Below are 114,637 nucleotides of genomic sequence, written 5' to 3'. Positions count from 1 at the left end.
TAGAACTCGGCCTTCAGCGGTACCAGGCGGGCGCTCGAGACGTAGTAGACGATGCGGTCGTAGGTGACGAAGCGATTCTTGGCCAGCAGTTCCAGTACATGGCTGTCTTCGCCGTTGACTGGTTCGCTGCGCAGCACTGAGGCGTTGTAGTCATTGGCGTAATTGGTCGAGGCAATATCGCCATTGGAGGCCATGCCGATCATTTTCTGGCGTGCTGAAATCGATACCGGCTTGCTCAGGCTGGGCTTGCCAAACCACATGTTGCGTTCCAGCTGCAGCAGCCGAGCCCCTCGGTTGCGGGGCGGATAGAGCGTTTGGGCCAGGCTGTTGTTGCCGCTGGCCTTGACCAGGTAGCTGTGCTTGCCCAGGGGCCCCTTGCTGTCTTCACCGGTGATGTCGATTTTCCATTCTATGCCGCTCAGACCACCCCCTCGGGCACGGTCGCTGGCAGCGACGATCTGCTGTGGGGTAAGGGGGGACGAATCTGCGTATGACATCGAACTCTGAGCGCCGCTCAAGCCCATGAGCAGGACCAGGATGTATTTGAGCATGACGAAGCCTTCTTCTTGAGTGAGTGACCTGTGGTGTAGTGGCCGACTAAACGAACGTGAGTGCGTCGACAATTTCATTGCGCGTGGCCTTGTACGCCGGGTAGGCGGCGCACAGCACGGCGAACACAGTGACCACCAGCGCGGTGGAGAGAATGCGCAGCCAGTCCAGATCGACCTGCAGCGGTACTTCTGTTGACAGGTTCGGGGGGATGTAGCCGATCTGGGCGAGATTGATCCCCAGGGCCACGACCAGAGTCAGGATCAGGCCCAGCAGGCAACCGAAGGCGGCGATCCAGAAACCTTCGAGGGCAAACAGCCGGATGACTCCATTCTGCGAGAGCCCGAGGGCCCGCAGCGTGCCGATTTCACGGGTGCGTTCCACCACCGCCATCGACATGGTGTTGGCGACGCTCATGGCCGAGATCACCAGAACGATCGAGGCAATAAAGGAGAAGATCACGTCGAACAGGCTTTTGACCTGGGTGTAGAAGTTCGACAGTTGCTTCCAGGTTCTGAACTCGACGTCGATGCCTGCGGCCCGCAGGTTGTCCTGCAATTGCTCGCCCATGGTCTCGGTCATCCCGGCATCATCGAGTACCACGACAAAGCGTTCGATGGCGTCGGTGTTGAGCAGCGCCTGGGCCAGCTTGAGGGGCAGCAGGATGAACTTGTCGTTGGTACTGGCGGTGCCGGTGTTGAACACGTCGGTGACCATGGCGTCCACAGCATTGGCCTGTCCGTCGAAGGTGCTCGACAGTAGGCTGAACACCGTGTCCTGTTGCAGGTTCAACAGCTTGGCTAGATCCGAGGACACCGCGACCCCTATTTCATTCTGTGCATCCAGTTGACCGTTGGAGTAGCCCAGAGCCGAGCCGCCCAGGGCCTGGTCATCCGCTGGAGCAATGCTTTCGCTGATGAAGATGGTCGATGCGCGGCCATTGGAGGCCAGTCCGTTCAGGCCCAGCCGGGGCGAGACATGTTTGATGTGCGGCTCGGCGCGCAGGACATTCTCAATGCGCTGCGCCTCTTCAGGAGCGATCAGGTACGGCGTCGGATCGAGTTTGCCTTCGAGCCAGAAGCCACGCTTGGTCAGGGTCAGGTGGCCAAGGCGCTCGCCCATCACCGCCAGATCCTCCAGCCCTTTGTAGACATTGGCGACATAGCCGCTGAACAGGTTGATTGCCGCCAGGCCAAAGGCGATGGCCAACAGCGTGACCAGGGTTCGTCGTCCGTTGCGGAAGGCGTTTTTCAGCGCGAGTATCAATGAGTGCATGACTGAACCTGCTTGATGATTCGCCCGTCGCACAAGCTCAGGCATCGGTCCATGTAGCCCAATGCCCGCTCATCGTGGGTCGAGAAAACGAAGGTCACGCCATAACCGCGATTGAGCCGTTGGAACAACTGCATCGCGGCATGGGCGTTTTCACTGTCCAGGCTGGCCGTCGGTTCATCGGCGATCACCAGCTGTGGTTGGGCGATCAAGGCTCGGGCAATGGCGACCCGTTGCCGCTGGCCACCACTCATCTTTTCCGGGCGCTGGTGCAGATGCCCGGCCAGGCCGACCTCTTGCAGCAAGTGGCAGGCACGCTGGCGCTGCTGCGCGCTGATGCGGCCGGCGATTCGCAAGGGCAGCAGCACGTTGTCCAGGGCGTCGAGCACCGGGATCAGGTTGAAGCTCTGGAAAACGAAACCGATGGTGCGCAGGCGTTGCTGTGCATAGTGTGCCGAGGTGCTTTGGATAACGCTGCGTCCCTGCAACTCGATCTGCCCGGATGAGGGCTTGTCTAAAAGTCCGATCAGGTTCAGCAGCGTGGTCTTGCCACTGCCCGAGGGCCCGACGATGGCGAGCATTTCTCCGCTGGGGATGTCCAGGTTGATGTCATGCAACGCACTGACGTCGCCATAGCGCTTGTCCAGGTTGCGCAGTCGCACGAGCGGCACCTGATCCACGGGGGGCGGATTGGCATGCGGAGCATGCCGTTGGCTGACTTCATCCATGATCCTGCTGACCTCCACTGCAAAGGTGCTGAACCGGTCCGTTGGGCAGCAGGTAGACGCGACCACTACGTCCCGGGGTTTCGAAGTGGCGCAGTGCCGCGGTGATTTCGTCCAGCGTGTAGGTCGCTGCCACTTGTGCTTGCAGGACCTTCTTGGCCAGCAAATCGGCGGCTTCGCTCATCAGTCCATCCCGATGCTGATGGGACACCTGGGCCAGATGGCGTGCCAGCCAGAAGCCCTTGAGATTGATGTCGCGGAAAATCACATCCTCGCAGGCCAGTTGGGTCGGTTGTCCTGAAAGCATGCCGTACTGGATGATGGTGCCCCCCGGCTCCAGCAGTTCTCCCAGAGGCGCAACGCCTTCGCCGCCCACGGCATCCAGCACCAGCCCCCCCAGGGCATAGCCCATGGTGGCCTTGGCCTCCTGCACCAATCGCTCATCGGCCAGGATCGCTACATCGCCGCCCGCCGCGAGCACTTCGCTCATCGCTTCGGGACGGCGGACGATATTCAACGTGCGCAGGCCGTCATGCCGGGCGATCTGCATCACCGCCCGTCCGACGCTCGATAGGGGGGCGTTCTGGATGACCCATGCACCCGGCTCCAATTGGCTCTGCCGGCGTAGCAGTTCGATGGCGGTGCAGGCACTGACCTTGAGCGATGCGGCCTGCAGCGGGTCCAGTCCCGGCGGTAGCCTGTGTACCAGCGATGCGGCAATGCGGCGCTGCTGGCACCAGTTTTCGTTGCCGAGCAGAATCACGCGGTCCCCCTCGCACAAGTGGTCGACCGAGGCGCCACAGGCCATCACTCGACCAATGGCCTCAAGGCCAAGGGTGGCGGGCAGCAGGGGCAATTCACCGTAGCGGCCGGACAGGCGTGCGAGATCGGCGGGGTTGAGCGCGCAGGCTTCCACCTCGACCAGCACCTCCCAGGGCGAGGGTGGCCCCGGGTTCTCAACCTCGACGCAATAGGCCACGCGGGAAGGCAGGCCGAATCGATCAAAACGTATCTGTTTCAAAATAACCCCCTGCTCGTGGGAGCGTTCTTGCGCAGCTCGACCAGCAGCTCGACGGTACGGTCGATGTGCTCCCGGGTATGGGCGGCGCTGATAAAGAAACGCAGGCGTTCGGTGTTGCGCGGGACCACCGGAAAGATCATCGGAAAGGTGCAGATGTTCTGTTCGAACAGCCGGGCCGTGGCCCATACCGCTGTCTCGCCGTCGGGCATCATGATCGGCACGATTGCCGAATCATGACTCAAGCCCGTATCCAAGCCGGCTGCCCGGGCCTGGGTCCGGAAGTAGTCGGCATTGCTGATCGCCCGCCGTGCCCGTTCCGGCTCGGCGTGCATGATGCGCAGCGCTTGCAGGCCGGCGGCGGCACTGGCCGGCGTGGGCGCGGCGGTGTACAGCAACAGGCCCGGCGCGTAGTGCTTGAGGATCGCGATCAGCTCCTTGCGCCCTGCGATGTAGCCTCCCACCGTGGCGAATGCCTTGCTCATGGACGAGAAGTGGATGTCGATGTCCGCACCGTCGAGTCCGAAGTAGTCGACCACGCCGAGCCCGCGGGGGCCGATCACTCCCATCGAGTGGGCTTCATCCACCATCAGCAGGGCGTGATGGCGGCGCTTGATGTCGATCAGGCGCGGGATATCCGGAATATCCCCATCCATGCTGTAGACGCCTTCGGTCAGGATCAGCACCCGTTCGAAGTGGTGGCGGTGCTCCACCAGCAGTTGCTCCAGGGCGTCATAGTCGTTGTGGGGAAAGGTCAGGCGCCGGGCACCGCTGAGTTTGGTCCCCATGAGCATGCTGTTGTGGATCAACTCGTCGTAGATCACCAGGTCCTGGCGGCGGGCCAGATACCCCAGGGTCGCAACGTTGGCGCCATAGCCGTTGACCGCCAGCACCGCGTCCTCAACTCCCAGTGTCTGGCTGATCAGTTGCTCGAACTCGGTGAAGATCGGGATCTCGCCCATGTTGATCCTTCCCGAGCCCGCCGAAGTGCCGAACGTGTCCACGGCCTGCTTGGCGGCCTCCTGCATCCGAGGGTCGCCCAGCAAGTCCAGGTAGTTGTAGGAGGCGTAGTTGATCAGTTGCCGCCCATCCATCTCCACCTCGGCGCTGGATGCACCGAGGTGCTGGCGGAACATGTTCCATTCATAGCCCTGGGTGTTGTAGTACCACTGGGCGTTGCTGAACTCGCGCAGCTCCGGGAAGTAGGCGAAGTCGTAGTGCTCGGGGCCGACTTTGACCTTGGCTGCAGCTGCGCGCGGGGCCTGCTCCGGGCCCGCCACGTCACTGACGTTGGCGGTTCCCTGTTTACCCAGCAACCGGGCACGCAGCCGCTCGATATGCAGATGAGTGGTCATGCTTGTCGCTCCTGCGCCTGAACCGCTGTCGAGGGCTCATCGTCGAGATCATCGCTGAGTCCCATGTTGGCCAGGGCATCGTTGGCCATGCCACGAATCGTCAGGTTGTTGAGGATCTCGATCACCGAGACGCTGATCCCCAGGTTGTTTTTCAATACCACCTGAATCTCCGCCGCCATCAGTGAGTCGATACCAAACTCAAGGATCGGTCTGTCGATCGAAACCGTGTCAGTACTGGCTTCCAGTTCATCGGCGATCAACGACACGATCAGGCCTGACAGCACCGCGAAGCGTTCCGTCTCCGGCAGCGCGGCGATTTCCTCCCGCAGGCGCTCACTGGCGTCGTTGCTGGCCTCGGTGTCAGAGGCGATCAGGTCAATGAAGCGCGGTGATTGTTGGCTGAGGGTTTCGTACTGCGCCCAATCGGCCCAGCTGCTGATCAGGGAAATGCCCAGTTGGGTGATGTCCCGCCGCATTGCGCGTTCCAGCCACTGCAGTGCTTCGCGGGTCTCCATGCCGCGCAGCCCCATGTAGCGCATGAACTGCTCGAGCTTTTCATCGCGGGCAATGATGCCGGTATCGGAAATCGCGCCCCAGTTGATGCTCAGCGCCGGCAAGCCCAGTGCGCGGCGATGCCAGGTCAGCCCATCCAGGAAGCAGTTGGCGCTGACATAGGACGCTTGCTTGCTGTTGCCAATCAGCCCGGCGAAGGATGAGAACAGCACGAAATGGTCGAGCTCGATTTCCTGCGTAGCCTGGTGCAGCAACAGCGCGCTTTGTGCCTTGCTCTGCATGACCTGGAGGAAGTTCGCGGGATCGAGGTCGATGATCGCCTCGTCAATGATCACCGTGGCCAGGTGGAATACGCCGCGCAGGGGCGCAGCGCTGTCGGCGATGGTGCCCATCAGGTCGCGCACGGCGCTGGCGTCGGCCAGGTCGCAGGCCAGGGGCAGCACGTTCGCGCCTTGCTGGCGCAGCTCCTCGACAAAGGCCAGGCGCTCGGGAGTGTCGGCGCCGCTGCGCCCGGCGAGCACGATGTGTCGCGCGCCGTGATCCACCAGCCAGCGGCTGGTTTTCTGACCGAAGCCTCCGAAACCGCCCGTGACCAGGTAAGAGGCATCCGGCTTGAAGGACACCGTCTCCATGACTTGCACCTTGAGGGTGCTCCCCACTTCATCAAAGTCGATGATGACCGGGATATCGACGTTATCGGGTGCTACGAACTTTTTCGTGGCCAGATCGGCAATGGAAATGGTCAGGCTAGGTATTACCGGGCCTTGACTCTGACTGGCGCGTTCCACCGCCGTGCGCAGGGAGGCAGCGAACAGCTCCGCCCGTTGGCTGATCAATGCCAGGTCGGCGCGCACCAGGGAGGCTGCGTTGCCGGGCAGGGCAAAGGCGCGTGCAGTTTGTTCGGTGTCAATCAGCCCACCACCCAGTGCCAGCGCTTCCCAGCCGTACAGCCGATCCCAACGTGGCATCGAGCCGATGATGGCGTCAAAGCCCTTGCCGGCGGTGTGTTCGCATACGGCTGCGTCCACCGCACTGCGAGTGGCTGCGATGGCCGTGCTGGTGCTGACTGCGGCTTCGTTGTCAGGCACGTGGATCAGCACGGTCCGCACGCCGCGGCGCTGGAGTGCGGCATCTATGGCCAGGCCCAGTGGATCTGCCTCGATCAGCACACACAGGCCGGCTTCGAGGCTAGCCTGATCGATGAGGTGCTGGGCGATTGCGTCACGCACGGCTACCAGCAGCAGCCGGTCTCCGCGTTGTTCATTGTTCAGCGATGTCAGGTGGAATGCTGATCGCGGGCCGCGCAGGTGGCTGGTGAACGTGGAGGGGGCGAGACCATAGACCCGTTGGCCAGGATGCAGATCGGCGATATCGGCACCGGTACGGGTCACGGTGGCGAGCACCTCGATATAGTTCTGGCCGGAGGGTGGTTGGCCTGCTGCCTGCAGGTCGTGTTTGGATACCACCACGCGTTGGACCTTCAGCTCGATCTCATCTGCGCCCAGAGGGCCGCGCGGGGTTTCAATGAGCTTCACGCTGCCAAGGCTGTTGTCGTCCTCATCGGGACGGACCAGGACCGCCATATCCATGCTGGCCAGAGCTACATCCTCCACCAGGGCGTCCGCCAACCACGGCTGGACTTCAAGCCGGCTGCTGAAGCGCCGACCATGGCGAATGGCGACTTCATCCTGCGGGGCATCGCAGATCAACTCACGAAGACAGGCGTTGATGTCCGCAGCGGATGGCGTAGCGGGCAGGTCGACGCTGCTGAAGCGCACGCCTTCGATTTCGTTGAAGGCGACCCGGGCAAAGCCGGCCAAAGCGGTTTGCGCCGGTTGCACCGGTGCGTCGTTGTCCATGATCTTGAAGGCGTTGTGGGTGATCACATAGGCCCGGGGTCGGTGTTCGAGCTCAAGCCTGGCCAGGCAGCGGGAGACCTCAATCATGAATAGCAGGGCCTGGGCGCCGATTGGATCCTGGCTGTCCAGACGGGCCTGGGCGCCGTGGACGAAGACCACGCCGGCCAATGGGCCCATGCGCCCCAGCGCTTGCTCGATGGCGGCTGACTCGAGGGGAACGCTGATCTCCAGGCCATCGGCCCGTTCCTGGGGACCGGTACGCAGCCGGGCACTGACCGAGACATTGGCGTTGTGGAAGTCCTCGACGATACGGGTGGCCAGGTCGCGGGAACTATCGTCCTCGACGATCAGCCAGTTACCCAGTCGCTTCGGTTCGGGCGGGTTCCCGGCATCTGCCCATTCATAGCGGGCCATTTGCAGTTTGATCGGGTCACCGAACTTGTCGGTGCGCCCTGACGCGCTGGGCACAGCGGTGACGCGCATCCCCCTGATCTCTGCAACGACCACGCCATGTTCATCGGTGATGGTCAGGTCGGACTCAACGTAGGCAGCAGTCGAACTTGCCCGAACCGCCTTGCACCAGCAACGCGCGGGCAAGGTGGGGGCGAGCAGGCGCAGCTCGCGAAAACCGGTGGGCAGATAGGTGGTGTCGCTGTCTTCCAGCAGACCGACCAGTGACTGGAAACAGGCATCCAGAACGGTCGGATGGGCATGGTAGCCCTGGTTCGAGAGTTCGCTTGAGCACTCGATGAAGGTCAGAGCCCGACCGGACTTGGCATCAGCGCGGATCGAGCGGATGGTCTGGAACATCGGCCCGTACTGTAGGCCGATGCGCGACAGCTCGCGATAAAAGACCTTGAGGTCCCATTCGCTATCGAACGAGGCTTTGAACTCGGCAATGTCAATGGATTGGGGCTCGACCGTGGCCAGTGGGTCCACTCGACCGACAGCGTGGACCTGCCCCTCGCCAATGCTGCCACTCTCGATACTGTGGAGAGTTACCCGACCGCTGTCGCGGGAGTAGGTGGACACATAGTCCAGGGCATTGTTGCTGGAAATCACCAGTGGCGCGCGGATTTCCAGGTCTGAGAGGCGCAGGCCTTGATTGTCCGGGTACAGCGCGGCAGCGGCTTCCAACAGGGTTTCGACATAGCCTGCCGCAGGCATGATCGAGACCCCCGAAACCACGTGTTCCTTCAGGTAGGCCAGTGCCTGGTGCCCCAAGTCATTGAGCCACACATCGTTGGCCGGATAGTGGCGGACACCGAGCATGGGCACTTGGGTCGAAGCGACGCGCATGTAGGTCGAACGCTCACTTTCGAGCCAGAGGTGTTCACGCTGCCAGGGGTAATTAGGCAGGTCGGTGAAGCGGCCGCGGCCATTGAATGGCTGCCAGTCGATTTCGCAGCCACTGGCGAACACCTGGGCGGCCACACGCTGCATGCGCAGTTGTTCCGGCTCTTCGCGACGCAGGGTCTCGACCAGGCGGATTTCCTTGGCCTGGACCTTGGCGCAATCGCGCAGTGCACCTGCCAGGACCGGGTGCGGGCCGATCTCGATGAAGGTGACGTAGTCATCGTCGAGCAAGGTCTGGATCGCCTGGTAGAAATGCACTGGTTGCCGCACGTTGTGCTGCCAGTAGTCGGTTCCGTATTGTCCCAGGCTGGCGTAGCACCCGGTCACGGTCGAGACCAGTGGGACAGAGGGCTTGCAGGCGCTGATGGAGCGCAGCGCAGCGGTCAGCTCATCCAGGATCGGCGTCATCAGGTAGCTGTGATAGGGCACTTCGACCGTCAGCAGCCGGTTGAAGATTTCTTGGGTTTCCAGTGTCTGGGCCAGGGTTTCAATGGCCGCTGTTTCCCCCGACAGGGTCAGCATGTTTGGCCCGTTGACCGCCGCGACTTCGATACGGCCTTCGTAGCCGGCCAGGAATGCTTGCGCCTCTTTCTGGCCGACGCCCACCGCCAGCATGCTGCCGGTTCCTGCGGTGGTCGCCTGCAGCCGGCTGCGCTCATGGATAACGCGCACCGCATCGTCCAGGGATAACGCGCCACTCACGCAAGCCGCGGTGACCTCGCCTACGCTGTGGCCGACGATGGCCCCGGGCTTGACCCCGGCGGCAGACAACATCGCCGCCAGCCCCCACTGAATCATGAAGTTCGCCGGTTGCGCGAAGGCCGTCTGTGTAATGCGTGACTCACCCTTGCTCTTGAGCATTTCGGCAACGATCGAGAACCCGGAGACGTTCTGGAACAGTCGGTCGGCTGTATCCACCGCGTCGCGATAGACCGGCTCGCTGCGATACAGCTCCTGGCCCATTCCCCACCACTGTGGCCCCATCCCGGTGAAGACCCAGACCGGCAGGGGTTTGCCCAGGGCTGTACGGCGACTGGTGATGACCTGATCGCAATGCCCGTGCTGCCAATACTCGCTGAGCGCTTGATGCAACTGCTCCCGATCCCGGCCGATGGCCACGGCCCGGTGATTGAGGGGGGCACGGTGGAATGCGGCGGAGTGCAGGATGTCGTCCAGCTCGACGTTGCTCGCCTGCAGACGCTCGCTGTAGCGGTGGGAAAGCTCCTTGAGTGCTCCGGGGCTGCGCGCGGAGAAGGGCAGGTACAGCGGCGCGTCTTGGCTGCGAGCCGCAGAGGTAACGGTGGCCGGCTCAGTGTCTGGCGCGGAGCGCAGCACCACGTGGGCATTGGTGCCGCCAAAACCGAACGAGTTGACGCCTACCAGAAATGCTTCGCCCGGTTTGGCCAGTTGAATGGGCCCAGCGGCCAGTTGGATCCCCCATTCTTCGAAGGGAATGTCGGGGTTGGGCGTTTCCAGGTTGCCCAGTTCGAAGGCTTCGCGATGTTGCAGGGTCAGCACCGCCTTGATCAGACTGGCAATACCGGCGCCGGCCTCAAGGTGGCCGATGTTGCTTTTGATCGAACCCAGGACCACACGGTCGCCGCCGGTGCGGCCCTTGCCATAGACCGAACCGATGGAGCGCGCCTCGATTGGGTCGCCTGCCGCGGTCCCGGTACCGTGGCATTCGACATAACGCACCTGGGCCGGATCAATGTCGAAACGCGTGCAAATGTCCTGGATCAAGGCACCCTGCGCTTCAGCGCTGGGCATCGAGATGCCCGGGGTGCGCCCGTCGGAGTTGACGCCGGCGCCCTCGACCGTGGCCAGGATCGTGTCGCCATCGAGCAACGCTTGCTCAAGGGCCTTGACGATCACCACGCCACCGCCTTCGCCGCGCCCGTAACCATCGCCACGGGCGTCGAATGACTTGCACTGTCCATCGCGGGAGAGGAAGTGGCCCTTGCACATGCCAATGGGGTACTCGGGGCGCGTCATGATGTTGGCCCCGCCTACCACCGCCATGTCGCACTCGCCGGACCAGATATCGTTGCAGGCATAGCTGAATGCGACGAGCGAAGAGGAACAGGCGGTGTCGATCGACAGGCTTGGGCCGCGCAGGTTGAATGCGTGGGACAACCGGTTGGCCAGCATCGTCATCATCATCCCGCTGGGGGTGTTGGCGTTCTGTCGGGTGCGGTTGGCGAAGTGGGTCATGGTGATCATTTGGTCCAACATGAAACCGCCGACATAGACGCCGACTTTACGACCCGAATGTGCCGGCAAGTCCAGGCCGGCGTTCTCGAAAGCTTCCCATGTTAGTTCAAGTAACAAACGTTGCTGTGGGTCAATGTTTTCCGCAACACTTGCTGGTAAGTCAAAGAACTCAGCATCCATTGAGCGAATATCGTGTTGTAGGAAGTTTCCTTTTTCTACGTAGGCCTTACCTTTTGAGGCCTCATCGCTAGAGTAGTAGCGTGCCATGTCCCAACGCTCTTCAGGGACCGCCCCCGCGGTAACGCGGCGCTCTCTGAGTGCGCCAAGCAATTTGTCTAAGTTATTGATATTTCCGGGTAAATTGCAAGACATCCCTACGATGGCGATCTTTCTCATGATCTAAGTTGTCCTTAACTATTTATTTGATTTCGATTTTAGAGTGGTAAGTTTCTCTACTAGTTGAGTGATGTTGAACTTACCTGGGCGTAAACCTAGCACAGGATTTTTTTTGTAAATTCTGAATTGATATTTTAAGAAAAATCTTGGTGGTGTGTAGGAAATATACTTGCTGTTTTGTAGTTGTGATCTTGCAAGAAATAAATAGAGTCGAATGTTCTACATGGCTGAGTAGTATCGATTTTCCAGGGCCTGAGGCGCACTTGAGCGTCGGGGGCCGAGCAGGGAGCTGGAGCCGGAGCTGGCGAAGGGATCAAGACGGGGGAGGGGACTCGTCAGCAGTCTTGCCCGTGAACGGGCGCATTCGAGGCGGGGGCAGCTACAGATTTATCAGTGCGGCAGTGCTGCTTTGCCGGGCACGGTCAGCTTTCGCTGACCGTGGTTTTTGTCGTCTCAGAGACTGCGGGTCAGGCCAAAACGCTTCATCAACCCCTTCTCCAGCAGACCCTTGGGCAGCAGGTTGGCCAGCAGCGGCAAGGCGCGGCTGCCATTGCCCAGGCGTACCAGGCGTGGCGGATTGTCCTGCTGCACGGCCTTGAGCAAGCCGGCGGCGAATTCTCTGGCTGGGGTCGGCTTGTCCTGGGAGGCCTTGGCCCGGGAGCGGATGCCCTCGCGCAGCGGCCACCAGGGCGAATGTTCGTTGAGCAGCTGTTCGGCTTCATGCCCGGCGTTCTTGGCGAAGCTTGAAGCAATGGCCCCGGGCTGCACTTCCATGACGCGGATGCCGAACGGCGACAGTTCCATGCGCAGGGCATCGCTCAAGGCGTGCACTGCGGCTTTCGAGGCGCAGTAGGCACCGGCAAAAGGCGTCACCAGCACCCCGGACACACTGCCGATGTTCACCACCAGGCCGCGGCTGCGGCGCAGCACCGGGAACATCGCCCGAGTCACCCCGACCACCGAGAACACATTGGTTTCGAACTGGCGTTGCATCGCTTCCACGCCACCATCCAGCAACGGGCCCATGGCGCCGTAGCCGGCGTTGTTGATCAGCACATCGAGGCCGCCGTACTGCTGGTTGATCTCCTCGCTCAAGGCGCCCAAGGCCGGGCCGTCATTGACGTCCAGTTGCACGGCCTTGAAACCGGCCGCTTGCAGGGCAGAGACGTCCTCGGCCTTGCGGGCGGTGGCGAGTACGGTGAAACCGGCGCCCTTGAAGGTGTCCGCCAGGGCGCGGCCGATGCCGCTGGAACAACCGGTGATCAACGCTACGGGCATGGCGCGGTCCTTGTGCTGGGTGAGGGAGGGGGTGAATCAGTCGGAGAAACTACCCTGTAAACGCTCGGCGCGAAACTCCAGGGTTTGCGGGCGATAGCCGGGGCGCAGCGGCGGCAGGGGCAAGCAGTCCTGCCAGTTGGCGCCGGCCTGCAACTCGCCGGGGCCACGGTAGCGCGGGGCACTGTACTGGTTGTCGGCGAGGTTGACCGTATCCCCCGGGGCATAGGCGGCGACCCGCCAGCGCAATTCCACCAGGGGCACCTTGTTGCCGTTGTTCAGCTTGACCTGCAATGGACGGTCGGCGGGGCAGTGCTCCGGGGCGTAGCTCAGGCGCAACTCCAGGCGCGCCAGTTGCTGGGCTTCGCGGTTGTCCAGCCAGACCACCCAGCAGGCCACCAGGGCCAGGCCGAAAGCGGCAGCCAGGGACACGGGAAGGGCTTTGGCGGGGTAGCGCAGAAGCAGGATCAGCCAGGTGATGACCAGCAGAACGCCGATGAACATGACGCGAGCCTCGGGGAAAAGGAGGGGACATCCTACCTAAGCGTAGGTGGGGTTGGCGATGGAGGGTGGCCAGGGTGTGTTTTAGCCCAACGTTCTGGACGTAAAATTATTGTGGATAATATAAGGTCTGTTATTGGTGTTTTTTAACTATAATGGATCATATGTTGTCCATAGTTTGGCGAAATATCCAACAGGCCGGAGGCAGGCGCAGCGTCATGTCCCTTACTCGTTTCATGTACACCCCGTCCGAGATCACGGCCGAGATCGGAAAAAACGCACAGGCCCTCAGGTTGTCAAAAAACCTGTCGCGCAAAACCCTGGCCGAAAAATCCGGGGTGCCCGCCTCGACCATCAAGCGTTTCGAGCTGCAGGGGGCCATCTCCCTTGAGTCGATGGTGCTGATTGCGGCGGCTTTGGATGAACTCGATCCGTTGCTCAAGTTGTTCAAGCCACCTTCGCCAAACACGCTGTTTGAGCTGCAAAACTCAAAACGCCAGAGGGGCACCCGATGACTGGACGAGGCACCAGGAAATACCAGCCGATCGAGCAATTGGGCGTCTTCATGCATGGGCGGCAGGTGGGGGTGCTGAGCTGGAATCGCCAGGGCTGCTACTTCACCTACGCCAGGGACTGGTTGAGCCGGGGCTTCAATCTGTCGCCGCAACTGACCTTCGACGAGAAGCCGCAGCAACCCGATAGCCAAGTGTTCCTGGGCATTCATGGAGCCTTCGCCGATTCCCTTCCCGATGATTGGGGCTTGCTGCTGATGAAGCGTTTTTTCACGGCGGAGTATGGATCGCGGGTCGCCAATGGCCTGACTCAACTCGATCGGCTTGCCTACATTGGCAACCGTGGGATGGGCGCCTTGGAGTATTACCCCATGACGGAAAAAGTGCAGCGCGAACCCATCAGCCTTTCACTGCTGTACCAGGCTTCGGTCCAGGTCCAGGTGGGGGAAACGGTTGAAGTCCTGAAGGCACTGCGGATTGCCGGTGGCTCGCCAGGTGGCGCCAGGCCCAAGGCAGCCGTTGCCCTTTCGCCGGACCTGTCCCATGTGGTTTCGGCCTTTGAACCCTTGCCGGAGGGCTACGCGCACTGGATCGTGAAGTTCAGGGCCCTGCAGGAACCCTGGTCCATGGGCGCTATTGAATATGCCTACGCCCGCATGGCCCGTGCCGCCGGGGTCGATATGGCCCATTGCGAGCTGATCACCGTGCCCTCGGAGCAGGGGTGGAACGAACGCTTCTTTGCCTCCCGGCGCTTTGATCGCCAGCACAACGAGAAAGTCCACATGATGACCGCCGCCGGGATTCTGCATGCGGACTTCAGAGTTCCAGGCCTGGACTACAAGGACTTGCTGCGCCTGACCTTTGCGCTGACCAAGAGTGCCAAGGAAGTGGAGAAAATGGCCCGGCTCATGGTGTTCAACGGCCTGGCGCACAACTACGACGATCACGCGAAGAACTTCGCTTTTCTCTACGAAGAGGGGCAGGGCGGCCTGGAGGGGCAGTGGGTTCTCGCACCCGCGTATGACCTGACCTTCTCCACCGGCATGGGCGAGCACACCACCGCGTTCGACGGCCAGGGGCGTCCGTCCCGCAAGGCAATCAGGCGCTTGTGCGCGGACTACAAGTTTCTCAAGCCGGATGACTACATCGACCAGACGCTGGAGGCGCTGGGCAATTGGAAAACGCTGTTTGCCGAACTGGGTATTCTGCAGGCCGATGGGCAGGAGATCTTTGAAACGCTTGAAGATGTTCATGCCAATCTTTAGCGCCGCGACCAGGGCTGAAATGGGTGTAGTAACGATGCACAGGTCAGCTCCTTGTAGCCGCTGCCGCAGGCTGCGAACGACCGCGCAGCGGGCGCAGGGGGCTCAAGACCGCTGAAGGTCCTTCGGCCCTTTTCGCAGCCTGCGGCAGCGGCTACAAAAAAATCCCCCTGTCCAACCGCCTGCGGATAGGGGACGCAGGCGCCTGGAAGGGGGTTGAAAGGACTCGCTGATAACGGCGCTTTGCCTTTGCTCGCAGCTTGCCGCTTGAAGCCTGTCGCTGTTACTGGGCGATGGTCTTCACCGAGACGCCACGTTCCACCGGGGTGGAGCGGCCGTAGATATCTTCAAAGCGCTCGATATCGTCTTCGCCCAGGTAGCTACCCGATTGCACTTCGATGATCTCCAGCGGGATCTTGCCCGGGTTGCGCAGGCGGTGCACCGAGGCAATCGGGATGTAGGTGGACTGGTTCTCGGTGAGCAGGAACACGTTCTCGTCACAGGTGACTTCGGCGGTGCCGCTGACCACGATCCAGTGTTCGGCGCGGTGGTGGTGCATCTGTAGCGACAGGCAGGCCCCCGGCTTGACCGAGATGTGCTTGACCTGGAAGCGCCCGCCCATGTCCACCGAGTCGTAGGAGCCCCACGGACGGTAGACCTCGCAGTGGTTCTGGGTCTCGCTGCGGCCCTGTTCGTTGAGGGTGTTGACCATCTGTTTCACCCCTTGGACCTTGTCCTTGTGGGCGATCATCATGGCGTCCTTGGTTTCCACCACGACGATGTTTTCAAGGCCGATCACCGACACCAGCTTGCCGTTGCCGTGGATCATGCAGTTCTTGCTGTCCTGGATCACCACATCGCCCTTGCTGACGTTGCCGTTGGCGTCTTTTTCATGCACGTCCCACAGCGACGACCAGCAGCCGACATCGCTCCAGCCAGCGGTCAGGGGCACCACGCAGGCGCGCTGGGTCTTCTCCATCACCGCGTAGTCGATGGAGTTGTCCGGGCAGCAGGCGAAGGTGGCTTCGTCGATGGTCACGGTGTCCGGGTCCTGCTGGCTGCGCTCCAGGGTCAAGAGGCAGGTGTCGTAGATGTCCGGGTCGTGTTTCTTCAGCTCTTCGAGGAAGCGGCTGGCGCGGAACAGGAACATGCCGCTGTTCCAGAAATAGCCGCCGGCCTGGACAAACTCGGTGGCGCGTTTTTCGTCGGGTTTTTCGACGAAGTGCGAGACCCGGCTGACCCCCTCCGGGAGCAGCGCATCGTTGGTGGACTTGATGTAGCCGTAGCCGGTTTCCGGCTTGGTTGCCGGGACCCCGAACAGCACCATTTCGCCACGCTCGGCGGCCACGGTGGCCAGGGCCAGGGCGCGTTGCAGGGCTTTCTGGTCGTCCAGGACGTGGTCGGCGGGCAGTACCAGCATCAGCTCGTCGCGGCCTTCGTTGACCAGCATCATCGCGGTCAGGGCCACGGCCGGGGCGGTGTTGCGGCCGAAGGGCTCCATGAGGATGCGCTGGGATTCGAGCTTACGGGCCGCCAGTTGCTCGTTGACGATAAAGCGGTGGTCCTTGTTGCAGACCACGATGGGGGTATCCATGCCTTCGAACACCAGCCGCTCCAGGGTCTGCTGGAACAAAGTGTGTTCGCCGGTCAGGGCGAGGAACTGCTTGGGGAATTGCTTGCGCGAAAGCGGCCAAAGACGTGAGCCGCTACCACCTGACAAGATCACCGGAATCATGTTGTTACTCCTTCAAACATCGTATGGGTTAGAGCTACTGCGTTCTGTCGTTTCACTCTTGTTTTTGTTGCGTGCCCGGATGCTCGCCGCGCCCCTGTAGGAGCTGGCTTGCCAGCGAAGGCGTCCTCAAGGGCCCCTTCGCCGGCAAGCCGGCTCCTACAGGGGGACGGGAAAGGCATCCGGAAATTCGTTAGCGGGTCGAGACGGGGCGCTTGACCCAGACCGGCGACAGGCTGCTGCCGTTGCCGGTGACGTAGAGCACCGCCGCTTCGCCGCGCTCCAGGGCCACGGGCTTGAGGTCGCTGACCTTTTTCTCGCCGTCATACAGAGCGAAGCTGACCTTCACCGGGTTGATTTCGCGCTCGCCGCGGCCTTTGGCGGCCACGGCCTTGACCACGTCGGTCTTGCCGTCGGCGGTCTTCAGGGTCAGGGCCTGGTCGCTGAGGTTCTGCACCCGCACCAGGGATTTCTGCTTGTTCTTGAACGGTGGTTCTTCGATCAGTTGCGGCTGGCCGCTGGCGTTGTTGACCAGGGTGTAATAGTGATCGGCGGCCAGTTTCACCGGCACGCTCTGGCTGCCCACCTTGGCGGTGTAGTCGCCGCCGGGCATGAAGCTGAAGTCGCTGCTGGCCAGGGGCGCGACGTCATTGACGTTGGTGCTGCCCACCGTGGCGCTGACTTCGCTGTTGCTGGCGTTGTACAGGCGCACGAAGGTCGAGCCCTTGGGCGCGGTGGGGCCGTACAGGGCGGCATCGCCACCGGCGAATACCGGAGCTGATAGCAGGCCCAGGCCCGCGGCCAATACGGCAGCTTTCAGGGATTTGGCAGCGAGACGACGAGGAGTAGTAGTGAAAGTCATGAGTGTTACCTCTTTTCAGTTTTGCGCCCGGTCGGGCGTCTCGGATTTGTTGAGTACAGCTACGTTCTGTTGGCGAGCACCGGCTTGCTTGAGCTCTGCGACCCACTGCGGGTCGGCGTCGCCGATTTCGTTGTTCACAGGCAGATAGCGTTCAGGGAATTCCCAGATCAGCACCTGGGGCGGGTTGTTCTTGAAGTCGTCGCTTTTCAGGTAGCTGAGCATCGGCAGGATCGGGCCGTGGCCGTCTTCGGCGTAGCTCAGCACGTCGCTGTGCAGGGCCTGTTTCAGGGCGCCGACGAAGTTCCAGCTGGGGTTGGCGCTGTAGCTGGTGCCCACCAGGGTCACTGGCACTTCGCGGTCGGCAAACAGCGCGTCGTCGGCGGCCGGCTGCTCTTCGCTGGCCCGGGTCACGCGCTTTTGCAGGGGCTCTTCGGCCGGCATCAGGTTTTCGAACAGCGGGTCCAGGGGCAGGAAGCGGCGCAGGTCGCCCTTGTGTTCCACGGTCTCTTGGGTCTCGGTGACGAAGCGTTGTGGCTGACCGCTGAGCGGGGTCTTGGCGGCGATGGTCAGGGCCAGTTGGCGGGCGACGATCTCGGCGCCGGCGGGGGTCCAGTGGGTGTCGGTGCGCAGGAACACTTGCTGGCCCTGTTGCTTGGCCTGTTGCAGGGGGCCCAGCAGGTCGGGGGCAAGGATCTTGTCGGCGGCGACCCGGGAGTGGAAGTCCTGGTAGAGGTTGGCGTGGATGCGCGCCGGGCGCACTTTGTCCATGTGTTCCGGGTACAGGCGCACCTTGGCCGGAACGATCGCCATCACCAGCTTCACCCCGTGCTCCTTGAGGATCTGGCGCACGCCTTCCACCAGGGCGTAGTTGCCCTGCAGGTTGAGCTCCTCGTTGACCACGGGGTTGAACTCTTCATCGCTGTACAGCCACTGGTCACGGCCCAGCACCACTCCCGGGCGCCCTTCGTTGAACAGTTTGAAGTCCAGGGCGGCCCAGAGGTTGGTGCCCAGGCGCTTGATCGGGAACTGGTCGTCGTAGTGGGTTTCCACCGCCTTGGCCCAGCGCCCGTTGAGCACGGTGGCGTCGTTGTTGGTACTGAAACCGAAGAAGCTGCGCGCCGACCACAACCCCAGCACCAGCAGAGTCAGCAGGAACAGGGCGATGTAGAACACACGTAATGAGCGGGTCATGGGCAGATCCCTCAGAACTGGAAGTAAAGGAACGGCGAGAAGCTTTGCGCCGAGAGTTTGAGAATCGAGGCAATGAACAGCAGCAGCACCAGGGCGCGCATGGCGTAGCGCGACCAGTCGGCAGTCCAGTAGGCCGGCTGCACCTGGGCCTCGGTGCCGACGATGTAGCCCGGCTGGTGAATGCTGCCGGGGTTGTCCCCGGGCACCGCCTTGATCAGGCCGGGCTGGGCGCTGGCCGGGCCGTCGTCGGCGGTAGTGACCTCGGGCTTGGCCTTGACCGGCGCCGGGTTGCGGTACAGGTCACGCAGGCCGAAGAACGCCAGGGTGGCGTAGGCCAGGATCAGGGTCGCCACTTGCAGGCCGGTGAGGCTGGCGCGGTTGAGTTCCGACAGCGACCAGTCGCCAAAGCTGAACATCGCGCCGTACATGCGGCCTGCTACGTGCAGGTTCTCGGCGCGGAAGATCACCCAGCCCATCACCACCAGCAGGAAGGTCAGGGCCCAGCGCACCGGGTTCAGGCTGCGCGGCGTGGTGTTGATGCCCAGGGCCTTTTCGATGGCCAGCCACATGCCGTGCCAGGCGCCCCAGACGATGTAGGTGAAGTTGGCGCCGTGCCACAGGCCGCCCAGGAGCATGGTCAGGAACAGGTTGCGGTAGGTGATCAGGGTGCCTTTGCGGTTGCCCCCCAGGGTGATGTACAGGTAGTCCCGCAGCCAGGTAGAGAGGCTGATGTGCCAGCGCCGCCAGAACTCGGTGATCGACTGGCTGATGTAGGGCTGCTTGAAGTTTTCCATGAAGCGAAAACCCATCATCAAGCCCAGGCCGATGGCCATGTCGCTGTAGCCGGAGAAGTCGAAGTACAGCTGCGCGGTGTAGGCCAGGGCGCCGAGCCAGGCATCGCCCGTGGTGGGGTTGTGCAGGGCGAAGCAATGGTCGGCGACCACCGCCAGGGTGTCGGCGATGAACACTTTCTTGATGAAGCCCTGCATGAACCGCGTGCAGCCTTCGGAGAACTTGTCCAGGGTGTGGGTGCGGTTGTTGAACTGGTCCGCCAGGTCACGAAAGCGCAGCACGGGGCCGGCGATCAGGTGCGGGAAGATCGCCACGAACGCCGCGAAGTCGATCAGGTTGCGGGTGGCCGGGGTGTCGCCGCGGTAGACGTCGATGATGTAGCTGATGGACTCGAAGATGTAGAACGAGATACCGATCGGCAGCAGCACGTGGGTCAGGATGAACGGCTCAAGCCCCATGGAGGTCATGATGGCGTTGATGCTGTCGACGCCGAAGTTGGCGTACTTGAAGTAGCCGAGGATGCACAGGTCCACCGCCACCCCCAGCAGCAGCCAGCGCTGGGCGGGTTTGGTCCTGACACCGGCGGCGCCGACTTTCAGGCCGATCCAGTAGTTCCACAGGGTGACCCCGGCGAACAGCGCCAGGAAGTCCACGCGCCACCAGGCATAGAACACATAGCTGGCGATCAGCAGCAGCAAGTTGCGATAGCGTTGCCCGCTCAAGTAGTACAAGCCGAGAAAGATCGGCAGGAACAGGAACAGGAACACATTGGATGAGAAAACCATCCCGATCTCTCCATGTTTAACCAATAGTCAGAGGCCGGAGCCCCCCCAAACCCCCCACTGAAAAAACGTGGGAGGCGTACTGCATTCATGACGCTCTCTGTAGCCGCTGCCGAGGCACGAGGCTGCGATGGGCTGCGAAGCGGCCCCTGGGGGCGGTCCTGCGGACCGCGTCGCAGCCTCGTACCTCGGCAGCGGCTACAGGTTCAGGTGCTACGGGTTTGTGCTGCCCTTTTCATGGGCCGGGTCGTAGACCTTGGTCAGGTCGCCACCCAGGCGGAAAGTCTTGAACGGCTGCATCTTGTGCTTGCGCTCCAATGTCTCCGGGGCGCAGGTGTAGAGGCTGCAGTAGGGTTCCAGCCAGGCGAATTTCGAGTCGACCTTGAGGTCGGTCATGTCCTGCTGCTTGCCGTTCTTCTTTTCGAAGGTGTCCGGGTCCTTGACCCCGGCCAGCACCCGCTCGCCCAGGCGCTTGAGGGCGCTGTTGTTCTCCTGGCGCAGGTCGACGCCGTTGACCTGGGCGAAGCTGGCGATCATTGCCAGCGGCGGCAGGGCGTAGTTGTGGTAGGCCAGGGCCCGCTGCTGGCGCTTGAGTTCGTTGGGCAAGAAGCCGTCGGCATCGACCTGGTTGGCGCCGACCTTGTATTCCTTGACCGCCCAGTCGAACAGGTCGCGGCGGTTGGTGGCCACGGCGGTGGCCATCACCGACCAGGCGGCCCAGTAGGAGTGGTTGTTGGTCTTGTCCAGGGGCAGGTTGTCCCAGTCGCTGACCACCTGGTCGGCCATCTTGCTGAACCAGGCCTCGATCTTCTGTGCCTGTTCCTGGTGGGTGGCCAGGGGGTGGGAGTCGGAGAACTTCAGCCGCAGGTAGGCCGAGGCCATGCTGCCCAGGGCCCATTTGCGCATGGACTTGCCGGTGTGGTTGAAGTCCTTGGACATCAGCGCATCGGCCTGGGCCCAGGCGCTGAGCCAGGCGAGGGTGCAGTCCAGCTGTTCAGCACGGCCGTCGCGCATGAACTGCATGACCCGCTTGCTGGTGCCGCGCTCGATCTTGGTGATGTCCGCGGTGGTGTCACGAAAGGCCTGTTCGGACTGCACGTTGAGGGTCGCCCGGGCCTTGTCCGAGCCTTCGTACTTGCTGCGAAACTGCAGGGCGCCGGTGTAGGGCGCCGGCATGGCGTCGCAGCCCTCGCTGTTGTCGCCGCTCTTGAACTTGTCCACCGGGGCGTAATAGCCCTGGGGCGGGCGCAGCGGCGCGGCGGCCTGGGCGCTGCCGGTGACGATGGCCAGCCCCAGCAGGCTGGGTATCAACAAGCGTTTCAAGTCTGTGCTTTGCATAGGTAACCTCATTGCCCGATCTGCGCGGTGCGTTGCTCGGCGCTCGGGAATACGTTGCGTTTGCAAATTTTCGCTTCGACCTTCTGCCCCGCAGTGCCCGCTTCCGGGCCCTGGATCTCGACCGCCAGCAGGTTCTGCGAGGCCCAGTCTTCGTCGGTGCGCAGTTCGAAGGCGAAGCGCCCGTCGGTGTCGGACGTTTCCGGTTTTTCGATCTTGATGTCCTCGTGGCGCCCGTTCATGTACCAGAGGGTGGCTTGCAGGGTTTTCACCGAGGTGTCGGCGAAGCGGATGTCGACCTGATGACCGCTGTTGCGCAGGTCCATGTTCTTGCTGTTGACCAGCAATTCGTTCTTGCCGGGCTTGAGGGTGGTGCTGCCGGTCATCTGCGCGTCCTTGCCCTCGCAGCCGTTGTCCAGCAGGGCCATCATCTGCCGGTAGATGGTTTCCTGGTCCAGGCGGTACAGCGGCGAGAATTCCCAGATGAGGATCTTCGGCGGGCTCTTCTGGAATTCGTCGCTGCCCAGGTACTGCAGCATCGAGCCTTCCAGGCCGCCGCCGGGGAAGGCGACGTTGAGGATGTCGGCACCGATGGCCTCTTCCAGGAAGCCGGCGAAGTTGTAGTTCTTGCCACTGTGGCTGGTGCCCACGAGGGTGATCTGCGGGTTGCCGGAGTCGCCGAACAGGTCGCCGTCGCCAGCCTCGCCCTTGGGCTCGGTGGTGAACTGGTCCATGTACTGGATGGCGTAGCTGGTGCCGCACAACTGGCCGGCCATGTTGTGCAGGGTGCCGGTCTTGCCCATGCGCCCGGACTTGTGGGTTTCGAATTCACGCCGTGGAATGTCGGCAAAGGCCGGCAACTGCTTGACCTTGTCGGCGACGATCTTCGCCGTGCGCTGGGCGCCATAAGGGGTCCAGTGCTGGTCGCCGCGGAAGTAGAAGTCGTGGGCCGGCAGGGTATCGGGCAGTTGTTCGTTGGTCAGCGGCGAGAGGTCCGGCACCACGTAGCCCATCTGCGCGAAGCGCCCGAGCATGGCCTTGTAGTTGCTCAGCGCCTTGTCATAGTCGAAACGGGCTTTCTCCGCCGGGTTGAGCTTGTTGCGGTTCACCAGGCCGCGGGTCGGCTGATAGACCACCACCAGTTCCACGCCCTTGCTCTTGAAGGCTTCGTGCAACTGCTTGAGGCGGCGGTAGCCTTCGGGAGTGGTGTTGAACTCGGTGCGCAAATCTTCCTGGGTACGGAACAACCAGTCGCCCTGGGCTTGCACCAGGGTGGTGAAGTTCTGCTGGTAGCGGGTCACGTAGTTCTTTGCGTCGTGGGCGGCCGGGCACAGGTTGCAGCACGGCTCGGCCTTGAAGTTCGGCGCGGCGCTCGTGGCGCTGGTTTCGTCGGCACGGGCGCCGGCGCTGGCGGCGAGAATCCCCGCGGTCAGGGCCGACAGGCCCAGGAGTTTGATCCAGTGTGGGTGCATGAAAGTCATCCTCAATCCCGCAATTCGGTCTGGCGTTCGACGGGGTCGATCAACACGGCTTTCTGCTGGCGCACCAGCAGGTCGAGAATTTCATCCTGGCGCTCGCCCAGGACCCCGGAGAAGCTGATGCCGCTGCTTTTGGTCGGCGCCAGCATGGAGACCCGGTACAGCTCCACGCTCAAGGGGGAGTCGATGGACATCGGCCCGCTGCCGTTGGCGGCCAGCTCGCCGCCGACCACGATCAGCGAGACCTGGGCGTCGAACGGGTCGAGCTTGATGTCGCGGTCGGTGTCGGAAAGGTCCTTGATGTGGCCGTAGACCCCGGTCAGGCCGTTGGCCATGGCGATGTTTTCGTACAGGCGGATGTTCACGCTGTTGCGAATGCGGATGCCGTGGCGGCGGTTGCTGATCACCTTGTTGCCGTAGATCAGGTTGTCGGCACTCTCGTAGAGGGTGATGCCGTCGGTGTGGTTGCGGTAGATCTCGTTGTAGGCGATCAGGTTGTTGACGCTGTTACGGTCGATCACCAGCCCGGAGAGGTGGTTGTCGTAGCTGCGGTTGTTGAAGATGAAGCTGTCGTTCACTTCCCGGGAAATGATGATGCCGTGCTTCTTCTTGGTGCCGTGGACGGTGTTGTCGGCAATGATCAGGCCATGGGAACGGTCGTGGGGGTCGATGCCGTAGACGATGTTGTCCTTGTAGGTGTTGCCCTTGAGCACGAAGTCCCGGGTCTCGTAGCAGTAGAAGCCGTACCACATGTCCGAGAACGTCGAGCCGACGATCCAGCCGGTGGGCTCGGGGCGCTTGAGCACTTTGGCCATGTTCGGCGTGTACTGGGAAATACTCACCCCGTAGGACTTGGAGTTGGCGTAGCCGAAGCTGGCCATCGTGCTGTTGACGATGTAAGTCTCGGTGCCGCCCCAGGCCAGCAGGAACGGGCGGAATTCCTTGGGCGAGCGGAAGGTCGCCGGGCCGTTGTCCTTTTCGCGCCAGCCCGTGACCTTGGTGTCACGCACGAACAGCTGGCCATCGTTGACCAGGAACGAGCCGCTTTCCTGGGACAGGCGCAGCTCCTGGGTCTGTTTGTCGATTTCCAGGATGCCGTGGCGGCCGACGACGATGGGCAGGCGGGCGAGGTAGACCCCGGGCGCGGTTTCGCTGATGTACTGCTTGGGCAGCTTGCCCACCAGTTCCTTGAGGTTGACGTAGCCGTCGTCGATGAAGATCGCCTGGGGTATGCCGTGCTGGCGCACCACCCATTCGGCCATCTTGTTGTCACCGCCGATAAAGTCCTTCAGGGCGTCTTCCTGCATCATCCGGCGCACGCTGATCTTGCCCGGCTTGCTGCGCACGATCTTCGCCGCGGCCGCCTCGGCGGTGTAGCCGGAGAGGTCGGGCAGGGTCGGCTTGGCCAGGGCCAGGGGCTCGATGGGAGCACTGCTGACGGTGTAGGTCTTGGCCTGTTGCAGCTCCTTGGCGATGATCGGCGCCTTGGCCGTCTCGGCAGTGGCGAAGGCGCTGCTGCTGGCCAGCAGCAGGGCGCCGGCCAGGAGGCTCAGGGAGCCTCTGGACAACGGGCTCTGGAGAGTTTGAGTAGGCATGTCGGGCACTCCTTTAGCGGCTTGCATCAGAAGCGCCAGATCACGTCGATAAAGGCGCGGTGCATGTAGGAGTCGACCTCTTTGCCGTAGGCGTCGCCGGGCTTGAACACGCCACCGCGCAAACGCACCAGGGCCGAAGGTTCATCGATCGACTGGCTCAGGGCCGCGGGCAACAGGCCTTGCTTGAAGTACTTGGTGACCACCAGGTCCATCTCCTGGCCGAGGTCCTTCTTGCCATCCATGAGCGGCAGCGAGGTGCTGCTGAGCAGGGCGCCGGTGGTGTCGTCGTAGTTGTTGTCCACTGCGTTGATGCCGTTGCTGCCCACCGGTTTGTTGCCGTCCACACGCCAGAACTTGTGGTAGACCAGGCTGGCGTCGTAGTCCTCGCGCAGTTGCCAGGAACCGAACAGGGTGGCGCTCTGGGTGTTGTTCATTTCGCCCCGGAAGGCTTCGCCGAAGCGGTGCACCCGGGAGCGAGTACCGGTGTAGTTGGAGCGGTTGCTTTGCAGGCCGTTCTGTTCGTACTCGGCGCTGGCCCGGGCATAGGCCGCGCCCACTTGCCAGTTCGGGTCAAGGCGCAGGCGCACGCCCAGGTCGGTGGCCCAGCCGTTGAGGTTGTCCCCGCGCTTGGCTTGGGTCGGGCGGCTGCCATCGGCGTTCAGCGGGTTGACCGTATCGCGGTCGCCGCGCATGCCGGTGAGGCTGGCCCAGTAGTTGACGGTATTGGTGTTGCGCCAGTTAAAGGCGTCGCTGTTGGCTTCCAGGCCGAGCCAGGTCAGGTCGCCGTTTTCCTTCTTGTCCAGCGGGTCGCTGGCCACGCCGGGCTGGGCATAGTCGAGCTTGCCGTCGTCGTGGGTGTGGTGGGCGCGGATGCCCACCCACTGGCCGGGCGTCCACTGGTAGGCGGCGTCGGCGTACAGGTGCAGGCGGTCCTTGTCCTTGGGTGCCAGCTCCTTGAGGTCGGTGCGGTATTCACTGAAGCGCTCGGCGGCCCCCAGGTTGGCCCGCAGCAGGGTGGTGTCGAAGGTCCAGTTCAGCGCCTCGATGTTGGTGTCGCGCCATTGCCCGTCATCGTTGCGCAGGCGCTGGCGGCCGAACTTCAACTGCTCGCCGGGGTAGGCGGTGAAGCCGCTGTAGCCGACCCAGAACTCGCGCATGGCCAGGTAGTTCTTCTTGGTCTTGCGGTCATCGTTGCTGGACTGCTGGCTGGCGTCGTCGCCGGACTGTTGCAGGGTGTCGGTTTCGATCACGTCGCTTGCGGCCACTGCCTGGCCCATGGCGTAGGCGCTCCAGTTGCCGCTTTCGCCATAGACCCAGGGCCGCAGGTCGAGGCCGATGCCGTTGACGTCGCCACCGCCCTGGGTGCCCAGGTCGCGATCGTCCTCGGACTGGCCGGTGATCTTCACTTCCAGGCCGAAGTTCTTGGTGTCGGTGATGGCCGCCAGGGTCGGGGTGGACCAGATCATGGCAAAACCCAGGGCCATGCCCAGTTTCGACAGGCACAAGCGCTTGCCTGTGGTTGTGGCGGCGGGGTGTGCCCGGTCGCGCAGGCCGGTGTGGCGAGCGCTTCGCGCTTGGTCGCAGCCTGCGGCAGCGGCTACAGGGGCGGTGTTGAATGGGATGGACTTCATAGGGATTCCTCGCCGTCTTCTTCCTGCAGCGCGTGCAGTTGCAGCGTGTTCTGGGTCAGGGCTCCGCGTACCGCCTGCTCCTGTTGCAGCAGGCGCTGGGCTTCGGCGCGCTGGCCGGGGGGCAGTTGTTGATCCAGCAGCTGGGCCAGTTCGTTGGCCTGTGGGGTGTCCTGGGCCTTGGCCAACTGGCTGAAGACGTAGGCGTTGACCGGGTTGGGCGCGGTGCCGCGGCCCTGGGAAAACAGCTGGGCAATGGCGAAGTCGGCGCTGTTCTGGCCGTTGCGGGCAGCCGTCAGCAGGTGGTCCAGGGCTTTTTGCGGGTACACCTGGCCCAGATAGCCACGGCGGTAGATCTGCCCCAGGTAGTAGTCGGCGGCGACTTCGCGGCCCACGGCTTTCTGGAAGTGCGCCTCGGCCACCTTGGCGTCCGCCGGCACCCACTTGCCTTCGTAGTAGAGCTTGCCCAGCAGCAGTTCGGCCCGGGGCTGGTCGGCGGCGCGGCCGTTCTCCAGGTATTCCATCATCTTGTCGACGTCACCCAGCTCGGGGAAGTCGTAGAGCAGTTGCGCCAGACTGACCCAGGAGGCCGGGTAGCCGGGGGCGACCTGTTCCAGCAGGGCCTGGGCGGTCTTTTCGTCCGGCTTGCCAAGACTGGCATCGCCCAGTACCCGGGCCACGCTGTCGACCCGCTGGGCACTGACGCTGCCACGGCTGTAGCCGGCCTGCAGTCGCTTGATCAGCTCGGCCTGCTGTTCTGGCTGGCCGCGTTTCTGGTAGACGGTGGCCAGCTCGACGTAGCAGATGTCGGTGCTGTCGAGGGCGGCCTTGCAGATGCTTTCCACCTGGTCCAGGTGCTGGTCGTAGGTGCCCTGGGTGCGGTACAGCAGGACCTGGGCCAGACCGGCTTCCGGGTAGCCGGCGGCGCGCCATTGGCTGATCTGCTGCTGGGCGTCGACGTTGGGGAAGCTGTGGGGGTATTGCAGGTACAGCATCGCCAGGGGAATCAGGGTGTTGCCTTCGCCATTGGCGAAGGCTTTCTTCAGCAGGCCTTCGGCTTCGTGCTGCTCGGCCTCGCTGGAGCCGGGCTTGGCCACCAGCAGGCGCCCCAGGCGCGCCTGGGCACGGGGCGAGGTGTCGGCTGCGGCGCGGTAGGTGGCCTCGGCCTGCTTGATCTGCGCCGGGTCGCGGCTTTCCACCTGAATGTCGGCCAGGCCCACTTGCGCTTCGCTGTAGCCCAGGTCTGCCAGTTGGCGGTAGTTCTGCTGGGCCAGGGCGGTGTCGCCGCGCTTCAGGGCCTCGTTGGCCAGGCGCTGGTCCGGCAGGCCGGCGCAACCGGCCAGGGCCAGCGCCGCGACCAAAGGCAATACCGAACCCTGTAGCCGCTGCCGCAGGCTGCGATCGAGCGCGAAGCGCTCGTGCTGGTTGTCGGGGAGCATCGAGTCGGCCGGATGGCGTCCGCTGCGCGGCCGGGCGCAGCCTGCGGCAGCGGCTACAGGGAGCTGGGTAGGCACTCTCATGGTTACAGACCCGCAGCCATGGCTTTGTCGATCAGCCAGTTCATCGACGGGCCGCGGTCGCTGCTGACTTCCACCGGGCGGCCGGCGAAGGCGCTGCTCAGGGGCGCGTCGGGCTTGATCTGTACGCGGATGTCGGAGGACAGGTCGTTGCTGTTGAGACTGGCGCTGCTGACGATGGTGCCGGTGCGCACTTCATCCTCGCCGGCGATCTGGAAGTTGACCTTGGTGCCCGGGCGCACGTCGCCGAACTGGCGGTAGGAGAACCGCGCCTCGACATTGGCCAGGCTATTGCGCGGCACCAGCTGGAAGATCACGTCGCCCTTGCTGGCGTACTGCCCGTCGGCCACCAGTTGCTGGGCCACGGTGCAGTCGCAGGGGGAGGTCAGGGTGCCGGTCATCTGCTTGCCGAACAGTTCCTCGACCTTGGCCGGTTGCAGCTGGTTTTCGTCCAGGTGGCCCTTGAGCACGTCCAGCATGCTGGTGCTGAAGCTGGCCAGGGGCGCGCCTTTGGCGACGCTGCCATCGGTCTGCACCAGGCTCTGCACGGTGCCGTCGCGCGGCATGGTGACGTTCATCCCCGGAACGTTGACCAGGCCGGCCTCGGCGTGGCTGACGAAATACATGCCGTACACCGACTTGAGGATGAAACCGAAGGCGGCAAGGCCGACGATGAAGATCCCGGCGCTGAAGGTCACCGCCCGCAGGCGCCCCAGCGGAGTCATGCCGCTGCCGCTGTCCTTGTTCTTGCGCGCCTTGGTGAAGTTGTCGCGCTGCAGGGTGGCGAGCACGTCGCCCATGCTGACGATGTCGCCGGCCAGGTGCGAGGTGATCAGGTGGCGCAGGGTGGAGATGTCCTGGGGTTCGAGGTTCTGGAACTGGCAACCGACCCGGCCGCTCTGGCGATCGAAGGAGCGGACCTGCAGCTCGACGTCCATGGCCAGGCCGAGGTTGTCGATGACAAATTGCAGGCGGCCCTTGTGCACTTCGCCCACGGTCAGCATCTGCTGCCCGGCGTTGAAGCTCAGGCCGCCGGCGGAGAGGTCGTGGACCCGCACTTCAAGAGGCTTGGCCTCGGTTCCGAAGAAGCGCAGCTTGGCCGGGATCTTGACCCGGGCGTGCTGGCGTTGGGCTTCGGATTCATGCACTACATTGACGTTCACGGCGGTGTTCATAGAGTCGATTTCCTAGTTAATTCAGGCAAGGCGGTTCAGACCATCAGCAGCAGGACAGCGACGAACACGCTGCCGGCCGAGAAGGTCATGGTCCGAGACGACCAGGTGTTGAACCAACGTTGAAAACTGGCCAGGTCGCGGGTCAGCTTGGTGTCCTGGCGGGTCCAGGATTGCTGGTCGAGGCGGAAGAACACGTAGATCTTCACCAGCGCGCCGACGATCTGGTTGTAATAGAGAATCAAGGGGTAGGCCGGGCCGATGCGGTGCCCCGAGCAGGACAGCAGCAGGGTCAGGATCAGGCGGGTAATGCCGATCCATAGCAGGTAGGCCAGGATGAAGGCGGTGCCGTACTTGAAGCTGGCGATGATCGCCACGGTCAGGCCCAGCAGCGAGGTCCACATCGACACGCGCTGGTCGAACAGCACCACGCTGGTGAACAGTCCCAGGCGTTTCATGCCCAGGCCGAGGGCCCGGGAGTTCTGCCGCAGGTTGTTGCCGTACCAGCGGAACATCAGCTTGCGGCTGGCCTTGATGAAGCTCTTCTCCGGCGGGTGCTCCACGGTGTTGATTGCCGCGTCAGGCACGTAGAAGGTGTCGTAGCCCAGGCGCATCAGGCTGAACCAGCTGGATTTGTCGTCGCCGGTAAGGAACTTGAAGCGGCCCAGGCGCCAGTGCTGCAGGGAGTCGCTTTCCACGTCGGCGATGAAGTCCGGGTCGGTGACCACGGTGGCGCGGAATACCGACATGCGCCCGGTCATGGTCAGCACGCGCTTGGACAGGGCCATGGAGCACATGTTGATGTGGCGCTGGGCGAAGCGCAGCTTGTGCCATTCGCTCATGATGTAGCCGCCGCGCACTTCGCAGAATTCGTTGGTGGTCAGGCCGCCGACATTGCCGAACAGCTGGAACCAGGGCACGGTCTTGCGTACCACGCCTTCGCCGAGCACGGTGTCACCGTCGATCACCGCTACCACGGCGCGGCTGTCCGGCAGGTGGCGGGAGATGGCACGAAAGCCGAAGGCCAGGCCATCACGCTTGCCGGTGCCGGGGATGCGCACGAAGTCCAGCTTGACCCGCTCCGGCGGGTTCATCCGCGCCCACAGGCTTTTCACCAGCAGCTCGTCGGACATTTCCACGATCGAGCAGACCACGGTGGTGGGGAAGCCGCAGTCGATGGCTTCACGGATGACCGAGCCGTAGACCTGGGCGGTGGTCAGCGCGTCGATCCGGAAGCTGGTGACCATCAGGTACACATGGGACGGGTCCGCCGCGCTGCCGAGCTTGCGCACCTTGCGCCGCAGGTGCGGGTAGACCACGTAGAGAAACAGCATGCCGCGCACGAAGTGCGTGGCACCCATCGAGTAGCGCCAGATGCCCACGGCGCCAATCAGGAAAATGAAGTCCTTGGACTGTGAGTCGAAGGTCGAGGCGGGCAGCAACAAGGCCATGCCCATCAGCAAACTCAAGTAGAACAGCCAACCGGCGGCCTGAAGCAGGCCGTGCTTTAGCCTGTGCATAATCTGCGTCCATCAAGGTCTCGGGCGAGCCTGTGGGGTGGCCCGAGGGGGGTTAAGGCAGGCATGGAGATCTGGGAGGGCCAGATCGCTGGCCAGCCAGCTCCTACGGGGATGGGGTAGGAGCCGGCTGGCTGGCGAACCCTTACCAGCAGATCCCTTCGGTACGGCCTTTGCTGCAGGTAGCCTTGGACATGAAGCCCACCAGGTCGATGACCTGCTTGCCGTGGGGCACGTCTTCGGCCAGGGCGCGGAACTTCTCGTCGCGGTTGCCGAGAATGATCACGTCGGACTTGCCGATTACCGCGTCGAAGTCCGAGTTGAGCAGGGACGAAACGTGGGGGATCTTCGACTCGATGTAGTCCTTGTTGGCGCCGTGAACCCGGGCGTACTCGACGTTGCTGTCGTAGATGCTCAGGTCGAAGCCCTTGCCGATGAGCATTTCCGCCAGTTCCACCAGCGGGCTCTCGCGCAGGTCGTCGGTGCCGGCCTTGAAGCTCAGGCCCAGCAGGGCGACCTTGCGCTTGTCATGGCTGGAAACGATGTCGAAGGCGTTCTGCACCTGGGATTCATTGCTGCGCATCAGCGAGTTGAGCAGGGGCGCCTCAATGTCCAGGGAGCCGGCGCGGTAGGTCAGGGCGCGCACGTCCTTGGGCAGGCACGAGCCGCCGAAGGCGAAGCCCGGGCGCATGTAGTACTGGGACAGGTTGAGGGTCTTGTCCTGGCAGACCACGTCCATCACTTCACGGCCGTCCACGCCCACCGCCTTGGCGATGTTGCCGATCTCGTTGGCGAAGGTGACCTTGGTGGCGTGCCAGACGTTGCAGGTGTACTTGATCATCTCGGCGACTTCGATGTCCTTGCGGATGATCGGTGCATCGAGCTCTTCGTACAGCGCTTGCAGCACATCGCCGGAGGCCTGGTCGAACTGGCCGATCACGGTCATGGGCGGGAAGTCGTAGTCCTTGATCGCGGTGCTTTCACGCAGGAACTCGGGGTTCACCGCAACGCCGAAATCCACCCCGGCCTTCTTGCCCGAGCAGTCTTCGAGGATCGGGATCACCACGTTCTTCACGGTGCCCGGCAGCACGGTGCTGCGCACCACGATGGTGTGGCGGGTGGCCTTGTCGCGCAGGACGAAACCGATCTCGCGGCACACCGATTCGATGTAGTCCAGTTCCAGGTCGCCGTTCTTCTTGCTCGGGGTACCGACGCAGATCATCGACAGGTCGGTATCGCGAATGGCCTCGGCGAAGTTGGTGGTGCCACGCAGACGAGCAGTCTGGATTCCTTGCGCCAGAAGTTCGCCCAGGCCCGGTTCGACGATCGGCGACTTGCCGGCGTTGATCAGGTCGATCTTGTCTTTGGAGATATCTACGCCAACCACTTCATGGCCCCGTGCGGACAGGCAACCGGCACATACTGCACCGACGTAACCCAAACCAAATATGCTGATGCGCATCGCATTTACCTCTGTGTTATTCACGCCATTAGATGGCCGGAGTTAATGTTTGCCAGCTGTTGTTGCGCACTCGGAAGTCCAGCGAGGTACGCTGTAGTGCCGTGTGCAGGCAGACTAAGTTCCGAGTGACTAAATAAATGCACTCAAGTTGTGCGCAACCGATCCATGTTGTTTTGACTTGCCCTTGAATGTTGCCGGCGGCTCCTGCTGCAGGCCTCTCGAGAAAAACCATCCGCGTTCCTGTGGATGGCTGGATGCCACGTAGTACGGGCTCTCCAGTTGTTTTCGAGGGCCTTGAAGGCCAGCTGTTCCTTGGCTCGTTAGGGGATAGTTGAGGTGCCTTATCTCCGTTTGTTTACCCTTTAGTTCAAGTTTGTGACTCGTTGGTCAAATCAATGTTGAAACTTGATTAGTTCCTCGTGAGTCCGTGTAAGTCATCTCCTACAACCTCGTTGAGAATCGTTACCGGTGGTATGAGCGGTGTCTGAAGGCATAGTTCCTGCCCGCTCATCCTGTTTTTCGAAATTTCTTGAAATATTGAGAAAGATGGCACTGCTCTCAAACTGATAGCACTAACGGTTTGAGCCTTTAGTTATGGGGAGTTGAAGCGAGGGGATATTTTTGTGCCACTACCGAATAAAAAAAGTGGTGCCACTACTGAAAAAAATCAGGGCTGTCGAGTGAAATAAAAGTTAGGCAAAACGCTGAAAGTTCTATGGCGCCAAGAAATTGGCTTATTAAAGGCGGGGAATGTGCGGATGATCACATTCTGGCGCGCTCGCCGGTTGGAAACGAGCGCGGCAGGGGAACGCTTTATTCCGGTGCGTGGTCGCGCAGGAATACCAGGTTGTCGGCTTTGGACTGCTCCGCGCTGAAGCGGTAGCCCTGGACGTCGAATTGCTTGAGCTGAGCGGGGTCGTTGATGCGCTCCTGGATGACGAAGCGGCTCATCAGGCCACGGGCTTTCTTGGCATAGAAACTGATGATCTTGTACTGGCCGTTCTTCAGGTCCTTGAACTCGGTATTGATGATCCGCGCGTTCAGGGCCGTGCGCTTGACTGCCGAGAAGTACTCGTTGGAAGCCAGGTTCAGCAGCAGGTCGTCACCTTGCTCGGCCAGGGCCTCGTTCAGCCATTCGCTGATGCGGGTGCCCCAGAAGGCATACAGGTCCTTGCCCCGGGCGTTGGCCAGCTTGGTGCCCATTTCCAGGCGATAGGGCTGCATCAGGTCCAGGGGGCGCAGCAGGCCGTACAGGCCGGAAAGCATGCGCAGGTGTTGCTGGGCGTAGTCGAAATCCGCCTCGCTGAGGGTTTCGGCGTTGAGCCCGGTATAGACGTCGCCCTTGAACGCCAGCAGCGCCTGCTTGGCGTTGTCTGGAGTGAAGGCCGGGGTCCAGCTACCGAAGCGCGCGGCATTGAGCCCGCCGATCTTGTCGGATACGTGCATCAGTTCGCTGATCTGCGCCGGGGTCAGTTCCCGCAGTTGCTGGATCAGTTCCTGGGAGTGGTCGAGGTATTGCGGCTGGGTGAAGCGCTGGGTAACCGGCGGTGTTTCGTAATCGAGGGTCTTGGCGGGTGAAATCACCATCAGCATGGGGTCGTCTCCTTTTGGCGTCGGGGGATTCTAGGGGCTCGGGCGCCCGGACTCCACCTATGATGGCGATAGTCATGACCGCTGATCGCGGTTCGCCGGCAAGCCGGCTCCTGCACGAGCCTGTAGGAGCCGGCTTGCCGGCGAAGGGGCCCTGATTCCTGGCACAGATCGGCTATAGTGCGGCGCGGGTTTTGTTCTGGAGGCATCCCTTTTGCGTATCGCGTTTCTCTTCTCGGCCTGGCTTCTGAGTTTCAGCGTGCTGGCAGCGCCCAATGATGTGGCGACCCTGGACCGCAGTACCTGGCCGGAAAAGCTCGACAATCCGACCCTGTTCGACGTCGCCTCGCGGGCCGAGATCCTCACCTTCGCTCGCGCCTTGCTGATCAGCGAAGCCTGGGACGAGGCCTCGATGAAGCAGCGCCTGGGCCTGCGGATGATCAATATGGAGGCGATCACTGAGCTGCGCGAGCATCTGTGGCAGCGCCTGCTGGATAACTACAACTTCGCCCAGCAGAGCTGCGATCAGGACGCGTCCTTCTGTTACCTGGTGGAAAACATGCAGCAGTTGCGCAAGCAGGCCGGCAAGTTCCATCTGGCGCAGGACTCCTACTACGCACGCTGGGGCGAGCCGAGCCGGACCTTCCACGAGCAGTACCTGGACGAATTGCTGCGCAAGGCCGCGCTGTCACCGCAGACCAGCAGCGAAGTGCTGCGCTTTGGCGACTACGAGCGCAATGGCGACGAGCTCAATGACCGGCTGTTTCTGCTGACCTTCGACAGCGCCGCCAACCTGGCGCCGGACAACACGCCCTGGCTCACCAACTACCTGCGCAAGGCCAACCTCAGCGGCACCTTCTTCGTTCTTGGCAACGATATCCAGAACCGTCTCGACAAGGCTTCGGTGGCCAGCCTGCAATCCCTGTATTCCCGGCAGTGCGTTGGGGTCCAGGGGTGGGAATTCCGTTCCCACAGCCATTGGCAGGACTGGCAGTACTCGATCCAGCGCAGCGCCGACCTGGTGAAAAGCAAGCTGCCGGAAAACTACGTGCCGCTGTTCCGCCCGCCCTATGGCCAGCGTCGCGCCGACGCCCAGGGCTTCTTCAATGCCCAGGGCATGCAGGTGGCGCTATGGGACATCGACGCCCAGGACGGCGCCGGCAAGCTCAAGGCCGAGGACAGCGGGCAAAGAGTGTTGACCTTGATGCTGTTGTGGCGACGCGGGGTGATCGCCTTCAATGCCAAGCAGGATGGGGTCAAGAGCAGCCTGCCCTGGTTGCTGGCCCAGACCGCGCAGAGCGGCATCGGTTGGGAAGACTGCCAGGATGCATTTCGCTGAAACGAAACAGCCTGCGCAAACAGGGAGAAATGGCGGCTGAAGAGGGGAAAAACAGCGGGATTTCGAGGCAGGCGGACTTCCGACTTTAACGGTGCCCGGGCCACTCGCCAAGGGCTATTCGTCACTCTGCAAAATAAACATCAAAAAAGCGTCAAAGTGCTTTTTCCTGTCACGGTTTTTGGAGTATTACGAACTCAGACCGCCGAAACCTGCGACACAGGTGGCGTCTCCCAAGACTCCTTGTGTGTGCAGGTCACCTGAACCCCCGCGGGTGAATTCGGTGGCCCTTCGAGGCGCGATACCCCATGGTATTGCGTCGACTGGCTCCCACATAAGGTGACCGAGTATGGATGACCACGGACGTAGCTCTTCTTCCAACCAGCCAATCCTTTATGTACTCGATACCAATGTATTGATTCACGATCCAAACGCCTTACTGAATTTCGAAGAACACCACGTCGCCATCCCCATGACCGTCCTCGAAGAGCTGGACAAGCTCAAGAGCGGGCATCACAGCGTGGCCGCCGAATGCCGCCAGGCCATCCGCCTGATCGACAAGACCCTGGGTGAAGCCTCACCCGAGGACGTCGAGCTGGGCGTACCGATCCAGCGTGGCAAGAGCGGGCCCAAGGGCTTGCTGTCGATCCTCATGAGCAAGCGCAACGAGCCCACCAGCCTGTTGCCGGACAACCTCAACGACAACATCATCATCAACCAGTTGATCGACCTGCACGCGCGCAACAAGGACCTGCCCGTGGTGCTGGTGACTAAAGATATCAACATGCGTCTCAAGGCGCGGGCCTGCGGGATCGCCGCCGAGGACTACAGCACCGACCAGTTGGTGGACGACGTTTCCCTGCTGCCCAATGGTTTCCACAACATGAGCGGCTCGTTCTGGGACCGCGTAAGCAAGGTGGAAACCCGCCAGGACCATGGCCGTACCTGGCACCAGGTGCAGTTGATCGACAACCTGCCGGCGGTGCACATCAATGAATTCATCATCGACGAACAGGGCTTTGTCGGCTGGATCAAGGAAATCCGCGCCGATGTGCTGCTGATCCTCGACCTGCATCAGGAACCCCTGTTGCACCAGGAAGCCTGGGGCCTGAAACCGCGGGACATCTACCAGGGCCTGGCGCTGTACGCGCTGCTCGATCCGGATATCCACCTGGTCAACCTGTCCGGCGCCGCGGGCTCGGGCAAGACCATCCTGGCCCTGGCCGCCGCTATCGAGCAGACCATGGTCAGCAAGCGCTACCGGCGCATCATCGCCACCCGCAGCGTGCAGGGGCTGGACCAGGAGATCGGCTTCCTGCCCGGCACCGAGGCGGAGAAGATGGAACCCTGGCTGGGCGCCATCACCGACAACCTCGAAGCCCTGCACATGGATGACGAGAACACCCACGGCAGCGTCGACTACATCCTCAGCAAGGTGCCGTTGCAGTTCAAATCCCTGAACTACATTCGCGGCCGCAGCTTCCAGCAGAGCCTGATCCTGATCGACGAATGCCAGAACCTCACCCCGCACCAGATGAAGACCATCATCACCCGTGCCGGCGCCGGTTCCAAAGTGGTGTGCCTGGGCAACCTGGCACAGATCGATACCCCCTACCTGTCGGCCACCAGTTCTGGCCTGACCTACCTCACCGAACGTTTCAAGGACTTCCCCAACGGTGTGCACATCACCCTGCAAGGGGTGCCGCGCTCGATCCTGGCGGAATACGCGGAGAGCCATCTGTAACGCCATTTGCTTCCAGCACGGGCGGCCTTCGGGTCGCCCGTTTTGTATCCGGGCCCGGGCCTCGGGTTATCCTGCGCTCCCGCCGCCGAGCGTTCCCCAGTTGGAAAACACCGGATGACTCGCGTCTCCCTGCGCAATATCGACCTGAATCTGTTGGTAATCCTCGATGCCTTGCTGACAGAAAAACATGTGACTCGCACCGGCGAGCGCCTGCACCTGAGCCAGCCGGCCATCAGCCATTCCCTGGGCAAGCTGCGGGTGTTGCTGGATGATCCGCTGCTGATCCGCCAGGGCAATGACGTGCTGCTCAGCCCGTTGGCCCGCAGCCTGCAGGCACCTCTCAGAGAGATTCTCAGCCAGATCGAGACCTTGCTCGGCAAATCTCTGGATTTCGACCCGGCCACCTCCCAGCGGATCTTTCACCTGACGATGTCGGATTATGCAGCGGCCATTGTCCTTCCCCGGTTGTTGGTGCGCCTGCGCGGCGAGGCGCCACTGATGCGCCTGGTGGTGACCCAGGGCAGCCGGCACCAGATGTCCGAGCAGATTGCCCAAGGCCAGATCGACCTGGCACTGGGGGTGTTTCCCAGCCTCGGGGGAGAGATCGTCAAGGAGGTTCTGTTTGAAGAGACCTTCTCTTGCCTGGTGGATGGCAGCACCTTGGGCGAGGAGCAAAGCCTGGACTTGAGCACCTATCTGGCGCGCCCGCATTTGCAGGTATCGATGGATGGTTGCTTCAATGGTGAGGTCGATCAGTGCCTGGCAGACGAAGGCCTGCTGCGACAGATTGCGGTCAGCGTGCCTCATTGGGGCGCGGCGCCGAACCTGATCCGCGGCACCGACCTGATCCTCACCGTGGCCAGCCGCACCCTGGACGAGATCCCGCTGCAGCCCGGGCTGCTGCGCTTGACCCCACCGCTGAATATTGCACCCTTCAAGTTCGTGCAGATCTGGCATTCGCGTTTCAGCGATGACCTGGCGCATCGCTGGTTGCGTGAGCAGATCCGGCTGGCCAGCGCGGCCCAGGACTGAGACGGCCCCTCAGCCCCGGGTGGTAATGACGAAACCGCCGATCACCACCAGCACGCCGATCAGCTTCTGCAGGCTGATGTCCTTGCGCGGCAGGCCCACCAGCCCGAAGTAGTCGATGATCAGCGAGATCAGCAACTGGCCGATGATCACCGCCATGATGAAGTTCAGCGCCCCCAGGCGGGGCGCCATCAACAGCGCCACGGTGATGTAGAGCACCCCGGCCAGGCCGCCCATCCAGATCCACCAGGGGCCTTGGAGTGCGGCCACGAGATTGGGCTTGGGCACCTTGATCAACAGCAGCAGGCTCCCCAGCACCAGCAGGCTGATCAGCAGCGAAACGCCGGTGGCCCACAGTGGATGCCCCAGCAGGGTGCCCAGGCGGGCGTTGGTGCCGGCCTGGAGGGGCACGGCGAAACCGGCGAGCAGGCTGAGCAGGATCGAAACGAACAAGGCCATGGAGCGACTTCCTTTTTTGAACGTAGGCACTGTTGTACGTTTATCCGCCGTCGGGCTCCAATTCGTTGTTCTAATGCGGGATATTCGTCGGGCTGATTGCCGTTTGGCGCGGGCAGATGCCCCGTGCGAAAAACTGACCCGCGGGTTTACAATCGCCGCCACCAGATCAGGAGTAACGCCGTGCTGACTCATCTCGATTCCCAGGGGCGCGCCAATATGGTCGACGTCACCGACAAGGCCGTGACCTTTCGCGAGGCGGTGGCCGAAGCGCGGGTACGCATGCTCCCGCAAACCCTGCAGATGATCGTCAGCGGCGGTCACCCCAAGGGCGATGTATTCGCCGTGGCGCGCATCGCCGGGATCCAGGCGGCCAAGAAAACCAGTGACCTGATCCCCCTGTGCCATCCGTTGATGCTTACCAGTGTCAAGGTCGAGCTCAGTGCCGAAGGCGAGGACTGCGTGCACATCGTTGCGCGTTGCAAGCTATCGGGGCAGACCGGGGTGGAAATGGAGGCGCTGACCGCCGCCAGCGTCGCCGCGCTGACCATCTATGACATGTGCAAGGCGGTGGACCGGGGCATGACCATCGACAGCGTTCGGGTGCTGGAGAAGCTCGGCGGCAAGAGCGGCCATTACCAGGCGGATCAGGCATGAAGATCTCGGTGAAATTTTTCGCTCGCTACCGCGAGGCCCTGGGCATTGACGGGCTGGAGATCGAAGGCGTGTTCCAGCAGGTCGAGGATGTGCGCCAGGCGTTGCTGTCCCGGGACGGGGCCGAGGTATTGGCTGAGCAGAACCTGATGTGCGCCCGCAATGAAGAGCTGTGCCAGCTGGACGAACCCCTGGAAGACGGCGACGAAGTGGCGTTTTTTCCCACGGTGACCGGAGGTTGAGATGGCGATTCGAGTGCAGTCAGCAGCGTTCGATCCCGGGGCTGAAGTCAACGCCATGCACGCCGCGGATACCGGGGTGGGTGCGGTGGTCAGCTTTGTCGGCTACGTGCGCGATTTCAATGATGGGCAGGATGTCCACGGCATGTTTCTTGAGCACTACCCGGGCATGACCGAAAAGGCCCTGGGCAAGATCGCCGCCGAAGCCGAGCAGCGCTGGCCGCTGTTGCAACTGGAAGTGCTGCACCGCATCGGCGCCCTGGAGCCGGGCGAGCCCATTGTGTTTGTCGGTGCGGCCAGTGCCCATCGCCAGGCGGCGTTCGATGCCTGTGCCTTTGTCATGGATTACCTGAAGACCCGGGCGCCTTTCTGGAAAAAGGAAAACACCGCCGACGGCCCGCGCTGGGTCGAAGGTCGCGACAGCGACCATGCGGCGGCCGCGCGCTGGAAAGACTGATCCCCTGATACTTGCCGGCGGCGCCTGAGCCCGCCGCAATCCAACCTGCAATCGACTGCGACTGTTCCCGCCGACCGCTGGAGATAAGTCGTTGCGCGCGTCGTTGACGATATGTACGTAAAAGTCCAGTATGGATTAACAAGTACAAATAAAGCGTCGCCTGTTTCTCCTCTTCTTTCTGTCTTGCCAAACCAACAACAACCCGCGAGAGAACGAACATGAAAAAACTCCCCCTGATCAGTGGCCTGGCCTTGAGCCTGTTGGCGTGCAGCAGCCTGTTCGCGGCCGAAAAGACCCTGCGCCTGGGCATCGAGGCGGCGTACCCGCCATTTGCCTTCAAGACCGCCGAGGGCAAGATCGGTGGTTTCGACTACGACATCGGCAATGCCCTGTGCGCGCAGATGCAGGTCAAGTGCGAGTGGATCGAGGGCGAGTTCGACGGCCTGATTCCTTCGCTGAAGGTGAAGAAGATCGACGCTGCGCTGTCCTCCATGACCATTACCGCCGAGCGCCGCAAATCCGTGGATTTCACCCACAAGTACTACTTCACGTCGTCGCGCCTGGTGATGAAGAAGGGCGCCGAGGTGGACGACCAGTACGCCAGCCTCAAGGGCAAGACCGTGGGCGTGCAGCGCTCCACCACCACCGACCGCTATGCCACGGAGGTGTTCGAGCCCAAGGGCATCAAGGTGGTGCGCTACAGCAACAACGAGGAGATCTACATGGACCTGGCGGCCGGGCGCCTGGACGCGATCTTTGCCGACAGCATTCCGCTGGCCGACTTTCTGTCGATGCCCCGGGGGGCCGCCTACGCCTTTGTCGGGCCTGAGCTCAAAGATCCGAAGTACGTCGGCGAGGGCGCCGGGATTGCCGTGCGCAAGGGCAACAGTGAACTGGTGGGCGAGTTGAACAAGGCCATCGATGATATTCGGGCCAATGGTGAATATCAGAAGATCCAGGCCAAGTACTTCAAGTCGGATATCTATGGGGATTGAGACATTGTGGCGTTCTTGAGGACGCCTTCGCGAGCGAGCTCGCTCCTACAGGTGTTGTGCAATTCCGCGTAGGAGCGAGCTTGCTCGCGAACCTTTATTGTCCCTTCAATTCCTTCAGGTGCTTGTACACCGTCGCCCGGCCCATGTTCAGCACGTTGGCCACGTAGTTGGAGGCGCTCTTGCCCTTGAAGGCGCCCTCGGCGTGCAGCGCCAGCACCAGTTCGCGCTTGTGATCGCGGGTCAGCAGGTTCAGCCCCAGCTGGCGCTCGCGCAGCCAGTTGTGCAGGAAGGTGTTGATCCGCTCCTGCCAGTCATCGCGAAACAGCGAGTCGGGCTGGGGAATCAGTTTGCTCGGCGACAGAAACAGGTCCAGCGCCGCCTTGGCGTTTTCGAACAGCGAGATGTTCAGGTTGATGCACAGCACCGCCTGGGGCTGGCCTTGGCTGTCGCGCAGCACGCTGCTGAGGCTGCGGATCTTCTGTCCGTCCCAGTTGAGTTTTTCATAGGGGCCGATGTTGCGCTCGTCGCGGTCGCCACTGAGCAGGTCTTCCAGGGCTGCGTCGTCGCCCACTTCGCGTTTGGACAGGTTGTTGGCGATGTAGTCGATCTTCTGTGTACGCAGGTCGTGGAGCACCACCTCGGCATGGGGGAAGAACAGGGTGGCAATGGCATCGGCAATCGCCCGGAAATTGTCCAGGGCAGGGTCCTTTGCAGGTGAGGTCATGGTCGTACTCCAGGCAGCTTCAGCGCCCGCCGGCAGCGGGCGCTGGGAGTGTGCCGCAATCGTTGGGGGCGCCTCAACCGGTGGTTCGGTCGAGGCGGGCCGGGGAGAGCATGTCAGGCGTGAGGCCGAAGCGGGTCAGGTGTTCCGGCAAGGGGGCACCTCGCACCAGGGCGGCGCTGGCCTGGCCCATGGCCGGCGAGGTCTGGATACCGTAGCCGCCCTGGCCGGCAACCCAGAACAGCCCCGGAACCTGCAGGTCGAAACCGGCCAGCAGATCGCCGTCGCTGACAAAGCTGCGCAGCCCGGCCCAGGTCCGGGTTGGACGACGGATGCTCAGGGTGGTGGCTTCTTCGATCTGGTGGATACCCAGGGCAATGTCCAGTTCTTCGGGTTGCACATCGTGGGGTTCAACCGGATCGGCATTGGCCGGTGAGCCGAGGAACATGCCGGCGTCGGGCTTCATGTAGAAGGATTCATCCAGGCTCACCAGCATTGGCCAGTGGTGAAAGTCCAGGCCTTCGGCGGCGGCGAAGATGAAAGCCGCGCGGCGCTTGGGCTGCAGGCCCAGGGCGCGGGCTCCGGCCATTGTGCCGATGTGGTCGGCCCAGGCCCCGGCGGCATTGATCAACACCGGCGCACTGAACGCCTGAGCGGCCGTTCGCACCTGCCACTGCCCTTGGCTGTCGCGCTCGATCCCCAGCACCTCATGGTCGGTGCAGACCTGGCCCTGGTTGCGGCGGATGCCCCGCAGGTAGCCCTGGTGCAGGGCGTCGGTGTCAATATCGCTGGCGCTGGGGTCGTAGAGCGCGCCATGGACCTTTTCCCGGCGCAGGATCGGCAGGCGCGCGCAGGCTTCGTCGGCGCTCAGCAGTTGCATCTCCGGCACCGTGGCCCTGGCGCTCAGGTACTGGTTGTTCAGCTCGGCCGGATCACCGGTGAAGTCCACGGTCATTTCACCCCGCGGGGTCAGCAGCGGGTGCTCGCAGAAACCCTGCGGCGGCTGGTCGAAGAAGGCCCGGCTGGCCAGGGTCAGGGCGCGCACCTGGGCGGTGCCGTAGGCGGCGGTATAGAGCGCTGCGGAGCGGCCGGTGGAGTGATAGGCGGGATGGGATTCACGCTCCAGCACAACCACCCGGCCATGGGGCGACAGCCAGTAGCCGGTGGACGCTCCGGCGATACCGCCGCCAATGATGATGAAATCTGCCTGGATCATTCGAAGCTCCGCAATAGGGGCGAGCAGTAGTTGTTACTGCGGGCGCCGCAGGTGGTACAGGGCATTGGCCAGGGCGATGTCTTCCAGGCCCAGGCCGATGGAACGGAAGAACACCGGGCGTTCGGCATCCGGGAGCGGGGCCTGTTCGCTGAGCAACTCCGGCAGGTCGCCGAGAATCGCCGCACTGTCCCAGCCGTGCTGTTCGCCGGCGATCAGCATTTCACCGGCGCAGCCCGGCGTGGTGCGCCGGTAGTCGCAGTAGACCTGCATCTGTGCCAGGGCCGCGGGCGGCACTTCGTGGGCCCGTGGCGCATTGGTGCTGATGGAGGTGATCAGCGCCGGCTTGCCGAGGCTGCTCGGATCCAGCACGGGTCCGGCGGACGAGGTGCAGAGCATGATCACGTCGGCGCCCTCGGTGGCGTCCTCAAGCCGGGCCACCAGTTGCAAGCGCGGGTCGAGGGCTTGCAGGCGGGCAAGCTCCGCGGCGGGCTTGTTCGCCAGGCTCGGGGAGTAGAGGCGGATGCTCTGCCAGGGGCGCAGGTCCTGCACATAGCGCAAGTGCGCCTGGGCCACCGCGCCGCTACCGATGATCGCCAGGTGCCGGGTTGTGGGGGGCGCCAGGGCGTCGACCGCGACCGCTGTGGTGGCCGCGGTACGGGCGGTGGTCAGTTCGGCGGCGTCGCACAGCAGCAACGGCTGGCCGCTGTCCATGGACATCAGCAACGTCCAGGCGGTGACCAGCGCGCCTTCGGTACGGACGATGTAGGGCGAGGTCTTGACCCCGTACACCCGGTCTTCGGCCAGCACCCCCAGGTAATTGATGAAGTCGCCGGCCCCCTGGGGAAACTCCACCAGTTGCTGCGCCGGTTGCACGGCGAGCCCGGCAGCCAGGTCGCGGAACAGTTTGCGCAGGATCTGCGGCACGTCGATGCGTTCGAGCAATTGACGGGCCTCGGGGCGGGCAATCACGTAAGGCGTGCTGGACATGCAAAGGCTCCCAGGATTTAAACTAATTTGTCTATTATGGACTTTTAGTTTTGGCGGGCAATATCCAGGCGAAAAAAAACGCAGCCTGTGGTCGGGCTGCGTTTCTTCAGGTTGCCGGGGCGCTGCGGGAGCGCCGGCCGTCAGGCTTGCGGGCGCTTGCGCTCCACCGGGCGCAGCAGTTCGGCGGGCGGCATTTCGCAGCTGATCTTGCGGCCCAGCAGGGCTTCGATCGATGGCAGCTGGTAGGAGTCGTCTTCGCCGGCGAAGCTGATGGATACGCCGTCGGCACCGGCGCGACCGGTCCGGCCGATGCGGTGCACGTAGTCGTCCGGCACTTCCGGCAGGGTGAAGTTGATCACGTGGCTGATGCCGTCGATGTGGATGCCGCGGCCGGCCACGTCGGTGGCCACCAGGACCCGGATCTTGCCTTCGCGGAAGCCTTCCAGGGTCTTGATCCGCTTGTGCTGCGGCACGTCGCCGGACAGCTGGGCGGCGTTCACCCCATCGCGTACCAGGCGTTCCTCGATGCGTCGCACTTCATCCTTGCGGTTGGCGAAGACCATCACCCGTTCCCAGCCGTTGTCGGTGACCAGGTTGTACAGCAGCTTGTACTTGTCGGCGCCGGCCACGGCATAGATGTGCTGTTCGACGTTGGCGTTGGCGACGTTCTCGGCTTCGATCTCGACGATGGCCGGGTCGGTGGTCCATTGCTTGGCCAGGTTCATCACGTCTTCGGTGAAGGTGGCGGAGAACAGCAGGGTCTGGCGCTCGCTCTTGGGGGGCGTCTGGCGAATGATCTGCCGTACCTGCGGGATGAAGCCCATGTCGAGCATGCGGTCGGCTTCGTCCAGCACCATCACTTCGACCATGTCCAGGTGCACGTCGCCGCGCTGGTTGAAGTCCAGCAGGCGGCCCGGGGTGGCGACCAGGATGTCGCAGTGGCGCGCTTCCAGGTGCTTGAGCTGCTTGTCGAAATCCATGCCGCCAACGAAGGTCATGACGTTGAGGCCGGTGTACTTGGTCAGCGCCGCGGCATCCTTGGCGATCTGTACCACCAACTCCCGGGTCGGAGCGATGATCAGCGCCCGTGGTTCGCCCATGTAGCGCTCCTTGGGCGGCGGGGTCTGCAGCAGCTGGGTGATGATCGACACCAGGAATGCGGCGGTCTTGCCGGTACCGGTCTGGGCCCGGCCGATGGCGTCCTTGCCCGCCAGGGTATAGCCCAGCACCTGGGCCTGGATTGGCGTGCAATAGGGAAAGCCCAGGTCCTGGATGGCGTGCATCAGTTCCGGAGCGAGCTTGAAGTCGTGGAAGCGGGTCTTGCCTTCCTGGGGTTCGACCACGAAGTCTTCGAGTTTCCAGGTGCTGACCGGCGGTTTCGGCGCGCGCGGGCGACGCGGCTGCTCAGCTTTGGGTTGCTCGGCCTTGGGCTTCTCTTGGCGTGGGGCTTTGGGAGCGGAAGGGGTGGCCGGTGTGTTCACCGGTTCTTTTTTAGCTGCGGTAGCGGGTGCGCTCCGTTCCGGCTGACGGCCGTCATGACGGCTGCTGGAACTGGGGGAGGGGGCACTGGGGCTTGGCGCGAGCGGCTCAGCCTCGCTTTTACCGAAGATTTTCTTGAGTGCTTTGAGCACGGTCATCTCATCAATTGGTTAAGGAATGTACGCCGGCCAGTGTAATGCAAGAAGCGGGCGCGGCGTAGTCTGTTGCTCGCCGGGGGCACGGCGCGCGGATTTTCTAGCGCAAGCGCTCGCTCAGCCAGGTACCGATGTCGCGGATTTCCTCTGGTAACACCTCGTGTTCCATTGGGTATTCCTGCCATGTCACGGTGACACCATGCTGCTTCAGGTACTCATAGGCAGTGCGGCCCATGGCGTTCTGCACCACTTCGTCGTACTGGCCGTGCAGGCAAAGCACCGGAATCCGCTGTTGGCTGGCCGATAGTTGCAGTTCATCGCTGAAGGTCGGGGCATAGGTGGACAGGGCAAGTACGCCACCCAATGGACCCTGCCATTTGAGGAAGGCGGTGTGCAGTACAACGGCGCCACCCTGGGAGAAACCGGCGAGGAAAATTCGCGATGCGTCTATTCCGCTGGTGCGTTGTTCTTCGATCAGTCTGATGACCTCGTCAGACGATTCCTCGAGCTGTTCACGGCTGATGGCGCGGGCCGGGTTCATGGCCAGAATGTCGTACCAGCTGGGCATGGCATATCCGCCATTGATGGTCACTGCCCGGGTCGGCGCCTGGGGCAATACGAAGCGCGTGCTCAGCAGGGTTTCCTGCAGCATCTCGGCTACCGGCAGGAAGTCGTAACGGTCCGCTCCCAGGCCGTGAAGCCAGATCACACAGGCATCTGCGGGCTTGCTGGGCTGAAGAATCAAGGGCTCGGTCATGGCTGCTCCATTTGTGTGCGTGCGCGCTGATTGAGTGCGTGAGTGAAGGGCGCGCCCGGTTGATCGGTGAAGAAGATGTCGCACGGTTGAACGTTTTACTGTTGACCACTGGCTGAAACGCTTTAGCCGGGACTGTGGTACGGGCTTTGCTATGGCTCAGAAAGAGGAGTCCAGGTGAAAGCCCTGTCCGCCGGCGGTAACACTAACAGGCTACCGCAGGCGATGGGATAGCCAGCCTCCTCTGATGAAGGTTCGCCACTGGCCGCTACGGGCTTTGCGAACTGCGAAGGGCTACAGCCCGTTCGGCCGATTGGTGAGATGTAGGCCCCCTATTACGTGGATTTCTCCTACTAGACTCATAGCTAAGGTCTTACGCCGCTTGACCCCATAAAAAAGCCGACACGGGTCAACAGCGCCTCATGAGGGTGCGGCAGGACTTAAGCTCCGACACAACAAGAGCAAAATTGGAGGTTTGAATGAAGATGTTGAAATCCACCCTGGCTGCCGTCACGGCAGCAACGGTGCTGGGTATGAGCGGTTTCGCACAGGCGGGTGCGACCCTCGATGCAGTACAGAAGAAAGGATTCGTGCAATGCGGCGTCAGTGACGGTTTGCCGGGCTTCTCGGTACCGGATGCCACCGGCAAGATCCTCGGCATCGATGCCGACGTTTGCCGCGCGGTGGCGGCTGCGGTGTTCGGCGATGCGACCAAGGTCAAGTTCAGCCAGTTGAACGCCAAGGAGCGCTTCACTGCGCTGCAGTCCGGCGAGATCGACGTGCTGTCGCGCAACACCACCTGGACCAGTTCCCGCGATGCGGGCATGGGCCTGGTGTTCGCCGGCGTCACCTATTACGACGGGATCGGTTTCCTGGTGAACAAAAAACTGGGCGTAAAAAGCGCCAAAGAGCTGGACGGTGCGACTATCTGTATTCAAGCCGGTACTACTACCGAACTGAACGTGTCGGACTACTTCCGTGGCAATGGTCTGAAATACACCCCGATCACTTTCGATACCTCTGACGAAAGCGCCAAGTCCCTGGAGTCCGGGCGTTGCGACGTACTGACCTCCGACAAATCCCAGCTTTACGCACAGCGCAGCAAGCTGGCAACCCCTACCGACTATGTCGTTCTGCCGGAAACCATCTCCAAGGAGCCCCTGGGCCCGGTGGTGCGCAAGGGCGACGAAGAGTGGTTCAGCATCGTCAAGTGGACCCTGTTCGCCATGCTCAACGCCGAGGAGGCGGGCGTCACCTCGAAGAACGTCGAGGCTGAAGCCAAATCCACCAAGAACCCTGATGTTGCACGTCTGCTGGGCGCGGACGGTGAATACGGCAAAGACCTGAAACTGCCGAAGGACTGGGTGGTGCAGATCGTCAAGCAAGTAGGTAACTACGGTGAAGTGTTCGAGAAAAACCTCGGCAAGAGCACGCCACTGGCCATCGACCGCGGCCTGAACGCGCTGTGGAACAACGGCGGCATCCAATACGCACCACCTGTGCGCTGATGGTTCTATCACCCGGCGGGTCAACCGCCGGGTGATGTTCTGTTCCATTATTCCTGGGGCACTTCATGCAAAATACAATCGGCGCACCCAAGCAGAGGCTCAGCCTCAGCGATCCCCGTGTGCGCGCCTGGCTGTTCCAGATCATCACCCTGGTGGCGGTGGTTTCACTGGGCTGGTTTCTGTTCGACAACACGCAAACCAACCTCCAGCACCGAGGGATCACCTCGGGTTTCGACTTTCTCGAGCGCAGCGCCGGGTTCGGCATCGCGCAACACCTGATTGCCTACACCGAAGCGGACAGTTATGCCCGGGTGTTCGTCATCGGCCTGCTCAACACCCTGCTGGTGACCTTTATCGGGGTGATTCTCGCGACCCTGCTGGGGTTCATCATCGGTGTGGCGCGGCTGTCGCCGAACTGGATCATCAGCAAGCTGGCGACGGTGTATGTGGAAGTGTTCCGCAACATTCCGCCGCTGCTGCAGATCCTGTTCTGGTACTTCGCGGTATTCCTGACCATGCCGGGGCCGCGCAACAGCCACAACTTCGGCGATATGTTCTTCGTCAGCAGCCGCGGCCTGAACATGCCGGCGGCGCAGATGGCCCCCGGTTTCTGGGCGTTTGTCGCAAGCCTGGTCCTGGCCATCGGCGCCATCGCGCTGATGTGCCGCTGGGCCAACCGGCGCTTTGAGGCCACCGGCGTGCCTTTTCACAAGTTCTGGAGCGGCCTGGGCCTGCTGTTGGTGATTCCCGCGCTGTGCACGCTGATCTTCGGCTCGCCGGTGCACTGGGAGATGCCGAAGCTGGCGGGGTTCAACTTCGTCGGCGGCTGGGTGCTGATTCCCGAGCTGCTGGCCCTGACACTGGCCCTGACTGTCTACACCGCGGCGTTCATCGCCGAGATCGTGCGGTCCGGGATCAAGTCGGTGAGCCACGGCCAGACCGAGGCGGCCCGCTCCCTGGGGCTGCGCAACGGCCCGACCCTGCGCAAGGTAATCATTCCCCAGGCCCTGCGGGTGATCATTCCGCCGCTGACCAGCCAATACCTGAACCTGGCGAAGAACTCTTCCCTGGCAGCCGGTATCGGCTACCCGGAAATGGTTTCGCTGTTTGCCGGCACGGTGCTCAACCAGACCGGCCAGGCCATTGAAGTCATTGCCATCACCATGAGCGTGTACCTGGCGATCAGCATCAGCATTTCCCTGCTGATGAACTGGTACAACAAGCGCATTGCGCTGATCGAGCGGTGAGGAAGCGCCCATGACGACTCATACCTTCAAGCCCGATATGCCGCCGCCCAGCCGCAGTATCGGCGTGCTGGCGTGGATGCGCGCCAACATGTTCTCCAACTGGCTCAATACCCTGTTGACCCTGTTTGCCTTCTACCTGATCTACCTGGTGGTGCCGCCGCTGCTGCATTGGGCGATTCTCGACGCCAACTGGGTCGGTACCTCTCGCGCCGACTGCACCAGGGGCGGCGCCTGCTGGGTGTTCATCCAGCAGCGCTTCGGCCAGTTCATGTACGGCTACTACCCGGTGGAACTGCGCTGGCGAGTGGACCTGAGCGTGTGGCTGGCGGTGATCGGTGCCGCACCGTTGTTCATCTCGCGCTTCCCGCGCAAGGCGATCTACGGGCTGTGCTTCCTGGTGGGTTACCCGATCATTGCCTACAGCCTGTTGCACGGCGGTTACCTGGGCCTGAGCACGGTGGCCACCAGCCAGTGGGGTGGCCTGATGCTGACCCTGGTGATTGCCACCGTGGGCATCGCCGGGGCACTGCCGCTGGGAATCCTGCTGGCATTGGGAAGGCGCTCCAACCTGCCGGCGATCCGCGTGGTCTGCGTGACCTTCATCGAGTTCTGGCGCGGCGTGCCGCTGATCACCGTGCTGTTCATGTCCTCGGTGATGCTGCCGCTGTTCCTGCCCGAAGGCATGAATTTCGACAAGCTGTTGCGTGCGCTGATCGGGGTGATCCTGTTCCAGTCGGCCTATGTGGCCGAGGTGGTGCGGGGTGGCTTGCAGGCCATTCCCAAGGGCCAGTACGAAGCGGCTGCGGCCATGGGCCTGGGCTACTGGCGCGCCATGGGCCTGGTGATTCTGCCGCAGGCCCTGAAGCTGGTGATTCCCGGCATCGTCAACACCTTCATCGCCCTGTTCAAGGACACCAGCCTGGTGATCATCATCGGCCTGTTCGACCTGCTCAACAGCGTCAAACAGGCCGCCGCCGACCCCAAATGGCTGGGCATGGCCACCGAAGGCTATGTCTTCGCGGCCCTGGTGTTCTGGATTTTCTGTTTTGGTATGTCCCGCTACTCCATGCACCTGGAGCGTAAGTTGGACACAGGCCACAAGCGTTAGGAGTATCTCCATGAGTCAAGCGAGCAAAAAGCCTGTGGGCCCTGAAGGCATTATTCAGATGCAGGGTGTGAACAAGTGGTACGGCCAGTTCCACGTGTTGAAGGACATCAACCTCAACGTCCGCCAAGGCGAGCGCATTGTCCTGTGCGGGCCTTCGGGGTCGGGCAAATCCACCACCATCCGCTGCCTCAACCGCCTGGAAGAACACCAGCAGGGGCGCATCGTGGTGGACGGCGTGGAACTGACCAACGACCTCAAGCAGATCGAGGCAATTCGTCGGGAAGTGGGCATGGTGTTCCAGCACTTCAACCTGTTCCCGCACCTGACCATTTTGCAGAACTGCACGTTGGCGCCGATGTGGGTACGCAAGATGCCCAAGCGCAAGGCCGAGGAAATCGCCATGCATTACCTGGAGCGAGTGCGCATTCCGGAGCAGGCCAACAAGTACCCGGGCCAGCTTTCCGGTGGCCAGCAGCAACGGGTGGCGATTGCCCGGGCGCTGTGCATGAAGCCCAAGATCATGCTGTTCGACGAGCCCACCTCGGCCCTCGACCCGGAGATGGTCAAGGAGGTGCTGGACACCATGATCGGCCTGGCCGAAGACGGCATGACCATGCTCTGCGTGACCCACGAAATGGGCTTTGCCCGCACCGTGGCCAACCGGGTGATCTTCATGGACAAGGGCGAGATCGTCGAGCAGGCGGCACCCAACGACTTCTTCGACAACCCGCAGAACGACCGTACCAAGCTGTTCCTGAGCCAGATCCTGCATTGATGCTGCAGCGGGGCCTGCGCTGACGATAAACCCGGACTGGCTCCGGGTTTATTTTTGCCCGGCGTTCAACGGCCGGCAGCGCCGAGCTGTGGTTCGGGTTGGTCGCTCAAGGCTGAGGGCGCCAGTTGCGGCTCGCTGAGCTCCAGTACGTCCTTCATCAACTGCGGGTGGCGATCCAACAAGCGCATCAGCATGTACAGCGGCTGGGGCGCGCTGACTTCGCCGCGCTCGTAACGGGAAAAGGCATTGTGCCCGCCACCCGACAGCAGTTTGACCGCTTCCTTCTGCGAGAGGTGCAGCTTGCGGCGGATGCGCTTCATGTCGGCGGCGACGCTCTGCCGGTACTCCTCCAGCAATTGGTCGCCCGCGGCGGCGTAGCGTTCTGCGCTCGGTGCGTCGAATTCGATTTCACCGCATTCCTGGCATTCCCAGCCGGCCAGGCCATGGAGGTGACGCTGCAGATGCCGGTAGTCGATGAGCTCGCTGCGCTGCTCGAACGCCAGCATGCCGGTGGGAGCGCCGCAGCTGTAGCACTGTTGTCGTTTCATGCTTGTGCCTCCTTGAAGGAGATCACTGGAGGCCCTATGCCGGGGCGCTGGGTGATCTTGATGTAGAGCGTCCGGTTATCGATGCCGGTGTAATACACGTCCTGCCACACCCGGTGATCGTGATAGGTGGTCATCGATTTGTAGAACATGCTGCCCTGGAGTCCGGCTATCACTCGTTGCATGGCCGCCAAGGACAATCCGAGTTCCTTGCCGCAGAGCAACGCGCTTCGAGTGCAGGCTTGCGCCCCTTGCCGAACGACCTGTGCCTTGATCAGCGACAGGTCATAGTGAGGTGTTTTCTTTTCCATGAGACACCCTTGAGGCTGACTCGAAATTACCCTTAAAGGGTTTTTTGTCAAGACCTGTTTGAAATGGCGAAAGTGCCTGCACCCGCCTAAAACGTTGAACTCTGGGAAAGGTCTGAATACCATGCCAGGCAATTCGTCCGATGATTGGATGAAAGAGTGAGTTCAATGAGCGAAATATCCCCCCTGATCAAACGTTCCCTGGTCGACCAGGCCCTGGAGCAACTGCGCCTGCGCATCACCAATGGCGCCTGGGTCGTGGGCCAGCGCCTGCCCACCGAACCGGAACTGGCCAGTGAGCTGGGCATCAGCCGCAACACCGTGCGCGAGGCCCTGCGGGTACTGGCGTTTTCCGGGCTGATCGAGATCCGCCAGGGTGACGGCAGTTACCTGCGGGCGGTGGCCGATCCCTTGGACATGCTCCAGGCACTGTCCCAGTGCTCCCTGGAGCAGGCCCGGGAAACCCGCCACATTCTGGAAGTGGAGGCCGTCGGCCTGGCCGCCCTGCGCCGCACCGACGAGGACCTGCACGCCCTGAGCGATGCGCTGGCCGTCAGCGGCGGGCACTTTCATGGCGACCTGGAAAGCTACATCGCCTGCGACCTGGTGTTTCACCAGCGCCTGGTGGACGCCGCCCACAACCCGACCCTCAGCCAGCTGTATCGCTATTTCTCCAGCGTGGTCGGCGCCCAGTTGCGCCAGACCCTGACCGTGACCCCCAGGCGTCAGGAAGTCTTCGATCGGCACCAACACCTGCTGGATGCCATCGAGCAACGCGACCCCGAACGGGCCAAGAACATTTCCCGCCAGCTGATCAACGAATCCTGAGTCCGAGACCTCCATGTCCAATCAAACGGTACCTGCGAAAACCCCGTCCTCGCCTCGGCGTTCCGCCGAGCTCGAAGAGCTGCTGATCGACGCCGAGGCTGATGATGAAGAGGTGCAGCAGGCTCCACCGCCTCTGCAGCGCCCCTGGCTGTTGCTGCTGGGGCTGATCCTGGTGGCGCTGAACCTGCGTCCGGCGCTGTCGAGCATGGCGCCACTGCTCAGTGATGTGTCGCAGCACCTGGGGCTATCGGCCGCCAAGGCCGGGCTGCTGACTACCTTGCCGGTGCTGTGCCTGGGGCTGTTCGCGCCTTTGGCGCCGCTGCTGGCCCGGCGCTTCGGCGCCGAGCGGGTGGTGCTGGGCATCCTCATGACCCTGGCCCTGGGCATTGTGCTGCGCAGTTCCTTCGGTGAGGTCGGAGTGTTTGCCGGGAGCATCCTGGCCGGCGCCAGCATCGGCGTGATCGGGGTGCTGCTGCCGGGTATCGTCAAGCGTGACTTCGCCCGGCACGCGGGCACCATGACCGGGGTCTACACCATGGCCCTGTGCCTGGGTGCGGCGATGGCGGCGGGGGCCACGGTACCTCTGAGCCAGCATTTCGGGGGCAGTTGGGCCATGGGGCTGGGCTTCTGGGTGGTGCCGGCGCTGGTGGCGGCCCTGTTCTGGTTGCCTCAGGTCGGGCACAAGCACGGTGCTCACCATGTGGCCTTTCGCGTGCGCGGCCTGTTGCGGGACCGCCTGGCCTGGCAGGTAACCCTGTACATGGGCCTGCAATCCTCCCTGGCGTACATCGTGTTTGGCTGGTTGCCGTCGATCCTGATCGGCCGTGGGCTGACCCCGACCCAGGCCGGGCTGGTGCTGTCCGGTTCGGTGATCGTGCAATTGGCCAGTTCTCTGGCGGCGCCCTGGCTGGCGACCCGGGGCAAGGACCAGCGCCTGGCCATCGTGATTGTCATGCTGATGACCCTGGGCGGCCTGTTCGGTTGCCTGTACGCGCCCATCGAGGGCCTGTGGGGCTGGGCGGTCCTGCTGGGCCTGGGGCAGGGCGGCACCTTCAGCCTGGCCCTGACCCTGATCGTGCTGCGCTCCCGGGACCCCCATGTGGCGGCCAACCTGTCGAGCATGGCCCAGGGCATCGGCTACACCCTGGCTTCCATGGGGCCGTTTGCGGTGGGCCTGGTGCACGACTGGACCGGGGGCTGGAACGCTGTGGGCTGGATTTTCGCGGTGTTGGGCTGCGGTGCGATCATTGCCGGGCTGGGCGCCGGTCGTTCGCTGCATGTGCAGGTGCAGAGCGAGAGAATCTGACGGGCCTTGCTTGCGCTATTTGCCCGGTAAATGCCGATAGTGTTCGCCGGGGTTGCGGATTATTGTGCTGCATCCCCCTTGCCCTTTCGGAGTCCGTTCATGAGTGATGCCCATCGCGCCCTGATCACCGAGTTCTATCAGGCTTTCCAGCGCCTGGATGCCGAGGCCATGAGCGCCTGCTACACCGAGGATGTGCTGTTCAGTGACCCGGCGTTCGGCGAGTTGCGCGGGCGTGATGCCGGCGATATGTGGCGCATGCTCACCTCCCGTGCCAAGGACTTTTCCCTGACTTTCGATCAGGTGCGTGCCGACTCGAATTCCGGCGGCGCGCACTGGGTTGCCACCTACCTGTTCAGCCAGACCGGCAATACGGTGATCAACGATATCCAGGCCCGGTTCGTGTTTCGCGACGGCAAGATCTGCGAGCATCACGATCAGTTCGACATGTGGCGTTGGGCGCGCCAGGCCCTGGGCACCAAGGGCCTGCTGCTGGGCTGGACGCCGCTGCTCAAGAATGCTGTTCGAGCCCAGGCGCGCAAGGGGCTCAAGGCCTTCCAGAGCGGTCGCTGAAAGCCATCCTCTGCTAAGATCGCGGCTTGTTATCCACAGGCCTCGATACCTTTTGTGACCAGCCCTCTTTCATCCTCCAGTGCCGAAACGGCGCAGCCTGCCACTGACGCCAAGCCCTGGTTCGTGTATCTGGTGCGGGCGGCCAACGGTGCCCTGTACTGTGGTATCAGCGACGACCCCGTGAAGCGCTTCGCCAAGCACCAGAGCGGCAAGGGCGCGCGTTTCTTTCTCTCCAGCCCGGCGGTGGCGCTGGTCTATACCGAGGCTTGCCGGGACAAGGGCGAAGCCTTGCGCCAGGAGCGGTTGATCAAGAAGCTCAGGAAGAGTGCCAAGGAATGCCTGGTGGCTTCGGCCAGCGCCGCGGCATCAATCTGACTGATAGGTTCTCATCAGCCGGATCTGTAGGCCGTCCACGGATTGCGCGCTAAGCTCAGCGCTCTCCCTCTTCCGGCGGACCCCAGCATGTCAGAGTTGATTCTCCACCATTACCCGACCTCTCCCTTTGCGGAAAAAGCCCGCTTGCTGCTGGGTTTCAAGGGGCTGTCCTGGCGCTCGGTGAAGATTTCCCCGGTGATGCCCAAGCCCGACCTGACCGCCCTGACCGGTGGCTATCGCAAGACCCCGGTGTTGCAGGTCGGCGCGGATATCTATTGCGACACGGCCTTGATCGCGCGGCGCCTGGAGCAGGAAAAATCCTCGCCTGCGCTGTTTCCCGAAGGCCAGGAAATGATCAGTGCGGCCTTCGCCGCCTGGGTCGATTCGGTAGTGTTCCAGCACGCGGTGACCCTGGTATTCCAGCCTGAATCCGCAGCCGTGCGTTTCGGCAAGCTGCCGCCGGAAGCGGTCAAGGCCTTCATGGCCGACCGTGCCGGGCTGTTCAGTGGCGGCAGCGCCAGCCGGCTGCCTCTGGAGGTGGCCAAGCATCAGTGGCCGACCCTCATGGCGCGCCTGGAGCAGCAGTTGCAGCGCGAGCCCGGGGACTTCCTGTTTGGCCAACCGTCGATTGCCGATATTGCCTTGGCTCACCCGCTGTGGTTCCTCAAGGGCACGCCGGTGACCGCGCCGCTGGTGGACGACTACCCGGCGGTTGCTGGCTGGCTGGCGCGGGTCCTGGCTTTTGGGCATGGCTCCTTCACCGAAATGAGCGCCGAAGAGGCCCTCGAGGTCTCGCGCAGTGCCACCCCGGCGGCGCTGCCGGATGAACAGTTCGTCGACCCCAACGGCTTCAAGGCGGGCCAGCAGGTGGTGATTGCAGCGACTGACTACGGTGTCGACCCGGTGGCGGGCGAGTTGCTGTTCGCCGGTACTGAAGAGCTGATCCTGCGCCGTGAAGATCCACGTGCCGGTGTGGTCCACGTGCACTTCCCACGGCTGGGCTTTCGCATCCAGGCCCAGTGATGCATATCTGCAGGAGCTGGCTTGCCTGCGAAGGCGTTCCCAGAGCGGCCGCCCCCTTCGCTGGCAAGCGAAACGGCTCCTAGGGCTTCAGCGCGGCCATGATCGCGTCGGGATCGTAGGTGCGGATCAGGGTGCCATTTACGTCCAGGATCGGAATCCCGGCACCGCCCAGGGCGGTGTAGGCCTGGCGTGCCGCGGCGTCTTTCTCGATGTCGAATTCCCGGAAGGGAATGCCCTTCTGATCGAGAAAGCGCCGGGTGGCCTTGCAGTAGCCGCACCAGTCGGTGGCGTACAGCACCACCCGGGCATGCTCGCGGGTCTCTTCGCTGACCATTGCCGAAGGGTTGAACAGCCGTTCGATCTTGCCCCAGTGCTGGTAGGTCACCACCACCAGCAGGATCAGCAGGAACTTCTTCAATACCCCCTGGAGCATCAGTTACGGCGCTTGAGCTGGTCGGTCAGTTGGGTGGGCAGGCCCTTGATGATCAGGGTCCCGGCTTCTTCGTCGTACTCGATCTTCGAACCCAGCAGATGGGCCTCGAAACTGATGGACAGGCCCTCGGCGCGACCGGTGAAGCGGCGGAACTGGTTCAGGGTGCGCTTGTCCGCCGGGATCTCCGGCGACAGCCCGTAGTCCTTGTTGCGGATGTGATCGTAGAACGCCTTGGGGCGATCCTCGTCGATCAGTTCCGAGAGTTCTTCCAGGCCCATGGGTTCGCCGAGCTTGGCCTGGCTGCTGGCGTAGTCCACCAGGGTCTTGGTCTTCTCCCGGGCCGAGTCTTCCGGCAGGTCCTCGCTTTCCACGAAGTCGCTGAAGGCCTTGAGCAGGGTGCGGGTCTCGCCCGGGCCGTCGACACCTTCCTGGCAGCCGATGAAGTCGCGGAAATACTCCGAGACCTTCTTGCCGTTCTTGCCCTTGATAAAGGAGATGTACTGCTTGGACTGCTTGTTGTTCTGCCATTCGGAGATGTTGATCCGCGCCGCCAGATGCAGCTGGCCCAGGTCCAGGTGGCGCGACGGCGTCACGTCCAGTTGGTCGGTCACCGCCACGCCCTCACTGTGGTGCAGCAGGGCGATCGCCAGGTAGTCGGTCATGCCTTGCTGGTAGTGGGCGAACAGTACGTGGCCGCCCACCGACAGGTTGGACTCTTCCATCAGCTTCTGCAGATGCTCCACCGCCACCCGGCTGAACGCGGTGAAGTCCTGGCCGCCGTCCAGGTACTCCTTCAGCCAGCCGCTGAAGGGGAACGCACCGGACTCGGGGTGGAACAGGCCCCAGGCTTTGCCCTGTTTGGCGTTATAGCTTTCATTGAGATCGGCGAGCATGTTCTCGATGGCCGCGGACTCTGCCAGTTCGGAATCGCGGGCGTGCAGGACTGCTGGGCTGCCGTCGGGTTTTTTGTCGATCAGGTGGACGATGCAATGACGGATCGGCATGGGCTTCTCGGCTGATTGAAGGGGGAGGGCGGGCTCCCCGAAAAAGTGCCCAGTGTACCGCACCCGCTGGTTTTGGCGCGGTTTGCCGGGTGATGAACGGCTCGTCGGTAAGGCTTATGCATTTTTTTACCGATTTAGAGCAATAAAGCTGACCAAATGGCTAGGTAGAGGCGGATATTTCCCCGTCTGTGTGCTAGTTTTGCCCCGTCTTACGCGATGTCTCAGCGTTAAGCGTGCATTCAGCATTTGTCGGGTCGAACCAAACCCTGATTTCGGTATCTATAACCCCGATCTGTCGTGGTTGTAACCGGGGTGCCAGATTCACAAGATCTGGCTCGATGGCTGACACTGCACTCTGCAATCCAAATGAATTTGATAGGGAAGGAACACCACAATGGCTATTACTAAAGACCAACTGATCGCTGATATCGCTGAAGCTATCGACGCGCCGAAAACCACCGCGCGTAACGCCCTGGACCAACTGGCTCAGATCGTTGCTGATCAATTGGAAAATGGCGGCGAAATCACTCTGCCAGGTATCGGCAAACTGAAAGTGACCGAGCGTCCTGCCCGTACTGGCCGTAACCCATCGACTGGCGCTGCCATCGAAATCGCTGCCAAGAAAGTTATCAAGCTGGTTGTGGCTAAAGGCCTGACCGACGCTGTTAACAAGTAATACTTGCAGTGAAACCGTGCTCAGAAGTTTTCCGGGCACGGTTTGTGTAACACCGATTCACGCAAGGTGAATCGTCCTTGAATCCCCCGCCTCTTTAGTTCTTCCTCATCCAGCGTTCCTGGCTCCAGGCCTGTTGCTGTGCCTTGTCCTTGAAGGTCCAGGCGACGAAGCGGCTCTGTTTCTGCCCCTGGGACATTTCCACCACCTGGCTTTCCAGGGCTCCGGCCTTTTTCAGCGCGCTTTCAATCGCCGGCAGGTTAGAGGCCTTCGACACCAGGGTGCTGAACCACAGCACCTGTTGGCCGACGCTGGCGCTTTCACTGATCAACTGGCTGACAAAGCGGATCTCGCCGCCTTCGCACCAGAGCTCCCGGGCCTGCCCGCCGAAATTCAGCACCGGCAATTTGCGCTTGGGGTCGGCCTTGCCCAGGGCCCGCCATTTACGCTGGCTGCCGCGGGTGGCTTCGTCCAGGGAGGCATGGAAGGGCGGGTTGCACATCGTCAGGTCGAAACGCTCGGTGCTGTCCAGCAGGCCGGTGAGGATCTGCTTGGGATTGCCCTGCTGGCGCAGGCTGATGGCCTTGTTCAAGCCGTTGGCCTGGACAATCGCCTTGGCCGCCGCCAGGGCGGTGCTGTCGATGTCCGAGCCGAGGAACTGCCAGCGGTAGTCGCTGTAGCCGATCAGGGGGTAGATGCAGTTGGCGCCGACGCCGACATCCAGTACCCGCACGGCCGCGCCACGAGGGATTTCACCCTGGTTGTGGCTGGCCAGCAGATCGGCGAGGAAGTGCACATAGTCAGCACGACCGGGCACTGGTGGGCAGAGGAAGTCCGTCGGAATATCCCAGTGGGCGATGCCGTAGAAGGCCTTGAGCAGGGCCCGGTTGAATACCCGCACGGCGGCCGGGTCGGCAAAATCGATGCTTTCCTTGCCATAGGGATTGAGGATCACGAATTGCCCCAGCTCCGGGGTGCTCTTGATCAGTTGCGGGAAGTCGTAACGCCCCTGGTGACGATTGCGCGGATGCAGGCTGGCCTTTTCCCGGGGCGTGGCGGCTTTGGCTGGGGAGGCAGGCTTGGGTTTTTTGCGCGCAGGCTTGGGGGTGTTGGGGGCGGTCATGGGGGATCGATTCGGGGCTGGTTCAAAGTGGCGGGCATTGTCCCATATCTTGCGGCGTTGGGGCGGGAGGCTTCGCCGCCGGCAAGCCGGCTCCTGGCAAACCACCGCGTAACGCTTTCGCTGGCTTGCCAGCGAAAGCGATCTGCCGCCAATAAAAAAGGGAGGCCTCTGCGGGCCTCCCTCTTTCACACTGCGCGAATCGCCGTTACAGGCTGGAGATCCGTGCGTGCTGCTCCGCCAGCTTGCCCAGGGCCTGTTCGGCCTCGGCCAGTTTGGCGCGTTCCTTCTCGATCACTTCGGCCGGGGCCTTGTCGACGAAGGAGGCGTTGGACAGCTTGCCGCCCACGCGTTGCACTTCGCCTTGCAGGCGCTGGATTTCCTTGTCCAGGCGTGCCAGTTCGGCGCCCTTGTCGATCAGGCCGGCCATGGGCACCAGCACTTCCATCTCGCCCACCAGCGCCGTGGCGGACAGCGGCGCTTCGTCGCCGGCAGCCAGTACGGTGATGGATTCGAGTCGGGCCAGCTTTTTCAGCAAGGCTTCGTTCTCGGTCAGGCGACGCTGGTCTTCGGCGCTGACATTCTTCAGGAACAGGGCCAGGGGCTTGCCCGGGCCGATGTTCATTTCCGCGCGAATGTTACGAGTGCCGAGCATCAGGCCCTTGAGCCATTCGATGTCGTCTTCGGCGGCCTGGTCGATGCGTGCTTCATTGGCCACCGGCCAAGGCTGCAGCATGATGGTTTTGCCGGTGCTGCCTGCCAGCGGCGCCAGGCGCTGCCAGATTTCCTCGGTGATGAACGGCATGAACGGATGCGCCAGGCGCAGCGCCACTTCCAGTACCCGTACCAGGGTGCGACGGGTGCCGCGCTGGCGCTCAACCGGCGAGTTCTCGTCCCAAAGCACGGGCTTGGACAGCTCCAGGTACCAGTCGCAGTACTGGTTCCAGATGAACTCGTACAGGGCCTGGGCGGCCAGGTCGAAACGGAACTGGTCGAGCTGACGGGTCACTTCAGCTTCGGTGCGCTGCAGTTGCGAGATGATCCAGCGGTCCGCCAGGGACAGCTCGTAAGCTTCGCCGTTCTGGCCGCAGTCCTCGCCCTTGTCCAGCACGTAGCGCGCGGCGTTCCAGATCTTGTTGCAGAAGTTGCGGTAACCCTCGACGCGGCCCATGTCGAACTTGATGTCGCGACCAGTGGTGGCCAGGGAGCAGAAGGTGAAGCGCAGGGCGTCGGTGCCGTAGCTGGCGATGCCGTCGGCGAATTCGGCGCGGGTCTGCTTCTCGATGGCTTTCTGCAGTTTGGGCTGCATCAGGCCGGTGGTGCGCTTCTGCACCAGGGTTTCCAGGTCGATACCGTCGATGATGTCCAGCGGGTCGAGGACATTGCCCTTGGACTTGGACATCTTCTGGCCCTGGCCGTCGCGGACCAGGCCGTGCACGTACACGGTCTTGAACGGAACCTGCGGCGTGCCGTCTTCGTTCTTCACCAGGTGCATGGTGAGCATGATCATCCGGGCGACCCAGAAGAAAATGATGTCGAAGCCGGTGACCAGCACGTCGGTGGGGTGGAAGGTCTTGAGGAAGTCGGTCTGTTCCGGCCAGCCCAGGGTGGAGAAGGTCCACAGGCCCGAGCTGAACCAGGTGTCGAGCACGTCGTTGTCCTGCTGCAGGGCAACGTCCGGGCCGAGGTTGTGCTTGGCCCGTACTTCCGCTTCGTCGCGGCCGACATAGACCTTGCCCGACTCGTCGTACCAGGCCGGAATGCGGTGGCCCCACCACAGCTGGCGGCTGATGCACCAGTCCTGGATGTCGCGCATCCAGGAGAAATACATGTTCTCGTACTGCTTGGGCACGAAGGCGATGCGGCCGTCTTCCACGGCGGCGATGGCAGGTTCTGCCAGCGGCTTGGTGGAGACATACCACTGGTCGGTCAGCCACGGTTCGATGACGGTGCCGGAACGGTCGCCCTTCGGCACTTTCAGCGCGTGGTCGTCGACGCTCACCAGCAGGCCGGCGGCGTCGAACGCGGCCACGATCTGCTTGCGTGCTTCGAAGCGGTCCAGGCCCACGTACTCGGCCGGGATCTTGCCGTCGACGCTGTCGTTCAGGCTGCCGTCCAGGTTGAACACCTGGCAGGCCGGCAGTACGGCGGCGTTCTTGTCGAAGATGTTGAGCAGCGGCAGGTTGTGGCGCTTGCCGACTTCATAGTCGTTGAAGTCGTGGGCCGGGGTGATCTTCACGCAGCCGGTGCCGAACTCGGGGTCGCAGTAATCGTCGGCGATGATCGGGATACGGCGGCCCACCAGGGGCAGCTCGACGAATTTGCCGATCAGGGCCTTGTAGCGCTCGTCTTCAGGGTTCACCGCGACGGCGGAGTCACCGAGCATGGTTTCCGGACGGGTGGTGGCGACGATCAGGTAGTCGTTGCCTTCGGCTGTCTTGGCGCCGTCGGCCAGCGGGTACTTGAGGTTCCACAGGAAACCCTTCTCGTCGTGGTTTTCCACTTCGAGGTCGGAAATCGCCGTGTGCAGCTTGGTGTCCCAGTTGACCAGGCGCTTGCCGCGGTAGATCAGGCCGTCTTCGTGCAAGCGCACGAAGGCTTCCTTCACTGCTTCCGAGAGGCCGTCGTCCATGGTGAAGCGCTCGCGGCTCCAGTCCACGGAGGAGCCCAGGCGGCGGATCTGGCGGCTGATGTTGCCCCCGGACTGATCCTTCCATTCCCAGACTTTCTCGAGGAATTTTTCCCGGCCCAGGTCATGGCGATTCTGGCCCTGGGCTTCGATCTGGCGCTCCACCAGCATTTGCGTGGCGATGCCGGCGTGGTCGGTGCCCGGCTGCCACAGGGTGTTGCGACCCTGCATGCGGCGGAAACGGATCAGGGCGTCCATGATCGCGTTGTTGAAGCCGTGGCCCATGTGCAGGCTGCCGGTGACGTTCGGCGGCGGGATCATGATGGTGTAGGAGTCGCCCGCGCCTTGCGGGGCGAAGTAGTTCTCGGACTCCCAGGTCTGGTACCAGGAAGTTTCAATGGCGTGCGGCTGGTAGGTCTTATCCATGCGCGGCGGGACCCTATTGGCATCTATTCAGGAAAAGCCGGGAAGTATAGCGGAGGGGGGCGGCAGCAAGCCACCAGCGGCAAGCGACAAGATGGCCCGGCCCGGCTTTTGCGTGTGGCTTATGGTTTGCCGCTGGTGGTCGCTGCGAGCAGGCGTTCCAGGCGGGCGTCGAGGCGACGCTTGATCTCGGTTTCGATATGCGGCGCGAAGTCGTCGATCACGTCCTGCATGATCAGTTGTGCGGCGGCGCGCAGTTCGCTGTCCAGGTGCAGCAAGGCATCGGCGTTGTTGCTGGCGGTGGCAGGCTTGGCGACGGGGGCCGCCGCTGCAGGTGCTGGAGCGGGTGTTGCCGCTTGAGCCGGCGCGGGTGCGGCAGGGGCGGCTTGGGCAGCGGCCGGCTGCTGGTTGCCCACCATGTCGAACAGCAGGGGGATCTGTACTTCGCTGCTGACGGTCTCGGTCAGCAGTGGCGGTTGCAGGTTTTCATCGCCGAGCAGTTTACGGATCGACTCGAGGTCATCCAGCAGGTGCGCGGGCTTTTGCAGCGGATTGGGAGTGTCCATCGGGTGCTCAGAGTCGCTGTAAACGGTGATCTTGCAGAGGATAGCCCTGTTCGCGATAGAAACGGAAACTCTCGCGGGCCGCCTGACGAATAGCGGGGTCCTCCACCACCACCTCGGCAATCCGGGCAAAACGCGGGGCGAAGGCCGGCACTTTCAGGTCCAGGTTCACCAGCAGGTCATTGTGGGGGCCGGGGTCCTGGCCGAGGCCGAGGACGATCAGGCTTTCGGGTTCGCTTTCCGCCGGGCCGTGGGGGACGAAGGTTTCGCCCTTGAAGCGCCACAGGCGGGCATCGAGCTCGTCCCGTTGCTCTGCATCGCTGCAATGCAGGTAGATGCGGTGGCCCATGCGCCAGGCCTTGTCGGTGAGCTTGCAGGCAAAATCCAGGCGCGCCGCAGGGTCCGCGCTGGGAAGAATATAGAAGTCGACTTTGGTCATTGGGCTTCCTGAGCCGAGGAGGGCGCCGCCTTCATGCGGCGCCCCCTGCGGTCATGGTTTTCAGGCTTTGGCGCGGTCCAGCAGGTATTGGGTCAGCAGGGGGACGGGACGGCCAGTGGCGCCCTTGTCCTTGCCACCGCTGGTCCAGGCAGTGCCGGCGATGTCCAGGTGCGCCCAGTTGAGGTTCTTGGTGAAGCGCGAGAGGAAGCAGGCGGCGGTGATGGTGCCGGCCTTTGGCCCGCCGATGTTGGCGATGTCGGCGAACGGGCTGTCCAGTTGCTCCTGGTACTCGTCGAACAACGGCAGTTGCCAGGCGCGGTCGTCGGCTTGCTGGCCGGCGCTGAGCAGTTGGCCGATCAGTTCGTCGTTGTTGCCCAGCAGGCCCGAAGTATGGGCGCCCAGGGCGACCACGCAGGCACCGGTGAGGGTGGCAATATCGATCACGGCCTGTGGCTTGAAGCGCTCGGAGTAGGTCAGGGCATCGCACAGCACCAGGCGGCCTTCGGCGTCGGTGTTGAGGATCTCCACGGTCTGCCCGCTCATGGTGGTGACGATGTCGCCAGGGCGCGCGGCGCCACCGCTGGGCATGTTCTCGGCGCAGGCCAGGATGCACACCAGGTTGATCGGCAGCTTCAGCTCCAGCACGGCGCGCAGGGTGCCGAATACGCTGGCGGCGCCGCCCATGTCGTACTTCATTTCATCCATGCCGGCGCCCGGCTTGAGGCTGATGCCGCCGGTGTCGAAAGTGATGCCCTTGCCCACCAGGGCGAACGGCTTCTCGGACTTCTTGCCGCCGTTGTACTGCATGACGATCAGGCGTGGCGGCTGGTCGCTGCCCTGGCCCACGGCATAGAACGAGCCCATGCCCAGTTCCTTGATCTTCTTCTCGTCGAGGACCTCGACCTTCAGGCCCTTGAACTCCTTGCCCAGGGCCTTGGCCTGTTCGCCGAGGAAGGTCGGGTGGCAGACGTTCGGCGGCAGGTTGCCCAGGTCGCGGGTAAAGGCCATGCCGTTGGCGATGGCCTGGGCATGGGTCACGCCGCGCTGGACTTCGGCTTCGGCGGCCTTGATGGTCAGCAGGGTGATTTTCTTCAGGGCGCGGGGCTCGGCCTTCTGGCTCTTGTAGCGGTCGAAGACATAACCACCGTCCACCAGGGTTTCCGCCAGCAGGCGGGTCTTGCCGTAGCTGTCGCGGCCCTTGACCACGACTTCATCCAGCGCCAGCACGGCGTCGCTGCCGCCCAGGCCCTTGAGGGTGGTGAGCACGCCGCTGATGATCTTGCGGAACGGGCGGTCGCCCAGTTCGCCGTCCTTGCCGGTGCCTACCAGCAGCACCCGCTCGGCCTTGAGCTTGGCCACGCCGTGCAACAGCAGGCTCTGGCCGACCTTGCCGGCCAGGTCGCCGCGTTTGAGTACGGCGCTGATGGCGCCGCCGCTGAGTTCGTCGAGTTGCTTGGCAACGCTGCCGAGTTTGCGGCCTTCGCCGACGGCGACCACCAGGGTGGCGGTCTTCAACGTTTCCGGGCTAACGCTTTTTACAACCAGTTCCATGTCTGGGTCCCTGAATAAATGGTCAAAGAGCGCAGGAAGCTGTCCTGCGCCAAGCTTATCTATATAGAAGAAGACGCCGCATGCTGCCGACGACAAAGCCACCAGTTTGAACCTCGCCGGTCGCGGCTGACAACCCTCGCATGGGCCAGTTTCGGCGCATTAGAGCGCTGGGTGAGCATCCTCCGTGACAGGCGCACGCAATCACAGGATAATGCGCCATCTTTTTTCGGCGGCCCTGCGTCTGGGGCCGGCTCGATACGTTTGCTTGTTCGGCCGCCTTAGCCTGACAACCCTGGAGTGTCTGGTTTGATCGTCTTTCGTTATCTGTCCCGCGAAATCCTGCTGACCCTGAGTGCCGTGAGCGCGGTATTGCTGGTCATCATCATGAGCGGGCGCTTCGTCAAGTTCCTCGCGCAAGCCGCCTCGGGGGCCCTGGATCCGGGCTCGCTGTTCCTGATCATGGGGTTTCGCCTACCGGGCTTCTTGCAACTGATCCTGCCCCTGGGGCTGTTCCTCGGCATTCTCCTGGCTTACGGCCGGCTCTATCTCGAAAGCGAGATGACCGTGCTGTCGGCCACCGGCATGAGCCAGCAACGCCTGTTGGGCATAACCATGATCCCGGCGGCCCTGGTGGCCCTGCTGGTGGCCTGGCTGAGCCTGAGCCTGGCGCCCCAGGGTGCCAACCAGTTCCAGCTGTTGCTGAACAAGCAGGATGCCCTGACCGAGTTCGACACGCTGGTGGCGGGGCGCTTCCAGGCGCTCAACGACGGTACCCGGGTCACCTACACCGAGCAGTTGTCCGAAGACCGAACCAACCTGGGCGGCGTGTTCATTTCCGAGAAACGCCTGGGCCAGCAGAAAAAGGACGAGGGCATTTCGGTGCTGGTGGCCGAGAAGGGCCATCAGGACATTCGCCCCGACGGCAATCGCTACCTGATCCTGGAAAACGGCTATCGCTATGACGGCAACCCGGGCGAGGCCAACTACCGGGTGATCAAGTACGACACCTACGGTGTTTTGCTGGAGCGTCCGGACGTCAGCGACGAAGTCACCGATCGCGATGCCATGCCCACCGCTGACCTGATCGGCAAGGATGACCTGCGAGCCCGTGCCGAGCTGCAATGGCGCCTGTCCCTGCCATTGCTGGTGTTTATCGTGACCTTGATGGCGGTGCCGTTGTCCCGGGTCAACCCGCGCCAGGGCCGCTTCCTCAAGCTGATCCCGGCGATCCTGCTGTACATGGCCTACCTGACCATCCTGATCGCCGTGCGCGGTGCAATGGAGAAGGGCAAGATTTCCCCGGCCTTGGGGCTGTGGTGGGTGCACCTACTGTTTCTGTTGATTGGCCTCGGCCTGATGTATTGGGAGCCGATGCGCTTGAAAATGGCGAGTCGTCGCAGCGTGAAGGAGATGGCTCGTGGTTAAGCTCGATCGCTACATCGGTAGCAGTGTGTTCATGGCTATCCTGGCGGTCCTGGGGATCATCCTCGGGCTGGCCTCGCTGTTTGCCTTCATCGATGAGATGGGGGCTGTCAACGAAACGTATACCGTGGTGGATGTAATGAGCTACGTGGCCCTCACTGCGCCGCGTCGGGTCTATGAAATGCTGCCGATGGCAGGCCTGATCGGCTGCCTGATCGGCCTTGGCAGCCTGGCCAGTAACAGCGAGTTGACCATCATGCGCGCGGCCGGTGTATCGGTGGGCCGTATTGTCTGGGCGGTCATGAAGCCCATGCTGGTGCTGATGCTGGTGGGCGTGCTGGTGGGTGAATACGTAGCGCCGGCCACCGAGACCCAGGCCCAGGCCAGTCGGGCCCTGGCCCAGGGTTCCGGCGATGCCCAGAGTTCCAAGCACGGCCTGTGGCACCGCCAGGGCGATGAATTCATCCATATCAACGCAGTGCAGCCCAATGGCCTGCTCTATGGCGTGACCCGCTACCACTTCGATGACCAGCGCCACATGCTGTCGTCGAGCTTCGCCCGCCAGGCCCGTTTCCACGAGGACTACTGGCAGCTGACGGATGTCACCACCACCTACTTCCGCGACGGTCATACCGAAGTCATCAGCGTGCCCGGCGAACGTTGGGATGTGGCCTTGAGCCCGCAACTGCTGAGCACCGTGGTGATGGCGCCGGAATCCCTGTCCATCAGCGGCCTGTGGGGCTACATCCACTACCTGGCCGACCAGGGCCTGAACAACGGTCGCTACTGGCTGGCGTTCTGGGTCAAGGTCCTGCAGCCGCTGGTGACGGCGGCGCTGGTATTGATGGCCATTTCCTTCATTTTCGGTCCGCTGCGTTCGGTGACCCTGGGTCAGCGGGTATTCACCGGCGTACTGGTGGGTTTCACCTTCCGCATCGCCCAGGATCTGCTGGGCCCTTCGAGCCTGGTATTTGGCTTTTCGCCGTTGTTCGCGGTGCTGGTGCCTGCGGGTATCTGCGCGGTGGCGGGCGTCTGGCTGTTGCGCCGGGCCGGCTGATTCCGCGGCTTTGCCAGGGTCTTGACGTAACGCCCCGGTCCTTGGATCGGGGCGTTTTTGCATTTGACAAACGCTGACAGGCGAGCGTGACGCTTGTGCCGAGTATCAGGTACAATTCCCGGCTATTTTTCGGCGGGCCATGCCTGCAGCCTTTTTGAGTGTTCATCCGTGAGTGATTTGAGTCATATCCGCAATTTCTCCATCATCGCCCACATTGACCATGGCAAGTCGACTCTGGCCGATCGCTTCATCCAGATGTGCGGCGGCCTGGCCGAGCGCGAAATGGAAGCCCAGGTTCTGGATTCCATGGACCTTGAGCGTGAGCGCGGGATCACCATCAAGGCCCACAGCGTCACCCTCTATTACAAGGCCCGCGACGGCATTACCTACCAGCTGAACTTCATTGATACCCCGGGCCACGTGGACTTCACCTACGAAGTCAGCCGTTCCCTGGCGGCCTGTGAAGGTGCATTGCTGGTGGTGGACGCCGGCCAGGGCGTCGAAGCCCAGTCGGTTGCCAACTGCTACACCGCCATCGAGCAAGGCCTGGAAGTGATGCCGGTGCTGAACAAGATCGACCTGCCACAGGCCGATCCGGAGCGGGTCAAGGAAGAGATCGAGAAGATCATCGGTATCGATGCCACCGACGCCGTGACCTGCAGCGCCAAGACCGGCCTGGGCGTGGACGAGGTGCTCGAGCGCCTGGTGACCACCATTCCGGCACCGACCGGCAATATCGAAGACCCGCTGCAAGCCCTGATCATCGACTCCTGGTTCGACAACTACCTGGGCGTCGTGTCCCTGGTACGTGTACGTCATGGCCGGGTGAAGAAAGGCGACAAGATCCTGGTCAAGTCCACCGGCAAGATCCACCTGGTGGACAGCGTTGGTGTATTCAACCCGAAACACACCGCCACCACCGACCTCAAGGCCGGTGAAGTGGGCTTCATCATCGCGGGCATCAAGGACATTCACGGCGCGCCCGTGGGTGACACCCTGACCCTGAGCTCGACCCCGGACGTTGAAGTGTTGCCGGGTTTCAAGCGCATCCAGCCGCAGGTTTACGCCGGTCTGTTCCCGGTCAGCTCCGACGACTTCGAGGATTTCCGCGAAGCGTTGCAGAAGCTCACCCTCAACGACTCGTCGCTGCAGTACACCCCGGAAAGCTCCGACGCCCTGGGCTTCGGCTTCCGCTGCGGGTTCCTCGGCATGCTGCACATGGAGATCATCCAGGAGCGCCTGGAGCGCGAGTACGACCTGGACCTGATCACCACCGCACCGACGGTAATCTTCGAGCTGCAACTGAAGAACGGTGAAACGATCTACGTCGACAACCCGTCCAAGCTTCCGGATCTGTCGGCGATCGAAGACATGCGCGAGCCGATCGTGCGGGCCAATATTCTTGTGCCGCAAGAGCACCTGGGCAACGTCATAACCCTGTGCATCGAGAAGCGCGGCGTACAGCACGACATGCTGTTCCTCGGCAGCCAGGTCCAGGTGACCTACGACCTGCCGATGAACGAAGTGGTCCTGGACTTCTTCGACCGCCTGAAATCCACCAGCCGCGGCTATGCTTCGCTGGATTACCATTTCGATCGTTACCAGTCGGCTAATCTGGTGAAACTGGATGTGCTGATCAACGGTGAGAAGGTCGACGCCCTGGCGTTGATCGTGCACCGTGACAACGCCCACTACAAGGGGCGTGCGCTGACCGAAAAGATGAAAGAACTGATTCCTCGGCAGATGTTTGACGTGGCAATCCAGGCCGCCATTGGCGGGCAGATTGTGGCGCGGACAACCGTCAAGGCACTCAGAAAGAACGTACTGGCCAAATGCTACGGCGGCGACGTTAGCCGTAAGCGCAAGCTGTTGGAAAAGCAGAAGGCCGGTAAGAAACGCATGAAGCAAGTGGGCAACGTGGAAATTCCACAAGAAGCCTTCCTTGCCGTGCTCAGGTTGGATAGTTAGGTCCTATGTCACTAAATTTCCCGCTGTTGCTGGTCATCGCTGTCTTCGTTTGCGGTCTCTTGGCGTTGCTCGACCTGGTGTTCCTGGCACCGCGCCGGCGTGCCGCCATTGCCAACTATCAGGGCAGCGTCAGCCAGCCGGACGGGGTGGTGGTCGAGAAACTGAGCAAAGAGCCGCTGCTGGTTGAATACGGCAAGTCGTTCTTTCCGGTGCTGTTCATCGTCCTGGTGCTGCGTTCGTTCCTGGTGGAGCCGTTCCAGATTCCATCGGGCTCGATGAAGCCGACCCTGGATGTGGGCGACTTCATCCTGGTGAACAAGTTTTCCTACGGGATCCGCTTGCCGGTGATCGACAAGAAGGTCATCGAAGTCGGTGATCCGCAGCGCGGCGATGTGATGGTGTTCCGCTACCCAAGCGATCCGAACGTCAACTACATCAAGCGTGTGGTCGGCCTGCCGGGTGATGAAGTGCGCTACACCAGCGACAAGCACCTGTTCGTCAACGGTCAGCCGGTGGCGGAGCAACTGGTGGGGGCTGAACCCGGCACCTTGGGCAGCGCCGAGCTGTACAAGGAAAAACTGGGCGCCGCCGAGCACTTGATCCGCAAGGAAATGAGCCGTTACCGGGCGACCCCGGACGGTCGCTGGGTGGTGCCGGCCGGGCACTACTTCATGATGGGCGACAACCGCGACAACTCTAACGACAGTCGCTACTGGGACGATCCAAGTATTCCCAAGGACCTGCTGGGCATGGTTCCCGACAAGAATATCGTCGGCAAGGCCTTCGCAGTCTGGATGAGCTGGCCCGAACCGAAACTCAGCCACCTGCCGAATTTCTCGCGGGTTGGCCTGATCAAGTAATCACACGCGGCGCTGTTGAACACAGCGCCGAATGCTTTTCTGGCTCTTGTATAAAACGGCCTTGCCCTTGGGCGACCCGTAACAGCCTTATCGCCAGAAGCATGCAGTCAACGATATTCAGGATGTAAATTTGAACACAGCGTTAATTGCCACCCGCACCTCGTGCGCGGCCCCTGGGATGGCGAGTTTCGGCAACGAAACCAGCGTGGGTAAACCGTGAGCGTTTCTTTGAGCCGTCTCGAGCGTCAGCTCGGTTATTCCTTCAAAGACCAGGAGCTGATGCTGCTGGCCCTCACTCACCGCAGCTTTGCCGGGCGCAACAACGAACGCCTGGAGTTTCTCGGTGACGCCATTCTCAACTTCGTTGCCGGCGAGGCGCTGTTCGAGCGCTTTCCCCAGGCCCGCGAAGGCCAGTTGTCGCGTTTGCGCGCGCGTCTGGTGAAAGGTGAAACACTGGCGGTGCTGGCCCGTGGTTTCGACCTGGGCGAGTACCTGCGCCTGGGCTCCGGCGAATTGAAGAGCGGCGGTTTCCGTCGTGAGTCGATCCTTGCCGATGCCCTGGAGGCCCTGATTGGTGCGATCTACCTGGACGCCGGCATGGAGACTGCCCGTGACCGCGTGCTGTCCTGGCTGGCCTCGGAGTTCGAGAGCCTGACCCTGGTGGACACCAACAAGGACCCCAAGACCCGGCTGCAGGAATTCCTCCAGTCCCGCGCCTGCGAACTGCCACGCTATGAAGTGGTGGATATCCAGGGCGAACCGCATTGCCGGACATTCTTCGTTGAATGTGAAGTCACCTTATTGAATGAAAAAAGCCGAGGTCAGGGTGTGAGCCGCCGTATTGCCGAACAGGTAGCGGCCGCCGCAGCACTGATTGCCCTGGGCGTGGAGAATGGCCATGACTGATTCAACTGCAACACGCTGTGGCTATGTCGCCATCGTCGGCCGCCCCAACGTGGGCAAGTCGACGCTGCTCAACCACATCCTCGGCCAGAAGCTGGCGATCACCTCGCGCAAGCCCCAGACCACTCGTCACAACATGCTCGGGATCAAGACCGAAGGCGCCATCCAGGCGATCTACGTCGATACCCCCGGTATGCACAAGAGCAACGAGAAGGCGCTGAACCGCTACATGAACAAGACCGCTTCGGCGGCGTTGAAAGACGTCGACGTGGTGATCTTCGTGGTCGATCGCACCAAGTGGACCGACGAAGACCAACTGGTGCTGGAGCGTGTGCAGTACGTGCAGGGCCCGGTAATCCTGGCGATCAACAAGACCGATCGCATCGAGGACAAGGCCGAGCTGATGCCGCACCTGACCTGGCTGCAGGAGCAACTGCCGAACGCCGAGATCGTGCCAGTCTCCGCCCAGCAGGGCCACAACCTCGAAGCCCTGGAAGGCCTGATCGCCAAGCACCTGCCGGAGAACGACCACTTCTTCCCGGAAGACCAGATCACCGACCGCAGCAGCCGCTTCCTCGCCGCCGAACTGGTGCGGGAAAAAATCATGCGCCAGCTCGGTGCCGAGCTGCCCTACCAGATCACCGTGGAAATCGAAGAGTTCAAGCAGCAGGGCAAGACCCTGCATATCCATGCCTTGATCCTCGTCGAGCGCGACGGCCAGAAGAAAATCATCATTGGCGACAAGGGTGAGCGGATCAAGCGCATCGGCATGGAGGCGCGCAAGGACATGGAGCTGCTGTTCGATTCCAAGGTCATGCTCAACCTCTGGGTCAAGGTCAAGGGCGGCTGGTCCGACGACGAACGCGCCCTGCGCTCCCTGGGCTACGGCGACCTCTGATGCACTTCGCCGGCAAGCCGGCTCCTGCACCTTCCTGTAGGAGCCGGCTTGCCGGCGAACAGCTGCAACCCCTTCTCCGGACCCGGTTCCCTCTCTTCCCCTGAGATCCCCCGCAACCATGTCCAGCAACGCCCCAGTCGGCCAACTCGCCTACGTCCTGCACAGCCGCGCCTACCGCGAAAGCAGTGCCCTGGTGGATTTTCTTACCCCCCAAGGTCGCCTGCGTGCTGTCCTGCGCAATGCGCGGGGCAAGGCCGGGACCCTGGCGCGGCCCTTCGTGCCCCTGGAGGTCGAGTTTCGCGGCCGTGGCGAACTGAAGAACGTCGGGCGCATGGAAAGTGCTGGCATTGCCGCCTGGCTCAATGGCGAGGCCTTGTTCAGCGGCCTCTATCTGAACGAGCTGTTGATTCGCCTGCTGCCGGCGGAAGATCCCCATCCTGCGGTATTCGACCACTACGCTGCCACGCTGCTGGCCCTGGCCGAAGGCCGTCCCCTGGAGCCTCTGCTGCGGGCCTTTGAGTGGCGCCTGCTGGATGACCTGGGCTACGGCTTTGCCCTGGACAGCGACATCCATGGCGCCCCCATCGCTGCAGACGGCCTGTACCGCCTACAGGTGGATGCCGGGCTGGAGCAGGTGTTCCTGCTGCAGCCGGGACTGTTCAATGGCACCGAGTTGCTGGCCATGGCCGATGCCGACTGGAGCGCTCCCGGCGCGCTGTCTGCGGCCAAGCGCCTGATGCGTCAGGCCCTGGCGGTGCACCTGGGCGGCCGGCCCCTGGTCAGTCGCGAGTTGTTTCGCAAGCCTTAGTCTCCCCGTATGCTGTGCGCCGAATCTTCATTTATTCAGGAGCGCTTCCGTGACCACCAGCAATCGCATTCTTCTTGGCGTGAACATCGACCACGTTGCCACCCTGCGCCAGGCACGGGGCACCCGTTACCCGGACCCGGTCAAGGCAGCGCTGGACGCGGAAGAGGCGGGCGCCGACGGCATCACCGTGCACCTGCGCGAAGATCGCCGGCATATCCAGGAGCGCGACGTGCTGCTGCTCAAGGACGTGCTGCAGACCCGCATGAACTTCGAAATGGGCGTCACCGAAGAGATGATGGCTTTTGCCGAGCGTATCCGTCCGGCACATATCTGCCTGGTGCCGGAAACCCGCCAGGAGCTCACCACCGAAGGCGGCCTGGATGTGGCGGGGCAGGAGGCGCGGATCAAGGCGGCGGTAGAGCGGCTGTCGAAAATCGGTTCCGAAGTGTCCCTTTTCATCGACGCCGACGAGCGTCAGATCGAGGCCTCCAAGCGGGTCGGCGCGCCGGCCATCGAACTGCACACCGGGCGTTATGCCGATGCCCAGACGCCCAGTGAAGTGGCCGAGGAGCTGCAGCGTATCGTCGACGGCGTTGCTGTTGGCCTGGCCCAGGGGCTGATCGTCAACGCCGGCCATGGCCTGCATTACCACAACGTCGAGGCGGTGGCGGCGATCAAGGGCATCAACGAGCTGAACATCGGCCATGCCCTGGTGGCCCACGCTCTGTTTGTCGGTTTCAAAGGTGCGGTGGCTGAGATGAAGGCCTTGATCCTGGCGGCTGCGGCCAAGGCCTGAATCGCCTTCGCCGGCCAGCCGGTTCCTGCACAACCTGCGTAGGAGCCGGCTGGCCGGCGAATGCTTTTAAAGCGGCGGATTCTCTTCCGGCGGCTTGGTCTTGTTGACCCCGGGTACGTGCAGGTTGCCTTCGGCGACCTGGTCGCCTTCCAGCTGCGGCTGGGTCACCCAGGTGAGAATGTCGTAGTAGCGACGGATGTTGGCGACGAAATGCACGGGCTCGCCGCCCCGGGCATAGCCGTAGCGGGTCTTGCTGTACCACTGCTTCTGCGACAGGCGCGGCAGCATCTTCTTCACATCCAGCCACTTGTTCGGGTTCAGGCCTTCTTTCTCGGCCAGCTTGCGCGCATCGTCCAGGTGGCCGGTGCCGACGTTATAGGCGGCCAGGGCGAACCAGGTGCGGTCCGGTTCCTCGATCTTGTCGTCCAGCTGTTCCTTGATATAGGCCAGGTACTTGGCCCCGCCGCTGATGCTCTGCTTGGGGTCCAGGCGGTTGGAGACGCCCATGGCCTGGGCGGTGTTCTGGGTCAGCATCATCAGCCCGCGCACCCCGGTCTTGGAGGTGACCTCGGCCTGCCACATCGATTCCTGATAGCCCACCGCCGCCAGCAGGCGCCAGTCGAGCTTTTCCTGCTTGGCCGACGCCTTGAAGTGCTTCTCGTACTTGGGCAGGCGTTGCTGCAGGTGCTGGGCAAAGGTGTAGGCGCCGACATAGCCGAGCACGTCCACATGGCCGTAGTAGCGGTCCTTCAGGCGTTGCAGGGTGCCGTTCTTCTCGACCTTGTCGAGGAAACTGTTGATCTCGTTGAGCAGGCTGTTGTCGTCGCCTGCGGCCACGGCCCAGCTCTGGCTGCGGGCGTCGCCCAGGTCAAAGGCCACTCGCACATTGGGGAAGTAGACCTGGTTCATCGCCAGTTCGTTGGAGTCCACCAGGGTCAGGTCGATCTGCCCTTCGTCCACCATGCGCAGCAGGTCCACCACTTCCACGGCGTCCGACTCTTCGTATTCGATGCCGGGGTACTTGAGCTTGAGTTCCGCCAGTTGTTCGGCGTGGGTGCTGCCCTTGAGCACCATGATGTGCTTGCCCACCAGGTCTTGCGCGGTGGTGGGGCGGGAACGGCCATTGCGATAGATGACCTGGGGCGTGACCTCCAGATAGGGGTGGGAGAACCGCACCTGCTGCTTGCGCTGCTCGCTGCTCACCAGGCCGGCGGCGGCCAGGACCGGGCCCTTGGGCTGGCCCAGCTGGTCGAATAGGTCGTCGAGGTTGTCGGCGGTCTCGATCTTGAGCTCCACCCCCAGATCGTCGGCAAAGCGTTTCACCAGCTCGTATTCGAAGCCGGTTTCACCGTTGCGATCCTGAAAGTAGGTGGCAGGGCTGTTACGGGTGACCACCCGCAGCACACCATCCTCCTTTACGCGCTCGAGCGTGCTGGGTTTCTCAACACAGGCGCCGAGCATCAGGAAGAGTCCGGTAACGATGAGCCACTTGGCGCAGCGCGGACGTAAAGCCATAGGGGAAAACATTGGCGCAGTATACGCAAAGGATAACGGCCGCCATATCTCGACAGCGAAGGGCTTGTCTGCTAGCGATGGTCGAGCCGGGCTGAAGGCCTCAGGAATGGGGCCTGGGCGCTGAATGTGACGTTTAAAATAACCACCGGCAATGACCCTGATGAGGCTTTGTTATAGGGGGCTGGCCCCGGGCCGACGTCCGGAGGCGCCCGGGGGTTGCGTTTCGAGTGCCGATGCCAGCGGTTTACGTTAGAATGCACGGCCTCAAAGCACACCCCCTTCCCGAGGCTGTCCCGAAGATGTTGATCCTGCGCGGCGCTCCTGCCCTTTCTGCCTTTCGCCACAGCAAACTCCTTGAGCAACTGAGCCAGAAAGTACCGGCTGTCAGTGGCTTGTATGCTGAATTCGCTCACTTCGCCGAAGTCACCGGCGTCCTGACCGGCGACGAACAGCAGGTGCTTGCGCGCCTTCTGAAGTACGGCCCCAGCGTTCCGGTACAAGAGCCGACCGGCCGTCTGTTCCTGGTCCTGCCACGTTTCGGCACCATTTCGCCGTGGTCGAGCAAGGCCAGCGACATCGCCCGCAACTGTGGCCTGGCGAAGATCCAGCGCCTGGAGCGCGGCATCGCCTTCTATGTGGCCGGTGAGTTCAGCGAGGCCGAGGCCCAACTGATCGCCGACGCCCTGCACGACCGCATGACCCAGATCGTGGTGGCCAACCTGGAACAGGCCGCCGGCCTGTTCAGCCACGCCGAACCCAAGCCGCTGACCGCCATCGACATCCTCGGCGGTGGCCGTGCTGCGCTGGAGCAGGCCAATAGCGAGCTGGGCCTGGCCCTGGCCGAAGACGAAATCGATTACCTGATGAACGCCTTCCAGGGCCTCAAGCGTAATCCCCACGACATCGAACTGATGATGTTCGCCCAGGCCAACTCCGAGCACTGCCGCCACAAGATCTTCAACGCCAGTTGGGATATCGACGGCCAGAGCCAGGAAAAAAGCCTGTTCGGCATGATCAAGAACACCTATCAGATGCACAACGAAGGTGTGCTCTCCGCCTATAAGGACAATGCCGCGGTCATCGTCGGTTCGGTTGCCGGGCGCTTCTATCCGAACCCTGAGACCCGCCAGTACGGTGCGGTACAGGAGCCGGTGCACATCCTGATGAAGGTCGAGACCCACAACCACCCGACCGCCATCGCGCCGTTCCCGGGGGCCTCCACCGGTTCCGGCGGCGAAATCCGCGACGAAGGCGCCACCGGGCGCGGCGCCAAGCCCAAGGCCGGCCTCACCGGTTTCACCGTGTCCAACCTGCAGATCCCGGGCTTCGAACAGCCGTGGGAAGTGCCGTACGGCAAGCCTGAGCGCATCGTCACCGCCCTCGACATCATGATCGAAGGCCCACTGGGTGGCGCGGCGTTCAACAACGAATTCGGCCGTCCGGCCCTGACCGGTTATTTCCGCACCTTCGAGCAATCCATTACCACGCCTCGTGGCGATGAAGTTCGCGGTTACCACAAGCCGATCATGCTGGCAGGCGGCATGGGCAACATCCGTGACGAGCACGTACAGAAAGGCGAGATCACCGTCGGCTCCAAGCTGATCGTCCTCGGCGGCCCGGCGATGCTCATCGGCCTGGGCGGCGGCGCCGCTTCCTCCATGGCCACCGGCACCAGCTCGGCGGACCTGGATTTTGCTTCGGTACAGCGTGAAAACCCTGAGATGGAACGCCGTTGCCAGGAAGTCATCGACCGTTGCTGGCAACTGGGGGATAACAACCCCATCAGCTTCATCCACGACGTCGGCGCCGGTGGCCTGTCCAACGCCTTCCCGGAACTGGTCAACGATGGCGGCCGTGGCGGTCGCTTCGAACTGCGCAACATCCCCAACGACGAGCCGGGCATGGCCCCGCACGAAATCTGGTCCAACGAATCCCAGGAGCGTTATGTCCTGGCGGTGGGCGCTGCGGATTTCGAACGTTTCAAGGCCATCTGCGAGCGTGAGCGCTGCCCGTTCGCGGTGGTCGGCGAAGCCACTGCCGAACCACAGTTGACCGTGACCGACAGCCACTTCGGCAACAGCCCGGTGGACATGCCGCTGGAAGTGCTGCTGGGCAAGGCCCCGCGCATGCACCGTTCGGCCGTGCGGGAAAACGAGTTGGGTGACGATTTCGATCCAAGCACCCTGGATATCGCCGAGAGCATCGAGCGCGTCCTGCACCACCCGGCCGTGGCCAGCAAGAGCTTCCTGATCACCATCGGCGACCGCACCATCACCGGCCTCGTGGCCCGTGACCAGATGGTCGGTCCATGGCAGGTGCCGGTGGCCGACGTGGCCGTGACCGCCACCAGCTTCGACGTCTACACCGGTGAGGCCATGGCCATGGGCGAGCGCACGCCGCTGGCCCTGCTGGACGCCCCGGCGTCCGGCCGCATGGCGATCGGTGAGACGCTGACCAACATCGCGGCCTCGCGCATCAACAAGATCAGCGACATCAAGCTCTCCGCCAACTGGATGTCCGCTGCCGGCCACCCGGGCGAAGACGCGCGCCTGTATGACACCGTCAAGGCAGTGGGCATGGAGCTGTGCCCAGAGCTGGGCATCACCATCCCGGTGGGCAAGGACTCCATGTCCATGGCCACCCGCTGGAACGAAGAGGGCGTGGACAAGAGCGTCACCTCGCCGCTGTCGCTGATCGTCACTGGCTTCGCACCCGTAGCGGACATTCGCCAGACCCTGACCCCGCAACTGCGCATGGACAAGGGCACCACCGACCTGATCCTGATCGACCTCGGTCGCGGGCAGAACCGCATGGGCGCCTCGATCCTCGCCCAGACCCACGGCAAGCTCGGCAGCCAGGCACCGGACGTGGATGATGCGGAAGACCTCAAGGCCTTCTTCGCGGTGATCCAGGGCCTCAACGCCGACGGTCACCTGCTGGCCTACCACGACCGTTCCGATGGCGGCCTGCTGGTCAGCGCCGTGGAAATGGCCTTCGCCGGCCATTGCGGCCTGAACCTGAGCCTCGACGCCGTGGCGGAAAACACCGCCGAAATCGCCGCCATCCTGTTCAACGAAGAGCTGGGTGCGGTAATCCAGGTGCGCCAGGACGCTACTCCGGACGTGCTGGCCCAGTTCAGCGCCGCCGGCCTGGGCGATTGCGTGGCTGTGATCGGCCAGCCGATCAACAACGGTGAAGTGAGCATCTCCTACAACGGCGAAAGCGTGTTCACCGGCCAGCGCCGCCTGCTGCAGCGTCAGTGGGCAGAAACCAGCTACCAGATCCAGCGCCTGCGGGACAACGCCGACTGCGCCGAGCAGGAATTCGACGTGGTACTGGAAGAAGACAACCCGGGCCTGAGCGTCAAGCTGGGCTTCGACGTCAACCAGGACATCGCCGCGCCTTACATCAAGAAAGGCGTGCGTCCACAGGTGGCGGTACTGCGTGAGCAGGGCGTCAACGGCCAGGTGGAAATGGCAGCGGCCTTTGACCGCGCCGGCTTCAACGCCATCGACGTGCACATGAGCGATATCCTCGCCGGTCGTGTCGACCTCAACGACTTCAAGGGCATGGTTGCCTGCGGTGGCTTCTCCTACGGCGACGTACTGGGCGCCGGTGAAGGCTGGGCCAAGTCGGCGCTGTTCAACAGCCGCGCCCGCGACGCCTTCCAGGGCTTCTTCGAACGTACCGACAGCTTCACCCTGGGTGTGTGCAACGGTTGCCAGATGATGTCCAACCTGCACGAACTGATCCCGGGCAGCGAGTTCTGGCCGCACTTCGTGCGCAACCGCTCCGAGCAGTTCGAAGCCCGGGTGGCCATGGTCCAGGTGCAGGAGTCGAACTCGATCTTCCTGCAGGGCATGGCCGGTTCGCGGATGCCGATCGCCATCGCCCACGGTGAAGGCCATGCGGAGTTCGAAAGCGAAGAGGCATTGCTGGAAGCCGACCTGTCCGGTTGCGTGGCCCTGCGCTTCGTCGACAACCACGGCAAGGTCACCGAGCGCTACCCGGCCAACCCCAACGGTTCGCCGCGCGGGATCACCGGCCTCACCAGCCGCGACGGCCGCGTCACCATCATGATGCCGCACCCTGAGCGGGTGTTCCGTGCCGTGCAGAACTCCTGGCGCCCGGATGAGTGGAACGAAGATGGGGCGTGGATGCGCATGTTCCGTAACGCTCGGGTTTGGGTGAACTGAGGCTGATGTACAAGCTCAGCTTCTTCGTGCCCCCCAGCCATGTGGAGTCGGTCAAGAGCGCTGTGTTCGCCGCGGGCGGCGGACGCATCGGCGCCTATGACCAGTGCGCCTGGCAGGTGCTCGGCCAGGGCCAGTTTCGCCCGTTGGACGGCAGCCAGCCGTTTCTCGGGCAGACCGGCCAGGTGGAGCGGGTGGAGGAGTGGAAGGTCGAGCTGGTGGTGGCCGACGAACTGATTCGCGATGTGGTACTGGCCCTCAAGCAGAGCCACCCCTACGAAACGCCGGCTTATGAAGTCTGGCGCCTCGAAGCGTTCTGAGGTTATCCACAGACACAAAGCCCGCTGAACCGGCAACGGTCAGCGGGCTTTTTTGTGGGCCTTCGCCGGCCAGCCGGCTCCTACAGGAGCCTTGCAGGAGCCGGCTGGCCGGCGAAAGTGCCTTCAAGCACCCGCGCCGACCTCTCGGTGCAGCAAGCCCGTCAGCGCCACCTGCAAGCCCCCGGCCTTTTCGCCAATCAGTACGTGCCAAACATCCCCCTCCATACGCCGCATGCCCTGGCAGCCCAGCCCCTTGAGCGCCGGCTCCGACAGGCTGCGGCTATTGTTCACTCGCACTCGCAACCGGGTCAGGGCCACACAGTCCATCTGCACCAGGTTGTCCCGACCGCCCAGGGCGTTGAGCCACTGCTGGGCTTCGTGGATGGAAATGTCGACCTGCGGGGGGGCTTCAACAGGCGCCTGTGCCACCTCAGCCCTGGCCGAAACGGGTGACGCCAGGCGGATCTCGTCGGCGATGCTGTCTGCCAGCGGCCCCACCACCACCTGCAAGCTGCCGCCCTTGCCGGGGCGCACCACGGCCATGGCGCCCAGGGCCTTGAGCTCGCTGTCCGAAGCCAGGTTGCGGTCTGCCAGCTCCAGGCGCAGGCGCGTGGTGCAGGCACCGACGGTAAGCAGGTTGCCGGCGCCACCCAGGGCCTTGATGTAGGCTGCGGCGCGCTGGTCGACGCTCAGTTCAGTCTTTTCGCTGGAGGGGCTGTCTTCACGGCCCGGGGTCTTGAGGTTGAAGCGGCGGATGCAGAAATCGAACACCAGGTAGTACACCACCGCGTACAGCAGGCCCACCGGAAACACCTTCCAGCCGTTGGTGGAGCGGCCCCAGCCCAGGGCCATGTCGATGGCGCCGCCGGAAAAGGTAAAGCCCAGGTGGATGTTCAGCAGGTTGGTCAGGGCCATGGCCAGCCCGGTGAGCAGGGCATGCACCAGGTACAGCAGGGGGGCAAGGAACATGAAGGCGAATTCGATCGGCTCGGTGACCCCGGTCAGGAAGGATGTCAGGGCCATGGACAGGAAGATCCCGCCCATTACCTTGCGCCGTTCCGGCGGTGTGTTGCGGTACATCGCCAGGCAGGCGGCGGGCAGGCCGAACAGCATCATCGGGAACATCCCGGTCATGAACTGGCCGCCCTTGGGGTCGCCGGCAAAGTAGCGGGTCAGGTCGCCGGTGACCACGGCGCCGGTGCTCGGGTCGGTGAAGCTGCCGAAGATGAACCAGGCCATGTTGTTGAGGATGTGGTGCAGGCCGGTGACGATCAGCAGCCGGTTGAACACGCCGAAGACAAAGGCGCCGAAGCTGCCGCTCTCCAGCAGCAACTGGCCGAAGCTGTTGATGCCGTGCTGGATCGGCGGCCAGATCAGGCCGAACACCACCCCCAGGCCCACGGCGGTGAAACCGGTGGCGATGGGCACGAAGCGCCGGCCGCCGAAGAACGCCAGGTACTCCGGCAGCTTGATGTCCTTGAAGCGGTTGTACAGCGCGCCGGCCATCAGCCCGCTGATGATCCCGGCGAGCATGCCCATGTTGATGCTGGCGTCCAGCACCTTGAGGGTCGAGATCATTACCAGATAGCCAATGGCCCCGGCCAGCCCGGCGGTGCCATTGTTGTCCTTGGCAAAGCCGACGGCGATACCGATGGCGAAGATCAGCGCCAGGTTGCCGAAGATCGACTGCCCGGCATCGTGGATGATCGCGATGTTCAGCAGGTCGGTGTCGCCCAGGCGCAGCAGCAGACCGGCGATGGGCAAGATAGCGATGGGCAGCATCAGCGCCCGGCCGAGGCGTTGCAGGCCCTCGATGAAATACTGGTACATGGCGTCTCTCCTGGAATTCTTGTTATGAGTGCAGAGGCCAAAGCCGTTCGCAGGCCTGACGGACTGCGGCGGCACCGGGCAGGTTGAGCAGCGGCTGGCTGAGCTGGCGGCACTGGCTGGCGTCCAGCTGGCGCACCCGGTCCTTGATCTCGCCCACCTGTGGCGGGCTGACCGACAGCTCGCTGACGCCCAGGCCAATGAGTACGGGTGTGGCCAGGGGATCGGAGGCCAGGGCGCCACAGACCCCGACCCAGCGACCATGGCGCTGGGCGCCGGCGCAGGTCTGGGCGATCAGCCGCAGCAGGGCGGGGTGCAGGGCGTCGACCCGTGCCGCCAGCCCGGCGTGGTCACGGTCCATGGCCAGGGTGTACTGGGACAGGTCGTTGGTGCCGATGGACAGGAAGTCGGCGTGTTCGGCCAGTTGCTCGGCCATCAGGGCGGCGGCGGGAACTTCGATCATGACCCCCAGTTCCGGGCGCTGGCTCAGGCCCAGTTCGGCAGCGAACAGGTCCAGGCGCTGGCGAATGTGCAGCAGCTCGGCGACTTCGGTGACCATCGGCAGCATCACCCGGCAGCGTTGCACGGGGCTGACCTGGAGCAGCGCCCGCAGTTGTTGGTCCAGCAGCTCAGGGCGCGCCTGGGCCAGGCGGATGCCGCGCAGCCCAAGTACCGGGTTGGCTTCCACCGGCAGGGGCAGGTAATCCAGCTGTTTGTCGCCGCCGACGTCGATGGTGCGAATGATCACCGGCTTGTCGCCCATGGCGTTGAGCACTGCCTGATAGGCCTGGCGCTGTTCTTCTTGATCCGGGGCGGTCTGGCGGTCAACGAAGAGAAACTCGGTGCGCAGCAGGCCGACGCCGTCGGCGCCACCCTGGTGGGCGTCCCGGGCTTCATCGCTGGACGCCACATTGGCCGCCACCTCGATCTGCTGGCCGTCCTGGGTCAGGGCGGGCTCATGGGCTTTTTGCTGTTGCAGCGCATGGCGCTGGCGCTGGGTTTCGCCGGCCTGTTGCACCTGTGCGATGCGCTGCGGGTCGGGCTCCAGTTCCAGGCGCCCGCCGTTGGCATCCAGCACCACCTGGCGGCCACTGTCGATGCGCAGCACTTGCGGGCCCAGGGCCACCAGGCAAGGCAGGCCCTTGCCCCGGGCAAGGATCGCCACGTGGGAAGTGGCACCGCCGGCGGCCATGCACAGCCCGGCCACGCCCTGGGCGCTGAGTTGCAGAAGGTCGGAAGGGGTCAACTCCTCGGCGGCAACGATCGCCCCGGCTGGCAGATCATAGTGCCAGGCCTCCCCCAGCAGGGCGCGCAGAACGCGCTGCTGCAGGTCCCGCAGGTCGTTGGCGCGTTCAGCCAGCAGCGTACTGCCCAGTTGCTGCAGGATCTGGCATTGCTCGGTAATCGCCGCGCTCCAGGCATGGGTGGCGGCGCGGCCCTGGGCAATGGAGGCTTCGGCGGCGTCCAGCAGGGTCGGGTCTTCGAGCAGCGCCAGGTGGGCGCTGAAGATGTCCTGTTCCTGCTGGTCGCGGCGTTGCCGGGCCTGCTCCAGGGTGTGGCGGATTTCCCCGCGCACCTGGTCCAGTGCGGTGCTCAATGCTTGCCGTTGGGGCTCGGGTGCATGCTGGCCATGATCCTCCGCCAGGACCATGGCGTTGAGCCGCACCAGGGGTCCGCACACCAGGCCCGGCGCGGCGCAGACGCCCGGCAGCACGCCGTCTTCCACGGGGCCTTGGGCGGCCGGGGCCGGTACCGGGGTTTCGCCATGGGCATCTGCGGCCATCGCGGTGCCGAGGGTCTGCAGCATCGCCTGCAGGGCATCCTGGCAATCGTCGCCCTGGCAACTGACCAGCACTTCTTCCTGTTCACCGATGCCCAGGCTCATCAGGGCAATCAGGCTGGTGCAGGGGGCGCTCTTGTCCTTGAAGGTCAACTGCGAATGGCTGTTGAAGCTCAGGGCGGTCTGGCGCACCAGGGCGGCGGGGCGGGCATGCAGGCCGCCGCGATGGGCGACCTTGATCCGGGCGCTGGCCTGCTGCCCGGATTGCTCTTGCGCCAGCGGCTGCGGGCCCGCGTTGGCGCGCCGGCTGATGTGCAGCAATGGCTCGCCCACCTGGACTGTCGACAGGGTCAGCGGGCGCAGGTCGAAACCCTCGCCATTGGTCAGGATCAGCAGGCTGATCAGGCTTCGGCAATGCTGTGCCACGTGGTCCAGATCAACCCGCAGCAAGGGCTGGCCGGCACGCACCTGCTGGCCCTCCTTCACCAGCAGGGCAAACCCCTCGCCCTGCAGTTCGACAGTGTCCAGGCCCAGGTGCAGCAGCAGCTCGGCCCCATTGGCGGCGCGCAGGGTGATTGCGTGCCCGGTACGTGCGACCTGGATCACCTGGCCGGCGCAGGGCGCATGCAGGGTGTCGTTGAGGGGATCGATGGCGATGCCGTCGCCCATGGCACCGCTGGCGAACACCGGGTCGGGCACGCTGCGTAGTGCTAGCACTGGCCCGCTTAACGGGGCACCGAGCGTCAGTTCGTTATTGTTGTTGTGCATGGCGCAGTACTCGTTGGCGATGGGGCTTAGTGAGTGCGGGTCACTTTGCTCAGGTGGCGCGGTTGGTCGGGGTCCATGCTGCGGGCTTGGGCGAGGCCGGCGGCCATGACGTAGAAACTCTGGATCGCCAGGATCGGGTCGAGTGCCGGGTGTTCGGCACGACTCAGGGTCAGGTCCCGTTCACCGATGTCGTCCGGAGCGGCCAGCAGCACCTTGGCGCCGCGCTGGCGCATGTCGGCGGCCAGGCTCAGCAGGCCGCCCTGCTCGGCGCCGCGGGGGGCGAACACCAGCAGCGGATAGTCGTGGTCGATCAGCGCCATGGGGCCGTGGCGGACTTCGGCACTGCTGAAGGCTTCGGCCTGGATAGCCGAGGTTTCCTTGAGCTTGAGCGCGGCTTCCTGGGCAATGGCGAATCCCGCCCCGCGGCCGATCACCATCAGGCGCTGGCAATCGCGCAGCGCATTGACGGCCAGGCTCCAATCCTGGGTCGCGGCCTGGCGCAGGCCTTCGGGCAGGGCCAGGCCGGCTTCGAGCAAGCGTCCGTCATCATTCCAGTGGCCGATCAGTCGCGCGCTGGCGCTGAGGGTGGCAATAAAGCTCTTGGTGGCGGCCACGCTCTGCTCGGCGCCGGCGTGCAACGGCAGGAAGAATTCGCTGGCCGCTTCCAGCGGGCTGTTTTCCGCGTTGACCATGGCCACGCTGAGGGCCCCGCGCTTGCGCAGCAGGCGCACGCTGTTTACCAGGTCCGGGCTTTGCCCCGATTGCGAAAAGGCGAACACCGCCTGGCCGCTGACCCGCAGGGGCGCCTGCTGCATGGTCACCACCGACATCGGCAGCGAGGCCACGGGAATACCCACTTGCTGCATGGTCAGGTAGGCGAAGTAGCTGGCGGCGTGGTCGGAGCTGCCCCGGGCCACGGTCATCGCCACTTGTGGCGGCTGGCGGCGCAGGCGGCCGGCGACCTCGAGCAGCGCCGGGTCCAGGTGCTGCAACTGGTTGCTCGCGGCCAGGTGCGAGGACAGCGCCTCTTCAAGCATTTTTGAAGTCAATGTCTTCTCCTTCGACCATGACGGCGGTCAGTGTGAGTGCCCGGTCCAGGCGCACGCTGTCGGCCCAGCTGCCAGGTTGCAGGCGGCCGCGTTGGGGGATGCCGAGGTAGTCGGCGGGAAATTGCGACAGGCGCTGCGAGGCTTCGGCCAGGGGCAGGCCGATCTTCACCAGATTGCGCAGGGCCTGGTCCATGGTCAGGGTGCTGCCGGCCAGCGTGCCGTCGGCCAGGCGCACACCACCCAGGCACTTGGTCACGGTGTGGCTGCCCAGCTTGTATTCACCGTCGGGCATGCCGGCAGCTGCGGTGGAGTCGGTAACGCAGTACAGGCATGGGATCGAGCGCAGGGCCACGCGCATGGCGCCGGGGTGCACATGCAGCAGGTCCGGGATCAGCTCGGCGTACTGGGCGTGGGCCAGGGCCGCGCCGACGATCCCCGGCTCGCGGTGATGCAGCGGGCTCATGGCGTTGTACAGGTGGGTGAAACTGGTGGCGCCAGCGGCGAGGGCCGCCACGCCTTCCTCGTAGCTGCCCAGGGTGTGGCCGATCTGCATGCGCACGCCGCGGGCGCTGAGTTCGCGGATCAGGCCGTCGTGGCCGGCGACTTCCGGGGCGATGGTGATCACGCGGATCGGCGCCAGCGCCAGGTACTGCTCCACTTCCGCCAGAAGTGCGGTGTGGGCGAAGTTGGGCTGGGCGCCAAGTTTGCCGGGGTTGATGTAGGGGCCTTCCAGGTGCACGCCGAGCACTCGGGCGCAGCCTTTGGGGCGCTGTTCGGCATAGCTGCCCAGTTGCTCCAGGACCTGGCGGATTTCCTCGCTGGGGGCCGTCATGGTGGTGGCCAGCAGCGAGGTGGTGCCGAAGCGCACATGGGTGCGGGTGATGGTCTGGAAGGCATCGCGGCCTTGCATGATGTCCTTGCCGCCGCCGCCGTGCACATGCAGGTCGATAAAGCCGGGCAGCAGGTAGGGCAGGTCGTTGTCCGCCGGATTGCAGGGGCTGCCTTCGATGGCGATCACCTTGCCGTCCTGATGCAGCAGACGGCCGCGGACCCAGCCTTGGGGCGTGAGGATATTGTCTTCGGACATGGCGTTTCTCTGGCTCCGGAAGCGGGTTCAGCGTCGCAGTTCAGCGACGAAGTCGTAGTAGTCGTTGCGGCAGTAGGTGTCGGTGACCTCGATCGGCGTGTTGTCTTCCAGGTAGCCGACCCGGGTCATCAGCAACATGGCGGTGCCGGGGGCGATGCCCACCAGGGCGGCGAATTCGTCCGAGGCATTGATCGCTTGGATGTGCTGCAGCGCCCGCACCACGGGCTTGCCGATGCCATCGAGGTATTCATAGAGCGAATCCCCGACCGCTTCCGGCTGGGCGATGATGCTGGCCGGCAGGGTGCTCATCTCGATGGCCATCACTGTGTCATCGGCTTTGCGCAGGCGCTTGAGCCGCGCCACCTTGTCGTTGGGCGACAGGCCGAGGCGGATCAGTTCTTCATGGGTGGGCGGGGTGAGGGTGCGTTCCAGCCATTGGGAGCCGGGCACGAAACCCTTCAGGCGCAGCATTTCGCTGAAGCCGGAGAGCCGCGACAGCGGTTGCTCCAGGCGCGGGGTGATGAAGGTCCCCGAGCCCTGGCTGCGGCGGATCAAGCCCTGTTCGAAGAGCACTTCCAGGGCCTTGCGCGCGGTGACCCGGGAGATCCCCAGCAATTCGCTGAGGTTGCGTTCCGACGGCAGTGCCTGCTCGGCTTTCCACTGGCCGGCATGGATTGCCGCTTCCAGGTTGCGAGCCAGTTGCAGGTACAGCGGAGTGGGTTGGGAGTCGTCGGGGCGCAGGGCCAGGAGGTGATTCATCTGTAGGTTTTCCGATGCGGTTATTAGGTTGTTGTCGCCCGGTAGTGCCGAAAAACTAATACCACTTAGATACCATGTCAACGCCACTGGTCTGCTGAAGGTGGCGTAAATCCAGCGTTTGCGGGGTGCTTTGAAGAGTAAATGATTAAAGTGGTATTAGGCAGGTCTGACTGCCATCGCCATGGCGTCGAGTGGCGACCCCTTGCGGGTCGCCAAGTGGTATGGGCGCAGTGGAAGAGCTGGCGGGGGTAAAAATATTTTTTGCGGAAGGGAAATTAAGGGCGGATCTCGATCATGGTGCCGTCCTTGACCAGGCCCCAGACCTCGCGCATGTCGACGTTGCGCATGGCGATGCACCCGTCTGTCCAGTCCAGGGTGTGGAAATACTGCTCCGGGAATTCTTCGGTGTCCGGGGTGCCGTGGATCATGATCATGCCGCCCGGGTCCACCCCTTCGCGCCGCGAGCGGGCGGCATCGGTGATGTTCGGATAGGAGATGTGCATGGCCAGGTTGTAGCGGTCGCTGGTCTTGCGCCAGTCGAGCCAGTAGAGGCCTTCAGGGGTGCGCTTGTCGCCCTCCATGAGCTTGGGACCCTTTGGTTTCTTGCCCAGGGAGATGCGGTAGGTCTTCAGTGGCTTGCCACCGTTGATCAGTTGCAGTTGATGGGCGGACTTGAGCACCAGGACCTTTTCGATGACCTTGCCGTCCAGGGTTTCCACGGTGGAGGCCTGGCACACAGCAACGACGGAACAGCACAGCAGGGCAAGCAACCAGCGCATTGACACGATATCCCCAGGCGCACACAGATCCCGTGCACGTTTTATTGTTTAACTGATGGCAGGCTGAGAGAGCGGCGGAATGGATTCGGAGCGCACTTCAAAGGCTGCGGCCCGCCGATCAGCGAAGAAGCATTCTAAGGTACGGCCGACGGTGCGGAAAGCCAGCTCGGACCAAGGGATATCGGCTTCGTCGAACAACTGCACTTCCAGGCTCTCGGGGCCGGCGGCAAAGTCCAGGTCGGCGAGCTCCGCGCGAAAGAACACATGCACCTGGCTGATGTGCGGCACGTCGATCAGGGTGTAGATGCTCAGGCCGCGCACCCGGGCGCAGGCTTCCTCGTAGGTTTCGCGAATGGCCGCCTGTTCGATGGTCTCGCCGTTTTCCATGAAGCCTGCGGGCAGGGTCCAGTAGCCCAGGCGCGGCTCGATGGCGCGACGGCACAGCAGCACTTTGCCCTCCCAGGTGGCAAGGCAGCCGGCGACGATATTGGGGTTCTGGTAATGGATGGTCTGGCAGTGGTCGCAGACATAGCGCAGGCGCGAATCGCCTTCGGGAATGCGCTGGGTCACCGGGTTGCCGCACTGGCTGCAAAATTTCATGTGGGGTATCCGAAAAGGCTGGGGCTATCTTGGCGCGCCAGCCCCGTTGTCGGCAAGTTGTCGTTAAGCGACATGCCCGGGGGCGGGGGTTGGGCCGAAGATTGGATTGGTGCATGATGCACGGTAGCCAACAGATCGAGATGCCTCATGCTGGACGAGCTACTTCATCGGGTAAGCCACTACACGCCGCGTACGCTGGAGACCGACCGACGTTTTCCCGAGGCTGCGGTGCTGGTGCCCATCACCCGCAGCGAAGAACCGGAACTGGTACTGACCTTGCGTGCCAGCGGGCTGTCGACCCATGGCGGCGAGGTGGCCTTCCCTGGTGGCCGGCGCGATCCGGAAGATCCGGACCTGATCTTCACCGCGCTGCGCGAGGCCAAGGAGGAAATCGGCCTGCCGCCGGGGCTGGTGGAGGTCATCGGGCCTTTGAGCCCGCTGATTTCCCTGCACGGAATCAAGGTCACGCCTTACGTCGGGGTGATTCCCGACTATGTCGAATACCAGGCCAATGACGCCGAGATCGCCGCCGTTTTCAGCGTGCCCCTGGAGTTCTTTCGCCAGGACCCCCGCGAACATACCCATCGCATCGATTACCAGGGGCGCAGCTGGTACGTCCCCAGCTATCGCTTTGGCGAGTACAAGATCTGGGGCCTGACCGCGATCATGATCGTCGAGCTGGTCAACCTGTTGTACGACGCCGGAATCAGCCTGCATCGCCCGCCGAAAAACTATATCGATACCTGAAGCCATCACTTTGCATGGCCTAAACCCGCGGCTGCCTGAGCCATGAGGACAATAAGATGAAATACCGCCTGGGCGACGCCCGAGTCGAGACCCATCCACAGAGCTGGGTTGCCCCGAATGCCACACTGGTGGGCAAGGTCAAGCTGGAGGAGGGAGCCAGCGTCTGGTTCAACGCCGTGCTGCGCGGGGACAACGAACTGATCCTGATCGGCAAGCACAGCAACGTCCAGGATGGCACGGTGATGCACACCGACATGGGCTTTCCCCTGACCATCGGTACCGGCGTGACCATCGGCCACAACGCCATGCTGCACGGCTGCACCGTGGGCGACTACAGCCTGATCGGCATCAACGCGGTGATCCTCAATGGCGCGAAGATCGGCAAGAACTGCATCATCGGTGCCAACTCGCTGATCGGCGAGGGCAAGGAAATCCCCGACGGTTCGCTGGTCATGGGCTCGCCAGGCAAGGTGGTACGGGAGTTGACCGAGCCGCAGAAGAAAATGCTCGAAGCCAGCGCCGCGCACTACGTTCATAATGCCCAGCGTTATGCCCGAGACCTGGTTGAGCAAGAACAATGACAGCCCCTGAAAGACCCGTCGCTTCGCCCTGCGTGAGCATCTGTGCCCTGGACGAGCAGGATATCTGCACCGGTTGCCAGCGCACGGTGGACGAGATCACCCGCTGGAGCCGCATGGACAACGCCGAGCGGCGTGCGGTCCTGGCCCTGTGCCATGAGCGGGCCAAGTCCAGCGGCTTGCTGTGGATGATCGGCTCCAGCTCGGCAAGTTGATCCGCTCGTTTCGCCAGCAAGCCGGCTCCTGCAATCTTGTGCAGGTGCCAGCGTGCTGGCGAAAGGGCTTCTTGGCCCAGCCCCGGGCCTGCAGTAACCTGTGCACCTTCCTGACAGGTACCCTTCGCCCCCATGTTCTTCCTGATCGCCTATATCAGCAGTGTCGTGCTGATCAACTACGCCTTTTCGTCTGCCCCGCATCTGGACATCATCTGGTCGGCCTGGGGCGGGTTGGTGTTTGTCCTGCGGGACATGGTGCAGACTCGTTTCGGCCACGGCGCCATCGTCGCGATGCTGGCGGCCCTGGTGCTGTCCTATGTGACCTCCGATCCGACCATCGCCCTGGCCAGCGCCACGGCATTCGCCGTCTCGGAATGCATCGACTGGCTGGTGTTCAGTATCACCAAGCGGCCCCTGCATGATCGTCTGTGGATCAGCTCGGCCCTGAGCATTCCCCTGGATACCTTCATCTTCTTCGGCATGATCGATGCCTTGACCCCTGGGGTGATCCTGACCGCCCTGGGTTCGAAGTTCGCCGGTGTCACCGTGGTCTGGCTGGCCATGGCCTGGCGTTTGCGCAAAGCGGCGTGCGCCGGCTGAGCCAAAGCCCGCGCTTCATGTAAAATGCCGCTCCCCATGGGTCGCCCGCCTGGCGCTCGGCCCTCGATGATCCGCTCCTTTGAGGACCTTCAGATGACTCGTATCGGAACTCCACTGTCGCCAACCGCGACCCGCGTCTTGCTTTGTGGCTGTGGTGAGTTGGGCAAGGAGGTGGTGATCGAGCTGCAACGCCTGGGTGTCGAGGTGATTGCCGTGGACCGCTACGCCAACGCTCCGGCGATGCAGGTGGCCCATCGCAGCCACGTGATCAACATGCTTGATGGTGCGGCGCTGCGGGCCGTGATCGAAGCCGAGAAGCCGCACTTCATCGTGCCGGAAATCGAAGCCATCGCCACCGCGACCCTGGTGGAACTGGAAGCCGAGGGCTTCACCGTGATCCCCACCGCCCGGGCCACCTCCTTGACCATGAACCGCGAAGGCATCCGGCGACTGGCCGCTGAAGAGCTGGACCTGCCGACCTCGCCGTACCATTTCGCCGACACCTTCGAAGACTATTCCAGGGCCGTGCAAGACCTGGGCTTCCCGTGCGTGGTCAAGCCGGTGATGAGCTCCTCGGGCAAGGGCCAGAGCCTGCTGCGCAGCGTCGACGACGTGCAGAAAGCCTGGGACTACGCCCAGGAAGGCGGTCGTGCCGGCAAGGGCCGGGTGATCATCGAAGGCTTTATCGACTTCGACTACGAAATCACCCTGTTGACCGTGCGTCATGTGGGCGGCACCACCTTCTGTGCGCCGGTCGGCCATCGTCAGGAAAAGGGTGACTACCAGGAATCCTGGCAGCCTCAGGCCATGAGTCCCAAGGCCCTGGCCGAATCCGAGCGGGTGGCCAAGGCAGTCACCGAGGCCCTGGGGGGCCGTGGCCTGTTTGGCGTGGAACTGTTCATCAAGGGCGACCAGGTGTGGTTCAGCGAAGTGTCGCCGCGCCCACACGACACTGGCCTGGTGACCCTGATTTCCCAGGACCTGTCCCAGTTCGCCCTGCATGCGCGGGCCATTCTCGGCTTGCCGATTCCGCTGATCCGCCAGTTCGGCCCTTCGGCTTCGGCGGTGATCCTGGTAGAAGGCACATCCACCCAGACCGCCTTCGCCAACCTTGGTGCCGCCCTGAGCGAGCCGGACACTGCGCTGCGCCTGTTCGGCAAGCCGGAAGTCAATGGCCAGCGCCGCATGGGCGTAGCCCTGGCGCGTGACGAGTCGATCGAAGCCGCCCGGGCCAAGGCGACCCGCGCTGCGCAGGCGGTGGTGGTCGAGCTGTAAAAAGCATCGCGAGCAAACTCGTTCCTACAGCGTCCGGATTGAACCTGTAGGAGCGAGCTTGCTCGCGAAGCGGTCGCTCAAGCGACCCGATTCAAATCGTTATTGCGCGTTTCCTTCAGGCACAGCACCGCGATCAGGCTCAGGATCGCCGCCCCTGAAACATACCCCCCAACCCAGCTCAAACCGCCCATCGCCACCAGTTTCTGGGCGAAGAACGGCGCGGCCGAAGCTCCGACGATGCCCCCCAGGTTGTACGCCGCCGAAGCGCCGGTATAACGCACGTGAGTCGGGAACAGTTCCGGCAGCAGGGCGCCCATCGGGGCGAAGGTGACCCCCATCAGGAACAGTTCGATGCACAGGAACAGCGCCACGCCGGCGGTGGAACCCTGGGTCAGCAGGGGCTCCATGGTGAAGCCGGACAGAATCGCCAGCACGCCACCGACAATCAGCACCGGCTTGCGCCCGAAGCGGTCGCTGGCCCAGGCCGACAGAGGCGTGGCCGCGGCCATGAACAGTACGGCGAAGCACAGCAGGCCGAGGAAGGTTTCCCGGCTGTAGCCCAGGGTCGCGACGCCGTAGCTCAGGGAAAACACCGTGGAGATGTAGAACAGGGCGTAGCACACCACCATCGACGCGGCGCCCAGCAGTACCGGCAGCCAGTACTGGCTGAAGAGTTCCACCAGTGGCATCTTCACCCGTTCCTGGCGTGCCACGGCGTTGGCAAAGACCGGGGTTTCGTGCAGCTTCAGGCGCACGTACAGGCCCACCATCACCAGGGCGGCGCTGAGCAGGAAGGGAATGCGCCAGCCCCAGGAGCGGAACTGCTCGTCATCCAGGCCCATGGCCAGGGCCAGGAACAGGCCGTTGGCAGCGAGAAAACCGATGGAGGGGCCCAACTGCGGGAACATGCCGAACCAGGCGCGCTTGCCTTCCGGTGCGTTCTCCGTGGCCAGCAGCGCGGCGCCGCCCCATTCGCCACCCAACCCAAGGCCCTGGCCGAAGCGCAGCACGCAAAGCAGGATGGGCGCCCAGGCGCCGATGCTGGCGTAGCCTGGCAGTACGCCGATCAGGGTGGTGCACACGCCCATCAGCAGCAGCGAGGCAACCAGGGTCGACTTGCGTCCGATACGGTCGCCGAAGTGGCCGAACAGTGCCGAGCCCAGGGGGCGGGCAAGGAAGGCGATGCCGAAGGTCAGGAACGCCGAGAGCATCTGGGCGGTGCCGGAGGTCTGGGGAAAGAATACCGGGCCTATCACTAGTGCGGCGGCGGTGGCGTAGACGTAGAAGTCGTAGAACTCGATGGCGGTGCCGATAAAGCTGGCAGTGGCCACCCGCGAGGCGGAATTGCTCGGTTGGGCAGGCGTGGTGGTGCTGTAGGCGGTGCTGGTCGTCATGCGGTTATCCCTGACAGTCTGTGCTCCAGTGGAGCGAATTATTATGGTCGAGCACCCAGGGATGTGGGTTTGGCGCGGTCGTCCCTCGGGATGGGAGTGACGTCGAACAGAAGGGCTGGTTATCGGCAGATTTGCGCTGGGTGCGGGTAGCACGCGGGTCTGCACAGGGCTTGGGTAAGCGGATCGATTATAGAAAGGCCGCTAACGATTCAACAAGGGGCTTGGCGGCTGCCGGGCTGGCGAGAAGGTTTTCGACTTTTAGGGGCGCCATTGGCCGCGGCGGCAGGCGATCAGATGCGGGCGGGGACGCTGCTGGTGTGCCAGATCAGTACGCGGCTGACGCGGTTTTCCTCGGTTTCGAGGATTTCCAGGCGGTAGCGGCCGATTTTCAGGCACACCGCGCTGTCGGGGATGGTTTCCAGGGCTTCGGTGACCAGGCCGTTGAGGGTCTTGGGACCGTCGCTGGGCAGGTGCCAGCCCAGGCTCTTGTTCAGCTCGCGGATCGATGCCGCACCTTCCACCACATAGCGGCCATCGGCCTGGGGGTGGATGTGCGGGTTGTCCAGGCTGTGCTCGCTTTCGAACTCGCCGACGATTTCTTCGAGGATGTCTTCCAGGGTGACGATGCCCAGCACTTCGCCGTATTCGTCCACCACCATGCCCAGGCGCCGTTGCTGCTTGTGGAAGTTGAGCAGTTGCAACTGCAACGGGGTGCTTTCCGGGACGAAGTAGGGCTCGTGGCAGGCCGCCAGCAGGGCCTCCTTGGTCAGGCTGGCGTCCGGCAGCAGGTGACGGATCTGCCGGGTGTTGAGAACCGCTTCGACCTGGTTGATATCGCTGTGGAACACCGGCAGCCGTGTGCGTCTGTTCAGGCGCAGTTGGGCGATGATGTCCTCGATCGGGTCGTCCAGGTTGATGCCGTCCACTTCGCTGCGGGGCACCAGGATGTCATTGACGGTGATGTTGTCCAGGGCGTGGATGCCGGACAGGGCATGTGGCTCCTGTGGCGTGGGCTCGTCGTCCAGCAGCGCCGGGTCGTCGTCACTGTGCTTGACCGCGCCGGCCTTGCGGGCAAACGGGCGCAGCAGCAACTGGCTGAGGGTGTCGAGCAGCCAGGCCAGGGGATAGACGATTTTCATCGGGATGAGCAGCAGGCTGTTGCCAAAGCCCAAGGTACCTTCCGGGTAGCGCACGGCCAGGGCCCGCGGCAGGTATTCGGCCAGCACCAGCAGGGCGCAGGTGCTGATCAGGCAGGCCAGCCAGGGGCCATTTTCCGCCCAGTAGAACAGCGCCAGCAGGGTGCTGATGATCACCGCCAGGACCCGGCACAGGGTATTGCACAGGATCAGGCTTTCCTTGGGGAAGGCCAGGCGTGCCTGGGACTTGTCGCCGTTGCGCGAGTTGCCGCGCAGGGTCATCAGGTGCTGCTGTGCGGCATCGATAGCGGTGAACAGGCCCGACCAGACGATGAGCAGGGCGATTACCGCGAGCATGGGCCCGGTGGGCAGGGAGTCGGTCATGGCCGGTCGTCAGATGTGCAGGATGTATTCACGAACCAGCTTGCTACCGAAGTAGGCCAGCATCAGCAGGCAGAAACCTGCCAGGGTCCAGCGAATTGCCTTGTGCCCGCGCCAGCCGAGGCGATTGCGGCCCCATAGCAGCACGCTGAACACTACCCAGGCCAGGCAGGCCAGCAGTGTCTTGTGCACCAGGTGCTGGGCGAACAGGTTCTCGACGAACAGCCAGCCGGAGATCAGCGACAGCGACAGCAGGGTCCAGCCGGCCCAGAGAAAACCGAACAGCAGGCTTTCCATGGTTTGCAGTGGCGGGAAGTTCCTGATCAGCCCGGACGGGTGCTTGTTCTTCAGCTGATGGTCCTGCACCAGCAGCAACAAGGCCTGGAACACCGCGATGGTGAACATGCCGTAGGCCAGGATCGACAACAGGATGTGGGCGAGGATCCCGGGTTCCTCATCGATCACCGGCACTGTGCCGGTGGGGACGAATTGCGCCAGTAGCGCGGTCAGGGCGCCGAGCGGGAACAGCAGTGCCAGCAGGTTTTCCACCGGGATGCGCCAGCAGGCCAGCAGGGTCAGGGCGATGACTGCAGCGGCAATCAGGCTGGCGGCGCTGAAGAAGTCCAGGCCCAGGCCGACCGGAGTCAGCAAGTGGGTCAGCAGGCTGGCGGCATGGGCCAGCAAGGCCAGGATGCCGAGCGTAACCAGCAGGCGCTTGTTCGCCTTGGCGCCTGTGGCCAGGCGGGAGCCTTGGTAGAAGGTCGCAGCGGCATAAAGGACGGCGGCGGCGAGGGTGGGTAGCAAACTGGGTGACAAGGGGAGCATAAATCCTGTTAGGCAGGCCCGAAAGTCGCTGAGTTTGGCATAGAACCCAGAGCCCTGAAAGACCAGGCAAGCAGACGGCGAGGTGTCCGCCACGCACAGTCTTCGCTATAATCCGCGACCTGCCCACGCCGCAGGCTCATCGAGCACCTGTTTATTACGCTCTGGGCCGCCATTACCCCCGGTCTACCTTGGGCCTGAAAGGATCGAGCATGTTTGAAAACCTAACCGACCGTCTCTCGCAGACGCTGCGCCATGTCACCGGCAAGGCCAAGCTGACCGAGGACAACATCAAAGACACCCTGCGCGAAGTGCGCATGGCGCTGCTCGAAGCCGACGTTGCGTTGCCGGTGGTCAAGGACTTCGTCAACTCGGTGAAGGAGCGTGCGGTCGGCACCGAAGTGTCCCGCAGCCTGACGCCGGGCCAGGCTTTTGTGAAGATCGTCCAGGCCGAGCTGGAAAGCCTGATGGGCGCGGCCAACGAAGATTTGAACCTCAGCGCAGTGCCACCGGCCGTGGTGCTGATGGCCGGTCTGCAGGGTGCGGGTAAGACCACCACCGCCGGCAAGCTTGCGCGCTTCCTTAAAGAGCGCAAGAAAAAGAGCGTGATGGTGGTCTCCGCGGACGTCTACCGTCCGGCGGCTATCAAACAGCTGGAAACCCTGGCCAATGATATTGGCGTGACCTTCTTCCCATCGGACCTGAGCCAGAAGCCGGTAGCTATCGCCGAAGCGGCTATTAAGGAGGCGAAGCTCAAGTTCATCGATGTCGTGATTGTCGACACCGCCGGTCGCCTGCACATCGACAGCGAGATGATGGACGAGATCCAGGCGCTGCACGCGGCCATCAAGCCGGTGGAAACCCTGTTCGTGGTCGACGCCATGACCGGACAGGACGCCGCCAACACCGCCAAGGCCTTTGGCGACGCGCTGCCGCTGACCGGTGTGATCCTGACCAAGGTCGACGGCGATGCCCGTGGTGGTGCCGCGCTGTCGGTGCGGGCCATTACCGGCAAGCCGATCAAGTTCATCGGTATGGGCGAGAAGAGCGAAGCCCTGGAGCCGTTCCACCCCGAGCGCATCGCTTCGCGCATCCTCGGCATGGGCGATGTGCTCAGCCTGATCGAACAGGCTGAAGCGACCCTCGACAAGGACAAGGCCGACAAGCTTGCTAAAAAACTGAAGAAGGGCAAGGGCTTCGACCTCGAAGACTTCCGCGATCAGTTGCAGCAGATGAAGAACATGGGCGGTCTCGGCGGCCTGATGGACAAGCTGCCGAACATCGGTGGCGTGAACCTGGCGCAGATGGGCAATGCCCAGGGCGCGGCAGAGAAGCAGTTCAAGCAGATGGAAGCCATCATCAACTCCATGACCCCGGCCGAGCGCCGCGACCCCGAGCTGATCAGCGGTTCGCGCAAGCGCCGGATCGCCATGGGCTCCGGTACCCAGGTGCAGGACATCGGTCGCTTGATCAAGCAGCACAAGCAGATGCAGAAGATGATGAAGAAGTTCTCCGCCAAGGGCGGTATGGCCAAGATGATGCGCGGCATGGGCGGTATGTTGCCCGGCGGCGGCATGCCGAAGATCTGAAGAATCCGCGCCGGCCGTCATGCCGGCGCTTTTTTCCACGGGGACGTGGAATCCCGGGCAAACCCTCGATTGGGGTGCGCTCACTCGCTGTCGCTTGCGGCAGCTCCATGGCAAATCTGAATGGCAGCCGACGGGCGCCGGAAAAAGTCATTTGCAAAAGTCCGGATATTCCTTAGAATATGCGGCCTTTCGGGCACCCATGCCCGCTGTGCATTTAGATTTGCAGCACCGACTACAGGAACGATGTTCACATGCTAACAATCCGTCTTGCCCTTGGCGGCTCCAAAAAGCGCCCGTTTTACCACTTGACCGTGACCGACAGCCGCAATCCACGCGACGGTTCGCACAAAGAACAAGTTGGCTTCTTCAACCCGATCGCTCGTGGTCAAGAAGTCCGCCTGTCCGTGAACCAAGAGCGCGTAGCCTACTGGCTGAGCGTTGGTGCACAGCCTTCTGAGCGTGTTGCTCAGTTGCTGAAGGAATCGGCTAAGGCTGCAGCCTGAACCCTATGAACGCGACGCCAGCTCCTGCTGATGATTTGATCGTTATCGGCAAAATCTACTCTGTTCATGGCGTTCGCGGCGAAGTGAAGGTCTTTTCCTTTACTGATCCGATTAAAAACCTGTTGGACTACAAAACCTGGACGCTCAAGCGCGAAGGTAGCGTGAAGCAGGTTGAGCTGGTCAGCGGACGCGGGAACGACAAGTTCCTGGTCGCAAAGCTCAAGGGTCTTGATGATCGCGAGGAAGCTCGTCTTCTGGCCGGTTACGAGATCTGCGTGCCGCGCAGCCTGTTCCCTGAACTGACCGACGGCGAGTACTACTGGTACCAGCTGCAAGGTCTCAAGGTTATCGACGGCCTCGGGCAACTGCTCGGGAAGATCGATCACCTGCTGGAGACCGGCTCGAACGATGTAATGGTGGTCAAGCCTTGCGCTGGCAGCCTGGATGATCGCGAACGCCTGTTGCCCTATACCGAGCAATGCGTGTTGGCCGTCGACCTGGCCGCGGGCGAGATGAAGGTGGAATGGGATGCGGACTTCTAAGCGTGGCTAACTTGCGCGTAGAAGTGATCAGTTTGTTTCCCGAGATGTTCTCCGCCATCAGCGAGTACGGCATAACCAGCCGCGCGGTGAAACAGGGGCTGTTGCAGCTGACCTGTTGGAATCCGCGAGACTACACCACGGATCGACATCACACTGTGGACGATCGCCCGTTTGGCGGTGGTCCGGGCATGGTGATGAAGATCAAGCCCCTGGAAGATGCACTGGTTCAGGCCAGAAACGCAGCCGGGGAGGGCGCGAAGGTGATCTACCTGTCGCCCCAAGGCCGCCAACTGAATCAGTCGGCGGTGCGCGAGTTGGCGAATGAGGATGCATTGATCCTGATTGCTGGTCGTTATGAAGGCATTGACGAGCGTTTTATTGATGCTCATGTCGATGAAGAGTGGTCGATTGGCGACTATGTACTCTCCGGTGGCGAGCTGCCGGCGATGGTCCTGATTGATGCGGTTACGCGACTGCTGCCCGGAGCTTTAGGGCATGTGGATTCCGCGGAGGAAGATTCCTTCACGGACGGTCTGCTGGATTGCCCGCACTACACCCGACCGGAGGTGTATGCGGATCAGCGTGTTCCCGACGTGTTGCTAAGTGGCAACCACGCACACATCCGGCGTTGGCGTTTACAGCAGTCCCTTGGTCGGACCTATGAACGACGCGCCGATCTTCTGGAAAGCCGCTCGCTTTCTGGAGAAGAGAAGAAGCTGCTCGAGGAATATCTCCGCGAGCGGGACGATAGTTAACAACGTATCGATGGTAGATCCGACGATTTACCTTAGGAGCACAGCATGACCAACAAAATCATCCTTGCACTCGAAGCAGAGCAGATGACCAAAGAGATCCCAGCCTTTGCCCCGGGCGACACCATTGTCGTTCAGGTGAAAGTGAAGGAAGGTGATCGTTCCCGTCTGCAGGCGTTCGAAGGCGTAGTTATCGCCAAGCGCAACCGCGGTGTGAACAGCGCGTTCACCGTACGTAAAATCTCCAACGGCGTTGGCGTAGAGCGTACTTTCCAGACCTACAGCCCGCAGATCGACAGCATGGCTGTCAAGCGTCGCGGTGACGTGCGTAAAGCCAAGCTGTACTACCTGCGCGACCTGTCGGGTAAAGCAGCTCGCATCAAGGAAAAACTGGCTTAAGTCCAGCTTCCGATGCAGAAAAAAGCAGCCTACGGGCTGCTTTTTTGTTGCCTGTCATTTAATGCCCGGAGCGGTTCAGCAGGGCGCAGACCGTGTTGGCGATCCGTTCCAGCAGTACCTCGTCATAAGGCAGCCAGGGCACGGCGGTCAATTTGCCGCTTTGCGCCGCCAGGGCCATCTCCACGGGTTCGCCATCGCGTGTCACGCGCCCGGTGGCCAGATGCACCGCATGGTCGCCGATGCGGACATGGCGCCCCTCCAGCGACAATTTCCCCTCCTCGATAAGTGGGGCGAAAGCCCTGCCCAGCACGTGTTGGCGCATCAGAGCCATCTGGGTGAGGTTGTGCCCGGCCAGCAGGTTCAGGCGTTGCTCGCGCCGGGCTGCCGGCATTTGCGGCAGGGGCTGGCCGGTGGCGCTCTGTGCCAGCTCTTCGATGGCGAAACTGCTGACGCTCACCAGCAGGTCGATGGCCCGGCAGGCTTCTGAAAACACCTGCGGCGGCACATCCTGCAGCAGCATCGGCTGCCAATGTTTATCGGTGCGCCGAGCGAAGCTTGCGCTGCCGGACAGGCAGTGCCCCTGCAGCCCCGGATAGAGTGCAGCGTCCACCGCAAAGCTCACCCGGATATCCCCCAGGTTCCGGCTCAGGCCGCTGTCCCTGTCGATCTTCCAGCCTTCGCGGCGGGCCAGGCCGATCAGGGGGCGGATGGACAGGCTGTATCCGGCGAATGCCTGGCAGGTGCGGCTTTCCAGCTCTTGCTGAGAGGCCAGGTAGTACTCGCGAAACACTTGGCGCAGCGGTTGTTCGATCCGGCGTTCGCTGATCAGGGCCTGCCAGGCGTGGCGCTCTGCGGCGTTGGCTGACAGCGGGTGCCATAGCGAAATCCTGCACCCGGCATCCAGGCTCAGCGGTTGGCCCCGGGAGTCTAGCGCTTGCGCATTTGCGTCCAGCAGGAAGCTGCGGCGTTGGCCATCTGTGCAATGGGCAACCCAAACCAGTGAGCGGGCAAAGGGCGAGCCCACGGCGGAGTCCGCCAGTTGCGCTTGCCAGTCGCTGAAAGACAACTCAAAGGCTTGCCACAGCCCGGATTCCAGGCAACTGGCCAGAAGCCCGTGCTGGGCCTTGCCGGGCGTGCTGGTGGGGGCCAGGCGCAGGGCTATCTCGGGGCGTTGGGCCAGGCCGCGTTCGGCAGGTTTGAGGTTGCGGGCGAGTTTTTTCTGGATGCTGGCATGGCGCACCAGGCCCAGGGCGCTGCGCAGTGCCTGCACGCTTTCCGGGGTTGGCACCTGCTCGATGCAATGCCCCAGGGCGATGGCCAGGGACTGCGACGGCGCAGTCTTGGCCTGGGTCGGGGCGACGCAGGCCTTGGGCAGCAAAATGTCCATCAGTGGCGGCAGCCAGGAGGCATCGCGCAGCAGGGCGACCCGCGCGGCGCGGGCGATCACCGGAGTGTCGTCGGTGGTAAAGGCGCCATCGGCCACATAGGGCGTGGCGCCGCTGTGGATGGCGTCCAGGCGCTGGGCTGCGGTATTGAGGATCTGCTGTGAGAATTCGACGTACGCCGCGTCATCCATCAGCACCCTGGCCGGATCGGCGCTCAGGTGATGATGGCCGGTCCAGTACTCGCTGCCGGCCAGGGCCTGCCGTGAGCGAGGCTCCAGTTGCCCAAGCAGTTCGAACTCCTGCCGGGCGTAGGGCGCATCGGCGTAGTGTTGTTCCACGCAACGCCGCAGAGCCATGCGGGTTTCTTCATCCACCCATTGCGCCAGCACGTACGCCTGGTGGTAGTACAGCGCCCACTGTGGGCCCGGTTCCGCAAGGATCCTGCGCAGTTCCTCGGTCAGGGCGGGGCTCGGTGTTCCGCTGAAACAGGCCAATTGTTCCAGCGCTTCCTGCCAGTTCACGCAACTGCGCAGCGCCTCCAGCAGGGTGGTTTGATCGAGGGCCGGGCTCAGCTCCAGTTGCGTGGCCTGTTGCACGATCGCGGTCGCCAGTTGCTGTGCCGCCGGGTTGGCATGGTCGCGCAGGGCCCGGCGGATGGCCGGCCACAGGCTGCCCAATTGAGCGGGCGTCAATGGGCTGATGTCGGGCGGCGGGCCGATGAAGTTCGGATGATCCACTCGGTCGGTGTTCAGGCGTTGTTGCAGGTGTGCGACGAGCGAAGGCGCGAGCGGGGCATCCATGGCGGCGGGTCTCCTTTTTCAGTGCGCGGATAATCGCATTTTTTATCGCCGGTTGTGGCCTCTGGCCCCTGGTGGGTTCTTTCGGCCCCTGCCGGGCGGCGATATACTCGCCGGCCCAATAAAGTGTGATCGCCCGATCCGTGCAGCCCGCACGGACGCCCAGGGTGCGTCGCATCCTCCCGGCAATCCTGGCCTGGTTCTATCCACAGGCGGGCCGCCCCGATTATTCCCATCCAGCCTTGGGTCGCTGCCCTGCAGCGCTCATGGGCGTTCCATGCCCGCAGCGTGCCCGTGCGCGGATCCATCCATTCAGGCAGTAGTCCGATGACCCTTCGTGAGCAAGAAATCCAGCGCCGTACCGAACTCTCGGTGACCCGCGTGACCAAGGCGGTATTCCCGTCCACCACCAATCATCACAACACCCTGTTCGGCGGCACTGCCCTGGCCTGGATGGACGAGGTTTCGTTTATCGCCGCGACCCGTTTCTGCCGGCTGCCGCTGGTGACGGTGTCCACCGACCGCATTGATTTCAACCATCCGATTGCCGCAGGTTCGATCGTCGAATTGGTGGGGCGAGTGGTGAAGGTGGGTAACACCAGCCTCAAGGTCGAAGTCGAGGTGTTTGTAGAGAGCATGAGCTGTGATGGTCGGGAAAAGGCCATCCATGGCTTGTTCAGCTTTGTCGCCATCGACGATGACAAGCGCCCGGTACCGGTGCTTCCAGGGTTTGCGACGTAGGAGCCGGCGTGCCGGCGAATAAGCCATCGGGCCTCTTCGCTGGCAAACCAGTTCCTGCAAGGGGGAGCGTTACAGGGACTCGGGCTGGATCAGGGCCAGCAGCGTCCAGCCTGCCGCCGGCTTGAGGCTGCTGTCTGGGGTGACGACATGCACCCAGCCGCTACTGTCGCGGGCAAACAGCAGGGTGGCGCGTTCGCCGTGCAGGGCCTGGTAATCGTCCCAGCCAAAGGCTTCGGTCAGGTTGGTGCTGTACAGCTCCGCGCCCTGGCCCAGCAGGCTGGCCAGCTTGGTGTAGGTCAAGGCCTCGTTGCCCAGCAACTGGCCGCGGTGTTCGTGGCTGGCCCGGTGCTTGTCGGTGCGCTGGCTTTCCTGGCTGTTGGCCAGGGCGAACAGGCGCTGGTGGCCGAAGTCGTGGCGAAAGCGCATGGCGGCCAGGGTGTTCAGCTCTCCTGAGGGCGAGAGTGCAAGCAAGTGGCCCAGGCCCACCAGGTCCAGATGGGCATCGGCGTGCTGCGAGGCCGGGTTGCCGAAATAGGTGGGCAGCCCTTCCATGCGCGCCGCGCGAATGTTTTCCCAGCTGGAGTCGGTCAACAGCACCCGGCTGCCCAGTTGCTGCAAGGCTTTGCCAAGGGTCCGTGCCGGGCCGTTGGCGCCGACGATGAGAAAGCCGCTGGGCGCCGGCTCGGCGACTTTCAACAGGCGCGCCAGGGGGCGAGCCGTGGCGCTTTGCAGGACCACGGTGCCGATGATCACGGCAAAGGTCAGTGGCACCAGTAGCAATGCCCCCTCATGACCGGCTTCATCCAGGCGGATGGCGAAGATCGCCGACACCGCTGCGGCAACAATCCCCCGTGGGGCAATCCACGCCAGCAAGGCGCGTTCACGCCAGTTGAGGCTCGACCCGGCCGTGGACAGCAGCACGTTCAGTGGCCGGGCGATGAACTGGATCACCAGCAGCAGGATCAGCACCAGCGGGCCCAGGGCTATCAGCGCCTTGAGGTCCAGGCGTGCCGCCAGGAGGATGAACAGCCCGGAAATCAGCAGCACGCTGAGGTTTTCCTTGAAGTGCAGGATGTGCCGCACATCCACGCCCTTCATGTTGGCCATCCACATGCCCATCAGGGTCACCGCCAGCAGCCCGGATTCGTGCATCACCTGGTTGGAAGCGATGAAGATTCCCAGCACTGCCGCCAGGGTTGCCAGGTTGTGCAGGTATTCCGGCAGCCACTGGCGGCGCATGATGCTGCCCAGCACCCAGCCGCCGGCGATGCCGAACAGACTGCCGCACAGGATCACCCCGCCAAAGGTCAGCAGGCTCTGGCTCAGGCCGGCGCCCTCGGCGCTGGCGATGATGAAGCTGTAGACCACCACCGCCAGCAGGGCGCCGATAGGGTCGATGACGATGCCTTCCCAGCGCAGGATATTGGCGATCGAAGCCTTGGGCCGCACTACCCGCAGCATGGGCACGATCACCGTCGGTCCGGTGACCAGGGTCAGGGTGCCGAACAGCAGGGCCAGCATCCAGTCGAAGCCCAGCAGCCAGTGGGTGGCCAGGGTGATCACGGCCCAGGTGGACAGCGCGCCGATGGTCACCAGGCGGTGCACCACACTGCCGATCTCGCGCCACTCGGAGAGGTGCAGGGTCAGGCTGCCTTCGAACAGGATCAGCGCCACCGCCAGCGAAACCAGGGGCATCAGCAGCGGGCCGAACATCTCCTGCGGGTCGAGCCAGCCCAGTATCGGCCCGGCCAGAATGCCGCTGAGCAACAGAAAGAGAATGGCCGGCAGTTTCAGCCTCCAGGCCAGCCACTGGCAGCCCAGCGCGGCCACGCCGATGCCGCCGAAGGCCAGTAGAATCTGTTGTTCACTCATCAATGCACCCTGTTCCTGAAAATGGCTGGCTATGAAAGACTAGCGACCCTGCGCGCAGTTCACTATTTTTTTACGCCTGGCCTCTGGGCCGCGCCTTTCGAGTCTTTATGCCTGCCATCGACCACCCCCTGATCGACCGTTTTCTCGACGCCCTGTGGTTGGAGAAAGGCCTGTCCGACAACACGCGCGACGCCTATCGCAGTGACCTGGCGTTGTTCAACGGCTGGTTGCAGGAGCAGGGGCTGGAGTTGCCGCGGGCCGGGCGCGAGCTGATCCTCGATCACCTGGCCTGGCGCGTGGAGCAAGCCTACAAGCCCCGCTCGACAGCGCGATTCCTCTCGGGCGTGCGTGGTTTCTATCGCTATCTGCTGCGGGAAAAGCTGATTGAAATCGATCCCACCTTGCAGATCGACATGCCGCAACTGGGGCGTCCGTTGCCCAAGTCGCTGTCGGAGGCGGATGTGGAAGCGCTGTTGGCCGCGCCGGACCTGAGCGAGGCCATCGGCCAGCGCGACCGGGCCATGCTCGAAGTGCTCTATGCCTGCGGCCTGCGGGTTACCGAGCTGATCAGCCTGACCCTGGAGCAGGTCAACCTGCGCCAGGGCGTGCTGCGGGTCATGGGCAAGGGCAGCAAGGAGCGCCTGGTGCCCATGGGCGAGGAGGCGATTGTCTGGGTCGAGCGCTACATGCGTGATGCCCGTGCCGAGCTGCTGGGCGGGCGCCCCAGCGACGTGCTGTTCCCCAGCCTGCGTGGCGAGCAGATGACCCGCCAGACCTTCTGGCATCGGATCAAGCACCAGGCCAAGGTCGCCGGGATCGGCAAGGCGCTGTCGCCCCACACCTTGCGCCATGCCTTCGCTACCCATCTGCTCAATCACGGCGCAGACTTGCGAGTGGTGCAGATGCTGTTGGGTCATAGCGACCTGTCCACCACCCAGATCTATACCCATGTAGCCCGCGCCCGGCTGCAGGATCTGCACGCCAAGCACCATCCGCGCGGTTGATTTGCCTTCCGGGCCGTGCTTTGCGTCGCCCGTAGTCGGTGCCGGCAAACAGATGTGATAGGCTTTGCCGGTTTGCAAAACGGCTGTTTGCGAGCGGTTGCCATGGTGATCGCTGCGAGTGGCCCATTTGCCCGCCTTCAGGAGTTCCCATGCGCTTGACCCAGATTTTTGCCGCCGCCTCCCTGGCGCTGCTCAGCACTTTTGCCATGGCCGATGACAGTGCCGAGAAAGCCATCCGCAAGAGCCTCGAGACCCTGCAGCTCGAAACGCCTGTGGAAAGCATTACCGCCAGCCCCATGGGTGGCCTGTACGAAGTCAAGCTCAAGGGCAGCCGCGTGCTGTACGCCAGCGCCGACGGCCAGTTCGTGGTCCAGGGCTACCTGTTCCAGCTCAAGGATGGCAAGCCGGTCAACCTCACCGAAAAAACCGAGCGCCTGGGCATTTCCAAGTTGATCAACGGCATTCCGGTCGCGGAAACTGTGGTCTATCCAGCCATTGGCGAGACCAAGACCCACATCACCGTATTCACCGACACCACCTGCCCGTACTGCCACAAGCTGCACGCCGAAGTGCCCGAGCTGAACAAGCTGGGTGTGGAAGTGCGCTACGTGGCGTTCCCGCGCCAGGGCCTGGGCTCGCCGGGTGACGAACAGCTGCAGGCGGTCTGGTGCTCGGCGGACAAGAAAGCCGCGATGGACAAGATGGTCGACGGCAAGGAAATCAAGGCCGCCAAGTGCGCCAACCCGGTGTCCAAGCAATTCGCCCTGGGCCAGTCGATCGGTGTCAACGGCACCCCGGCCATCGTTCTGGCCGATGGCCAGGTGATTCCCGGCTACCAGCCGGCACCGCAGATCGCCAAACTGGCCCTGGGTGCGAAATAATCCTGCATCGTCACGCTAGCCTTTGACGATCATGGCCCGCCGGCCAAGCCGGCGGGCCATTAATAGAGAGCCGCGCAGTTTGCGGCTGTATTCCACGGCCGGCCTAGAGTCGGCCGTTTTATGGGGAGTTCAGAGTGAATCCGGTCAAAGTAGGCATCTGTGGGCTGGGTACTGTCGGTGGCGGTACCCTAAACGTACTTCAGCGCAACGCCGAGGAGATTGCCCGCCGTGCCGGGCGTGGAATCGAAGTAGCGCAGATTGCTACCCGTACGCCAAAGCCGCAGTTCCAAACGACCGGTATTGCGATTACCAACGATGTCTTCGCCGTGGCCACCAACCCTGAAATCGATATCGTCATCGAGCTGGTGGGCGGCTACACCGTGGCCCGTGACCTGGTGCTCAAGGCCATCGAGAACGGCAAGCACGTGGTCACCGCGAACAAGGCGCTGATCGCCGTGCACGGCAACGAAATCTTCGCCAAGGCCCAGGAGAAGGGCGTGATCGTGGCCTTCGAAGCCGCCGTGGCCGGTGGCATCCCGGTGATCAAGGCGATCCGCGAAGGCCTGTCGGCCAACCGTATCAACTGGCTGGCGGGGATCATCAACGGCACCGGTAACTTCATCCTCTCGGAAATGCGCGAGAAGGGCCGCACCTTTGAAGACGTGCTGGCCGAAGCCCAGGCCCTGGGCTACGCCGAAGCCGATCCGACCTTCGACGTCGAAGGCATCGATGCCGCGCACAAGCTGACCATCCTGGCGTCCATCGCCTTTGGTATCCCGCTGCAGTTCGACAAGGCCTACACCGAAGGCATCACCAAGCTCACCACCGCCGACGTGAACTACGCCGAGGCCCTGGGCTACCGCATCAAGCACCTGGGTGTGGCGCGCCGCACCGAGGCCGGTATCGAGCTGCGGGTGCACCCGACCCTGATTCCGGCCGATCGCCTGATCGCCAACGTCAACGGTGTGATGAACGCGGTCATGGTCAATGGCGATGCCGCCGGTTCGACCCTGTTCTACGGCGCCGGCGCGGGCATGGAGCCGACCGCTTCCTCGGTGGTGGCCGACCTGGTGGACGTGGTTCGCGCCATGACCAGTGATCCGGAAAACCGCGTGCCGCACCTGGCGTTCCAGCCTGACTCGCTATCGGATCATCCTATCCTGCCGATCGAGTCCTGCGAGAGCGCCTACTACCTGCGCATCCAGGCCAAGGATCACCCGGGCGTACTGGCCCAGGTGGCGAGCATTCTTTCCGAGCGCGGCATCAACATCGAATCGATCATGCAGAAGGAAGTGGAAGAGCAGGACGGCCTGGTGCCGATGATCCTGCTGACCCACCGTGTTCTGGAGCAGCACATCAACGATGCGATCACCGCCCTGGAGGCCCTGCAGGGCGTCGTTGGCCCGGTGGTGCGTATCCGCGTCGAACATTTGAATTAATGAAGCAGCCGCAAGTGGCAAGCGGCAAGCGCCAAGTCAGAAGCTGATCGGCTTTGACTTGAGGCTTGAAGCTTGCGGCTTGAGGCTCAAACCGAAGGTTTGTCCCCATGCGCTATATCAGTACTCGTGGCCAGGCACCGGCCCTGAATTTCGAAGATGTGCTGCTGGCAGGTCTGGCCAGCGACGGCGGTCTCTATGTGCCGGAGAACCTGCCGCGTTTCACTCAGGAAGAAATCGCTTCCTGGGCTGGCCTGCCGTATCACGAGCTGGCGTTCCGGGTCATGCGCCCGTTCGTCACCGGCAGCATTCCGGACGCCGATTTCAAGAAGATCCTTGAAGAAACCTACGGCGCCTTCTCCCACAACGCCATTGCGCCGCTGCGCCAGCTCAACGGCAACGAGTGGGTGCTGGAGCTGTTCCATGGCCCGACCCTGGCATTCAAGGACTTCGCCCTGCAGCTGCTGGGTCGCCTGCTGGACTACGTGCTGGAGAAGCGCGGCGAGCGCGTGGTGATCATCGGTGCCACCTCCGGTGACACCGGCTCGGCGGCCATCGAAGGCTGCAAGCGTTGCGACAACGTCGACATCTTCATCCTGCATCCGCACAACCGTGTATCGGAAGTGCAGCGCCGGCAGATGACCACCATCCTCGGCGAGAACATCCACAACATCGCCATCGAAGGCAACTTCGACGACTGCCAGGAAATGGTCAAGGCCAGCTTCGCCGACCAGGGCTTCCTCAAGGGCACTCGCCTGGTGGCGGTGAACTCGATCAACTGGGCGCGGATCATGGCCCAGATCGTCTACTACTTCCACGCGGCCCTGCAGTTGGGCGGCCCGGCACGTTCCATCGCGTTCTCGGTGCCCACCGGCAACTTCGGCGACATCTTCGCCGGCTACCTGGCGCGCAACATGGGCCTGCCGATCAGCCAACTGATCGTCGCCACCAACCGCAACGACATCCTGCACCGCTTCATGAGCGGCAATCAGTACGTCAAGGAAACCCTGCACGCGACCCTGTCGCCGTCCATGGACATCATGGTCTCGTCGAACTTCGAGCGCCTGCTGTTCGACCTGCACGGTCGCAACGGCGCGGCCCTGGCGGCCTTGATGGACAGCTTCAAGCAGGGCGGCGGTTTCAGCGTCGAACAGGATCGCTGGACCGAAGCGCGCAAGCTGTTCGACTCCCTGGCGGTGAACGACGAGCAGACCTGCGAAACCATCGCCGAAGTCTTCGCCCAGACCGGCGAAGTGCTGGACCCGCACACCGCGATCGGGGTCAAGGCCGCCCGTGAATGCCGGCGCAGCCTGGATACACCCATGGTGGTCCTGGGCACCGCGCACCCGGTCAAGTTCCCGGATGCGGTGGAAAAGGCCGGTGTCGGCAAGGCTCTGGAGCTGCCGGCGCACCTGTCCGACCTGTTCCAGCGTGAAGAGCGCTGCACGGTCCTGGCCAACGACCTGAAAGCGGTGCAGGCTTTTGTCAGCCAGCACGGCAATCGTGGCAAGCCGCTCTGATTCATTGGCTTCGCCGACTAACAAGCCCGTCTTCTGACGGGCTTTGTTTTTTCTTGCCCCAGTGGCATGAGTGTGGCTCGCAAGACGTCGGGAGGCCCGGATGATTCGCCGTCGAACCTATCGGAAACTGCCCGTCCAGCGCTGGCTGTGCGGGCCTGTGCTGGTCTGTGCAATATTCGCTTGGGCGGCACCTGCCTACGCCGCTCAGAACCTGTCTTTCAAGTTGGTGCCGGCCTTTGTCGATCTCGACCCCTTGCCCCTGGCTCCCGCCGAGCAGCGATGGCTGAAAAGCCACCGGACCCTAAGGGTGGGGATTTCCATCGATGACTACCAGCCCATCGACATCACTCGCGACCGTAACCGTTACCAGGGCATCAGCGCCGATTACCTGAGCCTGGTGGGCGAGCGCCTGGGGACGTCCATGGAGGTCGTGGGCTTTTCCGAGCGCGAGCAGGCGGTGGAAGCGCTGCGCAACGGCGCCATCGATGTGCTGACCAGTGCCAACGGCTATGAGCGCGGGGCGCCGGGGCTGCGTTTTACCAGTGACTACATGCCGGACCTGGCGGTGGTCGTGGTGCGTCGGGACGAGCCGCAGCCCAGTGACGACCTGGCGGGCAAGAAGGTGGTGCTGCTGGACGGCTACGCCAATGCCGCCCAGGTCCATGCGGCCTATCCCGACAGCCAGATCATGCTTTCACCGAACCTCTACAGCGGCCTGGAAGCGGTGAAGCAGGGGGATGCCGACGCCTTCATCGGCAACGAGGTGATCGTTCGCGCCTACAAGGCCCTGCGTCCCTACCTGGGGTTGCAGATCCACGTGGAAAGCCGCCTGCCGCCCACCGGCTTTGCCTTCGCCACCCGCGACAGCAATGTGCTGCTGGCGCAGTTGCTGGAAAAGGCCCTGCAAAGCATCGATGAATCCATACGCCGGGAAATCCAGGCACGCTGGACCACTGGCCTTGGGGCGAGCAACTTCGCCGAGCCGATCGAGCTCAGCGCCCAGGAACAGGCCTGGATCCTCCAGCACCAGCATGTGGTGGTGGCCTCCCAGCAATACCCGCCCCATGTGTTCAAGGACAAGGAAGGCCAGTGGACCGGCCTCAATATCGACCTGCTCAACCGTATCTCGCGCATGACCGGGCTGCATTTCGTGCAGAAGGAAAGCCAGACTACTGCCCAGACTCTGGAACTGCTGGAAAGCGGGCAGGCGCAGATGAACACCACCCTCACGGCCAGCGACGACCGGCGGTTGTTCCTGAACTTCTCCCATGCCTTCGGCGGCGCGGCCTGGGTGTTCGTGGTGCGTCCCGAGGACCGGCGCCTGAGCAGCCTGAGGCAGATGGCGGGGGAGGTGCTGGTGCTTCCGGCCCGGCACACCCTGGAGAGCTTTATCCGGCGCAACTACCCGGACATTCGCCTGCGCAGCGTTGCCAGCTATGAAGAGGCCCGGGCCCTGGTCAGCAATGGAGAGGCCATGGCGACTATCCAGAGCGAGGTGCAAGCCCTGGGGCCGGCCGAGACCGGGGTGATGGTAGGGCGCAGTGTCGAGGGCACCTGGTCGGCCGACGAATTTTCCGTGCGCAAGGACCAGCCCGAGCTGTTGAGCATTCTCAACAAGGCACTGGAAGCCTTGCCGGTAGCGGAGCTCAGCGCTCTGCGCCTGAAATGGCTGGGGGCTACGCCAGTGCCGGTGCCTGCCTGGCAGCGCGTGCCGAACTGGGTGTATTGGGCGATTGCCACAGCGCTGCTGTTCGGCCTGATTTCCCTGGCCTGGAACAGTCGACTCAAGCGCCAGATCCAGCAGCGATTGCTGGCCGAACAGCGGCTCAATGATCAACTGGTGTTCAAGCGGGCCTTGCTCGACGGTATTCCCAACCCGATTTTCGTGCGCGACCTGCAGGGGCGTTTGATGACCTGCAACAAGAGTTATGAACAGCAATTGGGCGCCAGCCTGGCGCAGATCCAGGGGCGGCAACTGACCGAACTGGACATCCTGCCGCCGGCCACCGCCCAGCAGTTGCATGGTGAGTTCATGCAGTTGCTGGCCTCCGGTGAGTCGGTGTTCGCCGACCGACAGGTGGAGTCCAGGGATGGCCCTATCGATGTCTATCAGTGGGCAGTGCCGTTCTACAGCGCAGAAGGGCAGTTGCAGGGCTTGCTGGGCGGCTGGATCGACATCACCGAGCGCAAGCGCCTGGAGAACCAACTGGTGGAGGCGCGCCAGGCGGCCGATCAGGCCAACGCGGCGAAGACGGCTTTCCTGTCCACCATGAGCCATGAGATCCGCACACCGATGACCGCCATCCTTGGCCTGCTGGAGCTGGAGAAAGAGCAGGCGCGGCTGCGCGGCGTGCCCTTTTCCGAAGCCCTGCGGGTGGCTTACCAGTCTGCCCAGGAATTGATCGGCCTGATGGGCGATAGCCTGGACCTGGCCAAGATCGAGGCCGGGTATATGCACCTGGTGCCCCAGGTCACCGCCCTCAAGCCGTTTTTCGAGAGTATCCGGCAGTTGTTCGAGGTCACGGCGCGCAACCAGGGCGTGCAGTTGCAGCTGGTGTTCAGTGAGCGGGCCAAGGGCCGTTATCTGTTCGACCCGGCGCGCCTGCGCCAGGTACTGCACAACCTGTTGAGCAACGCGCTGAAATTCACCGCCCAGGGCGAGGTGCGGATGACGGTGGAGTGCCAGCCTGACGAGTCCGGCCTTGAGTGCCTGCGCGTCAGCGTTGCGGACACCGGCCGCGGTATCAGCGCCGAGCAGCAGGCCAAGCTGTTCACGCCCTTTGTCCAGGCCGATGCCATGACCTCGTCAGCCTACGGCGGCACGGGGCTGGGGCTGAGTATCTGCCGGCAACTGGTGGAGCTGATGGGCGGGCGGATTCACCTGCTCAGCGAGCCTGGGGTCGGCACTGTGGTGTCGCTGGAGTTGTACCTGGAGCGGGTCAGTGACGATTTCGAGTCTGGGCCGGCGTCGACGCAGGAACGTCCGCCGAGCCGGAGCATGGAGGTGCTGGTGGTGGATGACTTGAGCGCCAACCGCATGGTCCTGTGCCAGCAACTGATGTTCCTCGGGCACCGGGTGGTGGCCTGTGACAATGCCCGGGAGGCGTTGCAGCAATGGCGTGGCGGCACCTTCGACGTGGTGATGACTGACTGCAACATGCCGGAGATGAGCGGCTACGCCCTGGCCGAGGCGATACGCCAGGCCGAGGCACAGGAAGGGCGCGGGCGTTGTCCGGTGATCGGCTGCACCGCCAATGCCTTCGAAGACGAGCGCGAGCGCTGCGAGGAGGCCGGAATGGATCAACTGCTGGTCAAGCCGGTAACCCTGGATCAGTTGGCCCAGGCCCTGGCGCGCTTCCTGCCGCCGCCATCCTTCAACATCCAGACCTTGCGCAGCATGACCCAGGCCGACGACCAGGTGCTGCAACGCATGCTGCACGAGTTGTTGCGCAACCTCGCCGAGGAGCAGCAGGCGCTGGAAGCGGCGCACCAGGCCCGCGACCGGGAACGCCTAGGGGGTACCCTGCATCGGCTCAAGGGCGTGTGCTGCCTGATCGATGCCCTGCCCCTGGCCAGGGCCTGTATCGAGCTCGAGGGGCTGGTCAAGGGGCGCCAGGACGAGGCCATCGATCGTCATTGGCCATTGTTGCTGGAGGTCATCGCCAGCTTGCGCAGTGATATCCAGGCTGTCCTGGATGATTAAGACTTGTCCTATGTGTGCGCAGGAATTGTCTGATTAACCTGCCGGCTCGTTGTGGATACTTGCCACGCACGTCGTACCGGAGGTTGCCCCATGCATTCGCTTAAAGTGCTGATTCTCGAAGATAACTCGTTCCAGCTGATGGCCCTGCACCAGATGCTCAACGCCAATGGCGTGTTCAATGTGCTGACCGCCGAGAGTGTCGAGGCCGCGCGGCGTTCGCTGGACAGCAAGGGGCCGGTGGATATCGCCATCTGCGACCTGTACCTGGAGCAGGCCGACGGGCTGGAGTTGATCCGTGACCTGGCCCGCCAGGAGCGGGCCCGGGCGCTGATCATCCTCAGCGATGCTGAAGAGGATGTGCTGGAGGGGGCGGCCGGCATGGCCCGGGAGCTGGGCCTGAAAGTGCTGGGATGCCTGCCCAAGCCGGCCTCGGTGGCGGTGATCGGCGACTTGCTCACCGCCTACCAGCAGCACTCCAGGCAGGGGGCGCCGGCGCCGGACCAGGCGTTGCTGCGGGACTTGCTCGGGCTGGAGCCGTTTTCCCTCGACAGCGTCACCCAGGAGGAAGGGCTGGCGGCGATCCTGGGCCACGGCGTGGCGCATTTCCAGCCGGTCATCCAGCCCCACGGCGAGCTCCAGGGGGTCGAGGCCCTGGCCCGCTGGCAGCACCCCGAACGCGGGCTGCTGATGCCCGGGGAGTTTCTGCCATTGATCGAGTTCGCCGGCCTGCAGGAGATCTTTACCTGGCACATGCTGGAACAGGCCCTGGAGCTGGCGGCCGGGGTGAAGCTGGTGATGGGCCATTCGTTGCCGGTGGCAGTGAACATTCCCATCGGCATCCTTGAACGGCCGCTGTTTCCCCGTCAGCTGGAGGCCTTGCTCAGACGTTTCGAAGTGCCCGCCCGGCTGCTGACCCTGGAAATCATCGACACCACCCGGCTACAGACCGACACCGCCCATGTGGAGGCGCTGCTGCGTCTGCGGATGATCGGCTGCAAATTGTCCATCGGCGACTTCGGCATCGGCGGCACCAGCCTGCAGCGCCTGTTGGAACTGCCCTTTACCGAGTTGAAGATTCCCCCGGTGTTCGTGGCGGGCATGGCGGCCGACGAGCGCAAGGTGGCCCTGGTCGGTGGGGCGATGAACATGGCCCGGCGCATGTCCCTGGGAGTGGTGGTGGCCGGAATCGAGAGCGAGGCCGACTATAAGGCGGCCAAGGCCCTGGGGGCGGCCCATCTGCAGGGCTGCTTCCTGGCCGGGCCGATGAGCGCTGCCCAGATGCGCCAATGGCTGGCGCAGGCGCTGGACCGGGGTGCTGAGGGGGCTGGCGCTGAGGGCCTGTGTGCCTAGGACAGCCCGTGCTCCTGCACGTAGATGTACAGCGCGGCTTCGCTGGACAGGCCGAGCTTGCGCATGGCACTGACCTTCTGCGCACTGACGGTCTGCTTGCTGCGGTTGAGTTGCGCGGCAATTTCCCCGACCGCATGGCCAGCGGCCAACAGGCGGATCACTTCCAGCTCCCGCGGCGACAACTGATCGCTGGAAACCAGGCGGTCCGGCCCCACTTCGCCGGCCAGGCTCAGGGCCTGCTTGATGGCCTGGGCGATGTAGGGCTTGTGTTGCCGCGCCCGGGCGATGGCAGTCGGCAGCTCGTCCGCCAGGCTGGCCTTGCTCAGCAGGCCCGTTACTCCCAGATCGAGGATCGAGCGGAACAGCCCGGGGTGGTTGAGCATGGTCACCACCACGATGGGCAGGTCGGGGTGGCGGCGGCGCAGCTGTTCGATCAGGCGCAGGCCGTCGTTCTGCTGTTCGGCTGGCATCATGAAATCCGTCACCAGCACATCGCATTCGATCTCCTGCATCAGTTGCGCCAGGGCGGAGGGCGAGCTGGCCTCGCCGACGATGGCCAGGCTGTCGTCCTGTTCCAGGACGGCGCGCAGGCCAATGAGGAAGATCGGGTGGTCGTCGGCAAGGATGATGCGCAATTTGTTGTTCGTCGTTGCTTTCAAAGCTGAGCTCCAATGCAAAGGCGGCGTTGTTTGCGCCTGGTCGGCCGTTTTTCAGCTGTCATATTACCCGTGCATGCTCGGTTGACTCAGGTCGGCAGCAGTAGGTGTGGCGAACTTTCTTCTCTGAGCGATGGTCACTTGAATGTCAGAAAGCTACCGGCATTTTTGTTTTCGAACCTTTAATTCGAGCTATTGAGTGGTGATCTAGATGGAAAGTATCAGTCTTTTATTGAGTGAGGCCCTGAGCCCTTACCAGGTTGCTCTGACGCCTTGCGGGGCTCGGGGCGAATGCCTGGTGACCTTGAAGAATGCTGCCGGCGCCATCGTGGTGGAGCGTGAGGTCAATCGGGCCCAGCTCACTGACAAGCGCCTGCTCACTGATGTGGTGGACGGCCTGCACCGTGATGTGCTGATCGCCGAAGGCCGGCTCGAACCCTGCGTGATCGCTGCTCTGCGCCATGCCGCCGAAGACAAGGCGTTCGCCCGGCGCAATTGATCTGAAATTTTACGGAACCTTCCGCCAGGCCCGTCAGTCAGACTCAGTATCAGCAGGATCAGGCATTGTGCTCCGGTGCTTGTGGCCTGCTGGTACGGGTCTGCAAAGACCACGTTTAACCCCGAGTCGTCTCCCCACTTCTCGGGGTTTCTTTTTGCCCGGCGTTTGTCAGTGGTCCTTCAGGTCCTGGAAGTAGGCCCGGGCATCGGCGCGGTATTCATCGCGCATTCCGGGGTCCAGCCAGGCGGCATACAACTCCACCAGTCGCTCCTCGCGCAGCTTGAGCAGGGCCTGGTTGATCCGGGTGATGGCTTTGCGGCCCTGCGGGGTATCGGAGCAGCCGACGTGGATTTCCTGATAC

Annotated in this window: 98 protein-coding genes (2 of these 98 running past the window's edge); 47 read left to right on the top strand and 51 right to left on the bottom strand. The window is 63.0% G+C overall.

Going from position 1 to position 114,637, the window contains the following annotated elements:
- The 8 genes from BLS75_RS15615 to BLS75_RS15580 form a co-directional block, all read right to left on the bottom strand.
- Positions 1-551, bottom strand: the 5' portion of a protein-coding gene (locus BLS75_RS15615; protein ID WP_072451233.1) for an outer membrane lipoprotein-sorting protein. Its footprint begins 211 nt before the window's first position; only the first 551 of its 762 coding nucleotides appear in the window; its start codon is at positions 549-551; the stop codon falls past the left edge of the window.
- Between the two features lie 46 nt (positions 552-597).
- Positions 598-1,824, bottom strand: coding sequence for an ABC transporter permease (locus tag BLS75_RS15610; protein ID WP_072451232.1), 1,227 nt, complete (start codon positions 1,822-1,824; stop codon positions 598-600).
- Entirely contained in the window at positions 1,812-2,483 is a 672-nt protein-coding gene (locus BLS75_RS15605; RefSeq protein ID WP_204378523.1) for an ABC transporter ATP-binding protein, read from the bottom strand. The genes BLS75_RS15610 and BLS75_RS15605 overlap by 13 nt, the downstream gene beginning before the upstream one ends.
- A 58-nt stretch (positions 2,484-2,541) precedes the next feature.
- Positions 2,542-3,567, bottom strand: a complete 1,026-nt coding sequence (locus tag BLS75_RS15600) for a zinc-dependent alcohol dehydrogenase family protein (protein ID WP_072451230.1) — start codon at positions 3,565-3,567, stop codon at positions 2,542-2,544.
- Positions 3,564-4,919, bottom strand: coding sequence for an aminotransferase class I/II-fold pyridoxal phosphate-dependent enzyme (locus BLS75_RS15595; protein ID WP_072451229.1), 1,356 nt, complete (start codon positions 4,917-4,919; stop codon positions 3,564-3,566). Before BLS75_RS15595 ends, BLS75_RS15600 begins: the two co-directional genes overlap by 4 nt.
- Entirely contained in the window at positions 4,916-11,257 is a 6,342-nt protein-coding gene (locus tag BLS75_RS32745; RefSeq protein ID WP_072451228.1) for a type I polyketide synthase, read from the bottom strand. The genes BLS75_RS15595 and BLS75_RS32745 overlap by 4 nt, the downstream gene beginning before the upstream one ends.
- Positions 11,258-11,710: 453 nt before the next feature.
- A complete protein-coding gene (locus tag BLS75_RS15585) occupies positions 11,711-12,535 on the bottom strand; it encodes an SDR family oxidoreductase (protein ID WP_072451227.1) in 825 nt (274 codons plus the stop codon).
- Between the two features lie 36 nt (positions 12,536-12,571).
- Positions 12,572-13,036 (bottom strand): hypothetical protein, encoded by a 465-nt coding sequence (locus BLS75_RS15580; protein WP_015634229.1) that lies wholly within the window; start codon positions 13,034-13,036, stop codon positions 12,572-12,574.
- Positions 13,037-13,251: 215 nt separating this feature from the next.
- Between BLS75_RS15580 and BLS75_RS15575 the strand changes: the two genes are divergently transcribed.
- Both BLS75_RS15575 and BLS75_RS15570 read left to right on the top strand, forming a co-directional pair.
- On the top strand, positions 13,252-13,548 hold the full coding sequence (locus BLS75_RS15575; protein WP_072451362.1) for a helix-turn-helix domain-containing protein: 297 nt from the start codon (positions 13,252-13,254) through the stop codon (positions 13,546-13,548).
- Complete coding sequence (locus BLS75_RS15570) at positions 13,545-14,810, top strand: type II toxin-antitoxin system HipA family toxin (protein ID WP_072451226.1); 1,266 nt, start codon at positions 13,545-13,547, stop codon at positions 14,808-14,810. Before BLS75_RS15575 ends, BLS75_RS15570 begins: the two co-directional genes overlap by 4 nt.
- Positions 14,811-15,090: 280 nt before the next feature.
- On the opposite strand, the gene BLS75_RS15565 is transcribed toward BLS75_RS15570, so the two are convergent.
- From BLS75_RS15565 to yaaA, 13 genes are all read right to left on the bottom strand, one after another.
- Entirely contained in the window at positions 15,091-16,542 is a 1,452-nt protein-coding gene (locus BLS75_RS15565; protein WP_072451225.1) for a mannose-1-phosphate guanylyltransferase/mannose-6-phosphate isomerase, read from the bottom strand.
- 190 nt (positions 16,543-16,732) lie between these two features.
- Positions 16,733-17,401 carry an alginate O-acetyltransferase AlgF gene (locus tag BLS75_RS15560; protein ID WP_072451224.1) on the bottom strand — a complete coding sequence of 223 codons (669 nt, stop codon included), beginning with the start codon at positions 17,399-17,401 and terminating at the stop codon, positions 16,733-16,735.
- Positions 17,402-17,416: 15 nt separating this feature from the next.
- The gene (locus BLS75_RS15555; protein WP_072451223.1) at positions 17,417-18,592 is read right to left on the bottom strand and encodes an alginate O-acetyltransferase; all 1,176 of its coding nucleotides are present in this window, start codon (positions 18,590-18,592) and stop codon (positions 17,417-17,419) included.
- Between the two features lie 11 nt (positions 18,593-18,603).
- Entirely contained in the window at positions 18,604-20,169 is a 1,566-nt protein-coding gene (locus tag BLS75_RS15550) for an MBOAT family O-acyltransferase (RefSeq protein WP_072451222.1), read from the bottom strand.
- Positions 20,170-20,379: 210 nt separating this feature from the next.
- Complete coding sequence (locus tag BLS75_RS15545; protein WP_072451221.1) at positions 20,380-21,504, bottom strand: mannuronate-specific alginate lyase; 1,125 nt, start codon at positions 21,502-21,504, stop codon at positions 20,380-20,382.
- A gap of 8 nt (positions 21,505-21,512) precedes the next feature.
- On the bottom strand, positions 21,513-22,973 hold the full coding sequence (locus BLS75_RS15540; RefSeq protein WP_011059371.1) for an alginate O-acetyltransferase: 1,461 nt from the start codon (positions 22,971-22,973) through the stop codon (positions 21,513-21,515).
- Positions 22,974-22,984: 11 nt separating this feature from the next.
- Positions 22,985-24,574 carry a mannuronan 5-epimerase AlgG gene (gene algG / locus BLS75_RS15535; RefSeq protein ID WP_053149131.1) on the bottom strand — a complete coding sequence of 530 codons (1,590 nt, stop codon included), beginning with the start codon at positions 24,572-24,574 and terminating at the stop codon, positions 22,985-22,987.
- Positions 24,575-24,600: 26 nt separating this feature from the next.
- Positions 24,601-26,058, bottom strand: coding sequence for an alginate export family protein (locus BLS75_RS15530; protein WP_072451360.1), 1,458 nt, complete (start codon positions 26,056-26,058; stop codon positions 24,601-24,603).
- Positions 26,059-26,201: 143 nt separating this feature from the next.
- Positions 26,202-27,641, bottom strand: coding sequence for an alginate biosynthesis TPR repeat lipoprotein AlgK (gene algK / locus BLS75_RS15525; RefSeq protein WP_239690671.1), 1,440 nt, complete (start codon positions 27,639-27,641; stop codon positions 26,202-26,204).
- A gap of 83 nt (positions 27,642-27,724) precedes the next feature.
- Entirely contained in the window at positions 27,725-28,894 is a 1,170-nt protein-coding gene (locus tag BLS75_RS15520) for an alginate biosynthesis protein Alg44 (protein WP_011059375.1), read from the bottom strand.
- A gap of 35 nt (positions 28,895-28,929) precedes the next feature.
- The gene (gene alg8 / locus BLS75_RS15515) at positions 28,930-30,414 is read right to left on the bottom strand and encodes a mannuronan synthase (RefSeq protein ID WP_176876755.1); all 1,485 of its coding nucleotides are present in this window, start codon (positions 30,412-30,414) and stop codon (positions 28,930-28,932) included.
- A 139-nt stretch (positions 30,415-30,553) separates the two neighbouring features.
- A complete protein-coding gene (locus BLS75_RS15510; RefSeq protein ID WP_072451219.1) occupies positions 30,554-31,870 on the bottom strand; it encodes a nucleotide sugar dehydrogenase in 1,317 nt (438 codons plus the stop codon).
- 813 nt (positions 31,871-32,683) lie between these two features.
- Positions 32,684-33,463, bottom strand: a complete 780-nt coding sequence (yaaA, locus tag BLS75_RS15505) for a peroxide stress protein YaaA (protein ID WP_011059378.1) — start codon at positions 33,461-33,463, stop codon at positions 32,684-32,686.
- Positions 33,464-33,674: 211 nt separating this feature from the next.
- Here yaaA and BLS75_RS15500 point away from each other — a divergent pair, with 211 nt between their 5' ends.
- The 3 genes from BLS75_RS15500 to BLS75_RS15490 all read left to right on the top strand — a co-directional run bounded on the left by BLS75_RS15500 (position 33,675) and on the right by BLS75_RS15490 (position 37,572).
- Positions 33,675-34,799: a polysaccharide deacetylase family protein gene (locus BLS75_RS15500; RefSeq protein ID WP_072451218.1), complete on the top strand. Its 1,125-nt coding sequence runs from the start codon at positions 33,675-33,677 to the stop codon at positions 34,797-34,799.
- Between the two features lie 346 nt (positions 34,800-35,145).
- Complete coding sequence (locus BLS75_RS15495; RefSeq protein WP_011059380.1) at positions 35,146-36,540, top strand: PhoH family protein; 1,395 nt, start codon at positions 35,146-35,148, stop codon at positions 36,538-36,540.
- Between the two features lie 114 nt (positions 36,541-36,654).
- Complete coding sequence (locus tag BLS75_RS15490) at positions 36,655-37,572, top strand: LysR substrate-binding domain-containing protein (RefSeq protein WP_072451217.1); 918 nt, start codon at positions 36,655-36,657, stop codon at positions 37,570-37,572.
- Between the two features lie 9 nt (positions 37,573-37,581).
- Here the strand turns inward: BLS75_RS15490 and BLS75_RS15485 are convergent, their stop codons facing one another.
- The gene (locus BLS75_RS15485; protein WP_072451216.1) at positions 37,582-38,028 is read right to left on the bottom strand and encodes a DMT family transporter; all 447 of its coding nucleotides are present in this window, start codon (positions 38,026-38,028) and stop codon (positions 37,582-37,584) included.
- A gap of 180 nt (positions 38,029-38,208) precedes the next feature.
- Here BLS75_RS15485 and moaC point away from each other — a divergent pair, with 180 nt between their 5' ends.
- From moaC to BLS75_RS15465, 4 genes are all read left to right on the top strand, one after another.
- A complete protein-coding gene (gene moaC, locus BLS75_RS15480) occupies positions 38,209-38,682 on the top strand; it encodes a cyclic pyranopterin monophosphate synthase MoaC (RefSeq protein WP_011059391.1) in 474 nt (157 codons plus the stop codon).
- Positions 38,679-38,921 carry a MoaD/ThiS family protein gene (locus BLS75_RS15475; protein WP_011059392.1) on the top strand — a complete coding sequence of 81 codons (243 nt, stop codon included), beginning with the start codon at positions 38,679-38,681 and terminating at the stop codon, positions 38,919-38,921. Before moaC ends, BLS75_RS15475 begins: the two co-directional genes overlap by 4 nt.
- 1 nt (position 38,922) lies before the next feature.
- Positions 38,923-39,375, top strand: a complete 453-nt coding sequence (gene moaE / locus BLS75_RS15470) for a molybdopterin synthase catalytic subunit MoaE (RefSeq protein WP_015634248.1) — start codon at positions 38,923-38,925, stop codon at positions 39,373-39,375.
- Between the two features lie 218 nt (positions 39,376-39,593).
- The gene (locus BLS75_RS15465; RefSeq protein ID WP_053149145.1) at positions 39,594-40,370 is read left to right on the top strand and encodes an ABC transporter substrate-binding protein; all 777 of its coding nucleotides are present in this window, start codon (positions 39,594-39,596) and stop codon (positions 40,368-40,370) included.
- 94 nt (positions 40,371-40,464) lie between these two features.
- On the opposite strand, the gene BLS75_RS15460 is transcribed toward BLS75_RS15465, so the two are convergent.
- The 5 genes from BLS75_RS15460 to BLS75_RS15440 all read right to left on the bottom strand — a co-directional run bounded on the left by BLS75_RS15460 (position 40,465) and on the right by BLS75_RS15440 (position 45,685).
- Positions 40,465-41,094, bottom strand: coding sequence for a helix-turn-helix transcriptional regulator (locus BLS75_RS15460; RefSeq protein WP_011059395.1), 630 nt, complete (start codon positions 41,092-41,094; stop codon positions 40,465-40,467).
- A gap of 73 nt (positions 41,095-41,167) precedes the next feature.
- Positions 41,168-42,307 carry an NAD(P)/FAD-dependent oxidoreductase gene (locus BLS75_RS15455; RefSeq protein ID WP_072451215.1) on the bottom strand — a complete coding sequence of 380 codons (1,140 nt, stop codon included), beginning with the start codon at positions 42,305-42,307 and terminating at the stop codon, positions 41,168-41,170.
- Positions 42,308-42,340: 33 nt separating this feature from the next.
- Positions 42,341-43,294 (bottom strand): ornithine cyclodeaminase family protein, encoded by a 954-nt coding sequence (locus tag BLS75_RS15450; protein WP_072451214.1) that lies wholly within the window; start codon positions 43,292-43,294, stop codon positions 42,341-42,343.
- Positions 43,295-43,434: 140 nt separating this feature from the next.
- A complete protein-coding gene (gene rhlB, locus BLS75_RS15445; RefSeq protein WP_015634252.1) occupies positions 43,435-44,931 on the bottom strand; it encodes an ATP-dependent RNA helicase RhlB in 1,497 nt (498 codons plus the stop codon).
- A 97-nt stretch (positions 44,932-45,028) separates the two neighbouring features.
- On the bottom strand, positions 45,029-45,685 hold the full coding sequence (locus BLS75_RS15440) for an alpha/beta hydrolase (protein ID WP_011059398.1): 657 nt from the start codon (positions 45,683-45,685) through the stop codon (positions 45,029-45,031).
- Between the two features lie 476 nt (positions 45,686-46,161).
- On the opposite strand from BLS75_RS15440, the gene BLS75_RS15435 reads away from it, so the two are divergent.
- The 4 genes from BLS75_RS15435 (at position 46,162) to BLS75_RS15420 (ending at position 50,320) form a co-directional block, all read left to right on the top strand.
- Complete coding sequence (locus BLS75_RS15435) at positions 46,162-47,190, top strand: amino acid ABC transporter substrate-binding protein (RefSeq protein ID WP_011059399.1); 1,029 nt, start codon at positions 46,162-46,164, stop codon at positions 47,188-47,190.
- A gap of 65 nt (positions 47,191-47,255) precedes the next feature.
- Positions 47,256-48,437 carry an amino acid ABC transporter permease gene (locus BLS75_RS15430; RefSeq protein ID WP_011059400.1) on the top strand — a complete coding sequence of 394 codons (1,182 nt, stop codon included), beginning with the start codon at positions 47,256-47,258 and terminating at the stop codon, positions 48,435-48,437.
- Between the two features lie 10 nt (positions 48,438-48,447).
- Entirely contained in the window at positions 48,448-49,545 is a 1,098-nt protein-coding gene (locus BLS75_RS15425) for an amino acid ABC transporter permease (protein WP_011059401.1), read from the top strand.
- 10 nt (positions 49,546-49,555) lie between these two features.
- A complete protein-coding gene (locus tag BLS75_RS15420) occupies positions 49,556-50,320 on the top strand; it encodes an amino acid ABC transporter ATP-binding protein (protein WP_011059402.1) in 765 nt (254 codons plus the stop codon).
- A 65-nt stretch (positions 50,321-50,385) separates the two neighbouring features.
- On the opposite strand, the gene BLS75_RS15415 is transcribed toward BLS75_RS15420, so the two are convergent.
- Together BLS75_RS15415 and BLS75_RS15410 are read right to left on the bottom strand one after the other, a co-directional pair.
- Complete coding sequence (locus BLS75_RS15415) at positions 50,386-50,868, bottom strand: type II toxin-antitoxin system MqsA family antitoxin (RefSeq protein ID WP_072451213.1); 483 nt, start codon at positions 50,866-50,868, stop codon at positions 50,386-50,388.
- Positions 50,865-51,176, bottom strand: coding sequence for a type II toxin-antitoxin system MqsR family toxin (locus BLS75_RS15410; RefSeq protein WP_072451212.1), 312 nt, complete (start codon positions 51,174-51,176; stop codon positions 50,865-50,867). The genes BLS75_RS15415 and BLS75_RS15410 overlap by 4 nt, the downstream gene beginning before the upstream one ends.
- A gap of 165 nt (positions 51,177-51,341) precedes the next feature.
- Between BLS75_RS15410 and BLS75_RS15405 the strand changes: the two genes are divergently transcribed.
- The 5 genes from BLS75_RS15405 to BLS75_RS15385 all read left to right on the top strand — a co-directional run bounded on the left by BLS75_RS15405 (position 51,342) and on the right by BLS75_RS15385 (position 55,275).
- Entirely contained in the window at positions 51,342-52,001 is a 660-nt protein-coding gene (locus tag BLS75_RS15405; protein WP_065364583.1) for a FadR/GntR family transcriptional regulator, read from the top strand.
- 13 nt (positions 52,002-52,014) lie between these two features.
- Positions 52,015-53,307, top strand: coding sequence for a CynX/NimT family MFS transporter (locus BLS75_RS15400; protein WP_053156472.1), 1,293 nt, complete (start codon positions 52,015-52,017; stop codon positions 53,305-53,307).
- A 99-nt stretch (positions 53,308-53,406) separates the two neighbouring features.
- Positions 53,407-53,877, top strand: a complete 471-nt coding sequence (locus tag BLS75_RS15395; RefSeq protein WP_011059407.1) for a nuclear transport factor 2 family protein — start codon at positions 53,407-53,409, stop codon at positions 53,875-53,877.
- 54 nt (positions 53,878-53,931) lie between these two features.
- On the top strand, positions 53,932-54,252 hold the full coding sequence (locus BLS75_RS15390) for a GIY-YIG nuclease family protein (protein ID WP_072451211.1): 321 nt from the start codon (positions 53,932-53,934) through the stop codon (positions 54,250-54,252).
- An 87-nt stretch (positions 54,253-54,339) separates the two neighbouring features.
- The gene (locus BLS75_RS15385) at positions 54,340-55,275 is read left to right on the top strand and encodes a glutathione S-transferase family protein (RefSeq protein WP_011059409.1); all 936 of its coding nucleotides are present in this window, start codon (positions 54,340-54,342) and stop codon (positions 55,273-55,275) included.
- Between the two features lie 79 nt (positions 55,276-55,354).
- Here BLS75_RS15385 and BLS75_RS15380 read toward each other — a convergent pair whose 3' ends face one another.
- Positions 55,355-55,708, bottom strand: coding sequence for a glutaredoxin family protein (locus BLS75_RS15380; protein ID WP_011059410.1), 354 nt, complete (start codon positions 55,706-55,708; stop codon positions 55,355-55,357).
- Entirely contained in the window at positions 55,708-56,712 is a 1,005-nt protein-coding gene (gene yejK / locus BLS75_RS15375) for a nucleoid-associated protein YejK (RefSeq protein WP_011059411.1), read from the bottom strand. Before yejK ends, BLS75_RS15380 begins: the two co-directional genes overlap by 1 nt.
- Positions 56,713-57,106: 394 nt before the next feature.
- Here yejK and BLS75_RS15370 point away from each other — a divergent pair, with 394 nt between their 5' ends.
- Complete coding sequence (locus BLS75_RS15370; RefSeq protein ID WP_003440137.1) at positions 57,107-57,388, top strand: HU family DNA-binding protein; 282 nt, start codon at positions 57,107-57,109, stop codon at positions 57,386-57,388.
- 94 nt (positions 57,389-57,482) lie between these two features.
- On the opposite strand, the gene rlmF is transcribed toward BLS75_RS15370, so the two are convergent.
- The 5 genes from rlmF to BLS75_RS15345 form a co-directional block, all read right to left on the bottom strand.
- The gene (gene rlmF, locus BLS75_RS15365; RefSeq protein WP_072451210.1) at positions 57,483-58,508 is read right to left on the bottom strand and encodes a 23S rRNA (adenine(1618)-N(6))-methyltransferase RlmF; all 1,026 of its coding nucleotides are present in this window, start codon (positions 58,506-58,508) and stop codon (positions 57,483-57,485) included.
- 205 nt (positions 58,509-58,713) lie between these two features.
- Positions 58,714-61,560 (bottom strand): valine--tRNA ligase, encoded by a 2,847-nt coding sequence (locus BLS75_RS15360; protein ID WP_072451209.1) that lies wholly within the window; start codon positions 61,558-61,560, stop codon positions 58,714-58,716.
- Between the two features lie 119 nt (positions 61,561-61,679).
- Positions 61,680-62,123 carry a DNA polymerase III subunit chi gene (locus BLS75_RS15355; protein WP_072451208.1) on the bottom strand — a complete coding sequence of 148 codons (444 nt, stop codon included), beginning with the start codon at positions 62,121-62,123 and terminating at the stop codon, positions 61,680-61,682.
- 7 nt (positions 62,124-62,130) lie between these two features.
- Complete coding sequence (locus BLS75_RS15350) at positions 62,131-62,559, bottom strand: DNA polymerase III subunit chi (protein ID WP_015634262.1); 429 nt, start codon at positions 62,557-62,559, stop codon at positions 62,131-62,133.
- Between the two features lie 60 nt (positions 62,560-62,619).
- Positions 62,620-64,110 (bottom strand): leucyl aminopeptidase, encoded by a 1,491-nt coding sequence (locus tag BLS75_RS15345; RefSeq protein WP_065364580.1) that lies wholly within the window; start codon positions 64,108-64,110, stop codon positions 62,620-62,622.
- Between the two features lie 306 nt (positions 64,111-64,416).
- Here BLS75_RS15345 and lptF point away from each other — a divergent pair, with 306 nt between their 5' ends.
- The 8 genes from lptF (at position 64,417) to pdxJ (ending at position 72,822) form a co-directional block, all read left to right on the top strand.
- Positions 64,417-65,535, top strand: coding sequence for an LPS export ABC transporter permease LptF (lptF, locus tag BLS75_RS15340; protein ID WP_072443082.1), 1,119 nt, complete (start codon positions 64,417-64,419; stop codon positions 65,533-65,535).
- Positions 65,528-66,589 carry an LPS export ABC transporter permease LptG gene (gene lptG, locus BLS75_RS15335; RefSeq protein WP_011059418.1) on the top strand — a complete coding sequence of 354 codons (1,062 nt, stop codon included), beginning with the start codon at positions 65,528-65,530 and terminating at the stop codon, positions 66,587-66,589. The genes lptF and lptG overlap by 8 nt, the downstream gene beginning before the upstream one ends.
- A 168-nt stretch (positions 66,590-66,757) precedes the next feature.
- Positions 66,758-68,557: a translation elongation factor 4 gene (gene lepA, locus BLS75_RS15330; RefSeq protein WP_011059419.1), complete on the top strand. Its 1,800-nt coding sequence runs from the start codon at positions 66,758-66,760 to the stop codon at positions 68,555-68,557.
- 5 nt (positions 68,558-68,562) lie between these two features.
- The gene (lepB, locus tag BLS75_RS15325) at positions 68,563-69,417 is read left to right on the top strand and encodes a signal peptidase I (protein WP_011059420.1); all 855 of its coding nucleotides are present in this window, start codon (positions 68,563-68,565) and stop codon (positions 69,415-69,417) included.
- A gap of 216 nt (positions 69,418-69,633) precedes the next feature.
- Positions 69,634-70,323 (top strand): ribonuclease III, encoded by a 690-nt coding sequence (rnc, locus tag BLS75_RS15320; RefSeq protein ID WP_011059421.1) that lies wholly within the window; start codon positions 69,634-69,636, stop codon positions 70,321-70,323.
- Positions 70,316-71,218, top strand: coding sequence for a GTPase Era (gene era / locus BLS75_RS15315; protein WP_019094760.1), 903 nt, complete (start codon positions 70,316-70,318; stop codon positions 71,216-71,218). The genes rnc and era overlap by 8 nt, the downstream gene beginning before the upstream one ends.
- Positions 71,219-71,336: 118 nt before the next feature.
- Positions 71,337-72,026: a DNA repair protein RecO gene (gene recO, locus BLS75_RS15310; RefSeq protein ID WP_011059423.1), complete on the top strand. Its 690-nt coding sequence runs from the start codon at positions 71,337-71,339 to the stop codon at positions 72,024-72,026.
- Between the two features lie 49 nt (positions 72,027-72,075).
- Positions 72,076-72,822: a pyridoxine 5'-phosphate synthase gene (pdxJ, locus tag BLS75_RS15305; protein ID WP_011059424.1), complete on the top strand. Its 747-nt coding sequence runs from the start codon at positions 72,076-72,078 to the stop codon at positions 72,820-72,822.
- Between the two features lie 66 nt (positions 72,823-72,888).
- On the opposite strand, the gene mltF is transcribed toward pdxJ, so the two are convergent.
- Positions 72,889-74,349 carry a membrane-bound lytic murein transglycosylase MltF gene (gene mltF / locus BLS75_RS15300; RefSeq protein ID WP_011059425.1) on the bottom strand — a complete coding sequence of 487 codons (1,461 nt, stop codon included), beginning with the start codon at positions 74,347-74,349 and terminating at the stop codon, positions 72,889-72,891.
- Between the two features lie 287 nt (positions 74,350-74,636).
- Here mltF and purL point away from each other — a divergent pair, with 287 nt between their 5' ends.
- Both purL and BLS75_RS15290 read left to right on the top strand, forming a co-directional pair.
- On the top strand, positions 74,637-78,533 hold the full coding sequence (gene purL / locus BLS75_RS15295) for a phosphoribosylformylglycinamidine synthase (protein ID WP_011059426.1): 3,897 nt from the start codon (positions 74,637-74,639) through the stop codon (positions 78,531-78,533).
- A gap of 5 nt (positions 78,534-78,538) precedes the next feature.
- Positions 78,539-78,850: a YqfO family protein gene (locus tag BLS75_RS15290; RefSeq protein WP_015634269.1), complete on the top strand. Its 312-nt coding sequence runs from the start codon at positions 78,539-78,541 to the stop codon at positions 78,848-78,850.
- A 123-nt stretch (positions 78,851-78,973) separates the two neighbouring features.
- Here BLS75_RS15290 and nagE read toward each other — a convergent pair whose 3' ends face one another.
- From nagE to BLS75_RS15255, 7 genes are all read right to left on the bottom strand, one after another.
- A complete protein-coding gene (nagE, locus tag BLS75_RS15285; RefSeq protein ID WP_072451207.1) occupies positions 78,974-80,680 on the bottom strand; it encodes an N-acetylglucosamine-specific PTS transporter subunit IIBC in 1,707 nt (568 codons plus the stop codon).
- Positions 80,681-80,702: 22 nt separating this feature from the next.
- Positions 80,703-83,225: a phosphoenolpyruvate--protein phosphotransferase gene (ptsP, locus tag BLS75_RS15280; protein WP_072451206.1), complete on the bottom strand. Its 2,523-nt coding sequence runs from the start codon at positions 83,223-83,225 to the stop codon at positions 80,703-80,705.
- A 26-nt stretch (positions 83,226-83,251) separates the two neighbouring features.
- Positions 83,252-84,274 (bottom strand): SIS domain-containing protein, encoded by a 1,023-nt coding sequence (locus tag BLS75_RS15275; protein ID WP_011059430.1) that lies wholly within the window; start codon positions 84,272-84,274, stop codon positions 83,252-83,254.
- Positions 84,255-85,361: an N-acetylglucosamine-6-phosphate deacetylase gene (gene nagA, locus BLS75_RS15270; RefSeq protein ID WP_072443088.1), complete on the bottom strand. Its 1,107-nt coding sequence runs from the start codon at positions 85,359-85,361 to the stop codon at positions 84,255-84,257. Before nagA ends, BLS75_RS15275 begins: the two co-directional genes overlap by 20 nt.
- A gap of 27 nt (positions 85,362-85,388) precedes the next feature.
- Positions 85,389-86,120 (bottom strand): GntR family transcriptional regulator, encoded by a 732-nt coding sequence (locus tag BLS75_RS15265; RefSeq protein WP_011059432.1) that lies wholly within the window; start codon positions 86,118-86,120, stop codon positions 85,389-85,391.
- 275 nt (positions 86,121-86,395) lie between these two features.
- On the bottom strand, positions 86,396-86,899 hold the full coding sequence (locus BLS75_RS15260; protein ID WP_011059433.1) for a L,D-transpeptidase family protein: 504 nt from the start codon (positions 86,897-86,899) through the stop codon (positions 86,396-86,398).
- A gap of 48 nt (positions 86,900-86,947) precedes the next feature.
- Positions 86,948-87,499: an NUDIX hydrolase gene (locus BLS75_RS15255; RefSeq protein WP_011059434.1), complete on the bottom strand. Its 552-nt coding sequence runs from the start codon at positions 87,497-87,499 to the stop codon at positions 86,948-86,950.
- Between the two features lie 147 nt (positions 87,500-87,646).
- Between BLS75_RS15255 and BLS75_RS15250 the strand changes: the two genes are divergently transcribed.
- From BLS75_RS15250 to purT, 5 genes are all read left to right on the top strand, one after another.
- Positions 87,647-88,246 (top strand): CoA pyrophosphatase, encoded by a 600-nt coding sequence (locus BLS75_RS15250; protein WP_011059435.1) that lies wholly within the window; start codon positions 87,647-87,649, stop codon positions 88,244-88,246.
- Positions 88,247-88,302: 56 nt separating this feature from the next.
- A complete protein-coding gene (locus BLS75_RS15245; RefSeq protein WP_011059436.1) occupies positions 88,303-88,827 on the top strand; it encodes a gamma carbonic anhydrase family protein in 525 nt (174 codons plus the stop codon).
- Positions 88,824-89,039, top strand: a complete 216-nt coding sequence (locus BLS75_RS15240) for a DUF1289 domain-containing protein (protein ID WP_011059437.1) — start codon at positions 88,824-88,826, stop codon at positions 89,037-89,039. The genes BLS75_RS15245 and BLS75_RS15240 overlap by 4 nt, the downstream gene beginning before the upstream one ends.
- A 132-nt stretch (positions 89,040-89,171) precedes the next feature.
- The gene (locus tag BLS75_RS15235; protein ID WP_015634275.1) at positions 89,172-89,639 is read left to right on the top strand and encodes a hypothetical protein; all 468 of its coding nucleotides are present in this window, start codon (positions 89,172-89,174) and stop codon (positions 89,637-89,639) included.
- A 93-nt stretch (positions 89,640-89,732) separates the two neighbouring features.
- Complete coding sequence (gene purT, locus BLS75_RS15230) at positions 89,733-90,914, top strand: formate-dependent phosphoribosylglycinamide formyltransferase (protein WP_011059439.1); 1,182 nt, start codon at positions 89,733-89,735, stop codon at positions 90,912-90,914.
- Between the two features lie 77 nt (positions 90,915-90,991).
- Here the strand turns inward: purT and BLS75_RS15225 are convergent, their stop codons facing one another.
- The 3 genes from BLS75_RS15225 to ccsA form a co-directional block, all read right to left on the bottom strand.
- Complete coding sequence (locus BLS75_RS15225; protein WP_011059440.1) at positions 90,992-92,308, bottom strand: MFS transporter; 1,317 nt, start codon at positions 92,306-92,308, stop codon at positions 90,992-90,994.
- A gap of 290 nt (positions 92,309-92,598) precedes the next feature.
- The gene (locus BLS75_RS15220; protein WP_011059441.1) at positions 92,599-93,828 is read right to left on the bottom strand and encodes a transporter associated domain-containing protein; all 1,230 of its coding nucleotides are present in this window, start codon (positions 93,826-93,828) and stop codon (positions 92,599-92,601) included.
- Between the two features lie 9 nt (positions 93,829-93,837).
- A complete protein-coding gene (gene ccsA / locus BLS75_RS15215) occupies positions 93,838-94,641 on the bottom strand; it encodes a cytochrome C assembly family protein (RefSeq protein WP_176876748.1) in 804 nt (267 codons plus the stop codon).
- 218 nt (positions 94,642-94,859) lie between these two features.
- Between ccsA and ffh the strand changes: the two genes are divergently transcribed.
- The 5 genes from ffh (at position 94,860) to rplS (ending at position 98,432) form a co-directional block, all read left to right on the top strand.
- On the top strand, positions 94,860-96,236 hold the full coding sequence (ffh, locus tag BLS75_RS15210) for a signal recognition particle protein (RefSeq protein ID WP_072443096.1): 1,377 nt from the start codon (positions 94,860-94,862) through the stop codon (positions 96,234-96,236).
- A 251-nt stretch (positions 96,237-96,487) separates the two neighbouring features.
- Entirely contained in the window at positions 96,488-96,739 is a 252-nt protein-coding gene (gene rpsP, locus BLS75_RS15205; RefSeq protein ID WP_007927680.1) for a 30S ribosomal protein S16, read from the top strand.
- Positions 96,740-96,744: 5 nt separating this feature from the next.
- Positions 96,745-97,281, top strand: a complete 537-nt coding sequence (gene rimM, locus BLS75_RS15200) for a ribosome maturation factor RimM (RefSeq protein ID WP_011059444.1) — start codon at positions 96,745-96,747, stop codon at positions 97,279-97,281.
- Positions 97,263-98,036 (top strand): tRNA (guanosine(37)-N1)-methyltransferase TrmD, encoded by a 774-nt coding sequence (trmD, locus tag BLS75_RS15195; protein ID WP_019094770.1) that lies wholly within the window; start codon positions 97,263-97,265, stop codon positions 98,034-98,036. Before rimM ends, trmD begins: the two co-directional genes overlap by 19 nt.
- 45 nt (positions 98,037-98,081) lie before the next feature.
- Complete coding sequence (gene rplS / locus BLS75_RS15190) at positions 98,082-98,432, top strand: 50S ribosomal protein L19 (RefSeq protein WP_009047143.1); 351 nt, start codon at positions 98,082-98,084, stop codon at positions 98,430-98,432.
- A gap of 58 nt (positions 98,433-98,490) precedes the next feature.
- Here the strand turns inward: rplS and BLS75_RS15185 are convergent, their stop codons facing one another.
- Positions 98,491-100,617, bottom strand: a complete 2,127-nt coding sequence (locus tag BLS75_RS15185; protein WP_072451204.1) for a DUF4132 domain-containing protein — start codon at positions 100,615-100,617, stop codon at positions 98,491-98,493.
- Positions 100,618-100,941: 324 nt separating this feature from the next.
- Between BLS75_RS15185 and BLS75_RS15180 the strand changes: the two genes are divergently transcribed.
- Complete coding sequence (locus BLS75_RS15180) at positions 100,942-101,355, top strand: acyl-CoA thioesterase (RefSeq protein ID WP_019094772.1); 414 nt, start codon at positions 100,942-100,944, stop codon at positions 101,353-101,355.
- 69 nt (positions 101,356-101,424) lie between these two features.
- Here BLS75_RS15180 and BLS75_RS15175 read toward each other — a convergent pair whose 3' ends face one another.
- Entirely contained in the window at positions 101,425-103,227 is a 1,803-nt protein-coding gene (locus BLS75_RS15175; RefSeq protein ID WP_072451203.1) for a cation:proton antiporter, read from the bottom strand.
- A 107-nt stretch (positions 103,228-103,334) separates the two neighbouring features.
- Here BLS75_RS15175 and xerD point away from each other — a divergent pair, with 107 nt between their 5' ends.
- The 6 genes from xerD (at position 103,335) to BLS75_RS15145 (ending at position 113,121) form a co-directional block, all read left to right on the top strand.
- A complete protein-coding gene (xerD, locus tag BLS75_RS15170) occupies positions 103,335-104,231 on the top strand; it encodes a site-specific tyrosine recombinase XerD (protein ID WP_011059449.1) in 897 nt (298 codons plus the stop codon).
- Between the two features lie 149 nt (positions 104,232-104,380).
- A complete protein-coding gene (locus BLS75_RS15165; RefSeq protein WP_011059450.1) occupies positions 104,381-105,112 on the top strand; it encodes a thioredoxin fold domain-containing protein in 732 nt (243 codons plus the stop codon).
- 134 nt (positions 105,113-105,246) lie between these two features.
- Entirely contained in the window at positions 105,247-106,551 is a 1,305-nt protein-coding gene (locus BLS75_RS15160) for a homoserine dehydrogenase (RefSeq protein WP_011059451.1), read from the top strand.
- Positions 106,552-106,658: 107 nt separating this feature from the next.
- Positions 106,659-108,068 (top strand): threonine synthase, encoded by a 1,410-nt coding sequence (gene thrC / locus BLS75_RS15155; RefSeq protein WP_011059452.1) that lies wholly within the window; start codon positions 106,659-106,661, stop codon positions 108,066-108,068.
- A 100-nt stretch (positions 108,069-108,168) separates the two neighbouring features.
- Positions 108,169-111,771: an ATP-binding protein gene (locus BLS75_RS15150; RefSeq protein WP_072451202.1), complete on the top strand. Its 3,603-nt coding sequence runs from the start codon at positions 108,169-108,171 to the stop codon at positions 111,769-111,771.
- 90 nt (positions 111,772-111,861) lie between these two features.
- Positions 111,862-113,121: an EAL domain-containing response regulator gene (locus tag BLS75_RS15145; protein WP_072451201.1), complete on the top strand. Its 1,260-nt coding sequence runs from the start codon at positions 111,862-111,864 to the stop codon at positions 113,119-113,121.
- Here the strand turns inward: BLS75_RS15145 and BLS75_RS15140 are convergent.
- On the bottom strand, positions 113,118-113,780 hold the full coding sequence (locus BLS75_RS15140) for a response regulator (RefSeq protein WP_011059455.1): 663 nt from the start codon (positions 113,778-113,780) through the stop codon (positions 113,118-113,120). The two genes, BLS75_RS15145 and BLS75_RS15140, sit on opposite strands and share 4 nt — an antisense overlap.
- 208 nt (positions 113,781-113,988) lie before the next feature.
- Between BLS75_RS15140 and BLS75_RS15135 the strand changes: the two genes are divergently transcribed.
- The gene (locus BLS75_RS15135) at positions 113,989-114,276 is read left to right on the top strand and encodes a DUF3509 domain-containing protein (protein ID WP_011059456.1); all 288 of its coding nucleotides are present in this window, start codon (positions 113,989-113,991) and stop codon (positions 114,274-114,276) included.
- Between the two features lie 168 nt (positions 114,277-114,444).
- Here the strand turns inward: BLS75_RS15135 and BLS75_RS15130 are convergent, their stop codons facing one another.
- Positions 114,445-114,637 carry the 3' end of a TIGR02285 family protein gene (locus BLS75_RS15130; protein ID WP_065364568.1) on the bottom strand. It continues 659 nt past the right edge of the window, so 193 of the gene's 852 nt are visible here — the last part of the coding sequence; the start codon falls outside the window, past its right edge — the gene reads right to left on this strand; it ends in the stop codon at positions 114,445-114,447.

It is taken from the genome of Pseudomonas sp. NFPP12 (genome assembly GCF_900103205.1).
GTDB lineage: Bacteria > Pseudomonadota > Gammaproteobacteria > Pseudomonadales > Pseudomonadaceae > Aquipseudomonas > Aquipseudomonas protegens.
Note: the sequence above shows the minus strand (reverse complement) of the source record. Positions and strands in the feature narration are given on the sequence as shown.

What these genes read in the sequence shown, in the direction of transcription:
- BLS75_RS15610 (WP_072451232.1), bottom strand. Translation starts at nt 1,824, where the DNA reads ATGCACTCATTGATACTCGCGCTGAAAAACGCCTTCCGCAACGGACGA.
- BLS75_RS15595 (WP_072451229.1), bottom strand. Translation starts at nt 4,919, where the DNA reads ATGACCACTCATCTGCATATCGAGCGGCTGCGTGCCCGGTTGCTGGGT.
- BLS75_RS32745 (WP_072451228.1), bottom strand. Translation starts at nt 11,257, where the DNA reads ATGAGAAAGATCGCCATCGTAGGGATGTCTTGCAATTTACCCGGAAAT.
- BLS75_RS15585 (WP_072451227.1), bottom strand. Translation starts at nt 12,535, where the DNA reads ATGCCCGTAGCGTTGATCACCGGTTGTTCCAGCGGCATCGGCCGCGCC.
- BLS75_RS15580 (WP_015634229.1), bottom strand. Translation starts at nt 13,036, where the DNA reads ATGTTCATCGGCGTTCTGCTGGTCATCACCTGGCTGATCCTGCTTCTG.
- BLS75_RS15575 (WP_072451362.1), top strand. Translation starts at nt 13,252, where the DNA reads ATGTCCCTTACTCGTTTCATGTACACCCCGTCCGAGATCACGGCCGAG.
- BLS75_RS15570 (WP_072451226.1), top strand. Translation starts at nt 13,545, where the DNA reads ATGACTGGACGAGGCACCAGGAAATACCAGCCGATCGAGCAATTGGGC.
- BLS75_RS15565 (WP_072451225.1), bottom strand. Translation starts at nt 16,542, where the DNA reads ATGATTCCGGTGATCTTGTCAGGTGGTAGCGGCTCACGTCTTTGGCCG.
- BLS75_RS15560 (WP_072451224.1), bottom strand. Translation starts at nt 17,401, where the DNA reads ATGACTTTCACTACTACTCCTCGTCGTCTCGCTGCCAAATCCCTGAAA.
- BLS75_RS15555 (WP_072451223.1), bottom strand. Translation starts at nt 18,592, where the DNA reads ATGACCCGCTCATTACGTGTGTTCTACATCGCCCTGTTCCTGCTGACT.
- BLS75_RS15550 (WP_072451222.1), bottom strand. Translation starts at nt 20,169, where the DNA reads ATGGTTTTCTCATCCAATGTGTTCCTGTTCCTGTTCCTGCCGATCTTT.
- BLS75_RS15545 (WP_072451221.1), bottom strand. Translation starts at nt 21,504, where the DNA reads ATGCAAAGCACAGACTTGAAACGCTTGTTGATACCCAGCCTGCTGGGG.
- BLS75_RS15540 (WP_011059371.1), bottom strand. Translation starts at nt 22,973, where the DNA reads ATGCACCCACACTGGATCAAACTCCTGGGCCTGTCGGCCCTGACCGCG.
- algG (WP_053149131.1), bottom strand. Translation starts at nt 24,574, where the DNA reads ATGCCTACTCAAACTCTCCAGAGCCCGTTGTCCAGAGGCTCCCTGAGC.
- BLS75_RS15530 (WP_072451360.1), bottom strand. Translation starts at nt 26,058, where the DNA reads ATGGCCCTGGGTTTTGCCATGATCTGGTCCACCCCGACCCTGGCGGCC.
- algK (WP_239690671.1), bottom strand. Translation starts at nt 27,641, where the DNA reads ATGCTCCCCGACAACCAGCACGAGCGCTTCGCGCTCGATCGCAGCCTG.
- BLS75_RS15520 (WP_011059375.1), bottom strand. Translation starts at nt 28,894, where the DNA reads ATGAACACCGCCGTGAACGTCAATGTAGTGCATGAATCCGAAGCCCAA.
- BLS75_RS15510 (WP_072451219.1), bottom strand. Translation starts at nt 31,870, where the DNA reads ATGCGCATCAGCATATTTGGTTTGGGTTACGTCGGTGCAGTATGTGCC.
- yaaA (WP_011059378.1), bottom strand. Translation starts at nt 33,463, where the DNA reads ATGCTGATGGTGATTTCACCCGCCAAGACCCTCGATTACGAAACACCG.
- BLS75_RS15495 (WP_011059380.1), top strand. Translation starts at nt 35,146, where the DNA reads ATGGATGACCACGGACGTAGCTCTTCTTCCAACCAGCCAATCCTTTAT.
- BLS75_RS15490 (WP_072451217.1), top strand. Translation starts at nt 36,655, where the DNA reads ATGACTCGCGTCTCCCTGCGCAATATCGACCTGAATCTGTTGGTAATC.
- BLS75_RS15485 (WP_072451216.1), bottom strand. Translation starts at nt 38,028, where the DNA reads ATGGCCTTGTTCGTTTCGATCCTGCTCAGCCTGCTCGCCGGTTTCGCC.
- BLS75_RS15475 (WP_011059392.1), top strand. Translation starts at nt 38,679, where the DNA reads ATGAAGATCTCGGTGAAATTTTTCGCTCGCTACCGCGAGGCCCTGGGC.
- moaE (WP_015634248.1), top strand. Translation starts at nt 38,923, where the DNA reads ATGGCGATTCGAGTGCAGTCAGCAGCGTTCGATCCCGGGGCTGAAGTC.
- BLS75_RS15465 (WP_053149145.1), top strand. Translation starts at nt 39,594, where the DNA reads ATGAAAAAACTCCCCCTGATCAGTGGCCTGGCCTTGAGCCTGTTGGCG.
- BLS75_RS15460 (WP_011059395.1), bottom strand. Translation starts at nt 41,094, where the DNA reads ATGACCTCACCTGCAAAGGACCCTGCCCTGGACAATTTCCGGGCGATT.
- BLS75_RS15455 (WP_072451215.1), bottom strand. Translation starts at nt 42,307, where the DNA reads ATGATCCAGGCAGATTTCATCATCATTGGCGGCGGTATCGCCGGAGCG.
- BLS75_RS15450 (WP_072451214.1), bottom strand. Translation starts at nt 43,294, where the DNA reads ATGTCCAGCACGCCTTACGTGATTGCCCGCCCCGAGGCCCGTCAATTG.
- rhlB (WP_015634252.1), bottom strand. Translation starts at nt 44,931, where the DNA reads ATGACCGTGCTCAAAGCACTCAAGAAAATCTTCGGTAAAAGCGAGGCT.
- BLS75_RS15440 (WP_011059398.1), bottom strand. Translation starts at nt 45,685, where the DNA reads ATGACCGAGCCCTTGATTCTTCAGCCCAGCAAGCCCGCAGATGCCTGT.
- BLS75_RS15435 (WP_011059399.1), top strand. Translation starts at nt 46,162, where the DNA reads ATGAAGATGTTGAAATCCACCCTGGCTGCCGTCACGGCAGCAACGGTG.
- BLS75_RS15430 (WP_011059400.1), top strand. Translation starts at nt 47,256, where the DNA reads ATGCAAAATACAATCGGCGCACCCAAGCAGAGGCTCAGCCTCAGCGAT.
- BLS75_RS15425 (WP_011059401.1), top strand. Translation starts at nt 48,448, where the DNA reads ATGACGACTCATACCTTCAAGCCCGATATGCCGCCGCCCAGCCGCAGT.
- BLS75_RS15420 (WP_011059402.1), top strand. Translation starts at nt 49,556, where the DNA reads ATGAGTCAAGCGAGCAAAAAGCCTGTGGGCCCTGAAGGCATTATTCAG.
- BLS75_RS15415 (WP_072451213.1), bottom strand. Translation starts at nt 50,868, where the DNA reads ATGAAACGACAACAGTGCTACAGCTGCGGCGCTCCCACCGGCATGCTG.
- BLS75_RS15410 (WP_072451212.1), bottom strand. Translation starts at nt 51,176, where the DNA reads ATGGAAAAGAAAACACCTCACTATGACCTGTCGCTGATCAAGGCACAG.
- BLS75_RS15405 (WP_065364583.1), top strand. Translation starts at nt 51,342, where the DNA reads ATGAGCGAAATATCCCCCCTGATCAAACGTTCCCTGGTCGACCAGGCC.
- BLS75_RS15400 (WP_053156472.1), top strand. Translation starts at nt 52,015, where the DNA reads ATGTCCAATCAAACGGTACCTGCGAAAACCCCGTCCTCGCCTCGGCGT.
- BLS75_RS15395 (WP_011059407.1), top strand. Translation starts at nt 53,407, where the DNA reads ATGAGTGATGCCCATCGCGCCCTGATCACCGAGTTCTATCAGGCTTTC.
- BLS75_RS15385 (WP_011059409.1), top strand. Translation starts at nt 54,340, where the DNA reads ATGTCAGAGTTGATTCTCCACCATTACCCGACCTCTCCCTTTGCGGAA.
- BLS75_RS15380 (WP_011059410.1), bottom strand. Translation starts at nt 55,708, where the DNA reads ATGCTCCAGGGGGTATTGAAGAAGTTCCTGCTGATCCTGCTGGTGGTG.
- yejK (WP_011059411.1), bottom strand. Translation starts at nt 56,712, where the DNA reads ATGCCGATCCGTCATTGCATCGTCCACCTGATCGACAAAAAACCCGAC.
- BLS75_RS15370 (WP_003440137.1), top strand. Translation starts at nt 57,107, where the DNA reads ATGGCTATTACTAAAGACCAACTGATCGCTGATATCGCTGAAGCTATC.
- rlmF (WP_072451210.1), bottom strand. Translation starts at nt 58,508, where the DNA reads ATGACCGCCCCCAACACCCCCAAGCCTGCGCGCAAAAAACCCAAGCCT.
- BLS75_RS15360 (WP_072451209.1), bottom strand. Translation starts at nt 61,560, where the DNA reads ATGGATAAGACCTACCAGCCGCACGCCATTGAAACTTCCTGGTACCAG.
- BLS75_RS15355 (WP_072451208.1), bottom strand. Translation starts at nt 62,123, where the DNA reads ATGGACACTCCCAATCCGCTGCAAAAGCCCGCGCACCTGCTGGATGAC.
- BLS75_RS15350 (WP_015634262.1), bottom strand. Translation starts at nt 62,559, where the DNA reads ATGACCAAAGTCGACTTCTATATTCTTCCCAGCGCGGACCCTGCGGCG.
- BLS75_RS15345 (WP_065364580.1), bottom strand. Translation starts at nt 64,110, where the DNA reads ATGGAACTGGTTGTAAAAAGCGTTAGCCCGGAAACGTTGAAGACCGCC.
- lepB (WP_011059420.1), top strand. Translation starts at nt 68,563, where the DNA reads ATGTCACTAAATTTCCCGCTGTTGCTGGTCATCGCTGTCTTCGTTTGC.
- era (WP_019094760.1), top strand. Translation starts at nt 70,316, where the DNA reads ATGACTGATTCAACTGCAACACGCTGTGGCTATGTCGCCATCGTCGGC.
- recO (WP_011059423.1), top strand. Translation starts at nt 71,337, where the DNA reads ATGTCCAGCAACGCCCCAGTCGGCCAACTCGCCTACGTCCTGCACAGC.
- mltF (WP_011059425.1), bottom strand. Translation starts at nt 74,349, where the DNA reads ATGTTTTCCCCTATGGCTTTACGTCCGCGCTGCGCCAAGTGGCTCATC.
- purL (WP_011059426.1), top strand. Translation starts at nt 74,637, where the DNA reads ATGTTGATCCTGCGCGGCGCTCCTGCCCTTTCTGCCTTTCGCCACAGC.
- BLS75_RS15290 (WP_015634269.1), top strand. Translation starts at nt 78,539, where the DNA reads ATGTACAAGCTCAGCTTCTTCGTGCCCCCCAGCCATGTGGAGTCGGTC.
- nagE (WP_072451207.1), bottom strand. Translation starts at nt 80,680, where the DNA reads ATGTACCAGTATTTCATCGAGGGCCTGCAACGCCTCGGCCGGGCGCTG.
- ptsP (WP_072451206.1), bottom strand. Translation starts at nt 83,225, where the DNA reads ATGCACAACAACAATAACGAACTGACGCTCGGTGCCCCGTTAAGCGGG.
- nagA (WP_072443088.1), bottom strand. Translation starts at nt 85,361, where the DNA reads ATGTCCGAAGACAATATCCTCACGCCCCAAGGCTGGGTCCGCGGCCGT.
- BLS75_RS15265 (WP_011059432.1), bottom strand. Translation starts at nt 86,120, where the DNA reads ATGAATCACCTCCTGGCCCTGCGCCCCGACGACTCCCAACCCACTCCG.
- BLS75_RS15260 (WP_011059433.1), bottom strand. Translation starts at nt 86,899, where the DNA reads ATGCGCTGGTTGCTTGCCCTGCTGTGCTGTTCCGTCGTTGCTGTGTGC.
- BLS75_RS15255 (WP_011059434.1), bottom strand. Translation starts at nt 87,499, where the DNA reads ATGAAATTTTGCAGCCAGTGCGGCAACCCGGTGACCCAGCGCATTCCC.
- BLS75_RS15250 (WP_011059435.1), top strand. Translation starts at nt 87,647, where the DNA reads ATGCTGGACGAGCTACTTCATCGGGTAAGCCACTACACGCCGCGTACG.
- BLS75_RS15245 (WP_011059436.1), top strand. Translation starts at nt 88,303, where the DNA reads ATGAAATACCGCCTGGGCGACGCCCGAGTCGAGACCCATCCACAGAGC.
- BLS75_RS15240 (WP_011059437.1), top strand. Translation starts at nt 88,824, where the DNA reads ATGACAGCCCCTGAAAGACCCGTCGCTTCGCCCTGCGTGAGCATCTGT.
- BLS75_RS15235 (WP_015634275.1), top strand. Translation starts at nt 89,172, where the DNA reads ATGTTCTTCCTGATCGCCTATATCAGCAGTGTCGTGCTGATCAACTAC.
- purT (WP_011059439.1), top strand. Translation starts at nt 89,733, where the DNA reads ATGACTCGTATCGGAACTCCACTGTCGCCAACCGCGACCCGCGTCTTG.
- BLS75_RS15225 (WP_011059440.1), bottom strand. Translation starts at nt 92,308, where the DNA reads ATGACGACCAGCACCGCCTACAGCACCACCACGCCTGCCCAACCGAGC.
- BLS75_RS15220 (WP_011059441.1), bottom strand. Translation starts at nt 93,828, where the DNA reads ATGACCGACTCCCTGCCCACCGGGCCCATGCTCGCGGTAATCGCCCTG.
- ffh (WP_072443096.1), top strand. Translation starts at nt 94,860, where the DNA reads ATGTTTGAAAACCTAACCGACCGTCTCTCGCAGACGCTGCGCCATGTC.
- rpsP (WP_007927680.1), top strand. Translation starts at nt 96,488, where the DNA reads ATGCTAACAATCCGTCTTGCCCTTGGCGGCTCCAAAAAGCGCCCGTTT.
- rimM (WP_011059444.1), top strand. Translation starts at nt 96,745, where the DNA reads ATGAACGCGACGCCAGCTCCTGCTGATGATTTGATCGTTATCGGCAAA.
- trmD (WP_019094770.1), top strand. Translation starts at nt 97,263, where the DNA reads ATGGGATGCGGACTTCTAAGCGTGGCTAACTTGCGCGTAGAAGTGATC.
- rplS (WP_009047143.1), top strand. Translation starts at nt 98,082, where the DNA reads ATGACCAACAAAATCATCCTTGCACTCGAAGCAGAGCAGATGACCAAA.
- BLS75_RS15185 (WP_072451204.1), bottom strand. Translation starts at nt 100,617, where the DNA reads ATGGATGCCCCGCTCGCGCCTTCGCTCGTCGCACACCTGCAACAACGC.
- BLS75_RS15180 (WP_019094772.1), top strand. Translation starts at nt 100,942, where the DNA reads ATGACCCTTCGTGAGCAAGAAATCCAGCGCCGTACCGAACTCTCGGTG.
- BLS75_RS15175 (WP_072451203.1), bottom strand. Translation starts at nt 103,227, where the DNA reads ATGAGTGAACAACAGATTCTACTGGCCTTCGGCGGCATCGGCGTGGCC.
- xerD (WP_011059449.1), top strand. Translation starts at nt 103,335, where the DNA reads ATGCCTGCCATCGACCACCCCCTGATCGACCGTTTTCTCGACGCCCTG.
- BLS75_RS15165 (WP_011059450.1), top strand. Translation starts at nt 104,381, where the DNA reads ATGCGCTTGACCCAGATTTTTGCCGCCGCCTCCCTGGCGCTGCTCAGC.
- thrC (WP_011059452.1), top strand. Translation starts at nt 106,659, where the DNA reads ATGCGCTATATCAGTACTCGTGGCCAGGCACCGGCCCTGAATTTCGAA.
- BLS75_RS15150 (WP_072451202.1), top strand. Translation starts at nt 108,169, where the DNA reads ATGATTCGCCGTCGAACCTATCGGAAACTGCCCGTCCAGCGCTGGCTG.
- BLS75_RS15145 (WP_072451201.1), top strand. Translation starts at nt 111,862, where the DNA reads ATGCATTCGCTTAAAGTGCTGATTCTCGAAGATAACTCGTTCCAGCTG.
- BLS75_RS15135 (WP_011059456.1), top strand. Translation starts at nt 113,989, where the DNA reads ATGGAAAGTATCAGTCTTTTATTGAGTGAGGCCCTGAGCCCTTACCAG.